The organism is Roseovarius salis (assembly GCF_044472985.1).
Lineage (GTDB): Bacteria > Pseudomonadota > Alphaproteobacteria > Rhodobacterales > Rhodobacteraceae > Roseovarius > Roseovarius salis.
Map to the genome: position 1 here is coordinate 1 of NZ_JBISDG010000008.1, position 106203 is coordinate 106203.

93 protein-coding genes, 2 tRNA genes and 2 pseudogenes are annotated in these 106203 nt (G+C 66.8%); 53 read left to right on the forward strand and 44 right to left on the reverse strand.

Features of this window, described 5'->3' with window-relative positions; genetic code table 11:
* The 9 genes and pseudogenes from ACH13J_RS04470 to ACH13J_RS04510 all read right to left on the reverse strand — a co-directional run.
* A pseudogene (locus tag ACH13J_RS04470) lies at window positions 1-215 on the reverse strand (DNA repair protein RadA); the annotation flags it as partial.
* A gap of 79 nt (window positions 216-294) precedes the next feature.
* Window positions 295-732, reverse strand: coding sequence for a paraquat-inducible protein A (locus ACH13J_RS04475; RefSeq protein WP_397542109.1), 438 nt, complete (start codon window positions 730-732; stop codon window positions 295-297).
* Window positions 733-850: 118 nt separating this feature from the next.
* On the reverse strand, window positions 851-1597 hold the full coding sequence (locus ACH13J_RS04480; RefSeq protein ID WP_397542110.1) for an ATP-binding cassette domain-containing protein: 747 nt from the start codon (window positions 1595-1597) through the stop codon (window positions 851-853).
* The gene (locus ACH13J_RS04485) at window positions 1594-2379 is read right to left on the reverse strand and encodes an ABC transporter permease (RefSeq protein ID WP_397542111.1); all 786 of its coding nucleotides are present in this window, start codon (window positions 2377-2379) and stop codon (window positions 1594-1596) included. The genes ACH13J_RS04480 and ACH13J_RS04485 overlap by 4 nt, the downstream gene beginning before the upstream one ends.
* Window positions 2376-3413: an alanine racemase gene (alr, locus tag ACH13J_RS04490; protein ID WP_397542112.1), complete on the reverse strand. Its 1038-nt coding sequence runs from the start codon at window positions 3411-3413 to the stop codon at window positions 2376-2378. Before alr ends, ACH13J_RS04485 begins: the two co-directional genes overlap by 4 nt.
* 222 nt (window positions 3414-3635) lie before the next feature.
* A complete protein-coding gene (locus ACH13J_RS04495) occupies window positions 3636-5129 on the reverse strand; it encodes a replicative DNA helicase (RefSeq protein WP_397542113.1) in 1494 nt (497 codons plus the stop codon).
* Between the two features lie 220 nt (window positions 5130-5349).
* On the reverse strand, window positions 5350-6024 hold the full coding sequence (locus ACH13J_RS04500; RefSeq protein ID WP_397542114.1) for an orotate phosphoribosyltransferase: 675 nt from the start codon (window positions 6022-6024) through the stop codon (window positions 5350-5352).
* A gap of 31 nt (window positions 6025-6055) precedes the next feature.
* Complete coding sequence (gene pyrC, locus ACH13J_RS04505; protein ID WP_397542115.1) at window positions 6056-7096, reverse strand: dihydroorotase; 1041 nt, start codon at window positions 7094-7096, stop codon at window positions 6056-6058.
* A 53-nt stretch (window positions 7097-7149) separates the two neighbouring features.
* Window positions 7150-8151 (reverse strand): phosphoadenosine phosphosulfate reductase, encoded by a 1002-nt coding sequence (locus tag ACH13J_RS04510; protein WP_397542116.1) that lies wholly within the window; start codon window positions 8149-8151, stop codon window positions 7150-7152.
* A gap of 214 nt (window positions 8152-8365) precedes the next feature.
* Between ACH13J_RS04510 and ACH13J_RS04515 the strand changes: the two genes are divergently transcribed.
* The 9 genes from ACH13J_RS04515 to ACH13J_RS04555 all read left to right on the forward strand — a co-directional run bounded on the left by ACH13J_RS04515 (window position 8366) and on the right by ACH13J_RS04555 (window position 19774).
* The gene (locus ACH13J_RS04515; RefSeq protein WP_397542117.1) at window positions 8366-9274 is read left to right on the forward strand and encodes an AAA family ATPase; all 909 of its coding nucleotides are present in this window, start codon (window positions 8366-8368) and stop codon (window positions 9272-9274) included.
* Between the two features lie 59 nt (window positions 9275-9333).
* Window positions 9334-10593, forward strand: coding sequence for a VWA domain-containing protein (locus ACH13J_RS04520; protein WP_397542118.1), 1260 nt, complete (start codon window positions 9334-9336; stop codon window positions 10591-10593).
* 103 nt (window positions 10594-10696) lie between these two features.
* Window positions 10697-12409, forward strand: coding sequence for an OmpA family protein (locus tag ACH13J_RS04525; protein WP_397542119.1), 1713 nt, complete (start codon window positions 10697-10699; stop codon window positions 12407-12409).
* Between the two features lie 160 nt (window positions 12410-12569).
* Window positions 12570-13892 (forward strand): nucleotide disphospho-sugar-binding domain-containing protein, encoded by a 1323-nt coding sequence (locus ACH13J_RS04530; protein WP_397542120.1) that lies wholly within the window; start codon window positions 12570-12572, stop codon window positions 13890-13892.
* A gap of 100 nt (window positions 13893-13992) precedes the next feature.
* Window positions 13993-14958, forward strand: coding sequence for an XdhC family protein (locus ACH13J_RS04535; protein ID WP_397542121.1), 966 nt, complete (start codon window positions 13993-13995; stop codon window positions 14956-14958).
* Window positions 14955-15950 carry a molybdopterin-binding protein gene (locus ACH13J_RS04540; RefSeq protein WP_397542122.1) on the forward strand — a complete coding sequence of 332 codons (996 nt, stop codon included), beginning with the start codon at window positions 14955-14957 and terminating at the stop codon, window positions 15948-15950. The genes ACH13J_RS04535 and ACH13J_RS04540 overlap by 4 nt, the downstream gene beginning before the upstream one ends.
* 82 nt (window positions 15951-16032) lie before the next feature.
* Window positions 16033-16518: a 2Fe-2S iron-sulfur cluster-binding protein gene (locus ACH13J_RS04545; RefSeq protein ID WP_397542123.1), complete on the forward strand. Its 486-nt coding sequence runs from the start codon at window positions 16033-16035 to the stop codon at window positions 16516-16518.
* Between the two features lie 94 nt (window positions 16519-16612).
* Window positions 16613-18976 carry a molybdopterin cofactor-binding domain-containing protein gene (locus ACH13J_RS04550; protein WP_397542124.1) on the forward strand — a complete coding sequence of 788 codons (2364 nt, stop codon included), beginning with the start codon at window positions 16613-16615 and terminating at the stop codon, window positions 18974-18976.
* Between the two features lie 12 nt (window positions 18977-18988).
* Entirely contained in the window at window positions 18989-19774 is a 786-nt protein-coding gene (locus ACH13J_RS04555; RefSeq protein WP_397542125.1) for an FAD binding domain-containing protein, read from the forward strand.
* Window positions 19775-19836: 62 nt separating this feature from the next.
* Here the strand turns inward: ACH13J_RS04555 and ACH13J_RS04560 are convergent, their stop codons facing one another.
* From ACH13J_RS04560 to ACH13J_RS04570, 3 genes are all read right to left on the reverse strand, one after another.
* Window positions 19837-20628, reverse strand: coding sequence for a hypothetical protein (locus ACH13J_RS04560; RefSeq protein WP_397542126.1), 792 nt, complete (start codon window positions 20626-20628; stop codon window positions 19837-19839).
* Between the two features lie 108 nt (window positions 20629-20736).
* Complete coding sequence (locus ACH13J_RS04565; protein WP_397542127.1) at window positions 20737-21180, reverse strand: VOC family protein; 444 nt, start codon at window positions 21178-21180, stop codon at window positions 20737-20739.
* 60 nt (window positions 21181-21240) lie between these two features.
* The gene (locus tag ACH13J_RS04570; protein ID WP_397542128.1) at window positions 21241-22068 is read right to left on the reverse strand and encodes a DUF1194 domain-containing protein; all 828 of its coding nucleotides are present in this window, start codon (window positions 22066-22068) and stop codon (window positions 21241-21243) included.
* 287 nt (window positions 22069-22355) lie between these two features.
* Here ACH13J_RS04570 and ACH13J_RS04575 point away from each other — a divergent pair, with 287 nt between their 5' ends.
* The 9 genes from ACH13J_RS04575 (at window position 22356) to ACH13J_RS04615 (ending at window position 31906) form a co-directional block, all read left to right on the forward strand.
* On the forward strand, window positions 22356-22940 hold the full coding sequence (locus tag ACH13J_RS04575) for an HNH endonuclease (RefSeq protein WP_397542129.1): 585 nt from the start codon (window positions 22356-22358) through the stop codon (window positions 22938-22940).
* 80 nt (window positions 22941-23020) lie between these two features.
* The gene (locus ACH13J_RS04580) at window positions 23021-23653 is read left to right on the forward strand and encodes a helix-turn-helix domain-containing protein (RefSeq protein ID WP_397542130.1); all 633 of its coding nucleotides are present in this window, start codon (window positions 23021-23023) and stop codon (window positions 23651-23653) included.
* Window positions 23654-23860: 207 nt separating this feature from the next.
* Entirely contained in the window at window positions 23861-24610 is a 750-nt protein-coding gene (locus ACH13J_RS04585) for a winged helix-turn-helix domain-containing protein (RefSeq protein ID WP_397542131.1), read from the forward strand.
* 78 nt (window positions 24611-24688) lie between these two features.
* A complete protein-coding gene (locus ACH13J_RS04590) occupies window positions 24689-25582 on the forward strand; it encodes a class II glutamine amidotransferase (RefSeq protein WP_397542132.1) in 894 nt (297 codons plus the stop codon).
* Between the two features lies 1 nt (window position 25583).
* Entirely contained in the window at window positions 25584-26261 is a 678-nt protein-coding gene (locus tag ACH13J_RS04595; protein ID WP_397542133.1) for a GltB/FmdC/FwdC-like GXGXG domain-containing protein, read from the forward strand.
* Between the two features lie 12 nt (window positions 26262-26273).
* Complete coding sequence (locus ACH13J_RS04600; protein ID WP_397542134.1) at window positions 26274-27614, forward strand: glutamate synthase-related protein; 1341 nt, start codon at window positions 26274-26276, stop codon at window positions 27612-27614.
* Window positions 27615-27736: 122 nt separating this feature from the next.
* Window positions 27737-29071 (forward strand): type III glutamate--ammonia ligase, encoded by a 1335-nt coding sequence (gene glnT, locus ACH13J_RS04605; protein WP_397542135.1) that lies wholly within the window; start codon window positions 27737-27739, stop codon window positions 29069-29071.
* A gap of 94 nt (window positions 29072-29165) precedes the next feature.
* The gene (locus ACH13J_RS04610) at window positions 29166-30116 is read left to right on the forward strand and encodes a TAXI family TRAP transporter solute-binding subunit (protein WP_397542136.1); all 951 of its coding nucleotides are present in this window, start codon (window positions 29166-29168) and stop codon (window positions 30114-30116) included.
* On the forward strand, window positions 30113-31906 hold the full coding sequence (locus ACH13J_RS04615) for a TRAP transporter fused permease subunit (RefSeq protein WP_397542137.1): 1794 nt from the start codon (window positions 30113-30115) through the stop codon (window positions 31904-31906). Before ACH13J_RS04610 ends, ACH13J_RS04615 begins: the two co-directional genes overlap by 4 nt.
* Before the next feature lie 69 nt (window positions 31907-31975).
* Here ACH13J_RS04615 and grxD read toward each other — a convergent pair whose 3' ends face one another.
* From grxD to purL, 4 genes are all read right to left on the reverse strand, one after another.
* A complete protein-coding gene (gene grxD, locus ACH13J_RS04620; protein WP_397542201.1) occupies window positions 31976-32338 on the reverse strand; it encodes a Grx4 family monothiol glutaredoxin in 363 nt (120 codons plus the stop codon).
* Window positions 32339-32658: 320 nt separating this feature from the next.
* Window positions 32659-32901, reverse strand: coding sequence for a BolA/IbaG family iron-sulfur metabolism protein (locus ACH13J_RS04625; protein WP_397542138.1), 243 nt, complete (start codon window positions 32899-32901; stop codon window positions 32659-32661).
* Between the two features lie 88 nt (window positions 32902-32989).
* A complete protein-coding gene (locus ACH13J_RS04630; RefSeq protein ID WP_397542139.1) occupies window positions 32990-33859 on the reverse strand; it encodes a hypothetical protein in 870 nt (289 codons plus the stop codon).
* 4 nt (window positions 33860-33863) lie between these two features.
* Entirely contained in the window at window positions 33864-36029 is a 2166-nt protein-coding gene (purL, locus tag ACH13J_RS04635; RefSeq protein ID WP_397542140.1) for a phosphoribosylformylglycinamidine synthase subunit PurL, read from the reverse strand.
* A gap of 124 nt (window positions 36030-36153) precedes the next feature.
* Here purL and ACH13J_RS04640 point away from each other — a divergent pair, with 124 nt between their 5' ends.
* The 6 genes from ACH13J_RS04640 (at window position 36154) to ACH13J_RS04665 (ending at window position 42645) form a co-directional block, all read left to right on the forward strand.
* The gene (locus tag ACH13J_RS04640; protein WP_397542141.1) at window positions 36154-37185 is read left to right on the forward strand and encodes a pyridoxal-phosphate dependent enzyme; all 1032 of its coding nucleotides are present in this window, start codon (window positions 36154-36156) and stop codon (window positions 37183-37185) included.
* Complete coding sequence (locus tag ACH13J_RS04645; RefSeq protein ID WP_397542142.1) at window positions 37182-38312, forward strand: M24 family metallopeptidase; 1131 nt, start codon at window positions 37182-37184, stop codon at window positions 38310-38312. The genes ACH13J_RS04640 and ACH13J_RS04645 overlap by 4 nt, the downstream gene beginning before the upstream one ends.
* 149 nt (window positions 38313-38461) lie before the next feature.
* Window positions 38462-39772: a sn-glycerol-3-phosphate ABC transporter substrate-binding protein UgpB gene (gene ugpB / locus ACH13J_RS04650; RefSeq protein WP_397542143.1), complete on the forward strand. Its 1311-nt coding sequence runs from the start codon at window positions 38462-38464 to the stop codon at window positions 39770-39772.
* Between the two features lie 80 nt (window positions 39773-39852).
* The gene (gene ugpA, locus ACH13J_RS04655) at window positions 39853-40737 is read left to right on the forward strand and encodes a sn-glycerol-3-phosphate ABC transporter permease UgpA (protein ID WP_397542144.1); all 885 of its coding nucleotides are present in this window, start codon (window positions 39853-39855) and stop codon (window positions 40735-40737) included.
* Window positions 40737-41582: a sn-glycerol-3-phosphate ABC transporter permease UgpE gene (gene ugpE / locus ACH13J_RS04660; RefSeq protein WP_397542145.1), complete on the forward strand. Its 846-nt coding sequence runs from the start codon at window positions 40737-40739 to the stop codon at window positions 41580-41582. Before ugpA ends, ugpE begins: the two co-directional genes overlap by 1 nt.
* A gap of 7 nt (window positions 41583-41589) precedes the next feature.
* Window positions 41590-42645: a sn-glycerol-3-phosphate import ATP-binding protein UgpC gene (locus ACH13J_RS04665; RefSeq protein WP_397542146.1), complete on the forward strand. Its 1056-nt coding sequence runs from the start codon at window positions 41590-41592 to the stop codon at window positions 42643-42645.
* Between the two features lie 6 nt (window positions 42646-42651).
* On the opposite strand, the gene modC is transcribed toward ACH13J_RS04665, so the two are convergent.
* The 5 genes from modC to ACH13J_RS04690 all read right to left on the reverse strand — a co-directional run bounded on the left by modC (window position 42652) and on the right by ACH13J_RS04690 (window position 47043).
* A complete protein-coding gene (gene modC, locus ACH13J_RS04670; RefSeq protein ID WP_397542147.1) occupies window positions 42652-43764 on the reverse strand; it encodes a molybdenum ABC transporter ATP-binding protein in 1113 nt (370 codons plus the stop codon).
* Window positions 43765-43767: 3 nt separating this feature from the next.
* On the reverse strand, window positions 43768-44445 hold the full coding sequence (gene modB, locus ACH13J_RS04675) for a molybdate ABC transporter permease subunit (protein WP_397542148.1): 678 nt from the start codon (window positions 44443-44445) through the stop codon (window positions 43768-43770).
* 4 nt (window positions 44446-44449) lie between these two features.
* Window positions 44450-45229, reverse strand: coding sequence for a molybdate ABC transporter substrate-binding protein (modA, locus tag ACH13J_RS04680; RefSeq protein ID WP_397542149.1), 780 nt, complete (start codon window positions 45227-45229; stop codon window positions 44450-44452).
* 64 nt (window positions 45230-45293) lie between these two features.
* Complete coding sequence (locus tag ACH13J_RS04685; RefSeq protein ID WP_397542150.1) at window positions 45294-45674, reverse strand: winged helix-turn-helix domain-containing protein; 381 nt, start codon at window positions 45672-45674, stop codon at window positions 45294-45296.
* 43 nt (window positions 45675-45717) lie between these two features.
* Window positions 45718-47043 carry an ATP-binding protein gene (locus ACH13J_RS04690; protein ID WP_397542151.1) on the reverse strand — a complete coding sequence of 442 codons (1326 nt, stop codon included), beginning with the start codon at window positions 47041-47043 and terminating at the stop codon, window positions 45718-45720.
* Between the two features lie 40 nt (window positions 47044-47083).
* On the opposite strand from ACH13J_RS04690, the gene ACH13J_RS04695 reads away from it, so the two are divergent.
* Together ACH13J_RS04695 and ACH13J_RS04700 are read left to right on the forward strand one after the other, a co-directional pair.
* Window positions 47084-47992, forward strand: coding sequence for an MBL fold metallo-hydrolase (locus tag ACH13J_RS04695; RefSeq protein WP_397542152.1), 909 nt, complete (start codon window positions 47084-47086; stop codon window positions 47990-47992).
* Window positions 47993-48073: 81 nt separating this feature from the next.
* A tRNA-Asn gene (locus tag ACH13J_RS04700) sits at window positions 48074-48148 on the forward strand.
* 407 nt (window positions 48149-48555) lie between these two features.
* On the opposite strand, the gene ACH13J_RS04705 is transcribed toward ACH13J_RS04700, so the two are convergent.
* Entirely contained in the window at window positions 48556-49461 is a 906-nt protein-coding gene (locus ACH13J_RS04705; protein WP_397542153.1) for a LysR substrate-binding domain-containing protein, read from the reverse strand.
* Window positions 49462-49630: 169 nt separating this feature from the next.
* Between ACH13J_RS04705 and ACH13J_RS04710 the strand changes: the two genes are divergently transcribed.
* From ACH13J_RS04710 to ACH13J_RS04755, 10 genes are all read left to right on the forward strand, one after another.
* Complete coding sequence (locus ACH13J_RS04710; RefSeq protein ID WP_397542154.1) at window positions 49631-53050, forward strand: indolepyruvate ferredoxin oxidoreductase family protein; 3420 nt, start codon at window positions 49631-49633, stop codon at window positions 53048-53050.
* Between the two features lie 84 nt (window positions 53051-53134).
* Window positions 53135-53998, forward strand: coding sequence for a 1-acyl-sn-glycerol-3-phosphate acyltransferase (locus ACH13J_RS04715; RefSeq protein WP_397542155.1), 864 nt, complete (start codon window positions 53135-53137; stop codon window positions 53996-53998).
* A 28-nt stretch (window positions 53999-54026) separates the two neighbouring features.
* Window positions 54027-54851 carry an aspartate/glutamate racemase family protein gene (locus tag ACH13J_RS04720; RefSeq protein ID WP_397542156.1) on the forward strand — a complete coding sequence of 275 codons (825 nt, stop codon included), beginning with the start codon at window positions 54027-54029 and terminating at the stop codon, window positions 54849-54851.
* 72 nt (window positions 54852-54923) lie between these two features.
* Window positions 54924-55952: an N-acetyl-gamma-glutamyl-phosphate reductase gene (gene argC / locus ACH13J_RS04725; protein WP_397542157.1), complete on the forward strand. Its 1029-nt coding sequence runs from the start codon at window positions 54924-54926 to the stop codon at window positions 55950-55952.
* An 18-nt stretch (window positions 55953-55970) separates the two neighbouring features.
* Window positions 55971-56417: a cytochrome c maturation protein CcmE gene (ccmE, locus tag ACH13J_RS04730; protein ID WP_397542158.1), complete on the forward strand. Its 447-nt coding sequence runs from the start codon at window positions 55971-55973 to the stop codon at window positions 56415-56417.
* A gap of 63 nt (window positions 56418-56480) precedes the next feature.
* Window positions 56481-57092: a holin-associated N-acetylmuramidase gene (locus ACH13J_RS04735; RefSeq protein WP_397542159.1), complete on the forward strand. Its 612-nt coding sequence runs from the start codon at window positions 56481-56483 to the stop codon at window positions 57090-57092.
* Complete coding sequence (locus ACH13J_RS04740; protein WP_397542160.1) at window positions 57083-57676, forward strand: holin family protein; 594 nt, start codon at window positions 57083-57085, stop codon at window positions 57674-57676. Before ACH13J_RS04735 ends, ACH13J_RS04740 begins: the two co-directional genes overlap by 10 nt.
* Before the next feature lie 58 nt (window positions 57677-57734).
* The gene (locus ACH13J_RS04745; RefSeq protein WP_397542161.1) at window positions 57735-59705 is read left to right on the forward strand and encodes a heme lyase CcmF/NrfE family subunit; all 1971 of its coding nucleotides are present in this window, start codon (window positions 57735-57737) and stop codon (window positions 59703-59705) included.
* A complete protein-coding gene (locus ACH13J_RS04750) occupies window positions 59702-60154 on the forward strand; it encodes a cytochrome c-type biogenesis protein CcmH (RefSeq protein WP_397542162.1) in 453 nt (150 codons plus the stop codon). Before ACH13J_RS04745 ends, ACH13J_RS04750 begins: the two co-directional genes overlap by 4 nt.
* 70 nt (window positions 60155-60224) lie before the next feature.
* The gene (locus ACH13J_RS04755) at window positions 60225-61004 is read left to right on the forward strand and encodes an enoyl-CoA hydratase-related protein (RefSeq protein ID WP_397542163.1); all 780 of its coding nucleotides are present in this window, start codon (window positions 60225-60227) and stop codon (window positions 61002-61004) included.
* A gap of 23 nt (window positions 61005-61027) precedes the next feature.
* Here ACH13J_RS04755 and gltA read toward each other — a convergent pair whose 3' ends face one another.
* Entirely contained in the window at window positions 61028-62323 is a 1296-nt protein-coding gene (gene gltA, locus ACH13J_RS04760; protein ID WP_397542164.1) for a citrate synthase, read from the reverse strand.
* Window positions 62324-62394: 71 nt separating this feature from the next.
* Window positions 62395-63804 (reverse strand): glutamate--tRNA ligase, encoded by a 1410-nt coding sequence (gene gltX, locus ACH13J_RS04765; protein WP_397542165.1) that lies wholly within the window; start codon window positions 63802-63804, stop codon window positions 62395-62397.
* A gap of 95 nt (window positions 63805-63899) precedes the next feature.
* On the opposite strand from gltX, the gene ACH13J_RS04770 reads away from it, so the two are divergent.
* Window positions 63900-65909: a ComEC/Rec2 family competence protein gene (locus ACH13J_RS04770; RefSeq protein ID WP_397542166.1), complete on the forward strand. Its 2010-nt coding sequence runs from the start codon at window positions 63900-63902 to the stop codon at window positions 65907-65909.
* Here ACH13J_RS04770 and lexA read toward each other — a convergent pair.
* The 6 genes from lexA to ACH13J_RS04800 all read right to left on the reverse strand — a co-directional run bounded on the left by lexA (window position 65903) and on the right by ACH13J_RS04800 (window position 70758).
* Complete coding sequence (gene lexA, locus ACH13J_RS04775; RefSeq protein WP_397542167.1) at window positions 65903-66607, reverse strand: transcriptional repressor LexA; 705 nt, start codon at window positions 66605-66607, stop codon at window positions 65903-65905. The two genes, ACH13J_RS04770 and lexA, sit on opposite strands and share 7 nt — an antisense overlap.
* Window positions 66608-66700: 93 nt before the next feature.
* Window positions 66701-67876: a molybdopterin molybdotransferase MoeA gene (locus ACH13J_RS04780; protein WP_397542168.1), complete on the reverse strand. Its 1176-nt coding sequence runs from the start codon at window positions 67874-67876 to the stop codon at window positions 66701-66703.
* On the reverse strand, window positions 67873-68349 hold the full coding sequence (moaC, locus tag ACH13J_RS04785) for a cyclic pyranopterin monophosphate synthase MoaC (protein WP_397542169.1): 477 nt from the start codon (window positions 68347-68349) through the stop codon (window positions 67873-67875). Before moaC ends, ACH13J_RS04780 begins: the two co-directional genes overlap by 4 nt.
* Complete coding sequence (gene trpC, locus ACH13J_RS04790) at window positions 68346-69164, reverse strand: indole-3-glycerol phosphate synthase TrpC (protein ID WP_397542170.1); 819 nt, start codon at window positions 69162-69164, stop codon at window positions 68346-68348. The genes moaC and trpC overlap by 4 nt, the downstream gene beginning before the upstream one ends.
* The gene (trpD, locus tag ACH13J_RS04795) at window positions 69161-70180 is read right to left on the reverse strand and encodes an anthranilate phosphoribosyltransferase (RefSeq protein WP_397542171.1); all 1020 of its coding nucleotides are present in this window, start codon (window positions 70178-70180) and stop codon (window positions 69161-69163) included. The genes trpC and trpD overlap by 4 nt, the downstream gene beginning before the upstream one ends.
* Window positions 70177-70758 (reverse strand): glutamine amidotransferase-related protein, encoded by a 582-nt coding sequence (locus ACH13J_RS04800; protein ID WP_397542172.1) that lies wholly within the window; start codon window positions 70756-70758, stop codon window positions 70177-70179. The genes trpD and ACH13J_RS04800 overlap by 4 nt, the downstream gene beginning before the upstream one ends.
* A 122-nt stretch (window positions 70759-70880) precedes the next feature.
* Between ACH13J_RS04800 and ACH13J_RS04805 the strand changes: the two genes are divergently transcribed.
* Window positions 70881-72359 (forward strand): divergent polysaccharide deacteylase family protein, encoded by a 1479-nt coding sequence (locus ACH13J_RS04805; protein WP_397542173.1) that lies wholly within the window; start codon window positions 70881-70883, stop codon window positions 72357-72359.
* 18 nt (window positions 72360-72377) lie between these two features.
* On the opposite strand, the gene ACH13J_RS04810 is transcribed toward ACH13J_RS04805, so the two are convergent.
* From ACH13J_RS04810 to fabI, 6 genes are all read right to left on the reverse strand, one after another.
* Window positions 72378-72923 carry a pseudouridine synthase gene (locus tag ACH13J_RS04810; protein ID WP_397542174.1) on the reverse strand — a complete coding sequence of 182 codons (546 nt, stop codon included), beginning with the start codon at window positions 72921-72923 and terminating at the stop codon, window positions 72378-72380.
* Between the two features lie 38 nt (window positions 72924-72961).
* Window positions 72962-73579, reverse strand: a complete 618-nt coding sequence (locus ACH13J_RS04815) for a rhodanese-like domain-containing protein (RefSeq protein ID WP_397542175.1) — start codon at window positions 73577-73579, stop codon at window positions 72962-72964.
* Between the two features lie 109 nt (window positions 73580-73688).
* On the reverse strand, window positions 73689-75200 hold the full coding sequence (gene trpE, locus ACH13J_RS04820; protein WP_397542176.1) for an anthranilate synthase component I: 1512 nt from the start codon (window positions 75198-75200) through the stop codon (window positions 73689-73691).
* An 11-nt stretch (window positions 75201-75211) separates the two neighbouring features.
* On the reverse strand, window positions 75212-77053 hold the full coding sequence (locus ACH13J_RS04825) for a peptidylprolyl isomerase (RefSeq protein WP_397542177.1): 1842 nt from the start codon (window positions 77051-77053) through the stop codon (window positions 75212-75214).
* A 91-nt stretch (window positions 77054-77144) separates the two neighbouring features.
* Window positions 77145-77645 carry a xanthine phosphoribosyltransferase gene (gpt, locus tag ACH13J_RS04830; RefSeq protein WP_397542178.1) on the reverse strand — a complete coding sequence of 167 codons (501 nt, stop codon included), beginning with the start codon at window positions 77643-77645 and terminating at the stop codon, window positions 77145-77147.
* Window positions 77646-77694: 49 nt separating this feature from the next.
* The gene (gene fabI / locus ACH13J_RS04835; RefSeq protein ID WP_397542179.1) at window positions 77695-78501 is read right to left on the reverse strand and encodes an enoyl-ACP reductase FabI; all 807 of its coding nucleotides are present in this window, start codon (window positions 78499-78501) and stop codon (window positions 77695-77697) included.
* A gap of 187 nt (window positions 78502-78688) precedes the next feature.
* On the opposite strand from fabI, the gene pdxH reads away from it, so the two are divergent.
* From pdxH to ACH13J_RS04860, 5 genes are all read left to right on the forward strand, one after another.
* Entirely contained in the window at window positions 78689-79291 is a 603-nt protein-coding gene (gene pdxH / locus ACH13J_RS04840) for a pyridoxamine 5'-phosphate oxidase (RefSeq protein WP_397542180.1), read from the forward strand.
* Window positions 79292-79401: 110 nt separating this feature from the next.
* Complete coding sequence (locus ACH13J_RS04845) at window positions 79402-79938, forward strand: cold shock domain-containing protein (RefSeq protein WP_397542181.1); 537 nt, start codon at window positions 79402-79404, stop codon at window positions 79936-79938.
* On the forward strand, window positions 79905-80393 hold the full coding sequence (locus ACH13J_RS04850) for a DUF192 domain-containing protein (protein WP_397542182.1): 489 nt from the start codon (window positions 79905-79907) through the stop codon (window positions 80391-80393). Before ACH13J_RS04845 ends, ACH13J_RS04850 begins: the two co-directional genes overlap by 34 nt.
* A 43-nt stretch (window positions 80394-80436) precedes the next feature.
* A tRNA-Pro gene (locus ACH13J_RS04855) sits at window positions 80437-80513 on the forward strand.
* 537 nt (window positions 80514-81050) lie between these two features.
* Window positions 81051-84731: a vitamin B12-dependent ribonucleotide reductase gene (locus ACH13J_RS04860; RefSeq protein WP_397542183.1), complete on the forward strand. Its 3681-nt coding sequence runs from the start codon at window positions 81051-81053 to the stop codon at window positions 84729-84731.
* Between the two features lie 289 nt (window positions 84732-85020).
* Here ACH13J_RS04860 and ggt read toward each other — a convergent pair whose 3' ends face one another.
* A complete protein-coding gene (gene ggt / locus ACH13J_RS04865; RefSeq protein ID WP_397542184.1) occupies window positions 85021-86637 on the reverse strand; it encodes a gamma-glutamyltransferase in 1617 nt (538 codons plus the stop codon).
* A gap of 19 nt (window positions 86638-86656) precedes the next feature.
* The gene (locus tag ACH13J_RS04870) at window positions 86657-87256 is read right to left on the reverse strand and encodes a helix-turn-helix domain-containing protein (RefSeq protein ID WP_397542185.1); all 600 of its coding nucleotides are present in this window, start codon (window positions 87254-87256) and stop codon (window positions 86657-86659) included.
* A gap of 132 nt (window positions 87257-87388) precedes the next feature.
* Between ACH13J_RS04870 and ACH13J_RS04875 the strand changes: the two genes are divergently transcribed.
* The 9 genes from ACH13J_RS04875 (at window position 87389) to ACH13J_RS04915 (ending at window position 100373) form a co-directional block, all read left to right on the forward strand.
* Window positions 87389-89407: a hydantoinase/oxoprolinase family protein gene (locus ACH13J_RS04875; RefSeq protein ID WP_397542186.1), complete on the forward strand. Its 2019-nt coding sequence runs from the start codon at window positions 87389-87391 to the stop codon at window positions 89405-89407.
* Complete coding sequence (locus ACH13J_RS04880; protein ID WP_397542187.1) at window positions 89404-91074, forward strand: hydantoinase B/oxoprolinase family protein; 1671 nt, start codon at window positions 89404-89406, stop codon at window positions 91072-91074. Before ACH13J_RS04875 ends, ACH13J_RS04880 begins: the two co-directional genes overlap by 4 nt.
* Window positions 91071-92357 carry an FAD-dependent oxidoreductase gene (locus ACH13J_RS04885; protein ID WP_397542188.1) on the forward strand — a complete coding sequence of 429 codons (1287 nt, stop codon included), beginning with the start codon at window positions 91071-91073 and terminating at the stop codon, window positions 92355-92357. The genes ACH13J_RS04880 and ACH13J_RS04885 overlap by 4 nt, the downstream gene beginning before the upstream one ends.
* Before the next feature lie 103 nt (window positions 92358-92460).
* Window positions 92461-93588, forward strand: a complete 1128-nt coding sequence (locus ACH13J_RS04890; protein ID WP_397542189.1) for a C4-dicarboxylate TRAP transporter substrate-binding protein — start codon at window positions 92461-92463, stop codon at window positions 93586-93588.
* A gap of 59 nt (window positions 93589-93647) precedes the next feature.
* A complete protein-coding gene (locus tag ACH13J_RS04895; protein ID WP_397542190.1) occupies window positions 93648-94187 on the forward strand; it encodes a TRAP transporter small permease subunit in 540 nt (179 codons plus the stop codon).
* A 57-nt stretch (window positions 94188-94244) separates the two neighbouring features.
* Window positions 94245-95552, forward strand: coding sequence for a TRAP transporter large permease subunit (locus ACH13J_RS04900; protein WP_397542191.1), 1308 nt, complete (start codon window positions 94245-94247; stop codon window positions 95550-95552).
* 38 nt (window positions 95553-95590) lie between these two features.
* Window positions 95591-96262, forward strand: a complete 672-nt coding sequence (locus ACH13J_RS04905; RefSeq protein WP_397542192.1) for an isochorismatase family protein — start codon at window positions 95591-95593, stop codon at window positions 96260-96262.
* An 80-nt stretch (window positions 96263-96342) separates the two neighbouring features.
* Complete coding sequence (locus ACH13J_RS04910; protein ID WP_397542193.1) at window positions 96343-97641, forward strand: MFS transporter; 1299 nt, start codon at window positions 96343-96345, stop codon at window positions 97639-97641.
* 302 nt (window positions 97642-97943) lie between these two features.
* On the forward strand, window positions 97944-100373 hold the full coding sequence (locus tag ACH13J_RS04915) for an FAD-dependent oxidoreductase (protein WP_397542194.1): 2430 nt from the start codon (window positions 97944-97946) through the stop codon (window positions 100371-100373).
* Window positions 100374-100405: 32 nt separating this feature from the next.
* Here the strand turns inward: ACH13J_RS04915 and ACH13J_RS04920 are convergent, their stop codons facing one another.
* Genes ACH13J_RS04920 through ACH13J_RS04930 form a run of 3 tightly spaced genes read right to left on the reverse strand, consistent with a single transcriptional unit; the run spans window position 100406 to window position 102428 of the window.
* Window positions 100406-101212 carry a metal ABC transporter permease gene (locus tag ACH13J_RS04920; protein WP_397542195.1) on the reverse strand — a complete coding sequence of 269 codons (807 nt, stop codon included), beginning with the start codon at window positions 101210-101212 and terminating at the stop codon, window positions 100406-100408.
* Window positions 101209-101961, reverse strand: a complete 753-nt coding sequence (locus ACH13J_RS04925; RefSeq protein ID WP_397542196.1) for an ATP-binding cassette domain-containing protein — start codon at window positions 101959-101961, stop codon at window positions 101209-101211. Before ACH13J_RS04925 ends, ACH13J_RS04920 begins: the two co-directional genes overlap by 4 nt.
* Complete coding sequence (locus ACH13J_RS04930; RefSeq protein WP_397542197.1) at window positions 101958-102428, reverse strand: transcriptional repressor; 471 nt, start codon at window positions 102426-102428, stop codon at window positions 101958-101960. Before ACH13J_RS04930 ends, ACH13J_RS04925 begins: the two co-directional genes overlap by 4 nt.
* Window positions 102429-102536: 108 nt before the next feature.
* On the opposite strand from ACH13J_RS04930, the gene ACH13J_RS04935 reads away from it, so the two are divergent.
* Window positions 102537-103526 carry a metal ABC transporter solute-binding protein, Zn/Mn family gene (locus ACH13J_RS04935; protein ID WP_397542198.1) on the forward strand — a complete coding sequence of 330 codons (990 nt, stop codon included), beginning with the start codon at window positions 102537-102539 and terminating at the stop codon, window positions 103524-103526.
* Between the two features lie 77 nt (window positions 103527-103603).
* Here the strand turns inward: ACH13J_RS04935 and ACH13J_RS04940 are convergent, their stop codons facing one another.
* The 3 genes and pseudogenes from ACH13J_RS04940 to ACH13J_RS04950 form a co-directional block, all read right to left on the reverse strand.
* The gene (locus tag ACH13J_RS04940; RefSeq protein ID WP_397542199.1) at window positions 103604-104911 is read right to left on the reverse strand and encodes a CNNM domain-containing protein; all 1308 of its coding nucleotides are present in this window, start codon (window positions 104909-104911) and stop codon (window positions 103604-103606) included.
* Window positions 104912-105033: 122 nt separating this feature from the next.
* Window positions 105034-105996, reverse strand: a complete 963-nt coding sequence (locus ACH13J_RS04945) for a tyrosine recombinase (RefSeq protein WP_397542200.1) — start codon at window positions 105994-105996, stop codon at window positions 105034-105036.
* A pseudogene (locus tag ACH13J_RS04950) lies at window positions 105993-106203 on the reverse strand (hypothetical protein); the annotation flags it as partial. The gene ACH13J_RS04945 and the pseudogene ACH13J_RS04950, both read right to left, overlap by 4 nt.

Sequence of the window (106203 nt, forward strand, 5' to 3'; positions counted from 1 at the left end):
GAGGCGGCCCGCGGCGGGGGCGGCTCCGACGCCGAGAGGCTGGACAAGGCGACGGGCGTGCCGCGCCGGCCGCCGAGCGTGGCTTTCGCGGGACCGGACGAGAGCGGGGCCTCCTGCACGATGGTGTTCCATTCCCCGCACGCATCGCAGCGGCCCGACCACTTGGAATGGACCGCGCCGCAGGAAGAGCAGGTGAAGGATGCCTGTTTCGCCATGCGACCTTAGTGCCGCTTGTGGGGGCTGCTGGCAAGACGCTCATCAGGCCCGGCCGGGCCTTCTTCGCGAGAAAGCCCGTCAGGGCTGCCGAGCGGCGCGCCCGGTGACGATCGAGATCGCCAGCGACGCAAGCACGCAGAAGGTGAACAGGTATAGCCCCCACGCGGTTTCCACCGTGGCCATGCCCACGCCCTTGACCACAACGATGTAGAGCGCGACGAGGAACACATCGGCCATCGCCAGCTTGCCCAGCAGGTAGAGCGCGGGCAGGGCGCGCGCCTCCAGCAGGCCGAAATGCGCCAGCGCCAGCCCGAGCGTCTTGGCGTAGGGGGCGAAGAGCGCAAAGAAGGTGACCAGAAGCGCAAGACCCGCATCCGTGCCCCAGAGCGCCTGCAGCCCCGATATGACCGAGATCTCGCTCAGCCCGAAGAGCGGCAGCATCCCGGCCCGCATCATCGGAGCGAACCAGGCGATCGGGAACAGGATCAGCAGGGCGAGGTTGGCGAGCTTGAGCATCGGAGTCCGCGGAAGTGGATGGCTGGCCGCACGATACTCGCACCCCGCAGGAGGGGTGCCAACCCGCCTTTTCCGCGGCACACGGCGCGCGAAACTAGCAGATTGCAGTCGCCGGGGGCTACCGCACCGCCTCGATCGGGCCTTCGGCGCTGCCGGTAATGAACTGTTCCAGATACGGGTCGCCGGAGTTGTCCATCTCGCCCACCGGCCCCGTCCACTGGATCACCCCGTCATGCAGCATCGCCACGTTGTCGGCGATGGCTCTTACGCTTGTCATGTCGTGGGTGATGGTCATGGCGGTCGCGCCCATCTCGGTCACGATCTCGCGGATCAGGTCGTTGATGACGCCGGACATGATCGGGTCGAGCCCGGTCGTCGGCTCGTCGAAAAAGATGATCTCGGGCTCGGCGGCGATGGCGCGCGCAAGGCCCACACGTTTCTGCATCCCGCCGGAGAGTTCGGCGGGGTAGAGCTCGGCATGCTCGCGCTTGAGTCCCACGCGGCGCATCTTCTCGACGGCGATCTCGCGCGCCTCCTCCTTCGGGCGCTTCAGCGAACCGCGCATCAGGCGGAAGGCCACGTTCTGCCAAACCGGCAGGCTGTCGAAGAGCGCGCCCCCCTGGAACAGCATGCCGAACCGGGCGAGGAAAGCATCGCGATCGCCCTTGGTGACATCCTTGCCGTCGAGCGTGATCAGCCCGCTGTCGGGGGTGACCAGCCCCAGGATGCACTTCAGCGCCACCGACTTGCCGGTGCCGGAGCCGCCGATGATGACCATCGACGTGCCGGACTCGATCCTCAGGTTCACCCCCCGAAGGACGCGGTTGGCGCCAAAGGCCTTGTGAACGTTGCAAAGCTCGATCATACCGAAAAGAACACGCTGGTGATCAGGAAGTTGGCCGCGAGGATCAGCACCGCCGCCGCCTCCACCGCCGATTTCGTGGCGCGGCCGACGCCCTGTGCGCCGCGCCCCGTGGTCATGCCGAAGTAGCAGCCGAGCAGCGTGGCGATGAAGCCGAAGGCGGCGCCCTTGACAAGGCTGGAGACCACGTCGAGCGTCTCGATGAAGTTGACGGTGTTCTGCAGGTAGGTGCCGGGGTTGAAGCCCAGGGTGCGCGTGCCGACGAGATAGCCGCCGAAGACGCCGATGACATCGCCGATGGCCACCAGCAGCGGCACCATCACCAGCCCGGCCAGCACGCGGGGCACGGTGAGGTATTTCATCGGGTGGGTGGACAGGGTCACCAGCGCGTCGATCTGCTCGGTCACGCGCATCGTGGCGATTTCGGCCGCGATGGATGAAGTGACGCGCGCGGCCACCATCAGCCCCACCATGACCGGTCCCAGTTCGCGCACCACGCCGATGGCGACGATCTGGGGCACCACGGCCTCGGCGTTGAAGCGGGCCCCGCCCGCGTAGATCTGCAGCGCCAGCGCCCCGCCGGTGAAAACCGCGGTGAGCCCGACGACCGGCAGGCTGAGATAGCCGACGTTGAACAGGCTCTGCCCCATTTCGCGCGCGTAAAATGGGGGGCGCGCGAAATGCGTCAGCGTCTGGACGGCGAAGATCGTGACCTGCCCGGCCAACCGCAGCGTGCCGAGCACCGCGCGGCCGATCGCCGCGAGAAAGGCGATGAGCCAGCTCATAGGCCCACGTAGCGGCGCGCGTAGCGCGGGCCGAGGGAGGTGAGGATCTCGTAACCGATCGTGCCCGCGTTCCCGGCGATGGTGTCGATCGACTGATGACGCCCCAGCAGTTCCAGCGAGTCGGGATCGCGGCCCAGCTCCGTGACGTCGACGCCGATGAGGTCCATCGATATGCGTCCCGCGACGGGACATTTCGCATCGCCTGCAAAGAGGTTGGTACACGGCCCCATGGCCCGGTGGATGCCGTCGCCGTACCCGGCCGATACGGTCGCGATCCGCGTATCGCGCTCGGCCAAGAAATCGTTGCCGTAGCCCACCGTCTCTCCCGCGGCGACGGTCCGGCACTGGATCACCGGCAACTCGAGCGCCGCCACCGGCCGCGCGTCCACGTAGGGGAGACCGCCATAGGTGCCGATACCCGGTCGCGTCATGTCGAAGTGGTACTCGGGCCCCATCAGCACCCCGCCGGTATTGGCCAGCGAACGCGGGATGCCCAGCCCGTCGGTCATCTCGCGGAAGGTTCGCAGCTGCCGCGCGTTCATCGGGTCATCGGGTGTGTCCGCGCAGGCGAGATGGCTCATCAGCAGGGTCGGCCCCTGCTCCAGCGCCACGTCCCGCACGGCGGCCCACTCGGCGGGTTCCATCCCAAGCCTGTTCATCCCCGAATCGAGCTGGACGCCGAAGGGATGGCCGGGCAGCGCCTCGACATGGCGGATCAGCTGGTCGATGGAGTTGATCATCGGGGTAAGCTCGGTGTCGCCGATCATCTCGGCATCGCCCGGCATGTGCCCGCCAAAGACGTTGATCGTGGGGCCGGGCCCGAGCGCCTGCCTCAGCGCCGCGCCCTCCTCGGCGATGGCCACGAAAAAGGTCCGCGCCCCTTCCTTGGCCAGTGCGCGCGCCACCTTGCCCACACCCAGCCCGTACGCATCGGACTTGACCACCGCGGCGGTCTCTGCCGCGGTCATGGAATCCAGCGCGCGCCAGTTTGCGCGCAGCTCTCCCAGGTCGATCGTCAGCGTCGCGTGTCCCATGGCCCGCGTTTTGACAGGATGGGCGAACGGGTCAAGCGGAAAGGCGCGCTCAGGGCGCGAGACGGGCGCGCAGGGCGCCCACGCAGACATCGCTGCTGTTCTCGGCGATCTTCTCGAATGTACTCAAGTTACCCGGCCCGGCAGGTCGTCCTCACAGACTGGCGCAGGACGGGCGGGCGATCAAGCCGGGGCGGGCGGATAGCGCAGGCGGGTGGTGCGGCCTCAGAACTCCGCGTCGCCGCCCTGCTGCCAGGGCTTCACGAGGTTGCCGAAGCGGGTGAACTTGCCCTCGAACGCCAGCTCGACCGTGCCGATGGGGCCGTGGCGCTGCTTGCCGATGATGACCTCGGCCTTGCCGTGCAGGCGTTCCATCCGTTCCTGCCAGGCGGCCATCTCTTCCAGCTTGTCCTCCGAGGGTTTTTCGCGCTCGACATAGTATTCCTCGCGGAAGACGAACATGACCACGTCCGCGTCCTGCTCGATCGAGCCGGATTCGCGCAGGTCCGACAGCTGCGGGCGCTTGTCGTCGCGCGCCTCGACCTGGCGCGAGAGCTGCGACAGCGCGATAACCGGAATGTCGAGCTCCTTGGCGATGGCCTTGAGCCCTTGCGTGATCTCCGACACCTCGTTCACCCTGCTTTCGCGGGACGAGCCGGGGCGCACCAGCTGGAGGTAGTCCACGATCAGCACGTCGAGCCCCTGTGACCGCTTGAGCCGGCGCGCCCGCGCGGCCAGCTGCGATATCGGCAGCGCTGGGGTGTCGTCGATGTAGAGCGGGCAGGATTCCAGCGTCTTGGCGGCGTCGACGAACTTGCGGAACTCCTGCTCAGTCATGTCGCCACGGCGGATGTTCTCCGACGGGATTTCCGAGGCTTCCGAGAGAACGCGCGCGGCGAGTTGCTCGGCGCTCATCTCGAGGCTGTAAAAGCCCACGACGCCGCCATCGACCGCGCCCTCGCTGCCGTCTGGCCGCGTGCCGCGTCGGTATGCCTTGGCGATGTTGAAGGCCATGTTCGTGGCCAGCGATGTCTTGCCCATCGAGGGGCGCCCCGCAAGGATCACGAGGTCGGACTTGTGCAGACCGCCCAGCTTGCGGTCCATGTCAACCAGCCCGGTGGATATGCCGGCCAGCCCGCCATCGCGCTGATAGGCGGCGTTGGCCACCTTTACCGCGTCGGTTACCGCGCTGAGAAAGCTCTGGAAGCCACGTTCGGCCTGTCCCTGGTCGGACAGGTTGTAAAGCTTCTGTTCGGCCTCGACGATCTGGTCGGACGGCTCGGTTTCGACATCGGCCTTCATTGCCTTGCCGGCGATCTCGTGGCCCAGCCCGATCAGTTCGCGACGGATGGCCATGTCGTGGATCATCTGCGCGTAATCACGGGCCGCGAACGCGCTGATCGCGGCGCCGGCCAGCCGCACGAGGTAGGCCGAGCCGCCGAGCGCCTGCAGCCCCTCGTCATCTTCGAGAAAGGCCTTGAGCGTGACGGGCGAGGCGAGGTTGCCCTTGGCGATGCGCGTCGCGGCGGTTTCGAAGATGCGGGCATGGACGGGGTCATAGAAATGCTGCGCCCCGATCAGGTTGGCCACCCGGTCATACACATCGTTGTTGGTCAGGATCGCACCCAGGAGCTGCTGCTCCGCCTCGATGGAATGCGGCATAGACTCCGATTCTGAAGCTTCAGCGCCCGAGGCGTTGAAGCTGGTCACCTTGTTCATAAAGTCCCCCGTTATGCCTGTGGGGTCTCGTCATACAGACGTCACGTCGTCACGCGCAACTTGTATGTTTCTGTGGAAAGGCTGTGGATCACCTATCCCGTCCAGATATTGGCGCATCAAGGGGCATTTCGTCAATATGTTGTGGCGGCGTTGCGTATCCACCGCCCCGGTGCATGGCAAATTGCCGTTGCTTCCCAATCCCTTGCGGGCGATACCGGGTCTATTTCCGGGCTGCCTGCCACCCGCGGGGGTCGTCGAGGAATCTCTGCACGCCGTCCAGCGTCGACTGGTCCAGCACGCCTTGGGCGCGCGCCTCGGCCAGCACGTCGTGCCACGTGCACAGGTGGTGCAGCGCAACGCCATGATCGCCCAGCGTTTTCTCCGTCTCCGGAAAGATCCCGTAGTAGAAGATCACCGCCGTGTGGGCGCAGGCCGCCCCGGTATCGCGGATGGCGTCGACGAAGGACAGCTTCGATCCGCCATCGGTGGTGAGGTCCTCGACCAGCAGGACACGCTGACCTTCCGCCATGACCCCCTCGATTCGCGCGTCCCGCCCATAGCCCTTGGGTTTTTTGCGCACGTAGGTCATGGGCAGGGCCATGCGCTCGGCCACCAACGCGGCAAAGGGAATGCCGGCCGTCTCGCCGCCCGCGACGCTGTCGAACGCCTCGAACCCCGCCTCGCGCATCACCGTGATGGTCAGAAAATCCATCAACGTGGCGCGGATGCGCGGGAACGAGATGAGCTTGCGGCAATCGATATAGGTGGGCGAGGGCAGGCCCGAGGCCAAGGTGAACGGCGCATCGGGGCGGAAATGCACGGCCTCGATTTCCAGCAGCATCCGGGCCGTCAGGCGGGCGATCTCGGTCTTGGGGGGGTAGGCGGAGGGAATCATCGTCGGCATCCTTGCGAACGGTGGCGCGGCGTCAGGTTACCCGCCAATGGAGCGGGAACCCGGGGTCGAACACGGTGACCGGCCCGTCATCCGTCCCGATCTTACCGGGGAGGGCCACCGGCGTGTCCGTCTTTTCCAGCGTGACGGTATCCCGGTTCACGGGCAGGCCGTAGAAAGCTGGGCCGTGGCGGGACGCGAAGCCTTCCAGCCGCTCCAGCGCGCCCTCTTCCTCGAAGACATGGGCAAGGATCGACAGCGTGTTGGTGGCAGTGAAGCAGCCGGCGCAGCCGCAGGCGGTTTCCTTGAGCGCGTCCACGTGGGGCGCGCTGTCGGTGCCGAGAAAGAAGCGCGCATCGCCAGAGGTGGCGGCGGCACGCAGGGCCAGGCGGTGCTCCTCGCGCTTGGCCACGGGCAGGCAGTAGTAGTGCGGCTTGATCCCGCCCACGAGGATATGGTTGCGGTTGATGACGAGGTGATGGGTGGTGATCGTCGCGCCGAGCCCCGCGTCATTGGCCAGCACGTAGTCGACGCCGTCTTTCGTGGTGATGTGTTCCATCACCACCCGCAGCCCCGGCGTGGCCCGGCGGACGGGGTCGAGGACGCGCTCGATGAACACCGCCTCGCGGTCGAAGATGTCCACCTCCGGGGCGGTCACCTCGCCATGCACGCAAAGGGGGATGCCGGCCTCGGCCATCGCCTCGAGCACGCCGCGTACCCGGTCGAAATCGCGCACGCCGGAGGCGGAGTTGGTGGTGGCGCCGGCGGGGTAGAGCTTGACCGCCGTCACGATGCCGTCGGCATGGGCCTGCACCACGTCGGCGGGGTCGGTGTCTTCGGTCAGGTAAAGCGTCATCAGCGGGGTGAAATCGCTGCCCTCGGGGCGGGCGGCGAGAATGCGGTCGCGGTAGGCGGCGGCCTCGGCGCCCGTCACGACGGGCGGCACGAGGTTGGGCATGATGATGGCGCGGCCGAAATGGCGCGCGCTTTCAGCGCATACCGCTTTCAGCACCGCGCCATCGCGCAGGTGCAGGTGCCAGTCATCGGGGCGGGTCAGCGTCAGGGTGCGGCTCATGCCGGCGCTTTACACAATCGTGCCGGCCGGGACCAGAGGGGACACGCGCCCTGTCAGCCCGGCGTCTCGCCGGGGGGCGCGTTCTGCCCCGCGTCACGCGCGGCCGCGGCGCCATCGCGGTGGGGCCGGGCGTTCAGGGCCGCCTCGGCCTCCCGCAGCGCCTTGCGGAACGGTCGGGCGTTTCGGCGTTCCAGAACGTTGCGGCACAACATCATGACAAGCCCGTGCCGGTCGCGCTGTTGCAGCTGCCGCAGCAGGTTGAACTGGTAGGCTGGGTTGGCGCGCCGCGTGCGCAGCAGGCGGGCACGGTTGCCGACGTTGAACTTGCCCGCGCTTATCTGCGCCAGCATCCGGTAGAGCACTTCCAGCTGCAGCAGCATCGTCTGCAGGTCCAGGCCAAAGAACCGCGCCCGGACCTTGGTGACGTTGGCACGCGTGAAAAGCGCGGCATGCATCGCGTCAAGCTCCTGCTCGGGGTCGTAGACGACATAGGCCTGCTCGGCCGCGTCCAGCATGTCGGGGGCATAGCCGAATCGGCTCGTGAAATCGGTGCGGCGCATGTGGCGGTAACGGTCGTCCCACTCGGCAACGCGGGGGTCGAGCGTCGCCTGCGGCTGAAGCGCGAGAACCCGCGCGCCGGGGCTTGCCACCGAAAACGCCGCGGCCGCGTACCCGCACGGGCCGGCGCCGTAGAACAGGACCTGGTCGAATTCCTCGAAGAAACCGTCGTCGATCAGCCGGTCGAAGAACCCGTACACGTGCCGGTCGCGGAACCATGTATCGCCCTGCGACACGAGGCAGAGATGCGACCAGCCAAGCGCATCGCGCATCTGCCATCCAAGCGGGTGCCCCGCCTCCGATCTTTCCTGGATCGAGCCGTAGCTCTCGAACGTGACCAGAAGGACCGGCTTGTGCTCGACGAACACGGCCGCGTGCCGGCTGCCGAGGGGCTCGGCGAACCCGTCCTCGCCGGCGACATCGTGCAGCCGTTCGCGCCAGTCATCCCATCCCAGACCGCCCAGATCCGCTTCCGTCACGTTCAGACTGTCCTGCATGCTGCCCGGCCTCGTGACCTGTCTCGCTCGAACCGCCCGGGGTTTCCCCGCGGCTTTCGGGCAGGACCTACGGGCGAAGTTGGGCGGAAATTTGGAAAATCCAAGGGCATTCGCGGCGATACGGCGGCGCCGTGATGCCATCCGCCCTTGCCCCGTCTCCCTTGACGGGCAGGGGGCCGCGGTGCAGGAAGGAACGATCAGGGGGGTAGGGGTGATGACGAGCCTTTCTTCGATCGACGACGTGCAAACCATGCTGGCCGCGCAGGATTACGTGTGCGGCCGCGCGCTCGGCACCGTTGTGTACCTTTCCCTGACACTGGGTCGTCCGCTTTTCCTGGAGGGCGAGGCAGGCACGGGCAAGACCGAGATCGCCAAGGCGCTGGCGGCGGGTCTGGGCCGCCGCCTGATCCGCCTGCAGTGCTACGAGGGGCTCGACGCCGCCTCGGCTGTATACGAGTGGAACTTCGCCGAGCAGATGATCGCGATCCGTGCGGCCGAGGCGGCCGGCGGGGTTGACCGCGAGCGGCTCACCCACGAGCTGTTCACCGAGGAGTTCCTGATCGCCCGCCCGCTGCTGGAGGCGATGCGCCCGCAGCAAGGCGGGCCGCCGGTGTTGCTCATCGACGAACTCGACCGCACCGACGAGCCGTTCGAGGCGTTTCTCCTCGAGGCGCTCAGCGACTTCCAGGTCACCATTCCCGAGCTGGGCACCATCCGCGCGCCCGAGCCGCCGATCGTCATCCTCACCTCCAACAGAACCCGCGAGGTGCATGACGCGCTCAAGCGCCGCTGCCTCTATCACTGGGTGGACTACCCCGGCTTCGAGCGCGAGATGGAAATCCTGAACGCCCGCGCCCCCGCGGCCGCAGAGGCGCTCAGCCGCGAGGTGGTCGCCTTCGTGCAGCGCCTGCGCACCGAGGACCTGTTCAAGAAGCCGGGCGTCGCCGAGACCATCGACTGGGCCAAGTGCCTGCTGGCGCTCGACGTTCTCGAACTTTCGCCCGAGGTCATCGCCGATACCCTTGGCGCGATCCTGAAATACCAGGACGATATCCAGAAGCTTCAAGGGTCGGAAGCCAAGCGCATCCTCGACGAGGCGCGCGCCTCGCTGGAGCCGGCCTGATGCTTCATCTTGCCGGAAATACTCTGGGGGTCTGGGGGTGAAACCCCCAGGCGCGAGACATGACCGAAGCCGCCCCGCTCGATCTGCCTGACAATCCGCGCCTTGCGCGCAACATCACCCATTTCGCCCGCGCCCTGCGCAAGGCCGGGTTGCCGGCCGGGCCGGGGCGGGTCGTTGACGCGATCCGGGCGGTGGAGGCGGCGGGCTTCACCTCGCGGAACGACTTCTTCTACACGCTGCGCGCCTGTTTCACCGCGCGGCCGGAACACCGCGCCGTCTTTGCCCAGCTGTTCCGCCTCTACTGGCGCGATCCCCGCTACGTGGAACACATGATGGCCATGATGCTGCCGGCCCTGCGCGGCGTCCAGCAGGAGCACGCGGCGCAGCCCGCGGAAAAACGCGCGGCCGAGGCCCTGCTCGACGGTGTGGAGCGCGAGGCGCCCGTGCCGGAGGCCGGGGAACACGACGAGGAGACGCAGATAGAGGTTGACGCCTCGCTCACCATGTCCGCCGAGGAGCGGCTCAGGACCCTCGATTTCGAACAGATGAGCACGGCCGAGATCGACAAGGCCAAGCGCATGCTGGCCCGCCTGACCCTGCCGGTCAAACCGCTGGCATCGCGCCGCGGACAGGCCAGCCATCTGGGGCCCCGGGTCGATGCGCGCCGGACCCTGCGCGCCGCGATGCGCCGCGGCGGCGAGATGCGCCGGATCCACATGGCACGCCCCCGCCCGCGCTGGCCCAACCTCGTCGTGCTGTGCGACATCTCGGGCTCGATGAGCCAATACAGCCGGATGGTGCTGCATTTCCTGCACGCGGTTGCCAATCACAAGGGCGCCGGCTGGGCGCGCGTGCATGCCTTCACCTTCGGCACGCAGCTGACCAACATCACGCGCCATCTGGCCACGCGGGACGTGGACGTGGCGCTGGCGGCGGCGGGACGCGAGGCGCAGGACTGGGAGGGCGGCACGCGGATCGGCACCTGCCTGCACGCCTTCAACCGGGACTGGTCGCGCCGGGTGACGGGGCAGGGCGCGGTGGTGCTGCTGATCACCGACGGTCTCGATCGCGACGATGCGGCCAGCCTTTCGCACGAGATGGAGCGGCTGCATCTTTCCGCCCGCCGGCTCATCTGGCTCAACCCGTTGCTCAGATGGGATGAATTCGCCCCGAAGGCGCAGGGTATCAAGGCCATGCTCCCGCATGTCGACAGTTTTCGTGCCGGCCATTCGATCGCCACGCTGGAAGAGCTGGCCGAGGCGATCTCGCGGCCGGACGACATGGGCGAAAAGGCCCGCCTCATGGCGGGAATCCGCTGACAGGACGTCTGCCGGTTCCTCGGCGGCGTGTGTCCTCCCCATATCGGCTGCAAGCGCGCCCACACCCAGGCGGCGTCGCGAACTGCAGATTGGAGGTCACCGGATGACACGCGGAAAGTTCAAGTCCACGACGGCGATATTGCTGGCGGCAAGCCTTGCCCTGCCGCAGCCGGCCCTTGCCCAGTCGGGCAACCTGTCCGCCGGCGACCGGCTTGCCCAGCAGGGCCAGGGCAACCAGAACCGGCAAGAAAAGAACGAGGACAAGCGGAACAACGGCCTGAGCGTCGAGGAGGTGCAGGAGCGGCTCGAGGAACAGGCCGGATCGGCGGCAGAGGCGCTCGGCCTCGGTAATGGAAAAGAGGGCGGTCAGTGGAGCGGCAACGGCCAGGGGCGGAACGAAAACCCGCAAAATGGGCGCGCCAACTTTGGCCGGCAGGGCGACGACACTGCCGAGCGCCGGCAAAAACAGGCCGGCGAGCGTCGTGAGACGCAAGGCAGAAACACCGAAGCGGGCCGTCAGAACCGGTCGTCGCAGGACAACCGCCAGCAGGCGACGGGAACGGACGACGACGGCGGCCTGCAGAGCGTGATCGAGGAACAGGCCAACGAGCTGCGCGACGCGCTCGGCGGCGACGGCAATGCCGGAAACGGACGTAGCGTCGGGGCCGACCAGAAACAGCAGGCCCGCCAGAAGGCGGAACGGGATGATCCCGGCCGCCTGAGCGCGCAGGAGCAGGCGCGGCGGGCCGCGCAGGCCGCCGCCGAAGCGCTGGGCGCGGCCGCGCTCACCGGGCAGGGCGAGGTGATCGACCGCTCACGCACTACAGTGTCGGACTCCGAGGCCCGCTCCTCGGCGGAGGCGTTCGGCACCGATGTGCGGGGGCGTCAGCGCCAGAACCGCGCCGCCGCGCAGGGTGACGATGATGACGGCCTTCTCAAGGCGCTTGGCGCGATCGCCGTGGCCGGGATCGGAACCTATGCCGTGGGGCAGATGCTCGATGGCGGGGGGCAGGTCGTTGCCAATACCGGCGACCGTGTCGTTGTCGAGAACGACGGCCATTACCGCGTGATCAAGGATGAAAGCGCGCTGCTGCGCCGCCCCGGCAACGAGGTCGCGCGGGAAACGTTCGCCGACGGCTCGGTGCGCACGATCGTCACCGCCCGGGACGGTTCGCAGACGATCACCGTGCGCGCACCGGACGGACGGGTTCTGCGGCGGGTCCTGCGCTACCCCGACGGCCGGCAGGTCGTGCTGATCGACGACACGCGGACCCCTGCCGAGGTCGACGTGTCGGCACTGTCGCGGTCCCGCGCGGGTTCTTACGACTACAACAATGCCGGTTCGGACGAGTTGCGCGCGGCGCTTCGGGCGGCCCAGACATCCGCGCCGAACCGGGCGTTCTCGCTCTACCAGATCCGGCAGATCGATGTCGTGCGCTACCAGGTGCCGGTGATCTCCCTCGACGCGATCAACTTCGAGACGGACTCGGCCGTGATCCAGCCCAGGGAGGCCGAGGAGTTGGCGGCGCTCGGCAACGCCATGCGGGATGCGATCGACCGCGACCCCCGGCAGGTTTTCCTGATCGAGGGGCACACCGATACCGTGGGTAGCGCGGCCTATAACCTGGCCTTGTCTGACCGCAGGGCCGAATCGGTGGCGCTGGCGCTGACCGAGTATTTCGATGTGCCCCCCGCCAACATGATCGTTCAGGGCTACGGCGAAACGGACCTCAAGGTGGAACGCTACGGCGATATCCGGGCGAACCGTCGCGCCGCGGTACGCAATATCACGCCGCTGCTGAACGGCGGCGGCTGACCCGGTCGGCGGCAAACGCGCGGTTTCGTTCGGGCCGCCCCCCTTGCAAAGGGGGGCGGCCTGTTGTCATCTGGGCGATGAGCGCGTCGCGTCTGCCGGGGTTGTGCGCCCTCCCGGTGCCGCGAAGGGCAGCCTGCGAAGAGCAAGACGCCGGAGCAGCATGGAAAAGGCCCGCATCCTCATCATGTGCTACGGCACGCGCGGCGACGTCGAGCCTTATGTCGCTCTCGCCCTTGGCCTCGGGGCGCGCGGGCACGAGGTCACGCTTGCGACGGCCCGGCAGTTCGGGGATTGGGTGGCCTCTTTCGGCGTGGCATTCGCGCCGCTCACGGATGACGCGATCGACCTGATACACAGCTCCGACGGCAAGGCGCTGGTCGAGGGGGCGGGCGGGCTGGTCCGTCGGGTGACGGCAGGGGGGCGCGTGGCGCGCGTCGCGCGCCGGGCGGGCGAGCAGCTGATCCGGGATGCGCTGGCGGTGGCCGAAACCGCCGACCCCGACCTGATCGTCTATCACCCCAAGGTGACGGCGGCGCCCCACATCGCGGAGGGCACAGGTCGCCCGGCCGTGATGGGGCTCTTGCAGCCGATCGTGCTGCCGACCGAGGCGTTTCCGCCTACCGGCCTGCCGCCGCTGTCGGTGCCCGGCTACAACCGGCTGGCCTACAGGCTGGTCTCGGCGTCCTACGCGCCGTTCCGAAAGGCCGTGAACCGTTTTCGCGACGAGGTTTACGGGCTGCCGCCCATATGCAGCGGGCACGAGGTCATCCTGCCCCCCGGCGCGGGGCTCATACCCATTCTGCATGCCGTCAGCCCGGCGGTCATACCGCGCCCGCCCGACTGGCCCGCGCATGCCTGCCTGACGGGCTATTGGCAACTGCCGCAGGATGATCGCTTCGAGCCACCCGCGGCGCTGAGCCGGTTTTTGTCCGAAGGGCCGGCGCCCGTTTACGTGGGGTTCGGCAGCATGGTGAGCGAGAACCCCGCGAAGCTGAGGCGCACCGTGACGGAGGCGCTGCGCCTTGCCGGGGTGCGCGGTGTGGTGGCCTCCGGCTGGGCGGGGTTCGAGGAAGGCGAGCGTGACGGCATGATCGTGATCCCTCCCGTGCCGCATGCATGGTTGTTTCCCCGGATGGCCGCGTTGGTTCACCATGGCGGCGCCGGAACCAGCGCCAGCGGGTTCGCCGCCGGAACGCCCTGCGTGATCTGCCCCTTCTTCGGGGATCAGCCCGGCTGGGCGCGGCGCAGCGTGGATCTCGGGGTGGGGGCCCGGCCGGTGCCGCGCAAGACGCTCGATCCCGAAAGCCTCGCGGCGTCGATCCGCGAGGCTGTGACCGACCCGCGGCTGAAGGCGAACGCGCGGGGGCTGGCGGACCGTCTGGCACGCGAGGATGGGGTCGCAACCGCCGCCGAGCTTATCGAGGCGCGTCTCGGCGGCGGACACGCGCCCGACACGCCGATCCCCGACAGGCCCCCGGCCTGAGGCGGGCGCGCCGCGCGCGATTTCGATTTGTGCACCCGCCGCCGCCGCACCATATTGTTGGCAGGTTCGCAGGCATTGCGGGCAAGGCCGGAGATAGCGCATGGACCGTTTCGACAACATTCCCGAAACCGCGCTGGCGTGGCACCGAGCGGGCAAGGGCGCGGCGCTGGCAACGGTGGTGGAGACATGGGGCAGCGCGCCGCGCCGGGTGGGCAGCCAGCTGGCGATATCGGGCGAGGCCGAGATCGCGGGCTCTGTCTCCGGCGGCTGCGTGGAGGGCGCGGTGGTGGCCGAGGCGCTCGACGCGATCGAGGAGGGCAGGCCGCTGATGCTTGAATACGGCGTCAGCGATGACGACGCGTTCGCCGTGGGGCTCGCCTGTGGCGGCACGATCCGCGTTCTGGTGGAACCCGTGGGGTCCGTCATGCCCGAGAAACTGCTCGAAGAGCTGGTCATCGCGCGTCAAGGGCGTGTGCCGGTCGCCTATGTCACCGGGCTGAACGTCGACCGGAAACTGCTGCGCGCGGGCCATGAACGAAGGTTCAGGATGGACCGTTCGGGATTCGAGGAGGACGGCGAGACGTTCATCGCCATCCACAACCCGCCCCTGAGGCTGATCATCGTCGGCGCCGTGCACATCGCGCAGGCGCTGGTGCCGATGGCCCGGATCGCGGGATACGACCCGGTACTGGTTGACCCGCGCGAAAGCTTTGCCAGCGAAGGCCGTTTTCCCGGCGAGACGGTCCTGCAGGACTGGCCGGACGAGGGCTTGCGCGCCATCGGGATGGATGGCCGCACGGCGCTGGTGCTGCTGACACACGACCCCAAGCTCGATGATCCCGCGCTTGTCGAGGCGGTCGGATCGGACGTGTTCTACATCGGCGCCCTCGGCTCCACGCGCACCCATGCCAAGCGCGTCGAACGCCTCCGCCAGCGCGGACTTGACGATGACCAGATCGCGCGCATCCACGCGCCGGTGGGCCTCGACATCGGGGCGGCGGGCCCTGCCGAGATCGCCGTCTCGATCCTGGCCGAGATGACGCAGGTTCTGAGGCGCGGCGCATGAAATTCGGCAACGTGCCCGTCGCACAGGCCGAGGGAACCCTGCTTGCCCATTCGCTCAGGCTGGCGGGGGGGAAACTGCGCAAGGGGCACCGGCTGGGCGCGGCCGATATCGCGGCGCTGTCGGATGCCGGTTACGAGGAGGTGACCGTGGCACGGCCCGGGCCGGGCGACCTTCTGGAAAACGACGCGGCCGAGACGCTGGCGCGGGCGATACACGACGGGGCCACGGGCCTGCGGCTGTCGCAATCCTTTACCGGCCGGGTCAACCTGCTGGCCGAGGGGCCGGGCGTGGTGCTGGTAGAGGCTGCGCGCATCACCGGCGCCAATTCCGTCGACCCGATGATCACCGTGGCCACGGTGCCCCCCTATCGCCAGATTCACGCCGACGGCATGGTGGCCACGATCAAGATCATATCCTACGCCGTGCCGCGCGACGCGGTGACAAGGGCGGCCGTCGCCGCGCGGGGGGCGATCCGGCTCGCTGCGCCGGTGCACCAGAGCGCAACGCTGATCGTCACCGACATCCCCGGCGGGCCCGGCCGCAAGGGCGTGGACGCGATCGCCACGCGGCTTGAGGGGCTTGGGATGACGCTGGCGGAGACGGTGACCGTTGCCCACCAAGAGGACGCGCTGGCGCGGACGGTGGCGGCTGCAGCCGGTGACATCGTGCTGATCCTGACCGGATCGGCCACCTCCGACCCGGCAGACACCGCCCCGGCGGCGCTGCGGCGTGCCGGGGGCAGGGTGGAACGTTTCGGCATGCCGGTGGACCCGGGGAACCTGCTGTTTCTGGGGGAAATCGGCCCCAAACCGGTCATCGGGCTGCCCAACAGCGCCCGCTCGCCCGTGTTGCACGGGGCGGACTGGGTGCTGTCGCGCGTTGCCTGTGGGCTGACGGTCACCAGCGCGGACATCGCGGCCATGGGGGTGGGCGGGCTGCTCAAGGAAATTCCGACCCGTCCGCAACCCCGGCAGGACCGCCGAAAGAGTTGAATGCGAAAAACATTCTTCTCAACTTGGCGGGGTCGTGTTTAACTCCGGAGGAGTGGACAAAAACCGATTTGGGAGGAGCCTCATGCCACAGGTCAGCATGACCGTGAACGGCAAGCCCGCGTCCGGCGAGATCGAAGGCCGCACGCTGCTTGTCGACTTTCTCAGGGAAACACTTGGGCTGACGGGCACGCATGTCGGATGCGACACCAGCCAGTGCGGCGCCTGCGTGGTTCATGTCGATGGCAAGGACGTGAAAGCATGCACCATGTTCGCCGCCGAGTGCGAGGGGTCGGAGGTGACCACGATCGAAGGCATGGCCCAGCCCGACGGTTCGCTCGGGACGGTTCAGCAGGCGTTCCAGGACCATCACGGCCTGCAATGCGGGTTCTGCACGCCGGGTATGGTGATGACGGCCGCCGCGCTTCTGGAGAAGAACCCCGACCCGACCGAGGCCGAGATCCGTGATTACCTCGAGGGCAATATCTGCCGCTGCACCGGCTATCACAACATCGTCAAGGCAGTCATGGCCGCGGCCGGCCAGGACGTCTCGAAGATCGCCGCGGAATGATCGCGTAACGCTCATCGAGCCCTCTTGCGGGCTCTCTTCGCGAAGAGGTCCGAAAGGACCGATGAGCGCACGGAGGAAACAGGGAGGACAGACCATGCCCAAGGACGGCAGGATAGGCGCCGGCACCAAGCGGCGCGAGGACGTGCGGTTTCTCAGCGGAACCGGGAACTACACCGACGACATCAACGTGCGCGGGCAGGCCTACGTGCATTTCCTGCGCTCGGATGTCGCCCATGGAAGGATCAACGGCATCGACACCTCCGAGGCGGAGGCGATGCCGGGGGTGATCCGTGTCTTTACCGGGGACGATTTTGCCGACGTGGGCGGCATCCCCTGCGGCTGGCAGGTCAGCGACAAGCACGGTCAGCCCATGCAGGAGCCCAAGCACCCGGTGCTGGCGCAGGGCAAGGTGCGCCACGTGGGGGACCCGATCGCCGCGGTCGTGGCCGAAACGCGCGAGCAGGCCCGCGACGCGGCCGAGGCCATCATGGCCGATATCGACGAGTTGCCTGCCGTGATGGACATGAAGGCCGCGCTGGCGGACGGCGCGCCGAAGGTGCATGACGATCTGACATCGAACCTGTGCTACGACTGGGGGTTCGTCGAGGAGAACAAGGCCGCCGTCGATGAGGCGATCGAGACCGCCGCGCACGTGACGACGCTGGAGCTGGTCAACCAGCGCCTTGTGGCCAACCCGATGGAGCCGCGCGTGGCCGTGGGCGATTATGCCCGCGCGGGTGACGAGAGCACGCTCTACACCACGTCGCAGAACCCGCACGTCATCCGGCTGCTGATGGGCGCGTTCGTGCTGGGGATTCCCGAGCACAAGCTCAAGGTCGTGGCGCCGGATGTGGGCGGCGGCTTCGGCTCCAAGATCTTCCACTATGCCGAGGAGGCCTTCTGCACCTTCGCGGCGAAGGCGCTCAACCGCCCGGTGAAATGGACCTGTACACGGTCCGAGGCGTTCATTTCGGATGCGCAGGGCCGCGACCACGTCACCCGGATCGAGCTGGCGCTGGACGCCGACAACAACTTCACCGCGATCCGCACCGAGACCCATGCCAACATGGGCGCCTACCTGTCGACATTCGCGCCGTCGGTGCCCACCTACCTGCACGGCACTTTGATGGCGGGCAACTACAAGACCCCCAATATCTACGTGAACGTCAAGGCGGTGTTCACCAATACCGTACCGGTCGATGCCTATCGCGGTGCCGGGCGGCCCGAGGCCACGTACCAGCTGGAACGCGTGATCGACAAGGCCGCGCGCGAGCTGGGCGTCGATCCGATCGCGCTGAGGCGCCAGAACTTCGTCACCGAGTTTCCCTATGCCACGCCGGTGGCCGTGGAATACGACACCGGCGACTACGTGGCGACAATGGACAAGCTGGAGGAAATCGCCGACATCAAGGGCTTCGCCGCGCGGCGCGCGGAAAGCGAGAAGAACGGCAAGCTGCGGGGGTTGGGCGTGAACTGCTATATCGAGGCCTGCGGCATCGCGCCGTCAAACCTCGTGGGGGCCCTCGGCGCGCGCGCGGGGCTTTATGATGCGGCCACCGTGCGGGTGAACGCCACCGGCTCGATCTCGGTCATGGTGGGGGCGCATTCCCACGGGCAGGGTCACGAAACCGCCTTTCCGCAGGTGGTGGCCGAGATGCTGGGGATCGACCCGTCCATGATCGACATCGTGCACGGGGACACCTCGAAGATCCCGTTCGGCATGGGCACCTATGGCTCGCGCAGCCTGTCGGTCTGCGGCTCGGCAATGGTGCGCGCGACCGAGAAGATCATCAACAAGGCCAAGAAGATCGCCGCGCACCTGCTGGAGGCCAGCGAGGCCGACATCGAGCTCAAGGACGGCCAGTTCACCGTCGCGGGCACCGACAAGTCGGTGGCCTGGGGTGACGTGACGCTGGCGGCCTACGTGCCGCACAACTACCCGCTGGACGAGATCGAGCCGGGGTTGGAGGAAACGGCCTTCTACGACCCGGCCAACTTCACCTACCCGGCGGGGGCCTATGCCTGCGAGGTTGAGGTCGACCCCGAGACCGGCAAGGTGACGGTGGAACGCTTTGCCGCGGCGGACGATTTCGGCAACATCATCAACCCCATGATCGTCGACGGGCAGGTGCATGGCGGCATCGGGCAGGGCATCGGGCAGGCGCTGCTGGAAAACTGTGTCTATGACGAGAACGGCCAGCTGCTGACCGGGTCCTACATGGATTACGCCATGCCGCGCGCCGACGATGTGCCGTTCTACGCCGTCGACCATTCCTGCCAGACGCCGTGCACGCATAACCCGCTCGGCGTGAAGGGCTGCGGCGAGGCCGGGGCCATCGGGTCGCCGCCCACGGTTGTCAACGCGGTGATCGACGCGCTGCAATCGGGCGGTCACAAGGTGGATCATATCGACATGCCGGTCTCGCCGTCGCGGGTCTGGGAAGCGATGCAAGGGTAAGGAGCAGGACCGATGTACGCATTCGATTTGGAACGCCCCGCGACCGTGGCTGACGTCGTCAAGGCGCTGGCCGAGGAGGACGCGCAGCCGCTTGGCGGCGGGCAGACGCTGATCCCGACGCTGAAACAGCGCCTTGCAATGCCGTCCAAGCTGGTCAGCCTCGGCGGCGTAGATGAAATCAAGGGGATATGTCTCGACGATGACGGCCGTGTCTGCATCGGGGCGGCCACCACCCATGCCGAGGTCGCCGCGCAGGAGCACTATCCCACGCTGGCGCATCTGGCTGGTAATATCGGCGACCCTGCCGTGCGCAACCGGGGGACCATCGGCGGCAGCCTGGCCAACAACGACCCTTCCGCCTGCTACCCGGCGGCGGCTCTGGCCTCGAACGCCACGATCGTCACCAACAGCCGGGAGATCGCGGCGGATGACTATTTCCAGGGCATGTTCGAGACCGCGCTGGAGGAAGGCGAGCTCATAACCGAGGTGAAGATACCGGTGCCGGAGGCGGCTGCTTACATGAAGTTCGAGCAGCCCGCCTCGCGCTTCGCGCTCGTGGGGGCCTTCGTGGCAAGGTTTTCCGACGGGGTGCGGGTGGCGATCACCGGCGCGTCGAACGACGGTGTTTTCCGCTGGTCAGAGGCCGAGGCGGCACTTGGCTCGGACTTCTCCTCCGGCGCTGTCGAAGGGCTCACGCTGGACGGCTCCGGCATGATCTCGGACGTGCATGGCTCAGGGGCCTACCGCGCCCATCTCGCCGGGGTGATGACGCGGCGGGCGGTCGCGGCCGCGGGCTGAAACCAGCTGGCAGCGGCCTCCCCGCCCCCGGTGACGGGGGGCGGGGAGGCGGGCCAGGGCCCCTAGCAGCCGAGGTGGCCATCCACCTCCAGCGGTTCGAGTATCAGGGTGCGCGCGCCGTCGTGGGCTTTCGGGCTCCATTCGCCCTTTGCGCCCTGTCCGGCCCACCCCCACTGGCCGCCGCGTACCGCGCCCGTTTTCGACAGCACATCGAAGTTGAACCAGCCGGTGCGCGATCCGTTGGTGAAATGACCGACGAACCCGTTGCCGTCCCACATGCCGGCGATCACGCCCTTGTCCGCGTATGCCCCCAGAAGGAACAGGTCGCGTGATGTCAGTTCGAGCATCCCGAAGCGGCTCTGGTAGAGGCCGTCGAGGATTGCCCGGTCTTGCGGCAACGTCCGGGTGAGCGCGCCGTTCCGGCTGAAATTGCTCAGCCGGTCGGGGGCGGGGCCGGTGCGGCGCCCGGTCCATTCGCCATCGGGCGGGCTGTCGTGCCACGCCCAAAGGCCGCCGAAGCGGTCGCGCCGGTTCCCCTTGAGCACGAACTGGAAGCTGCCGTTACGCTCCCCGTTGGTGAAGACACCCGCGGCGCATCGCCCGGCGTCGATGATACGGCCAACGAGGATGCCGCGATCGGCGTAATCCCCGATGATATAATCGAAACCGTTCTGCCGGATCTGGTGTATCCGCAATTCTCCGAAGCTGCTCTGCCATCGCCCCGAGAACGGCTCGACCGGAGCGGGCGGCGCGGCGTTCTGTACCTGCGAGGTCGCGTTGGCATCGCCAACGGCAAGCATGGCGAGCGCAAGGACCCCCGCGGTAAACAAGGCAGACATGGTTCGACGTGGCATCGGGACCTCCGTTTCACATGGGCAGGTGCGGTCTCACCCCCGCGTGACACGGCAGGCCGTCATCGTTCAATATCAGCCTGCGTTCGCGTGACGGATGTGCTCGTGCCGTCACGCCTCGTCGAACCAGAGGCGCGGCTCGGCGATCTCGACCGAGTTGCCCGCCGGGTCCCTGAAATAGATCGACCGTGCGCCGTTCGGCCAGTCGAAATCGGCCTCTACGGCGTGGCCTGCCGCCTCCAGCCGGGCACGCCAGAGCGTTATTTCCTCTCTCGAGGCGGCAAAGCACACATGGCCCGGCCCGTCAGCCCCGTGCGGCGGCACCGGCAGGCGCGGCGAAGGGGGGCCGAGCGCCGTGGCGCGCGGGTTGAAGACGAGCAACACGGCCCGGCCGACGCGATAAAAGACGTGCCGCCCCTCCACGCGCGTGATTTCCCGAAGCCCCATCAGCCCGCCATAGAACGCGTCCGCGGAGTCGAGATCCTCGGCATATATCGCGGCTTCCAGGATCGCGGACGGGGCGGGTGCGGGGGGCAATGGCGTCTCGGTCGTCATTGGCCAAGCGTACGCGCCTTGCCGTGCGTGCGCAAACGCCGCGACCGACCGTGTCTTGTTTCAGCGCCGCCGCGCGGGCGGTGGATGCAGTGCGGCGGTGGCGCGCGGCAGGCCTGCCGGCGGGCTGGCGGCCACGGCCGGTGCGAGTTCCCGCAGCAGCTTGCGGCGCATCGCCGCCTCGTAGGCGGCAAAGCCTTGTACACTCTCGACGAAGGCGCTTGGCCCCGCGATCACGTTATCGCGGAAGTATCGGCTCAGGCGGCGGATATCGACCTCGCCCGACCCCGGCGTCCCCGGTGCGCGGCCAATGACAAGTCCGTTCACCGTGATGCGCGCCGCCTCCATCGCGGCGCGTACGCTTGCGGGGTCCGGCCCGGTGTTGCTGAGGCCATCACCGGACATGTCGAGCGTTCTGCGCGTGCAGCCGGGCCGGCGGCGCAGCATGTCATGGCCAAAACGCATCGCCGCGCCAAGCGCCGTGCGCCCCAGCCGCCCCACGCGCGGGGTGTCCGTCAGAAGCCGCGCGATGCCGGCAAGCGCCTGTCGGCTCTCGACCGGCGTCCAGTCGACCACAAGCGCCTGTTCGTAGGCGCTGCTCCATTCGAAGACGGCCAGTTCCACGTGCGCCTGTGAATGGGTGAGCAGGGCATTCACCACCGCGTCATCCAGAAGCGCCCGCGCCAGCCCTTCGCGCTGAAGGCGGAACTCGGCGGGATCGACCGACAGCGACACGTCAAGGCCAAGCGCAAGCGCCTGCCGGCACTGCTGGGCCGCCGGCATCGTGGCGGCGCTGCAAAGCGCGGCGATCGCCAGTGCCAGCGCGGGCAGGGGCCGCAGCGCCGGCCGGTGGCGCCGTGTGATCGTTCCCGCTGCTGCCGATGATGCCATGCGCCCCATGCCGTCCCGTGACCCCCTGTCCACGATAGACCGCGATCCCCCGGACGCAAATCACGATCCGCGTGCGGGCCACCCCCCGGCGCGCGTGGCCGCCGGGGGCTGTGGATAACTGTCATATAACGGACACGGAATCGCTGTAGGCGATATCACAATATCTTCCTGCGCATGCAGGGCTTGTCAGGTTGAAAACGCGATATATAGTGAACTCAGACAAGGGGCGGGGCGTCCCGCGCCGGACCGGAACACACGAGGTACATCGGGCGGGGGCGAGCGAGCAGATGGACGGGGATTTCAGAACAGAGTTTGTCAGGGAACCTTCCGCGCTGAAACAACATCCGGCGCTCGTGCTCAACGCCGACTACAGGCCGCTGTCATACTATCCCCTTTCGCTATGGCCATGGCAGGATGCGGTCAAGGCGGTTTACCTTGATCGCGTGGACATCGTGGCCGAGTACGAGGATACGGTCCGAAGCCCGAGCACCGAGATACGCATACCGAGCGTCATTGTCCTGAAAGACTATGTCAAACCCCTGAAGCGCGTGGCATTCACGCGCTTCAATCTTTTTCTGAGGGACGAATTTTCCTGCCAGTACTGCGGGTCGAGGGGCGATCTGACATTCGATCATGTCGTGCCACGGGCGCGGGGCGGCACGACCAACTGGGAAAACGTTGTCGCGGCGTGCAGCAAGTGCAACCTGCAAAAGGGGGCGCGCAGCCTGCGGCAGAGCGGCATGACGCTGCGCAAGCCGCCACGCCGTCCCGGCGCGGAAGAGCTGCGGAACATGGGGCGCAAGTTCCCGCCCAACCATCTGCATGAAAGCTGGCTGGATTTCCTCTACTGGGACGCCGAGCTGGAGGCCTGACCGCCCGTCGCGCCAAGGCTTGCAATCGGGGGCCTCGTTGCGCATCCTTGCCGCCTGCCTGCACGCACACGGAGAGGGCGATGGCGGCCTCGAAACTTACCCAGGATCCTCACAAGGTCCGGGAAAACCGCGAAAAGAACCTGGAGACGGCAATCGGCCGCGAGGTGCGCGAATTCCGTCATGCCCGCGGCATGACGGTGGCCGACCTCGCCGAGGCGACGGGCCTTTCGGTCGGCATGCTGTCGAAGATCGAGAACGGTGTGACCTCGCCCTCGCTGACCACCCTGCAAGCCTTGTCTGCGGCCCTTGCCGCGCCCGTGACGGCGTTCTTCAGGCGCTTCGAGGAACGACGCGAGGCGGTGCACGTCAAGGCGGGCGAAGGGGTGGAGACGGAGCGCGCAGGCACGCGGGCGGGCCACCAGTACAACCTGCTCGGTCATCTTGGCGCCAACAACAGCGGGGTGGTGGTGGAGCCTTACCTGATCACGCTGAGCGAGGAATCCGATACCTTCGAGACGTTCCAACACGAGGGCGTCGAGCTGCTCTATATCCTCGAGGGCGAGGTGGGCTACCGCCACGGGGACCAGAGGTTTCACCTTCGCCCTGGTGACAGCCTTTTTTTCGACGCCGACGCACCGCATGGACCCGACAAGCTGATCCGCCTGCCGATCCGTTACCTTTCGGTTATCTCGTATCCAAGCGGCGGTGCGTAGGAACACGCCGGGTGGCGGCGCGCGCCGGTTGGGCTGACAGGGGTGCTCACCCGGTGTCATCTTCGTTTGACATGTGAAATTTTCTTCTTACGTCGTTGAACGGACGGGAACAATGGGCGCCGGCAGGGCAAGGGCCAACCTGTTTTCATTCGGCGCCCTCGACGACACATCGGCGGCCCGGGAACCCACAAGCGCGGGATCACACGAATGTACGCTGCCACCGTCGTCGTCATGCAGAGCGATCCCGACCTTCGCGCGGGCATGGAAAAATCGCTTGCAGCCGAGGATTGCAGGATCGTCCGCTGCGGCACCGTCGCGGAGCTTTCGACGAAACTTTCGCAGGTCGATGCCGACATCATCGTGGTGGATGCCCATCCCCCGGACGGCGACGGCTGGGAGCTGGTCAAGGATCTTCGGCGCGAACGTGATTGCGGGATCGTGATGGTGTCGCCCCGCGATGACGAAACCGATGTCATTCTCGGGCTGGAATTCGGGGCCGACGATTTCGTCGCCAAGCCCGACCGTTTTCGCGAGCTTCGTGCGCGCGTCAAGGCGGTGCATCGGCGGACCGCGGGCTTTTCCGCGTTTCGCGCGAACCTGCAAAGCGTCCCGGGTATGACCTATCATACAGCCGCCGGTCTGCGTATCCACGGCGGGGCGCGAACGGTGAAACGTCCCACCGGAGAGCCGGTGGATCTCACGACCCTGGAATTCGACGTGCTTGCCGCGTTGGCATCGCGGCCCAACCACGTGTTCACCCGCGCGGAGCTCAAGGACGTGGTGCGCGGGCCCGGCTGGTCGTCCGACGAGCGGATTATCGACGGGCTGGTCAGCCGGCTGCGCAGCAAGCTGTTCCCCGAAGGCGGCGGGCATCACATTATCAAGACGGTCCGCGGCAGGGGGTACGTGCTGGTGGACGAGGACGGGCATGCCGAGCCGGGTCGGGATATTTCCTAAGAAGAAAAATAAATTCTCTCTATTGAAACATCCCGGCGGGATCGCTAGCCTCCCGGTCATCGGATGACGGAGGGGCGTATGTGCGGAATCGTCGGACTTTTCCTAAAGGACAAGGCGCTGGCGCCGCAGCTCGGGGCGCTGCTGACGGACATGCTTGTCACCATGTCGGATCGCGGCCCCGACAGCGCGGGCATCGCCGTATACGGCGAGGGGCGCGCGGGCGAGGTCAAGGTGACGGTGCAATCGTCGGACAGCGGGGCGCTTGACGGGCTTGGCGCCGCGCTTGGCGAGGCCATCGGCGCCGATGTGGGCGCGCGTATCGTTGACACGCACTGCGTGCTGACCCTGCCAGCGGACAAGCTGGACGCGGCGCGAGACTGGCTGCGGGTGAACCGGCCGGACGTCAGGGTGATGAGCGCCGGCGAAACGGTCGAGATATTCAAGGAGGTCGGCCTGCCGGGCGACGTGGCGCGCCGGTTCGACCTGCCGCACATGTCGGGCACCCACGGCATCGGGCATACGCGGATGGCCACCGAGTCGGCCGTCACCACCATGGGGGCGCACCCGTTCTCGACCGGCGCCGACCAGTGCCTGGTGCATAATGGCTCGCTTTCCAACCACAACTCCCTGCGGCGCAGGCTGGCGGGGCAGGGCGTGCAGGTCGCCAGCGAGAACGACAGCGAGGTCGCGGCCGCCTACCTGACGTCGCGCATGCAGCAGGGGCGCAGCCTGGGCGAGGCGCTGGAGGACGGGCTGGATGATCTCGACGGGTTTTTCACCTTCGTGGTGGGCACGCGCGACGGTTTCGGCGTTCTGCGCGACCCGATCGCCTGCAAACCGGCGGTGATGGCCGAAACCGACCAGTACGTTGCCTTTGGCAGCGAATACCGCGCGCTGGTGGGTCTGCCCGGCATCGATGCGGCCCGGGTGTGGGAACCCGAACCGGCAACTGTCTATTTCTGGAAGCACTGACATGCAGACACTCGATCTTGGCAATGAGGGCTTGCGCGCCGTGAACGCCGCGCTGCAGTCGCAGAACCGCGAGACGAACCAGACCGCCTGGGAGATCACCAATCCCCGTGGCAGCCATGCCATTGCCGTGGGGCTGGATGCCCCGGTCGAGGTGCGGGTGCAGGGCTCCACCGGCTACTACTGCGCGGGGATGAACAAGCAGGCCACCGTGCAGGTGCAGGGCAATGTCGGCCCCGGCGTGGCCGAGAACATGATGAGCGGCACGGTGATCGTCGAGGGCGATGCCAGCCAGTATGCCGGGGCCACGGGCCATGGCGGGTTGCTGGTCGTGCGCGGCAACGCCGCCAGCCGCTGCGGCATCTCGATGAAGGGGATCGACATCGTGGTGCAGGGCAGCGTCGGGCACATGTCGGCCTTCATGGCGCAGGCGGGCAACCTCGTCGTCTGCGGCGACGCGGGCGATGCTCTGGGGGATTCCATATACGAGGCGCGACTTTTCGTGCGCGGCAGCGTCAAGAGCCTCGGTGCCGACTGCGTCGAGAAGGAGATGCGCCCCGAACACCACGAGATCCTGCGCGACCTGCTGGAGCGCGCCGGCGTGGACGCCCGGCCGGAGGAGTTCCGCCGCTACGGCTCGGCGCGCAAGCTCTACAATTTCGACATCGACAACGCCTACTGAGGAGGGCCGCCCATGGCCGAAGATGACACGCCCCCGCGCACCCTTCCCAAGCAATCCGCCACCTTCACCCCCGAGGTGAACGCCGAGATCCGCCGCGCGGCGGCGACCGGCATCTACGACATCCGCGGCGGCGGGGCCAAGCGGCGGGTGCCGCATTTCGACGACCTCGTATTCCTTGGCGCCTCGATGAGCCGCTATCCGCTGGAAGGTTACCGCGAGCGCTGCGACACGAATGTCACGCTCGGCACGCGGTATGCGAAGACGCCGATCGAACTCGACATTCCCGTCACCATTGCCGGTATGTCCTTCGGTGCGCTTTCGGCGCAGGCCAAGGAGGCGCTCGGGCGCGGGGCCAGTGCCGCGGGCACGTCCACCACCACTGGCGACGGCGGGATGACGGCCGAGGAACGTGGCGAGTCGAAAACGCTGGTCTACCAGTACCTGCCGTCACGCTACGGGATGAACCCCGATGACCTGCGCAAGGCCGACGCGATCGAGGTCGTGGTGGGGCAGGGGGCCAAGCCCGGCGGCGGGGGCATGCTGCTCGGCCAGAAGATTTCGGACCGCGTGGCCGAGATGCGCACGCTGCCCAAGGGAATCGACCAGCGCAGCGCCTGCCGTCATCCCGACTGGACCGGCCCCGACGATCTGGAGATCAAGATACTGGAGCTGCGCGAGATCACCGGCTGGGAAAAGCCGATCTATGTCAAGATCGGCGCGGCACGCCCCTATTTCGACACCACGCTGGCGGTCAAGGCCGGGGCCGACGTGGTGGTGCTTGACGGGATGCAGGGCGGCACCGCGGCCACGCAGGACGTTTTCATAGAGCATGTGGGCATTCCCACGCTGGCCTGCATCCGCGAGGCGGTGCAGGCGTTGCAGGATCTGCAGATGCACCGCGAGGTCCAGCTGATCGTGTCGGGCGGCGTGCGGTCGGGGGCCGACGTGGCCAAGGCATTGGCACTGGGGGCGGATGCCGTCAGCATCGGCACCGCGGCGATGATCGCGCTTGGCGACAACGACCCGAAGTGGGAAGAGGACTACCGCCGGATGGGCACCACTGCCGGCGCCTATGACGACTGGCACGAGGGGCGCGACCCGGCCGGGATCTCGACACAGGACCCCGAGCTGGCCGCCCGGCTGGACCCGGTGGAAGGCGGCCGTCGGCTGCGCAACTATCTCAAGGTGATGACGCTGGAATGCCAGACGCTCGCGCGGGCCTGCGGCAAGAACCACGTCAATCACCTGGAGCCGGAGGATCTCGCGGCGCTGACGCTGGAGGCGGCGGCGATGGCGCGGGTACCGCTGGCGGGCACGACATGGTATCCCGGCCAGCCCGGTGCCGCTTTCTGAGGCAATTGCGGCATGGGCGGGCGGACAGACCCGCCCTGCCGCTTTGACACCACCACCGGGTTCGGCAACGATCGGCCCGGACAAGGCATGAAAAATCAAAAGCGACAGGGAGCGATTTCAGCATGACAGTGGATCTGGCCGCCTACGCCGCGGATAACGGCGTCAAGTACTTCATGATCTCCTTCACCGATCTGTTCGGTGGGCAGCGGGCCAAGCTCGTGCCCGCACAGGCCATAGGCGAGATGCAGCACGAGGGGGCGGGCTTTGCCGGCTTTGCCACGTGGCTCGACATGACACCGGCGCATCCGGACATGCTGGCCGTGCCGGACCCGGATTCCGTCATCCAGCTGCCATGGAAGCCGGAAGTCGCATGGGTCGCCGCCAACCCGGTCATGGAGGACGTGGATGTCGCGCAGGCCCCCCGCAACGTGCTGCGGCGCTTGATACACCTGGCCGCGGGCGATGGCATGCATGTCAAGACGGGTATCGAGGCGGAGTATTTCCTGCTTACCCCGGACGGCAACCAGATCAGCGACCCGCTCGATACCGCCGAGAAGCCCTGCTATGACCAGCAGGCGGTGATGCGGCGCTACGACGTGGTGCGCGAGGTCTGCGACTACATGCTGGAACTGGGCTGGGGGCCGTACCAGAACGACCACGAGGACGCCAACGGCCAGTTCGAGATGAACTGGGAATTCGACGACGCGCTGCGTACGGCCGACAAGCACTCCTTCTTCAAGTTCATGGTCAAGTCGGTGGCCGAGAAGCACGGCTTCCGCGCGACCTTCATGCCCAAGCCGATCGAGGGGCTGACCGGCAATGGCTGCCACGTGCACGTCTCTGTCTGGGACGGGCCGGGCGATGCGGCGCGCACCAACGTCTTCGCCAGCGAGCCGGGCGGCGACAGCCCGACCGCAGAGCTTGGCCTGAGCGAACAGGGCGCGCATTTCCTCGGCGGCATCATGAAGCACGCCTCGGCGCTTGCCGCGATCACCAATCCCACGGTGAACAGCTACAAGCGCATCAATGCGCCCCGCACGCAATCCGGCGCGACATGGGCGCCCAACACGGTGACGTGGACGGGCAACAACCGCACGCACATGGTGCGCGTGCCCGGCCCCGGCCGGTTCGAGCTGCGCCTCGCCGACGGTGCCGCCAACCCTTATCTCCTTCAGGCCGCGGTCATCGCCGCAGGCCTCAGCGGCATCCACGGCAAGGCTGATCCCGGCAAGCGCCACGACATCGACATGTATGCCGAGGGCCACAAGGTGCGCGGGGCGCCCAAGCTGCCGCTGAACCTGCTCGATGCCCTGCGCACCTTCGACAAGGACAAGGAATTCAAGCGCATGATGGGAGAGGAGTTCGCGGCCGCCTTCCTCAAGATGAAGCACCAGGAATGGAATTCCTTCGTCTCGCATTTCTCGCGGTGGGAAAAGGAACACACGCTCGATATATGACCGGCCCGGCCGGTGGCACGCACGCCCCGCGAGACGCCGGTTGACACCGGCGGCGCGGGGCGTCTTATTGCCCGCGCAACAAGGGAGGACTCTCATGAAATTCCGTGCTTTGACAGCCGCGCTCCTGACGGCGGCGATGGCGATTCCCGCGGCGGCCGAAACCCGCGTGACCTACAAGTCGGCGAAATCCACCTCGTCCTACTACCAGATGGCGGTGCAGATCGCCGAGACGATGCAGCAGGCCTCGGACGGCGAGATCAGCGTCACCGTCGAGGAAAGCCAGGGGTCGGTCCAGAACGTCATGGAGGTCCGCGCCCGCGGGGGCGACTACGTCTTTACCACGCCGCCGGTGCTGGTGCGGCTGGCGCAGGGCGGCAAGGCGATGTTCGAGGGCAAGGGCGACCCGGCCTTCGGCGATATCCGCGCGCTCTTTCCCATCCCTTCGCTGACGATGCATTTCGTCATGAGCGCGGAGAGCGGCGCCGACAGCTTCGAGGACCTGCGCGGCAAGACCATCCTGCTGGGCAAGGGCAGCTTCGGCGCGCGCGAGGGCGAGAAATACCTCGGCATGTTCGGTGTCGAAGAGGATGTCGAGATCGCCGATGTCGAGCTGTCCAATGCCGTGCCGGCGCTGAAGAACGGCCAGATCGACGGCTTCGTGACTGCCGGTTCTTGGCCCGCACCCAACGTGGTCGAGGCCGCGGCCTCGACCGGCGTCACGGTCCTGTCGCTGACCGATGAGCAGATCGAGCAGACCGGGCGCACCCGGCTGGTGATCCCCGCGGGCACCTATGCCGGCCAGCAAGAGGATATCGTCACCACCTCGCTGCCCGTGGTCGCCTACACCACCACCAAGATGGACGACGCCACCGCCTACGCGCTGACCAGGACGTTCTGGGAAAGCAAGGACAGCATGGCCGAGGCGGCCAAGTGGTGGAACGGCGTCAACGAGGGCCTGATGGACAACATCACCGGCAAGATCCACCCCGGCGCCGTGCGTTATTACCAGGAGGCCGGGTTCGCGCTGACAGACGCGCAGAAGTGAGCCTCGCCGAGATCAACGCCCCCGCGCGGTCGGGCATCGCGCGGGTCTTCTGGGCCAGCTTCGCGCTGGCCTCTGTCGTTTTCCATCTCGGGCTGGTGTTTTCCGGCCTTGTGCCCAACCTCGTGAGCCGCCCGCTGCACCTTGTTTTCGTGCTGCCATGGGTGCTCGTCTGGGGGCGGCAGGGTGTGTCGTTGTGGACCGGCGTTGCCCTTGCCGTGCTTGGCATCGCCGGCGCGCTCTGGGTGGCCGTGATGCACGATGCGCTCGGCGACCAGTACGGCTTTCTCGAAGGCAATTTCCAGCTGGGCATCGCGGCCGCCCTTGTATTCGTCGTGCTCGAGGCGGCGCGCCGCGCGATCGGCTGGCCCCTTCCCGTGGTGGCCGCGCTCGCACTGCTCTACGGGCTGTTCGGCCAGTACATACCCGGTCGCTTCGGCCATTCCGGCACGCCGCTGGAAAGCTTCCTGGGCACGCTCACCATCTCGGAAGGGGCGCTTTGGGGCACGCTCACGGCCGTTTCCGTCAACGTGGTTGCGGTGTTCGTGATCTTCGGCGCGGTGCTGAACGCCGGCGAGGCAGGGCAGGGGTTCATGAACGTGGCCGCCGCCGCGGCTGGACGGCTCAGGGGCGGGGCCGCCAAGGTGTCGGTGCTGTCCTCGGCGCTCTTCGGCTCGATCTCCGGCTCCGCCTCGGCCAACGTCGCCTCCACCGGGGCGATCACCCTGCCGGCGATGGACCGTCTGGGCTATCCCCGGCGGATCGCCGGCGCGGTCGAGGCGGTCGCGTCCTCCGGGGGGCAGATCATGCCGCCACTGATGGGGGCCGGGGCCTTCGTGATGGTGGAGCTGACGGGCGTGCCTTATACCGGGATCATGGCCGCCGCCGCGCTGCCCGCGCTGTTGTATTTCTGGGCGGCATGGATCGGGATCGACGGGTACGCCCGGCGGTTCGACCTGCGCGGGCTGGCACCCGAGGACCGGCCCGCCGCCCGCGACGTCGCGGTAACCTCTGCCTTCTTCCTCGTGCCGTTCGGGGTGCTGCTCTGGGGCATGTTCGGCCTCGGCGTGACGCCCCAGTATGCCGCCTGCCTTGCCATCTTTGCGGGGGTGGCGCTCCTGCTGACGGGCAGCGACCTGCGGCTGGACCTGCGGCGCACCGCGCGGCGGGCCGAGACGGCGCTCCTGACGGCCGGGCGGCAGGTGGCGCTGATCGGGTCGATCATCTTCTGCGCCTCTCTCGTGATCGGCGTGCTCGGTGTCACGGGGCTGGGGGTCAAGCTGACTTCGCTCATCCTTTCGGCGTCGGGGGGGCTGCTCTGGCCGTCACTGCTGCTGACCGCGCTGGCGTGTCTGGTGCTGGGCATGGAGGTGCCCACCACCGCGGCCTACGTGATCTGCGTGTCCGTGGCCGGCCCCGCGCTCATCGAGCTCGGCATGGAACCGCTGCAGGCGCATCTCTTCGTGTTCTGGTACGCTCTGCTGTCCACGATCACACCGCCCGTCTGCGGGGCGGTGTTCATCGCCTCGGGCATGATCGGGGAAAACTGGCTCAAGGTGGCGCTGACGGCAATGACCCTCGGTGTGGGGCTCTACCTCGTGCCCCTGGGAATGGTGGCGAACCCGGGGCTCATCGATCTTGCGCAAACCCCGGGGGCTGCCGTTCTTGCCGCGCTCAAGATCGCGGCGGGACTGGCCGCCATCAGCTGGGCCCTCGTGCGCCGGACCATGCCTCCGGCCCTGCGGATGGTCGCGCTCGCCGCGGGCGCCGCGCTGGTGCTGTGGCCTGTCTGAGGTTTCTTCTTGGGAAAAATACCCCGGGGGTGCGGGGGCAGCGCCCCCGCTCCGATCGGGGCCGCCGGTTCAGGCGTTGGCCTCGCGGATCTTGTCGGCGGCGTCCTTGTCATAGGTCACGCCGCTCTTGTCGAGCAGCTGGTCCAGCTCGCCCGACAGGGTCATCTCGGTGATGATGTCGCATCCGCCGACGAATTCGCCCTTGACGTAGAGCTGCGGGATCGTCGGCCAGTCCGAGTAATCCTTGATGCCTTGCCGGATGGCGTCGTCCTCCAGCACGTTGATGTCGCGGAATTCCACGCCCATGTAGTTGAGCACCCCGGCCACCCGGCTGGAAAACCCGCATTGCGGCATGGTCTTGGTGCCTTTCATGTAAAGCACCACGTCGTTGGCCTTCACCGTTTCCTCGATCTCGGTCTTTGCGTCTGTCATGTGCGACTCCTGGTCTTTCTGGTTGCCGGTCGGGGGCGCCGCGGCGCTGTCCTCGTCCACCGGCGGTGGGTCATATCCTGGCGCGGTCTCGTCCATCTGGAACCTTGCGCGGTGGTTTCCGGCGGCACCGTAACGCCGCCATCGCCGGAATTCCAACACCGCCGCCCAGACGAACACGACCATGAAAGGCGTCAGCAGGGCAATCACGTATGGGTTCGCCTCGATCTCCGGCAATGGTCCCAAACGGGCGGCCCCTCCTCACGCGCATGGTTGGAAAATGGTCTTGGCGGCGGATCGTGCAAGGCCGGCCGCGCCGTGGCTCACTCCGGCGCCTTGGTGGTGAGCGCAAGGGCGTGCAGCTCGCCCGCGGGGCCGTCCATCTTGCCCTTGAGCGCGGCATAGACGGCCCGCTGCTGCTGAACCCGGTTCATGCCGGCGAAGGAGGCATCGACCACCTCTGCCGCGTAGTGGTTCCCGTCGCCGGCCAGATCGGTGATCGTGATCTGGGCATCGGGAAACGCGGCGCGGATCAGATCCTCGATTTCTTGGGCTTGCATGGCCATCCCGGGCCCTCCTTCAGATCTTTCGTGTCGGGAAAGTAAGGCGGAAACCCACGCCCTTCAAGCACTCTTGCCGCAAGCTCTGCCCGGGTCATGGCCACAGCAGGTCGAGTCCCGCCATGTCGCCGATCCGTGCGCAATCGCGGTCATAGGCGCGCGTCATCCGCTCATGGGCCTCGGGCGCCCATGGTGCGAATGCATCCCGCTCTGTCGTCTTGGGGAACCGCGCCCGTGCCGTTTTCAGCGCGTCCCTGTCCGGCGCGGGGTGGTCTTGCAGCCACGCCGCCGCCTTGTCCGAGAGGCCCGGCCGCAAACGCCTGTCCGCGTGCGAGACCAGCGCGGCCATGCGCTCTCCCAGCAGGTGGGCGTGCAGCGCGGGGCCGAGCGCCCGGTAATCCTCGAACCGCCACACGATGAAGCGCGCGCCCGGGGCCGCAGCGCGCAGCCGTTCGAGCAGGTCCGACCAGCGCAGACGCTCCGGCGCGATCCCGGCGACGTAGTCCGCGAAGGAGCGGAAGGGACGGTGATGCAGGCTCTCGCTCCAGCAGGAGGGCAGGAAGGTCGCCGGGTTGCGGATGGCCAGCCCGATTCGCACCTCGTGGCCGGGCAAGAGCGCCATCAGCCGGCCAAGGCGGCGGTGCGCCCATGGATAAAGCCGCGTCTTGCGCATCAGCATCTTGCGGTCGGTGCCGCCCAGGATGTTCTCGTCCATCAGCAACGCGTGCCGCGCGGACCCGGCATGAAGCTGCAGGAAGGCGCGCGCCGCGCCCTGTCCGACCTCGGTGGCCATCCCGTCCCGGACCATGTTCATCACCGGCAGGAGATCGGCGCGCATTGCCTTGGGACCGATCACCGCGGTGCCCTGCCGGGCGAGCTCGGATGCGGCCCCGGCCAGGCTGTGTTGCAGGTGGCTCGACGCGGTCTTGTGCGCACCGACGAGGAAGGTGAGCCGCCGGTGCACTGGCTCAGCCGAACAATGTGCCGAAACTCGACCGGAACACCTCGGACAGTTCCTGCAGCGGGGCCGTGGCGCCGCCGATCGTCACGGCATCCCCGCCGAAGCGCCCCACGGTCCGGATGGTGACGCCGGCCTGTGCGGCGGCGGCCATCAGGGCCTCGGCCGCGTCGAAGTTGCAGGCGACGAGGTAGCGCCCCTGGTCCTCGCCGAAGAGCTGCCCCATCTCGGCGTCATCCAGCGTGACACCCACGCCCGCCAACTCGGCCATCTCGAACGCGGCAAGGGCCAGCCCCCCGTCGGAAAGATCCGTGCACGCGCGGATCCACCGGGCGTTGGCGCGGATGAACTCGCCGTTGCGGATCTCGGCATCAAGGTCGACGGGGGGCGCGTCGCCCTCGGCGCGGTTGAACACCTCGGCCAGCAGCGCCGACTGGCCCAGATGTCCGCCGCCGTCGCCGACCATCAGCGCGACGTGGCCCTCGCGCGCCGTCCCCGTGATCGCCTGCGCCGCGTCGTGGATCAGGCCCACCGCGCCGATGGTGGGCGTGGGCAGGATCGCCGCGCCGTCGGTTTCGTTGTAAAGCGACACGTTTCCCGAGACGATGGGCATGTCCAGCACGCCGCAGGCCGCGCCGATGCCGCGGATCGCGCCCACCAATTGCCCCATGATCTCGGGCTTTTCGGGATTGCCGAAATTCAGGTTGTCGGTTGCGGCCAGCGGGAGCGCGCCGAGCGCCGTGAGGTTGCGGTAGGCCTCTGCCACGGCCTGCTTGCCGCCCTCGACGGGGTTGGCCTGCACGTAGCGGGGCGTCACGTCCGAGGTGAAGGCCAGCAGCTTGTCGGTGCCGTGTACGCGCACCAGCCCCGCGCCTTGGCCGGGGGTGCGGACGGTGTCGGCCATGACCATGGTATCATACTGCTCGTACACCCATTGGCGGGAGCAGTAGTTGGCCGACGATATCAGCGCCCGCAGCGCATCCACCGGGTCGACCGCCGGCACGGTGGCCGGGTCGAGCGATTCGGCGGCCGCGGGCTCTTCCCACGGCCGGTCGTATTCGGGGGCCGACCCCGACAGCGTGGCCAGCGGCAGGTCGGCCTTGACCGTGTTGCCCTGCATGACGAGAAAACGGTCCTCGGCGATGGTCTCGCCCACGATGGCGAAATCGAGGTCCCACTTGTCGAATACCGCGCGCGCCTCGGCCTCCTTTTCGGGGCGCAGCACCATCAGCATGCGCTCCTGGCTCTCCGAGAGCATCATCTCGTACGCGTTCATGGCCGCTTCGCGTTGCGGGACCGCGTCGAGGTTCAGCCGCACGCCAAGCCCGCCCTTGTCGCCCATCTCGACCGCCGAGCAGGTCAGGCCGGCGGCGCCCATGTCCTGGATCGAGATGACGGCGCCCGTTGCCATCAACTCCAGCGTGGCCTCCATCAGGCGCTTTTCCGTGAACGGGTCGCCAACCTGGACGGTTGGCCGTTTTTCTTCGATCGACTCGTCGAATTCCGCGCTGGCCATGGTGGCGCCGCCGACGCCGTCGCGGCCCGTCTTGGCGCCAAGATAGACCACCGGCATGCCCACGCCCGAGGCGGCGGAGTAGAAGATGCCATCTGCCTCTGCCAGACCGGCGGCAAAGGCGTTCACCAGGCAGTTACCGTTATAGGCCGGATCGAAGCGGATTTCGCCGCCCACCGTGGGCACGCCGAAACAGTTGCCGTATCCGCCGATCCCCTCGACCACGCCATGCACCAGTTGGCGGGTTTTCGGGTGCTCGGGGTCGCCGAAACTGAGCGAATTCATCGCCGCGATGGGGCGCGCGCCCATGGTAAAGACGTCACGCAAAATGCCGCCCACGCCCGTGGCCGCGCCCTGGTAGGGTTCGATGTAGGACGGGTGGTTGTGGGATTCCATCTTGAACACGACGGCCTGCCCGTCGCCGATATCGACCACCCCCGCGTTCTCGCCCGGCCCGCAGATGACCTGCGGCCCGTCGGTGGGCAGGGTGCGCAGCCATTTCTTGGATGACTTGTAGGAGCAGTGCTCGTTCCACATGGCCGAGAAGATCCCCAGCTCCGTGAATGTCGGTTCGCGGCCGATGATCTGCAGGATACGGTCGTATTCCTCGGGTTTGAGGCCGTGGGCCTCGATCAGCTCGGGCGTTATGTCCGGCTCTTTCATGTCGGTGGGATCCCCTTGCTCCGGTCAGCGCCTCTTTAGGCCATAGCGCGGGCCGGGAAAAGAGGGGAGCTTGACCATGCCAGGCGAATGGCGTTGGGTTGGCGTGGATCACGCGGAGGATTGGATGGAACGCGTCGAAAATCCCTGGCGGGGCACGGGCCTTTCGCCGGATACGCTGTCCGGTGCGCCGTGGCCCAGCACCGACGCGCAGGCGCCGGCCGCGCTGCTGTCGCGGTGTCCGCGGGCGCGCGAGACGCCGCTCGTCCCGGTGGACGGCTTCGGCGAAACCGTCTGGGCCAAGGACGAGCGTGCGCGCATGGGACTTGGCAGCTTCAAGGCGCTCGGCGCGGCCTACGTCATCGCGCACGAGGCCGCCGCGCAGGGGGCGGAGGTCTGTGCCACCGCTCTTGCCGGGCGGACCTATGTCACCGCGAGCGCGGGCAATCACGGATTGTCGGTTGCAGCCGGCGCCCGTGTTTTCGGCGCTGGCGCGGTCGTCTACCTCGCCGACACCGTGCCCGAGGGCTTTGCAGCGCGCCTGCGCGAAAAGGGCGCGCAGGTGATACGCGCGGGAGCCGATTATGCCGCCAGCATGGATGCGGCCGAACGGGCCGCCGCCGAGAATGGCTGGACCCTGCTGTCTGACAGTTCATGGCCGGGCTACTTCGACATCCCCCACCGTCTGATGGAGGGCTATCTCGCCATGGCGGAAGAGGCGGCGCGGCAATGCCCGTCGCCGCCCACGCACATATTCCTGCAGGCGGGTGTGGGCGGGCTGGCAGGCGCGTGCGCGGCATATTTCCGCAAGGTGTGGGGAGACAGCCCCGAGATCGTCGTGGTCGAACCCGTCGCCGCGCCGGCGTTGACCGAAAGCATACGGGCGGGGCGGCCCGTGGTGACCGAGGGACCCGCCTCGAACATGGGGCGACTGGACTGCAAGGCCCCCTCGCTGATCGCGCTGAAGGGGCTTGCTCGCGATGCCGACGCCTTCGTAACGGTCACCGACGAGGAGGCAAACGGCGTTTTGCCCGAACTCGAGGCGCAGGACATCGCCACGACCGAGTCCGGTGCGGCCGGGTTGGCCGCGCTCAAGGCAATGGCCCCCATGCCCGGCGCCCGGGTGCTCGTTATCATCTCGGAGGAGCGTGACGTGTGAGCGAAGGCTTTCCGCCGGCCGAGTACCGCGCCCGGGCCGAACGCGCCCGGGCCGCCATGGCCCGCGAAGGTCTGGGCGCGCTGCTGCTCACCACCGAGGCGGATGTGCGTTACTTCACCGGGTTCCTTACGCGGTTCTGGGAATCGCCAAGCCGTCCATGGTTTCTCGTGCTGCCGGTAGGGGCCGACCCGATAGCCGTGATTCCGTCGATCGGGGCGGCGCTGATGGCCCGCACGTGGATCACGGATATCCGCACATGGCCGGCGCCGCGCCCGGGCGATGACGGCGTCGGACTGCTTTGCGAGACGTTGCGCGAGGTCGGCGGGCCGGTTGGCGTGCCCTCGCATCACGAGACGCATCTGCGCATGCCGCTGTCCGATTTCGACCGTTTGAGGGGCGACAGCAATCTCGTCTTCACCGGTGACCGTGGCATCGTGGCCGGATTGCGTGCGGTCAAGTCAGAGGCCGAGGTCGCGCGCATCGCCGCGACGTGTGCCGTCGCCGGACGTGCCTTTGCCCGGGTGGGGGAGGTCGCCGGCGTTGGCGTGCCGCTCTCGGCCGTGTTCCGCGGTTTCCAGCGGCTTCTGCTGGAGGAAGGGGCGGACTGGGTGCCCTATCTCGCCGGCGGGGCCGGACCGAAGGGCTATGCCGACGTGATCTCCCCGGCCTCGGATACGCCGCTTGCAGCGGGCGATGTCTTGATGCTCGACACCGGCGCCGTGCGCGGGGGCTATTTCTGCGATTTCGACCGCAATTTCGCCGTGGGCCACGCCGATGGCCGGGCGCGCGCGGCGCATGCGCAGCTGATCGATGCCACGGCGGCCGGGCTGGAGGCGGCCCAACCCGGGGCGCGCGCCTGCGATGTTTGGCGGGCCATGGCCGGCATCACGGGGGATGGCGAGGGTGGCGGTCGGCTGGGGCATGGGCTCGGCATGCAACTGACCGAGGGGCTGTCGCTGACCGCCGCCGATGAAACCGTGCTGGTGCCCGGCATGGTGATCACGCTGGAACCGGCCGTCGAAACCGCGCCGGGCAGGATCATGGTTCACGAGGAAAACATCCTTGTCACCGACAGCGGCCCGTATGCGCTCAGCCCGCTGGCCGGCCCGGAGTTGCCCGTCGTTTGAGCACGACCCGCGGGCGGCGGGCGGTGTCAGAAAAGTTTCATTTGAGATACCCGGCGGTCGATGGCTTTTAGTGCCGGCGGCCAGCGCGGGCTACGGCAGCCACGAACACGCACGCCGCGATCAAGCGAATGCAGTTTCGGAGACATGCGATGACACGCAAAACCACCTTCACGGCAATGACGAGCGTGCTTGCCCTCGCGGGCACGGCCGCCGCGGCGCAGACGGAAATCCAGTTCTGGCACGCCATGGGCGGCGCGCTTGGCGAAAAGGTCGAGGAGATCGCGGCCGGCTTCAACGAGGGGCAGGACGACTACGTGGTCGTGCCGACCTACAAGGGCAACTATACCGAGAACATGACCGCAGCCATCGCGGCCTTCCGTGCGGGCGAACAGCCCCACATCGTGCAGGTGTTCGAGGTCGGCACGGCGACGATGATGGCCGCGGAGGGCGCTATCCGCCCCGTGCAGGAGATCATGGAGTCCGCCGACATCGAGTGGGACGCCGACGCCTACCTGCCGGCGGTGAAATCCTACTACACCACACCCACCGGCGACATGCTGTCGCTGCCCTTCAACTCCTCGACCCCGGTGCTGTGGTACAACCGCGACCTGCTGGACGAGGCCGGCATCGACGAGGTCCCCCGCACCTGGGACGCCATGTTCGCCGCGGCCGACAAGCTGCAGGACGCCGGGCACGACTGCGCCTTCTCTTTCGGCTGGCAGTCCTGGGTCATGCTCGAGAATTACCTCGCCTGGCATGACGAACCGATCGGCACGAAGCAGAACGGCTTTGCCGGGCTCGACACCGAGTTCGTCTTCGACGAGAGCGCGGAGTTGACCGAGCTGCTCCAGCGCATCGCCGACAGCCAGGAAGAGGGCACGTTCCAGTATGGCGGTCGCCGTGGCGACTCGCTTCCGCTGTTCACCTCGGGTGAATGCGCGATGTGGATGAACTCCTCGGCCTATTACGCCTCGATCAGCGACCAGGCGGAATTCGAGTTCGGCCAGGCCATGCTTCCGCTCAACACCGACTCTGCGGACGCGCCCCAGAATTCCATCATCGGCGGGGCCACGCTGTGGGTTCTCGAAGGTCACGAGGACGGTGATTACGAAGGCGTGGCGGAGTTCTTCAAATACATGAGCTCGCCCGCGGTGCAGGCCGACTGGCACCAGTCCTCGGGTTACGTGCCGATCACCACCGCCGCCTACGAGCTGAGCCAAGAGCAGGGCTTCTACGAGGCGAACCCCGGTACCGATACCGCGATCCAGCAGCTGTCGCTCAACGAGCCGACCGAGAACTCGCGCGGGCTGCGTTTCGGCAACTTCGTGCAGGTGCGCGACATCATCAACGAGGAGCTGGAGAACCTCTGGTCGGGCGACAAGGCCGCCGAGGAAGCGCTGGACGCCGCCGCCGAGCGGGGCAATGCCCTGCTGCGTGACTTCGAGGACGCCAACGGCTGAGCGCCTCCCGATCGTGACCGGCGGCGCGCGCCCCGCATGCGCCGCCGGCAGACAAGCACCTGAGAAGAGATCCTGAAAAAGTGCGCAGCAAGACCGTCACGTTCCGGCACCGCTGGCTTCCATACGCGCTGATCGCGCCACAGATCGTGATCACGGCGGTCTTCTTCCTCTGGCCTGCCAGCCAGGCGCTGTACCAATCCGTGCTGCGAGAGGATGCGTTCGGGCTGAAGACAGAGTTCGTCGGGCTGGCCAATTTCTCGAGGTTGTTCGCGGATCCGGCCTACCTGGACAGCTTCACCACCACGATTGTGTTCAGCGCGCTGGTGGCGGGGCTGTCGATGGGTGTGGCGCTGCTGTTGGCGGTGATCGCCGACCGGGTGATCCGCCGGGCGACGGTCTACCGGACGCTGCTGATCTGGCCCTACGCGGTCGCGCCGGCGGTGGCGGGGGTGCTGTGGTGGTTCCTGTTCAACCCCACCATAGGGATCGCCGCCTATGGCCTCGATATGCTGGGCTATGACTGGAACCACTACGTCAACGGCAACAACGCCATGGCACTGATCGTCATCGCCGCCGCGTGGCGTCAGGTTTCCTACAATTTCCTGTTCTTTCTTGCCGGGTTGCAGGCGATCCCCAAATCGCTGACGGAGGCGGCGGCGATCGACGGGGCCGGCCCGGTCAAGCGGTTCGTCACCATCCAGCTGCCGCTGCTGTCGCCGACGGTGTTCTTCCTGACCGTGGTCAACGTCGTATACGCCTTTTTCGAGACCTTCGGCGTGGTTCATGCCACCACCAGCGGCGGGCCGGGACAGGCCACGAACATCCTGGTCTACAAGGTCTGGCGCGACGCGTTCGAGGGGCTCAACCTCGGCTCTTCCGCGGCGCAATCCGTCATTCTGATGGCGATCGTCATCGCGCTGACGGCGATCCAGTTCCGCTACATCGAGCGCAAGGTGGAATACTGATGGTCGAACGCCGCCCGCTCCTGACCTTTGTCCAGCATGCCGTGCTGATCCTTGGCGCGGCCCTGTTCGTCTTTCCGATCTACCTGGCGTTCGTCGCCTCGACACACACGGCGCAAGAGGTGAATTCAGGCATCCCGCTGCTGCCGGGTGGCGAGATGGTGGGAAACTACGCGCAGGTTCTGGGGGAAGGGTTGTCGACCGTGGGTGCGCCGCCGCTTTGGCTGATGCTCATGAACTCCACGGTCATGGCGCTGTCCATCACCATCGGCAAGATCGCCATCTCGCTTTTGTCGGCCTTCGCCATCGTGTATTTCCGCTTTCCCTTCCGCGTGCTGGCCTTCTGGACGATCTTCATCACGTTGATGCTGCCGGTCGAGGTGCGCATCCTGCCCACCTTCGAGGTGGTCTCGAACCTCGGCATGCTCAACAGCTATGCCGGGCTGTCGATCCCGCTCATTGCCTCGGCGACGGCGACCTTCCTGTTCCGGCAGTTCTTCATGACCGTGCCGGACGAGTTGACCGAGGCCGCCCGGATCGACGGGGCGGGGCCGATGAAGTTCTTCCGCGACATCCTCGTGCCGCTCAGCCGCACGAACCTCGCGGCCCTGTTCGTGATCCTGTTCATCTACGGCTGGAACCAGTACCTGTGGCCGCTGCTCGTGACGACCGACGAGAGCTATTACACCATCGTCATGGGCATCCAGCGCATGGCCAACGCGGGCGAGGAGACGCCGCAATGGCACCTGATCATGGCCACGGCGATCCTCGCGCTGCTGCCGCCGGTGGTGGTGATCCTCGGGATGCAGCGCCTTTTCGTGCGCGGCCTCGTCGAAGTGGAGAAATAGAAAGACAATGGCAGATATCCGTATCGACAACGTGCGCAAGACCTATCCCGGCGGCGTGGACGCGATCCGGGGCGTTTCGCTCGGTATAGAAGACGGCGAATTCTGCGTTCTGGTCGGGCCGTCGGGCTGTGGCAAGTCGACACTGCTGCGTATGATCGCGGGGCTGGAGACCGTCACCGACGGGTCGGTCGATATCGGCGGGCGGCGGGTCAACGAACTGGAGCCGGCAGAGCGTGACATTGCCATGGTGTTCCAGAACTACGCGCTTTATCCACACATGTCGGTGTTCGACAACATGGCGTACGGGCTGCGCAACCGGGGCGTACCCCGGGCCGAAATCCGCCGGCTGGTGGACGAGGCGGCGCAGACGCTGGGGCTGTCGGACTACCTCGCGCGCAAGCCGCGGCAGCTCTCTGGCGGGCAGCGACAGCGTGTGGCAATGGGGCGGGCCATCGTACGCCAGCCGCAGGCCTTTCTGTTCGACGAACCGCTGTCCAACCTCGACGCCAAGCTGCGCATCAGGACGCGGGTCGAGATACGCGACCTGCAACAGCGCCTTGGCACCACGTCCATCTACGTCACCCATGACCAGATGGAGGCGATGACGCTGGCCGACAGGCTGGTGGTGCTCAACGACGGCGCGATAGAGCAGGTGGGCCGGCCCATCGACGTCTACGACCGGCCCGCGTCGGTTTTCGTGGCCGAGTTCATAGGTTCGCCGCCAATGAACATCCTGCCCGGGCGGTGTGGCCCGGACGGGGTGGTGACCCGTGCGGGCGTGTCGCTTGGCGCCGTGGATGTGCCGGACGGCGACGTGGTCATCGGCATCCGCCCCGAGCATCTGCGCCCCGACCCCGATGGGCCCCTGAAATTGCGGGTGCGGGTGGTCGAGCATCTGGGCGCGTCAGCCAACGTGCACGGCTTTCTGCCCGAAAACGAGGCCGAGGTTATCGCCAGCCTGCCAGGCCCCGCGCTGCCCGCACCCGGAGAGACGCTGCCGCTCGCGGTGGGGCCGGAGCACCTGCATATCTTCGATCCGGGCACGGGACGTCGGCTCCGATAGGGCAGGTCAACCCGCGTCGTTGTCCATCCGCCGGGGCAGGGCCTGACGGTCGAATGCCACCGACTTGACCAGCGCCACCACGTCGCGGTCCGCGCTCAGCCCCAGCTCCTGAACGGCGGCGCGCGTCACCCGCGCTCGCAGGTGCTGGCCGGCGACATCCATGAGCACCTCGGCGAATGCGGTGTCGGGTTCCGGCGCGACCGACAGGATGCGCGCATCGAGCATGTTGCGGATGCTCACGCCCCGAGGGCGACGCAGGGCCAGCGACACGTCGCGCGCACGCACGCGCAGCCGCAACGGCGCGCCCGCTGTCAGCACGACACCCGGCACCTCCAGCGTTGCCCCGCCCAGATCGACGCGGGTGAGATGCAGTTCAGGATCCTGCGATACCACGCGCCCGCGCAGCAGCACCCCGGCCTCGAACCGGCCCTGCAGGCCGGAGACATCCAGTCGCTCCAGCGTCTCCGCCACGTCGCCCGACGCCACGACGCGGCCCTGCGCGAGGGCCACGATCCGGTCGCAGAGCTGGGTCACCTCTTCCAGCGCGTGGGTGACATGGATCACCGGCACGCCGAATGCGTCGGGCAGGCGCGCGATGTAGGGCAGGATCTCGGCCTTGCGACGCGTGTCGAGCGCGGCGAGCGGTTCGTCCATCAGCAGAAGTCTCGGGCGCGCCAGCAGCGTGCGCCCGATCGCCACGCGCTGACGCTCGCCCCCCGACAACCCGCCCGGCCGCCGGCCGAGGAGCGCGCCGAGATCGAGCGCGTCCACCACGTCATCGAAGCTGTAGCGTGCCGGTGCAGGGGCGGCGCGCCGGTGGGCATAGGCAAGGTTGCCACGCACGGTCAGGTGAGGGAATAGCCGTGCATCCTGAAAGACGTAGCCGACCCCGCGCCGGTGCGGCGGCACGAACGTGCTGCCGTCCATCCAGACATCGCCGGCAAAGGCCACGCGGCCCCGGGCCTCTCTCTCGAACCCGGCGATGATTCGCAGCAGGGTCGTCTTGCCGCAGCCGGACGGGCCGAAAAGCGCGGTGATGCCTTCGCCGCCGAAGCTGTGCGTTACGTCCAGCGTGAATCCGGGGTATCGCAGGCGGGCCGCTATCGAGAGTTCCTGCATGGGCTATCCCAGGTGAACCGGAAAGCGGCGGTTGAAAGTGTAGACCGCGAGCAGGACGCCGAAGGAAAAGACCAGCAGGATCGCCGACAGGCCGTGCGCCGTGGCGTAGTCGATGGTCTCGACCTGCTCGTATATCTGGATCGAAACGACCTTGGTGCGGCCGGGAATGTTGCCGCCCACCATCAGCACGACACCGAATTCCCCGATGGTGTGCGCAAAGGTCAGCACGGTTGCCGTCAGGTAGCCCCGAAGCGCCATGGGCGAGGCCACGGTGAAGAAGCGGTCGAGCGGCCCGGCGCGCAGGCTGGCCGCGGCCTCGAGCGGGGCGCGGCCCACGGTCTCGAACGCGCCTTGCAAGGGCTGGACCATGAACGGCAGGGAATAGAGGCAGGACGCCACCACCAGCCCGGCGAAGGAGAAGGTCAGCGGTGCCCCCGTCACCGTCAGCCACGCCGCGCCGAGGGGGGCGGCAGGGCTGAGGAACACCAGCAGGTAGAATCCAAGCACCGTCGGAGGCAGCACGAGGGGCAGGGCGGTCACCGCCTCGACCGCCGCCTTGGCGCGTGCCCGCGTATGCGCCAGCCACCAGGCCAGCGGCGTGCCCGCGACCAGAAGAATCGCCGTGGTAACGGCGGCCAGCCGGATCGTTAGCCACAGGGGTCCGAGATCGGGCAGTTCCATGCCCTTACCCGTTGCCGTAGCCGTAGGCGCGGATCACCTTTGCCGCGCGGGGCGAGCGCAGGAACTCGAGGAACGCCCGCGCCGCCGGGTTGCCGGCACCCGCCCGCAGCAGCACCGCGTCCTGCCGTATGGGGCTGTAGAGGTCTTGCGGTACCAGCCAGACGCTGCCGGTTGCCGCGCCGTCCGGTCGGCGTACCGAGGACAGCGCCACCAAGCCCAGCTCCGCCGCGCCGGTGGCGACCATGGCATGGGTCTGGCCGATGTTCTGGCCCATGACGATCCGGTCCTGCAGGGTGTCCCACAGGCCCATGGAGATCAGCGCCTCGCGCCCGGCGGCGCCGTAGGGGGCGAGTTCGGGGTTGGCGATGGCCACGAAGCGCAGCCGCGGATCGGCAAGGGCCTCGCGCCCGTTCTTGCCGATGCGGTCCTCCTGCCGGCTCCAGAGGGCCAGCTGCCCCACGGCGTAGGTGAACGCGCTGCCCTGTACCGCCGCGCCCTCTGCCAGAAGCCGGGCGGGCGTGGCGGTGTCGGCCGACAGCATCGCGTCGAAGGGCGCGCCGTTGCGTATCTGGGCGTAGAGTTTGCCGGTGGATCCGGTTGTCACGGTGACATCATGACCGGTCGCCTCGCGAAAAAGTGGCACCAGCGCTTCGGCCGTATCTGTGAAATTCGCCGCGACGGCGACCAGCGCCTGCTCGCTGCGTGCCTGCAGCGGAGCGAACGCCGCCGTGGCGAGAACGAGAAGAACCGGCATAAGTGCCCTGCGCGTCAAGAGCGAAGCCATGGCCGCCTCCATGTTGATATTTTCGCAGGAACATATCGCAACGTGTCGATTTTCCGGTCAAGCGTTATTTTTCCCCGGGAATATCGACGAGGCGCGCCTGTAGCGCTTCGAGCCGCGGGCCGGTGGCCGCGGCCGCCTCCGACTCTACCGCGCGGTAGAGCCTGAGGACCTCGTGCCCGAGCTCGGTCAGCGCGGCGCCTCCGCCGCCGGGGCCGCCGCGCGTGCTATCGACCAGCGGCGTCTCGAACATGGCGTTGAGCGTGCCGATCAGCTCCCAGGCCCGCTTGTAGCTCATGCCCATCTCGCGCCCGGCCCCGGCGATGGAGCCGCAGCGCGCGACGCGTTCGAGCAGGTCGGCCTTGCCTGGGCCGATCATCCCGTCGTTGCCGAAAACGATGCGGATGCGAAGGCGGGGCATGCGGTGGCGGTGGGTGGGCGCGGTCATGACCGAATGATTGTGGAATGGGCGCGCTGTCCGCAAGTCCCGATCAATCCGCGACGGTGCCGCGGTCGGGGCCGATCACGATATCGGCGCAAAGGCCGCCAAGACGCTCGCTCTGACCGAGCCGGAGGGTTCCGCCATGGGCGCGCGCGATGTCGATGGCGATGGACAGCCCGAGACCGACGCCGCTGCCGCGGTTCTGGTTACGGGCCGTGTCCAGCTTGACGAAAGGCTTGGTGACATCCTCGCGGCTCTCCTCGGGAATGCCGGGGCCGTCATCCTCCACCCGGATCCTGAGCTCGGACTCGGTGAGGTGGACCGAAACCTCCGCACGCGTGCCGTAACGCACGGCGTTGTTGACGAGGTTTTCCACCGCGCGGCGGATCCCGGCCTCGCGCAGGGGAAACCGGCCCGTCCCCTCCATCTGGCCGAGTGCCACGGCGGTTCCGGTGCGCTGCGCGTCCTCCACCACGCGCCGCACCAGTGCCACGGGATCGACCGGCTCGGGCTCTCCCTCGCGCGCGCCGCGGACGAAGTCGAGGAAGGCATCGATCAGCCTCTCCATCTCGGCGATGTCCTCCTGCATCGGCTTGCGATCTTCCTCGTCGAGCATCGACAAGCTCAGCTTGAGGCGGGTCAGGGGCGTGCGCAGATCATGACTGACGCCGGACAGCATCAGCGTGCGTTGTTCGATCTGGCGCTCGATCCGCGCCCGCATGTCCAGAAAGGCCCGGCCGGCGGCGCGCACCTCGACCGCCCCGGCAGGGTGGTAGTCGATGTGCCGGCCCCGGCCGAACGCCTCTGCCGCGCGGGCCAGACGCGTGATGGGCTTGAGCTGGTTGCGCAGGTACAAGAACGCGATGACCGTCATGATCATCGCGTAACCGAGCATGTTGACCAGAAGCTGATGCGACCGCGAGGCCGATATGCGGTTGCGGTCGAAGGTCAGGCGCATCGGCCCGTGTTCGGTGTCAATGTAGAGATCGACGAACCCGTCTCGGACAAGGTCCACCGCCAGCGTGGCGGGCAGCGATTCCTTGAGCGCCCCCACGACCCACGCGGCTGTCACGTCGTGCCAGCGCCAGTCGCTTTGCGCCGGCACCGAGTCGCCCGTGACGTCCGTGACCGTGATCTCGAGCACCTTCGCCACGCGCGAGCGCGCCATTTCCTCGGCGGTGTCACCGCTTTCCAGCAGCAGGTTCACATCGCGGCTGACCGAAACGGCCATCTGCCGGGTCACGCCCTCGAAATGCCGCTGGATGAAGGCCACAGAGACGACGAGCATCACCGTGACAACCGGCAGCAGCAGGATCAGCACGGCCCGCCCGTAGAGCCCCGAGGGCATGTATCGTTTGAGCCACCGGAAAGACATGGGTAGACCCTAGCCGGGCGTCCAGTGGTAAGGAAGGGCCATGCAGCAGGACAGCTTCGATCCACCCATCGGAGTCGCCGAGACGCTCGGCGACGGGCTGCGGCGCATACTGGCGCCCAACCCGTCGGCGATGACGTTCCGGGGAACGAACACCTACCTGCTGGGCCGGCGCGACATCGCGGTGATCGATCCGGGGCCGGAGTCCCCGCGCCACATGGCGGCCATCCTCGGCGCACTCGCGCCGGGACAGCGGATCACGCATGTGATCGTCACGCACAGCCATGCCGACCATTCCCCGCTGGCCGCGCCCCTCGCGCGGGAAACCGGGGCGCGCGTGTGCGGTTTCGGCCCCTCGGGCACGGGACGCAGCCGGGTGATGCAGGACCTGTCCGGGCAGGGGCTGGCGCCCGCGGGCGAGGGCATCGACCCCGGTTTCGCCCCGGATGTCGTGCTCGGGGACGGGGCGGTCGTCGCCGGGCATGACTGGGAGCTTGTCGCGCTCTGGACGCCGGGGCACCTTGGCAATCACCTCTGCCTTGCCATGGGCGACACGGTGTTCACGGGCGATCATGTCATGGGCTGGGCAAGTTCGCTTGTGTCCCCGCCGGACGGCGACCTGACCGATTTCATGGCCTCCTGCCGCCGCTTGCGCGACAGGGGCGCCCGGGTCTTCCACGCCGGTCACGGTGCGCCCATCACCGACCCCTCGGGGCGGCTCGACTGGCTGATCGCCCACCGCGAGGGGCGCGAGGCCGCCATCCTTGATGCGCTGGCCGACGGCCCCGCGGACACGGGGATGCTCACCGACCGGATCTATGCCGATACGCCGTTGGACCTGCGCCCCGCGGCGGCCCGGAATGTTCTCGCACATCTCGTTGATCTTTATCAGAAAAACCGTGTCGTCCCTGAGGGCGGTTTCAGCCAGTCCGCCCGTTTCCGCCTTGCCTGACGGCGAGGCGGCGAAAAGCAAAAATTTTGTCAAAACCCCACTGGACGCCGCCCAGCCCTGTTGCTATATCGCGCTGCGTGTTCCGGCGTAGCTCAGCGGTAGAGCAGTTGACTGTTAATCAATTGGTCGCAGGTTCGATCCCTGCCGCCGGAGCCAAATCTCCTCGGTAAACCTGGATCATCGGCGCATGGTGGTGCCGCGCTGACGGATGCGTGTCGGGAAATGCGCGTATCATCGGCCGCACCTGCCTGCCGCGGCCTGCTCTTGAGGGCCGCTTGGCCGAGGGCGCGGGACCCGTTGCCCGAGGCCGTCTTTCACCTGTCATTCGACACTGCCGTCGTGCCGGTCGATCTGCATGTTAAACGTGCAAATCAAAAAAAAGGCCGAGCACTAAGCCCGGCCAGTTTCCAACAGGGAGGTATGATGATGACGCAAACGATGCTGTCATCGTCATGCCGGGGAGGTAGAAGGTGTGCCGCGCGCGATCAAGTAAAAAGATGCTGCAAATGCAGCATGGCCGGTATGTGTTGCATGCATAACGCAGGCAGGAGATGCCTAATTGTTCATCCAGACGCCTGTTTTTGAACATGTTTGCGGTAAATCACGATTTCTTCCTGAACGAAGTCGCGGAAGGCGGAAATGCGCTTTGAGTGGCGCAACTCGGACGGATAGGCGAGGAAAACCGGCACCTCCACCGAGCGCACCTCGGGCAGGACACGCACGAGTTGTGGGAAATCCCGGCTCAGGTAATCGGGCAGGACCCCTATGCCGAGGTTCTGCAAGACGCTCTGCAGCACCCCGTAATAGTTGTTCACCGTCAGGCGGGACGGGATGTCATACGTCATCAGCTCCTGCACGAGCGTCGCGCCCGCGCCGACCTGCGCGGACTGAGGGTTTTGGCAGATCAGCCTGTGGCGGGACAGGTCCGAGGTTTTTTCCGGCGTGCCCGTCTTGTCGAGGTAGTCGCGCGATGCGAACAGGCACATGTGAACGCTCATGAGCCGCTTGCGGATCAGGTCGGCCTGGCTGGGCTCCTTCATGCGGATGGCGACGTCGGCCTCGCGCATCGGCAGGTCGAGCACGGTTTCCTCCAGCATCAGGTCGATATTGAGCTCTGGGTACTTCTCGAACAGCTTGGGCAGACGCGGGGCCAGCCAGAGCGTGCCGAAGCCGATGGTGGTGGTCACGCGCAGCTCTCCGAAAACCTCTTCCTCGCTGTCACGAATGCGCGCGGTGGCGGTTTCGAGCCTGCGCAGCATCGCCCGGGTGGCATCGAACAGCAACTCGCCCTGTTCGGTAAGGATCAACCCCCGCGCATGGCGATGGAACAGCGTGGCATTCAGCGATTCCTCCAGCGCCCGAATCTGGCGGGAGATGGCCGATTGCGACAGGTGAAGCTGGTCGCCGGCGTGCGTCAGACTCCCGGCGTCGGCGACCGCGTGAAATATTCTGAGCTTGTCCCAGTCCATGACAACAACTTCCGGTTCGTGAACGGCGCGCTGCCGCAATAGCAGGAGTCGGACCGGGATATATAGTCATGATCATGGAAGTCACCGAATATTTGCTTTATAGGTCATAAATAATGACCTATATTTGCCCTATATTTGACCGTGGGACAATTCCGGAGGGAGGCCGGCGATGAGCAAGCAGCAGATCAGCCTGAGCGACCGTTTCGATCTGGAGAAATCGCCCGTCCTGCTGAACGGCACGCAGGCTCTCGTGCGCCTGATGCTGATGCAGGCCGCCCGCGACAGGGCGGCGGGGCTGAACACCGCCGGGTATGTCACGGGGTATCGCGGATCCCCCCTTGGAGCGGTCGACATGCAGATGGCGCGGGCCGAGAAGATCCTCGCGGACGCCAACGTCGTGTTCCAGCCGGGCCTGAACGAGGACCTGGCCGCAACCGCGCTATGGGGCACCCAGCAGGCCGAGCTGCGCGGCGAAGGCAAGTATGACGGTGTATTCGGCCTTTGGTACGGCAAGGGGCCGGGCGTGGACCGCTCGGGCGACGTGATGCGGCATGCCAACATGGCCGGCACGTCGAAACACGGCGGCGTGCTCATGGCCATGGGCGACGATCACACCGGCGAAAGCTCGACGACCTGCCACCAGTCCGACTGGGCGATGGTGGATGCCTACATCCCGGTGCTCAGCCCGGCGGGCGTTCAGGAGATCCTCGATTTCGGGCTGTACGGCTATGCCATGTCGCGCTTTGCCGGCGTCTGGTGCGGCCTCAAGACGATGAAGGACACCGTCGAGGTGACCTCGGTCGTCGATGGCCGCCCGGACCGGATGCAGTTCGTCACGCCGGAGTTCGACATGCCCGGCGACGGCCTCAACATTCGCCTCGGCGATCATTGGGTGCCACAGGAGGCGCGCATGATCGATTACAAGAGGTATGCCGCCGAAGCCTTTGCCCACGCGAATAAAATCGACCGCCGCGTCTGGGGCAGACCGGGGGCGAAGGTGGGGTTCGTGGCCGCCGGCAAGAACTGGCTCGATCTCGAACACGCCTTCGACCTGCTGGGCGTCGACGCGGCCGAGGCCGAACGGCTGGGCCTGACGACCTACAAGGTCGGCCAGACCTTCCCGATGGACATGAAGGGTTTTCACGACTGGGCCGAGGGGCTGGACCTGATCGTTGTCGTGGAGGAAAAACGCAAGCTGATCGAGATCCAGATCAAGGAGGCGATCTTTGACGATCGGCGCGGTCGGCGGGTCTATGGCTGGTACAAGGGAGGGGCCGGCAGCCTGCACAGTGAGGAGCTTTTCCCGACGCGGATGGCACTCGACCCGGTGATGATTGCCGAGAAGATAGGGCAGATCCTGATCGAGGAAGGGCGCGGCACCGACCGCGTGAAGGCCGGGCTGGCGGAAATCGCGGAGGCAAACAGGGCCGACAACGCCGAGGAAATCGCGACGCGGCTGCCCTATTTCTGCGCGGGGTGTCCGCACAATACCTCGACCAACCTGCCGGAAGGCAGTCGCGCCTATGCCGGGATCGGCTGCCATATCATGGCCATGTGGATGGACCGCGAGACGAGCGGTTACACGCACATGGGCGCCGAGGGCGCCAACTGGATCGGGGAGGCGCCGTTTTCCAACACCGCTCACGTCTTTCAAAACATCGGCGATGGCACCTACAATCACTCTGGCATCCTCGCAATACGCGCGGCGATCGCGGCGGGCACCAACATCACCTACAAGATCCTCTACAATGACGCGGTGGCGATGACCGGTGGCCAGCAGAACGAGGGCGGGCTCGGGCCGGACCGGATCGCCCGCGAACTGCTGGCGATGGGGGTGAAACACCTCGCGGTCGTCTATGACGAAAAGGAACAGCCAGACCGCGCGGCCTTTCCACCCGGAATCGAGTGGCACGCGCGCGCCGAGTTGCCTCAAGTTCAGGAAAAATATAAAGAAATAAAAGGTGTATCGGCCATTATTTATGTCCAGACCTGTGCCGCCGAGAAGCGCCGCCGCCGCAAGCGCGGAACCTTCCCGGACCCCGACAGGCGCGTGTTCATCAATGAAGAGATTTGCGAGGGCTGCGGCGATTGCGGGGTGCAGTCGAACTGCGTGGCGATCGTGCCCAAAGATACCGAGCTGGGGCGCAAGCGGGCCATCGACCAATCCGCCTGCAACAAGGATTTCAGCTGCCTCAAGGGGTTCTGCCCGTCCTTCGTCACGCTGGAAGGCGCGCAACTGCGCAAGGAAGCCGCGACAGAGCTGACGCTGCCCGACCTGCCCGAGCCGGAATTGCCGGTCATCGAGGGCACGCACAACGTGGTCATCACGGGGGTGGGAGGCACCGGCGTTGTGACGATCGGGGCGGTGCTGGCGCAGGCCGCGCAGCTGGATGGCAAGGGCGCGGGCATGATGGAAATGGCCGGGCTGGCGCAGAAGGGCGGGGCGGTGCATATCCATTGCCGTCTTGCCGAGCGGCCGGAGGACATCAGCGCCATCCGCGTCGCCACGGGCGAGGCCGACGCGCTCATCGGTGGCGATCTCGTGGTGTCGGCCGGGGCCAAGACGCTTGGCCTGACCCGCACGGGGCGGACGGGTGCGGTGGTCAACAGCCACGAGATCATCACCGGCGAGTTCACCCGCAACACCGAGTTCCAGATCCCCGGCGACCGCCTGGAGATGTCGCTGCGGACCCGGCTCGGGGACGATCTTCAGCTTTTCGACGCCACGGAACTGGCGCGCGTCACGATGGGCGATTCAATCTATTCCAACATGATGGTGTTCGGCGCGGCATGGCAGAAGGGGCTGATCCCCGTCGGCAAAGAGGCCATCGACGAGGCGCTGCGCCTCAACGGCGCGGCGGTGGAGCGCAACCTGCGCGCCTTTGCCATCGGCCGATGGGCCGCGGCCTTCCCCGGCGACGCGGGTCGGATGCTCGCGCCAAACGTCACGCAGATGCCCGCATCGCTGGAGGAACGGATCGCCTATCGCGCCGATCACCTGATCGCGTACCAGGGCGCGCGGCTTGCTCGGCGGTATCGCGCGATGGTGGACGGGATCGAGGACACCCGCGTGAAGGAGGCCGTCGCCAAGGGGTATCACAAGCTTCTGTCCTACAAGGACGAGTACGAGGTCGCGCGCCTTCTGCTGAAAAGCCGCGACAAGGCGCGCGAGGAATTCGACGGCGATTTTCGCATGACCTTTCACCTTGCGCCGCCGATCCTTGGCGGCAAGGGGGCGGACGGGCGGCCGAGGAAGCGGGAATTCGGCCCGTGGCTGGAGCGGCCACTGCGCCTTTTGGCACGGCTTCGGGGGCTGCGCGGCACCCCGCTCGACATCTTCGGCTATTCGGCCGAACGCCGGATGGAGCGCGCGCTCATAAAGCAGTACGAGCGCGACATGGCCGAGGTGCTGCCCCGTCTCGACGAGCGCACGCGTGACGCGATCGTGGCGCTGGCAGAGTTGCCTCTCGACATCCGCGGGTACGGCCACGTCAAGGCCGCGAACAAGCACAAAGCGGACAAACGGCGCGCAGAACTCCTTGCCACGATCCGCGCCGGCGGCGAGGACATGCGCCAGGCCGCGCAATAGCCGGATGTCATAAAAGATTAACAAGGACTGGTCAGAAGCGTCGCGCGGTCTTTACACAAAGGCGAATCGCACGGGATGCCGACCATGCGTCAGGAGCGTCACGTCGCCCGTGACATCAGCTACTCTTACTCTGCCCAGACGCGGGGCGGCCGCGCCATGATACGCACGATGGAGACTCTGACCGGCCGGACGCGCCTGATCAAGCGCGCCCGCGGCTACGAGAAGGAAGTCGCCGCTGGGCGTGATTTCTGGCAGGTCATGGTGGAACGCTACGGCCTGACGCTCGACGTGATCGGCGGTAGCCTCGACAACATCCCGCGGACCGGGCCGCTGGTGCTGATCGCCAACCATCCCTACGGCATCCTCGACGGGCTCATGATGGGCCATATCCTCAGCCGGACGCGCGGCGATTTCCGCATCCTCGCACATCAGGTCTTTCGCAAGGCCGAGGATCTGGATCGCGTCATCCTGCCGGTCAGCTTCGACGACACGAAGGCGGCGCTGGCGCTCAACCTGCAAACGCGCAGGACCGCGCTTGACTATCTGGGGGATGGCGGCGCGATCGGCATCTTTCCCGGCGGGGCCGTCAGCACCGCGGCCAAACCGTTTGCGCAGCCGCTCGATCCGGGTTGGCGCAGCTTTACCGCGCGCATGGTCGCCAAGAGCGAGGCGACGGTCGTGCCGGTGTTTTTCGAGGGCCATACGTCGCGACTTTTCCAGATCGCGAGTCACCTCCACTACACGCTGCGCATGGGGCTTCTGATCAAGGAGTTCGGCAAGCGGGTCGATACCTCCGTCCGGGTCGTGGTGGGTGAGCCCCTCGGCCACGATGCGCTGGAGGCCCGCGCGCGTGACAGCAAATCCCTCATGGCGTTCCTGCGTCACAAGACGTATGAGCTGAGCCCGAGGCCGATAAATCCTTCGGATACCGGCTTCGAGTTCGAATGAGGGACGCCCCGGCGGGGCGAGGAGCGTGATGGCTGTAGGCATATTCGACAGCGGGCTGGGTGGCCTGACCGTGCTCGACGCCGTGCAGAAGAGGCTGCCGGACGTGGATTTCATCTATCTCGGCGACAACGCGCATGCCCCCTACGGCGTGCGCAATGCGGAGGACATCTACCGGCTGACACGCGGGCACGTGCAGACCCTTTGGGATATGGGCTGCGACCTTGTCATCCTGGCGTGCAACACGGCCTCGGCCGCCGCGTTGCGCCGCATGCAGGAGGCAGGCGTTCCGCCGGGCAAGCGGGTGCTGGGGGTTTTCGTGCCCCTGATAGAGGCCCTGACCGAGCGCGAATGGGGCGACAACTCACCGCCGCGGGAGGTGGCGGTGAAGAACGTGGCGCTTTTCGCCACGCCTGCCACGGTGTCCAGCCGCGCCTTCCAGCGCGAGCTCGCGTTCCGCGCGGTTGGCGTGGACGTCGAGGCACAGGCCTGCGGCGGGGTGGTGGACGCCATCGAGGACGGCGACATGATACTTGCCGAGGCGCTGGTGCGCAGTCATGTCGAGGCGCTCAAGCGCAAGATGCCGCATCCGCAGGCGGCGGTTCTGGGCTGCACCCATTACCCGCTGCTGGAATCGGTTTTCCAGGATGCTCTCGGCCCGGAGGTCAAGGTGTTCTCGCAGCCCGCTCTCGTGGCCGAAAGCCTTGCCGATTATCTCGACAGGCATCCGGGCATGCTCGGGGCTGACGTGCCGGGGCGTTTTCTTACAACGGGCGATGCCAAGCGCGTGTCCGACCGCGCCACGCAGTTCCTGCGCCGGCGGATCACCTTCGAACCCGTCACGGAACAGACCTGAGCCGCGGGGTCGCATTGCGCACTGGCCTGTTTTTGCCTACATCCAAGGGGCTGGTCACAAAGAGGCCCCCACATGACCCAGAAAATCGCCATCCTTGGCGCATCCGGCTACACCGGGGCGGAGCTGGTCCGCCTGATCGCCACCCATCCGGGGATGGAGATCGCCGCGCTGGCGGCCAATTCCAAGGCGGGGCAGGGCATGGCACGCGTCTTTCCGCATCTGCGCCACCTCGACCTGCCGCAGCTCGTGACCGTTGACGAGATCGATTTCGCGGGCATCGACCTGTGCTTTTGCGCGCTGCCCCACGCCACCAGTCAGGCGGTGATCCGGGAATTGCCCAAGCAGCTGAAGATCGTCGATCTCAGCGCCGATTTCCGGCTGGAGGATCCCGGCGAATACGCCCGCTGGTACGGGGGGGCGCACCAGGCGCCCGAATGCCAGAAGGAGGCGGTCTATGGCCTGACGGAGTTCTACCGCGGGCAGATCCGGGGGGCGCGGCTGGTCGCCGGCACCGGCTGCAATGCCGCGACGGGGCAGTACGCGCTGCGCCCGCTGATCGCCGACGGGGTCGTCGACCTCGACGACATCATCATCGACCTCAAGACCGGGGTCAGCGGCGCGGGGCGCAGCCTCAAGGAGAATCTGCTCCATGCCGAGCTGTCCGAGGGCGCGCACGCCTACGCGGCCGGGGGTGCTCACCGTCACCTGGCCGAGTTCGACCAGGAATTCTCGGCCATTGCCGGACGGCCGGTGCGGGTGCAGTTCACGCCCCACCTGCTGCCGGCCAACCGCGGGATCCTCGCCACGGTCTACGTCAAGGGCGAGGCGGAGGCGATACATGGCGCGCTTGCCGCCGCCTATGCGCACGAGACGTTCATCGAGGTTCTCCCACTGGGCGAGCATCCGAGTACACGGCATGTGCGCGGCTCGAATTTCTGCCATGTGGGCGTGGTTCCCGACCGGCTGTCGGGGCGGGCCATCGTTATCGCCGCGCTGGACAACCTGACCAAGGGATCGAGCGGGCAGGCGATCCAGAACGCCAATCTCATGCTGGGCCTTGACGAGGCCGAGGGGCTGATGATGGCCCCCGTATTTCCCTGAGAAAAGGGTGATAAGAAAATGAAATCGCTCAAGAAAAAAAGAAGAATCCAGATCATTGCCATCGCGGCGCTGGCGCTGGTCGTCTCGACCGCCCTCATCGGCTATGCGCTGCGCGACGGGATCAATTTCTTCCGCTCGCCCAGCCAGGTCGTGGCCGAGCCGCCCCCGCCATCCGAGGTTTTCCGAATCGGCGGGCTGGTGGAGGAAGGCAGCCTGAAACGCGGCGAGGGCGAGGAAATCCGCTTCAGCGTCACGGACGGGGGCGCGGTGGTGCCGGTCACCTATACCGGGGTCTTGCCGGACCTTTTCGAGGAAAACCAGGGCATGGTGGGCACCGGCAGTTATCGCGATGGCGTTTTCGTCGCCACCGAGATTCTGGCAAAGCACGACGAGGATTACATGCCCAAGGAGGTGGTCGACAGCCTCAAGGAGCAGGGCATCTACAAGGAGCCGGGCGGTAGCTAGATGCCCCGTTAACTCCTCCGGCGCCAGCTTTCCGCGCGACATGACGGCGGAAAGGGGCTCGGGATGCCAAGTGTTTCGGACATTGCCAAAGAGATCATCGCCCGCGAGGGCGGTTTCGTGAACGACCCCGACGACCCGGGTGGCGCAACCAGGCACGGGGTGACGATCCATACGCTGCGGCGGTTGGGGCTGGATCTCGACCGTGACGGCGACATCGACGTGGCGGACGTGCGCGCGCTCACTCCTGCGCAGGCCGAGGCGATCTTCGTCGAGCACTATTTCCGTCGGCCCGATATCGGCGACCTGCCGGACTCGATACAGGGCAGCGTGTTCGACATGTATGTGAACGCGGGAGCCAGCGCTGTCAAGATTCTGCAAAGATTGTTGCGCCAGATGGGGCATGACGTGGCCGTCGACGGTGTCGTGGGGCCGCAGACCGCCGCGGCGGCGCGCGCGGCCGACGCCGCCGCGCCGGACCATCTGGCGGATGCCTACGGGATCGCGCGGCGCAACTACTACTTCCGGCTGGCCGATGCACGTCCGGCGATGCGCAAGTATGCCCGCACGCGCGCCGGCGGCAAGGGCGGCTGGATACGCCGGGCCGAGGCGTTCATCTCGCCACGCTACCACATGACGCAGGCGGAATTCGATGACCGGGTGAGCGCATGGGACTGATCGAGCGACTGCTTGCGCTGATCTTCGGCGACGGGCGCAACGCCATTGCCGAAACCGCGGGGATTTTCCGGGTGAACGCGGACGACGCGGACCGACGCGCGGCCGCGATCCAGCACGCGGCGCTGGCACAGCTCGCAGAAGAGTTCGACCGACCCCGCCGGGGGATTTTCGACCGCGTGATCGACGGCCTGAACCGGATACCGCGGCCGGCCATGGCTTTCGGGACGGTGGCACTGTTCGTGACCGCGATGGTCAACCCGGTGTGGTTTTCCGAGCGGATGCAGGGCATTCAACTGGTGCCGGAACCGCTCTGGTGGCTTCTCGGGGCGGTGGTCAGCTTCTATTTCGGCGCGCGCCATCAGGCGAAAGGCCATGAATTCCAGCGGTCGCTGGCTGCGACCATGGCCCGTACCCCGCAGGTGGTGGAAAACATCGCCGCGTTGCGCCGAATGGCACCCGATGCGCCGCGCGCCGCGGAAACCGGGGGCGACGCGGCGCTGGAGCTCTCGGCGACGGCGCCGGATGAAAACCCGGCGCTGAATGACTGGCGCACCGCGCGCAAAGGCGGGGGCGCGAAAATGTGATCCCGCCCGCGCGCGGTTTGGGATTGGCCCGCGCCGCGCGGCATTCTATAGTCGGTTCATGATCACGGAACTCGGCCATTTCACCCTCGTTCTCGCTTTCATGGTTGCCTGCGTGCAGGCGCTTGTGCCCCTTGTCGGCGCGCATCAGAGATGGCCCGGCTGGATGTCGCTTGCCGAACCCGCCGCCGCGCTGCAGTTCTTGCTGCTGGCGGTGTCGTTCGGCGCGCTGACATGGGCGTTCGTGACCTCGGATTTTTCCCTGCAACTCGTGGTGACGAACAGCCATTCGGACAAGCCGCTGCTGTACAAGATCACGGGCGTGTGGGGGAACCACGAGGGCTCGATGCTGCTGTGGGTTCTGATCGTGTCGCTGTTCGGCGCCATGGCCGCGGTGTTCGGTGACAACCTGCCCCCAACGCTGAAGGCGCGCATCCTGTCGGTGCAGGCCATGATCGGGGCGGCATTCCTCGCCTTCATCCTGTTTACCTCGAACCCGTTCCTGCGCATGGCGGTGCCGCCTTTCGACGGGCAGGATCTGAACCCGCTGCTGCAGGATCCCGGTCTCGCCTTCCACCCGCCCTTTCTCTACCTGGGTTATGTGGGGCTTTCGATGACGTTCTCCTTCGCGATCGCCGCGCTGATCGAGGGGCGCGTGGATGCCGCATGGGGCCGTTGGGTGCGGCCCTACACGCTCGCGGCGTGGGTGTTCCTGACGATCGGCATCGGCCTTGGCAGCTGGTGGGCCTATTACGAACTCGGCTGGGGCGGGTTCTGGTTCTGGGACCCGGTGGAGAACGCGAGCTTCATGCCGTGGCTCTTCGCGGCCGCCCTGCTGCATTCGGCCATCGTGGTGGAAAAGCGGGAAAGCCTGAAAAGCTGGACGATCCTGCTGGCGATCCTCGCCTTCGGGTTCTCGATGATCGGCGCGTTCATAACGCGCTCCGGCGTTTTGACCTCGGTGCATGCCTTTGCCAATGATCCCGAGCGGGGCGTGTTCCTGCTGCTCATTCTCGCCGCCTTCATGATGCTTGGCCTCACCCTGTTCGCCGCGCGGGCCAACGTGATGAAATCGAAGGGCGTCTTCGGTCTTGTCAGCCGGGAATCGGCGCTTGTGGTCAACAACATCCTGCTTGCCGTTTCGGCCTTCGTCATTTTCGTCGGCACGATCTGGCCGCTGGTGGCCGAGATGTTCTTCGACCGCAAGCTCAGCGTCGGCCCGCCGTTCTTCAACATGGCGTTCACACCGTTCATGATCGCGCTCGGGCTGATCCTGCCGGTGGGCGCCATGCTGCCATGGAAGCGCGCGCGTGTCGGCCGGATATTCCGGCGGCTGGTGCCCGTTCTCGTGCTGGCCCTTGCGGTCGGGGCGCTGGCATGGGCCATGCAGACCGGGCGCAGCGCGGTGGGGCCGGTCGGTCTTTTCCTTGCCGCATGGCTGGTGGGCGGGGCGCTCACGGATATCTGGACGCGCGCCGGCGGCACGTTTGCCCGTCTGCGGCGCCTGCCGCGCGCCGACTGGGGCAAGACGGTGGCGCATTCCGGTCTTGGCGTGACCATCGCCGGCGTGGCCGCCATGACAGCATGGGAGGCCGAGGATATCCGCGTTGTCCAACTCGGAGAGACCTTCGAGGTGGCTGGCTTTACCCTGACGCTGGATGACGTGAGGCAGGTCGAAGGCCCCAACTATGTCTCGACCATGGGCGAGCTGACGCTGGCCCGGGACGGAACGGAAATCGGCACGATGACCCCGGAAAAGCGCATCTACCCGGTCGCGCAGATGCCCACGACCGAGGCAGCACTCGACAACGGCTTCCTGCGGGACGTCTACGTCGTGATCGGCGACGCGCAGGCGCAGGGCGGCTGGACCATCCGTACCTATTACAAACCGCTGGCCAACTGGATCTGGGGCGGGTCGATCCTCATGGCGATTGGCGGGCTGCTCTCTCTCAGCGACCGGCGTTACCGTGTGGCCGCGGGTGCCCGGCGCAAGGGCCGTGGGCAACGGGTGGAAGGGGTCCCGGCCGAATGAAACGCCTTGCGTTGGTCCTGTGCCTGCTGACCGCCCCCGCATGGGCCGTGCAGCCCGACGAGATGCTTGACGACCCCGAGCTCGAAGCGCGGGCGCGCGAGATTTCCGAAGGGCTCAGATGCCTTGTGTGCCGCAACGAGAGCATCGACGAATCCAACGCGGACCTTGCCAGCGACATGCGGATTCTGGTGCGCGAACGGTTGTTGGAAGGCGACAGTAACGAGGAAGTCGTCGATTACATCGTCGATCGTTACGGCGAATACGTGCTGCTCAAGCCGCAGACCGGCGGGGCGAACCTGATCCTGTGGCTCGCGGGGCCGGCGATGCTGATCCTTGCCGGGGGGATCGGCTGGGTTTTCGTGCGCCGGCGGGCCAAGGCAGAGGCACAGACCGAAAGCAACCTGACAGAGGATGAGCAGGCCCGGCTGCGGGAAATCCTCGGGGAGTGACGCGGCGTGGCCATTGGCGGGCCGGCGCGCGTCCGCTAAGGCGGGGCCGGCTGTCAGAAAAGGGGGCCCCGTGAAAGATTACCAGACCATAACGCTCGACATCGACAACGATATCGCGGTTCTTCGGCTCAACCGGCCGGACCGGATGAACGCGCTGAGCACGCGCATGCGGGCCGAGATAACCGACGCGGTGCGCGATGCGCCGCGGCATGCCCGGGTGCTTGTCGTCACGGGTAACGGCAAGGCGTTCTGCTCGGGGCAGGATCTTAGCGACAGCGGCAATGCCGCCGCGCTGGACCTCGAGCGTGTCCTGCGGGAGGAATACGTGCCGATGCTGCAGGCCATCGGGGAATGCCCGGTGCCCACCATCAGCGCGGTCAACGGCCCGGCAGCCGGGGCAGGGGCCAACCTGGCGCTGGCCGCGGACGTGGTGATCGCGGCCGAGAGCGCGTATTTCCTTCAGGCATTCACGCGGATCGGGCTGATGCCCGATGCCGGCGGAACCTACTGGCTGCCGAAACAGATGGGGCAGGCCAAGGCCATGGGCGCCGCGCTCTTCGCCGAACCGGTCAGCGCGCGGCAGGCGGACCAATGGGGCATGATATGGGAGGCGGTGGCCGATGACGGGTTCGAGGCCCGCTGGACCGGCCGGGCCGAACACCTCGCCAAGGGGCCGACGACCGCCTATCGGAACCTGAAGCGCGCCATTCGCGCGGGCTGGGAGCAGGGGCTGGACGCGCAGCTCGACCTCGAAGCCAAGCTCCAGGGCGAATGCGGCACGTCACGGGACTTCAAGGAAGGCGTCGTCGCGTTCCACGAAAAGCGCAAGGCGGATTTCGAGGGGCGCTGACGCCCCCCGGGGGTCGCGCGGCGTCAGCGGTTCTCGATGTCAACGTAGTCGCGCAGCGTCTCACCCTTGTAGAGCTGCCGCGGACGCCCGATCTTGAGCTGGGGATCGGCGATCATTTCCTTCCACTGCGAGATCCAGCCCACCGTGCGGCTGACGGCGAAAATCGGCGTGAACATCGAAGTGGGGAATCCCATCGCCTCCAGAATGATGCCGGAGTAGAAATCCACGTTCGGGAAGAGCTTCTTCTCGGTGAAATACTCGTCCTCCAGCGCGGCCTTCTCCAGTTCCTTTGCCACCTGCAGGGTCGGGTTGTTCTCCACGCCCAGCAGGTCGAGCACCTCGTCGGCGGACTGCTTCATCACCTTGGCGCGCGGGTCGAAGTTCTTGTAGACCCGGTGCCCGAAGCCCATCAGGCGGAACGGGTCGTCCTTGTCCTTTGCCCGGGCGATGTATTCGGGAATCCTGTTCGGGGTACCGATTTCCTTGAGCATCTCAAGGCAGGCCTGGTTGGCGCCGCCATGCGCCGGACCCCACAGGCAGGCGATACCGGCCGCGATGCAAGCGAACGGGTTCGCGCCCGAGCTCGATGCGAGCCGCACGGTCGAGGTCGAGGCGTTCTGTTCGTGGTCCGCGTGCAGGGTAAAGATCCGGTCCATGGCGCGGCTGAGGATCGGGTTGACCTGATAGTCCTCTGCCGGGACGGCAAAGCACATGCGCAGGAAATTCGACGCGTAGTCGAGATCGTTGCGCGGGTAGACGAAAGGCTGGCCGATCGAGTACTTGTAGGCCATCGCCGCGATGGTCGGCATCTTGGCGATCATGCGGATCGAGGCGACCTCGCGCTGCCAGGGATCGTTGATGTCGGTGGAGTCGTGGTAGAACGCGGAAAGCGCGCCGACCACGCCCACCATTATCGCCATCGGGTGCGCGTCACGCCGGTAGCCACGGAACAGGAAATGCATCTGTTCGTGGATCATGGTGTGATTGGTCACACGGGTCTCGAAATCCTCGAGTTGCGCCGCCGACGGTAGTTCGCCGTAAAGCAGCAGGTAGCAAACCTCGAGGAAATGGGACTTCTCGGCAAGCTGCCCGATAGGGTAGCCCCGGTGCAGCAGATGCCCCTTGTCGCCATCGATGAAGGTGATCGTGCTGTCACAGCTCGCCGTCGAGGTAAAGCCCGGGTCATAGGTAAAGACGCCCGCCTGCGAATACAGCTTGCGGATGTCGATCACGTCGGGCCCCGCCGTGGGCGTGAACATCGGCAGCTCGTACTCCGCTCCGTCGATCTGCAGCTTGGCGGATTTGTTGCTGTCAGCCATCGGGATCCTCCCTCGTTGCGCCCGCACCGCAGTGCCCGGGCAGCTGGTTCCTGTGCAGCCTTGGGAGAAGGTCAATGCCTCTCGCGGACCGCATCGTCAAGTCGGGCGAGGCTTTCTTCCCGCCCGAGCACGAGCATCATGTCGAACACGCTCGGTGTCGCTGCGCGGCCCGCCAACGCGGCCCGCATCGGGCCGGCCAGCTTGCCGAATTTTGTGTCGATGGACGCGGCGAACTGCGTGGCTGCAGCCTCCAGATCCTCGCGCGCCCACGTAGCATTTTGCAGGTGCGGCGTCAAATCTTTCAGTATACCGCGGGATACTGCATCGAGGTGCCTTGCTGCCTTCTCATCGGGCCGTATAGGTCGGTCGGAAAGAATAAAATGTGCCTTGTCAAGCAGTTCCGGGAACGTCTTGGCACGCTCCTTGAGGCAGTACATGCCCTTTTCCAGCAAGCTCATTTTTTCGTCCGGCACCGGCGGCCGCCCTGTCGCGTCAAGGAAATCGGTCAATTCATGCAGCAGTGCAGCATCGTCCATCGCGGCGATGTGCTGGCCCGACAGGTTCTCGAGTTTCTTGAAATCGAACCGGGCGGGCGATTTCCCTATACCGGACAGGTCGAACCATTCCCGCGCCTGCGCGTCCGTGAAGAACTCGGCATCGCCGTGGCTCCAGCCGAGGCGCGCAAGGTAGTTTCGCATGCCCGCCGCCGGGTAGCCCATGGCGCGGTATTCCCTGACCGCCAGCGCCCCGTGCCGCTTGGACAGCTTCTTTCCATCGGGACCGTGAATGAGCGGGATATGCGCATAGACCGGAACCTGCCATCCCATGGCCCTGTAGATCAGCATCTGCCGCGCCGCGTTGTTGAGGTGATCGTCCCCCCGGATCACGTGGGTTACGCCCATGTCGTGATCGTCAACCGCGACGGCCAGCATGTAGACGGGCGTGCCATCGCCCCGCAGAAGCACCATGTCATCCAGCTGGTCGTTGCGCACTTTCACCTGTCCCTGCACCTCGTCGGGGATGACCGTGCTGCCTTCGCGCGGGGCCTTGATGCGGATGACATAGGGGCCGTCGGGGTGGGTGGACGGATCGGCGTCCCGCCACGGGCTGCGAAAGAGGGTCGAGCGGCCTTCCTCGAGGGCCTTTTCGCGGAAGGCCTGAATTTCTTCCTGTGTCGAGAAGCACTTGTACGCCTGGCCGGAGACCAGCAATGCGCGCGCGACCTCGGCGTGACGCTCGGCGCGTGCCGCCTGGCTGACGACGTCGCCATCGTGGTCGAGTCCGAGCCATGCCAACCCGTCCAGAATGGCCTGCGTCGCCTCCGGCGTGGAACGGGCGCGGTCCGTGTCCTCGATCCGCAACAGAAAGCGCCCGCCGCGGCCCCGGGCGTATAGCCAGTTGAACAGCGCGGTCCGCGCCCCTCCGATATGCAGGAAACCGGTGGGCGAGGGTGCGAAGCGGGTGACGACGGTCTCGGACATATGTCTGGTTAACCTTTCGGTAACGGATTTCACGGATAGCGGAGGGGGCGGGTCACGGACGGGTAAATATCGGCCCACCCGAGGGGAGACAAGTCTTGCGGCGAGGTGACGGCGCGCGAACCGTGTGGCTGGCGCAGCGGGGACACCTGTTTCCGTGGGCGCCCGTGGCGCTCGGGGCGGGCATCGGCCTGTATTTCGGTCTGCCGTCCGAACCGGCGTCCTGGGGGTATGCCATGGCAGCGGGCGCCGCGGTTGGCTGCGCGCTGGCGGCATGGCGGGCCGGCGCGGTTCTCTCCCCGCTGATGTGGCTCGTCGCCCTGACGGCGGGCGGGATGTGTCTTGGTGGCGTGCGCGCGCACATGGTCGCCGAACCGGTGCTCGGCTTCCGCTATTACGGCCCGGTCGAGGGGCGGGTGATCGACATGGACCGCTCCGCCTCCGACGCGGTGCGGCTCACGCTTGACCGGGTGGTGCTATCCAATGTGCCACCCGGCGAGACGCCGGCCCGGGTGCGCGTGTCCCTGCACGGACAGCAGGGCTTCGTCACGCCCGAGCCGGGGCTGGTGGTTGCGCTGACGGGGCACCTGACGCCCCCCGGCGGCCCCGTGGAGCCCGGTGGCTTCGACTTTCAGCGCCACGCCTGGTTCGAGCGGCTTGGCGCTGTGGGATACACACGCACGCCGGTGCTTGCGCTGGAACCGCCGGGCGGCGGGCTGTGGCTGTTCAAGGCGCGGATGTGGCTCTCCGAGCGGGTTCGCGCCTCGCTCCCCGGTGAAACGGGGGCTTTCGCCGCCGCGATCATGGCTGGCGACCGCTCGGCCATCCCGCGGGACACGATGGACGCGCTGCGCATCTCGAACCTGGCTCACCTGCTGGCCATCTCCGGTCTCCACATGGGCCTGTTGGCCGGCGTGGTCTTTGCCGCCGGGCGGCTTGTGTTCGCGGCGATCCCGCGTATCGGCCTGCGCCTGCCGGCCAAGAAAATCGCCGCCGGCGTCGCGCTTGTCGCGGCGGCTGCGTATCTGGGGCTGTCGGGGGGAAACATCGCCACCGAGCGCGCCTTTGTCATGGTGGCGGTCGTGCTTGGCGCGGTGATGGCCGACCGCCGGGCCTTGACGTTGCGCGCCGTGGCCGTGGCCGCGTTGATCGTGTTGTGCCTGAGGCCCGAGGCGCTGCTCGGTCCGGGGTTCCAGATGTCATTTGCCGCGACCACGGCGCTCGTCGCCGTTTTCGGCGCCCTGCGCGACCACGAGGTGCCGTTGGGTCCGCGATGGCTGCGGCCGGCCGTGTCGGTTGTGATCTCCTCGCTGGTTGCCGGTCTCGCCACCGCGCCGGTCGCGGCGGCGCATTTCAACCAGTTTGCGCAGTACGGCCTGCTGGCGAACCTTCTCAGCGTGCCGTTGATGGGCGCGCTGGTGATGCCCGCGGCGGTTCTGGCTGCCTGTCTCATGCCCCTTGGGCTCGACGGGCTGGCGCTGCGGGTCATGGGGGCAGGGCTGGACTGGATCCTTGGTGTGGCGCATTGGGTGGCCGCGCTTGACGGTGCGCGGGGTCTGGTTGTCAGTCCCGGCGCGCACGTGCTCCCCACGATCGCGCTCGGGGCGCTCTGGGTGATCCTGTGGCAGGGCCGGCTGCGGTGGGTCGGGCTGGTTCCGGTTTGCGCCGGCTTCGTTTCATGGGCGCAGACGGACCGCCCCGGCGTCTTGATTTCCGAAACGGGGCGGCTGGTGGGCGTGATGACCGAAACGGGCCGCGCGCTCAACCGCGCCAAGGGCGCGGGTTTCGTCGCCCGCAACTGGCTGGAAAACGATGGCGACATCGTCGAACAGGTGACGGCCCATGCACGGTGGCCCGAGGTCGCGGCCACGGGCTGGCCCGTCCGGGCCCTGCGCGGCAAACGGGCAGCGGCCGCGTTGACCGGCTGCGCGCCCGGGGAATGGATCGTGCTGACGGCCGAGCCGCAAGACGGTCTGCCGTGCAACCTGCTGACCCCTCGGACGCTGCGCGAGACGGGGGCGGTGGCGCTATACCGGGAGGATGGTCAAATCCGGGTGGTCAACGCCCGCGACCTGACGGGCGCACGGCTCTGGACAGGGGGTCAGTAGGTGCGGATCAGCCCGACCAGCCGGCCCTGGACGCGAACCTTGTCCTCGGGCAGGACCCGCGTCTCGTAGGCGGGATTGGCGGCCTCGAGCGCCACCGCCGTGCCGTTGCGGTAGTATTTCTTGAGCGTCGCCTCGTGATCCTCGACCAGTGCCACGACGATGTCGCCGTTGTCGGCGACATTGGTTTCCCGGATCACGACCACGTCCCCGTCATTGATGCCGACACCTGTCATCGAGTCGCCCTTGACCTCCAGCGCGTAGTGGTTGCCGGACCCGCCCACCATGTCGCCAGGGACAGAAACATTGTGGCTGGCATGGGCGATCGCCTCGATCGGAACGCCCGCGGCGATGCGCCCCATCAATGGAAGCTCCATCGCCGGGGAGGTGTCCACCGGCCTGGCATTTGCGGGCACGGTGGCCGCGCCCGGCCTGTCCCCGTCGATCACGCGGGGCGTGAAGCCGTCCGTCTCTGTTCCGCCCAGGCTCTCGGGCAGTCTCACGATCTCCAGCGCGCGCGCCCGGTGGGCCAGCCGGCGGACGAAGCCGCGCTCTTCCAGCGCGGTGATCAGCCGGTGGATGCCTGACTTGGAGCGCAGGTCGAGCGCCTCCTTCATCTCGTCGAAGCTGGGTGACACCCCGTCACGCTGTACCCGCTTGTGGATGAATTCCAGCAGGTCGAGCTGTTTCCGTGTCAGCATGATGCACTTCCTCCGGTTCATGCGGTCGGTTTTGTTCTACGCATGTTCCCGTTTTGTGTCAACTCCGGCACGGCGCATGGCACCTCGGCTGGGCTACAGCGCGATATAGTCCACGCACTCTCCGGCGTGGCGCGGGGGGTCCTGCGGGGGCCGGACGAGCAGGGCGTCCGAGGCGGCCAGCACGGACAGCAGCGCGCTGTCCTGCCGGGCGTTTGCAGAAATCGTGCCATCGCCGCGGAGGCGGGCGCGCATGTAATGTTCGCGCGGGCCGTTCGGGCCGAGATCCTCGGCCAGAACGGCCGTGCGGCGCGGCGCGGGCGCCTGGCCGAGCCCCAGCATCGCCCCGATCATCGGCAGCAGGAACACGTGCCCGCACACCATGGCCGAGACCGGGTTGCCCGGCAGGCCCACCATGGCCGCGTCGCCCATGCGGCCGGCCATCAGCGGCTTGCCGGGTCGCATCCTCACCTTGTAGAAAGCCCGCTCCATCCCCATCGATGCGGCCACGTCACCGACGAGATCGTGATCGCCCACCGAGGCGCCGCCGATGGTCACCACCAGGTCCGCGCCGCGGGCGAGGTCAAAGGCCGTTTCGAGCGAGGCGGTGGTGTCCCGCGCAATTGGCAGGATGCGCGCGCGGGCGCCAGCTGCCTCCAGCATCGCCTTCAGGCCGAACGTGTTGGAGGCGACGATCTGGTCGGGGCCGGGGTCCTCTCCGGGCATGACCAGTTCGTCCCCGGTCGAGATCAGTGCCACGTCCGGTTTGCGCACGACGGTCACCGCCGGCACGTTCATCGCCGCGAGGAGCGCGACATCCGCCGCTGACAGCCGGCGCGGCGGATCCACCGCGTCGCCGTCGGCGAAATCGGCGCCCCGCAGCCGTATGTGGGGCCCGCCGTCCAGCGTATCCCGCAGCGTGATGCTGTCACCGTCGCGGGTGACGTCCTCTTGTATCACCACGCGGTCCACACCCTCCGGTACCGGCGCCCCGGTGAAAATGCGTACCGCCTGTCCGGGTCCCACCGCCCCGGCGAAGCCATGGCCCGCCGCGGCCTCGCCCACCACCGAGAGCGTTGCGCCCGGCCGGGCGTCCCTGTTCGCGATGGCGTAGCCGTCCATCGCAGAGGCGGAAAAAGGCGGCTGGTCGCGGCGGGCGCGGGCACGGTCCGCCAGAACCCGCCCGGCAGCGTCCTGCAGCTGCACGGTTTCCGGGCCAAGCGGCCCGACCAGCGCGAAAAGCTGCGACAATGCTTCGTCGACCGATATCATTTCGCCTCGTAACGGCCTGACTTTCCACCGTCTTTCAGGATCACGCGAAGCCCGCCGATCTCCATGCCGCGATCGACCGCTTTCACCATGTCGTAGACGGTCAGCGCGGCGGTCGAGGCCGCGGTCAGCGCCTCCATCTCCACGCCGGTCTGTCCCGTGGTCTTGACCGTGGCCTCGATCACCACGCCGGGCAGCGCAGGATCAAGCGTGAGCTCGACCGTCACCTTGCTGACGGGCAGCGGATGGCAGAGCGGGATGAGCTCGGGCGTTTTCTTGGCGCCCATGATGCCGGCCAGCCGCGCCACGGACAGCACATCACCTTTCTTGGCGCGACCTTCGGACACGATTTCAAACGTTTCCGGGGCCATCTTCACCCATGCCGCGGCGGTGGCAACGCGCGCCGTCACGGCCTTGTCAGAGACATCGACCATGTGGGCATGCCCTTGGCTGTCGAAGTGGCTGAGCCCGCTCACAGCATTCCCCCGGGCGCGACACGGGCCGACAGGATCGCCCGCGTCGCCGCGGCCACGTCGTCCTGGCGCATCAGCGCCTCCCCGATGAGGAAGGCCCGCGCGCCGAAGCGGGCCATGTCGGCAAGGTCGGCGGCCTCGTTCAGGCCGCTTTCGCAGACGATCATCCGGTCCGGCGGCACCAGCCGGGCGAGATGGCGGGACGTGTCGAGCGAGGTCTCGAAGGTGTTGAGATCGCGGTTGTTGATGCCGATCATGTGGCTGGTCAGCCGCGCGGCCCGGTCGAGTTCTTCCTCGTTGTGCACTTCGAGCAGGGCGTCCATTCCCCATTCAGCCGCCGCCGTCTCCAGCTCCGCCGCCTGACCGTCGGACACGGAGGCCATGATGATCAGGATGCAGTCGGCCCCCCAGGCCCGCGCCTCGGCGACCTGATAGGGGTCGTACATGAAATCCTTTCGCAGAACCGGCAGGTTGCACGCCGCTCTTGCAGCGATGAGGTGCTCGGGATCTCCCTGGAAGCTGGGGCCGTCCGTCAGCACCGACAGGCAGGTGGCCCCGCCCGCCTCGTAGGCCTCGGCCAGGGCGGGCGGGTCGAAATCCTCGCGGATCACCCCCTTGGACGGACTCGCCTTCTTGATCTCGGCAATCAGGCCAAAGCCCTGCTTGCTGGCTTGCAGCAAGGCGTCGGCAAAGGGGCGGACCGGAGGGGCCGAGGCGGCCCGGGCCTCGATCTCGGACTGGCTCACCGCCTCCTTGGCGGCGGCGATTTCCTCCAGCTTGTAGCTCTTGATCTTCTCCAGGATGGTCGGCGTGGTCATGCAGCCTCCGATGTCACTTTCGCAAGGGTCTCGACCTTGGCCTTCGCCGCCCCGCTGTCGAGGCTCTCGCGTGCCAGTTCCACCCCTTCCTTGAGGTCGCCGGCCTTGCCGGCGACGACGAGCGCGGCGGCGGCGTTCAACAGGACGGCGTCGCGATACGCTCCTGTCGCCCCGTCGAGAAGATCGCGGAACGCACGCGCGTTCTGATCGGGGGAGCCGCCGAGTATCTCCTCGAAGGGGTGCACCGGCAGGCCGGCCTCCTCGGGGTGTATCTCGGTGTCCTGTATTTCGCCGCTCTCCTCCAGGGCGGCAACCCAGCTCGCCCCGGTGATCGTCAATTCGTCCGTCCCGTCGCTGCCATGCACCAGCCAGGCGCGTTCGGCTCCCAGTTGCGCAAGCGTTTCCGCCATGGGGCGGATCAGCTCGCGGGCGAACGCGCCGGTGAGCTGTCGCTTGACGCCGGCCGGGTTGGTCAGGGGGCCCAGTATGTTGAAAATGGTCCGCGTGCCCAGCTCGGCGCGCACGGGGCCCACATGAGCCATCGCCGGATGGTGCATGGGCGCCATCATGAAGGCGATGCCCGCCGCTTTCAAAGCCTTCTCGACGATCTCCGGCCCGACCATCACGTTGATGCCCATCTGCGTCAGCGCGTCGGCCGCGCCGGACTTGGAGCTGAGGTTCCTGTTGCCGTGCTTGGCCACCGGGACGCCCGCGCCGGCCACCACGAAGGCGGCGGCGGTCGAGATGTTGAGCGTGCCCTTGCCGTCACCACCCGTTCCGACGATATCAATTGCGCCCGGCAGGCCTTTGACCTTGTTGCATTTTGCCCTCATCACCGCGGCGGCGGCGGCATATTCGTCCACCGTTTCACCACGTGTGCGCAAGGCCATCAGGAAGCCGCCGGTCTGTGCCGGTGTCGCCTCGCCCTCGAACAGGCAGGCGAAGGCAGCCTCGGCCTCGTCGCGGCTGAGCGGGCGGTCGGCGGCGATACCGATCAGGGGCTTGATGTCACTCATGCGGGTACCGCCATCATGTCGAGGAAGTTTCTGAGCAGGGCATGCCCGTGCTCGGATGCGATCGACTCGGGGTGGAACTGAACGCCGTGCATCGGCAGATCGCGGTGCTGCAGCCCCATGATGGTGCCGTCCTCGAGTTCGGCGGTGATTTCAAGCACATCGGGGCAAGAGGCACGCTCAACCACGAGCGAGTGATAGCGCGTCGCGTCGAACGGCGAGGGCAGGCCGGCGAACACGCCGCGGCCGGAATGCGCGATGCGGCCCATCTTGCCGTGCACGATCTCGGAATGCCGCACGACGCGACCGCCGAAGGCCTGTCCGAGCGTCTGGTGGCCAAGGCATACCCCCAGAAGCGGCGTGCGCGTTTCCGCTGCCGCCCGCGTCAGCGCGAGGCATATCCCGGCGCGGTCGGGGTCGCATGGCCCGGGCGAGAGCAGGATGCCCGCCGGCCGCATCGCCATGGCCTGCTGGACGTCGATCGCGTCGTTTCGGCGCACGACGACGTCGGCACCCAGCTCGCCCACGTAGTGCACGAGGTTGTAGGTGAAGCTGTCGTAGTTGTCGATAAGAAGCAGCATGGCGCGTCCCGGGAGAATGCGGGCCGTGGCCCGCGGTGTCGATCGCGGTATACTTGTTCAGGGTTGCAAGCCACCGTCAAGGGGCGCAAGAGTGGGACAACGGCGATAGAAGGGCAAATTCCGTGCTAAGAGGCGTTACGGGTGGTTTTCTGGCGGGTGCAATCCTTTCGGCGATCGTGCTCGGGACAGCGTCCGTCCTGACGGACATTCCGGGGCAGCCGCCGCCCGAGGCCGCCGGCGTGGATGTCCCCGCCGGCTCGGAGTTCAACCAGTCCCGCGAGGACCGCGAGGCCGACATGCCCCGCGGCGACGATGCGCCGGAAGCCCGCGACGCGCCGCAGGTGCCCCCGCCCGAACCCGACGACCTTGGATCACTGGACCGGGCCGATACCGGCCCGGCGGCACAACCCGAGACAGGCGAGGCAGAATCGACGCTGAACGCGCCGCAGGAGCAGGCCGACAGTGCGGGCGTGAACGTCGAGAGCGACGAGCCGGTTCTGCCCAGTCCTCAATCCCTCGCCCCCGAGGCACCGGAGGGCGACACCGGCGTGTCCATCTCGACCGAACCGGCGCAGCCGATGCAGCCGGACGTCGAGGAAGACAGCGGCATGTTCCGGTCCGGTGCGCCGGCCGCGGAGGAAGAGCCGCCAGCCGCGGAAACGACCGCTCCCGCGGCGCCGGGCACCTCGACGGACCAGCCGGAACCGGCCCGGGAAGGCGATCCGGCCGCGGCCGGGACGGAGGAGGCTGCACCGGACCGGCAGGACGATCCGGACGGAGCAGAGGCGGACCCACCGCAAAACGCCGCCCCGGCGGCGGAGCAAGAGCGGCCGTCCGGCACCATAGGCGACATGGCCGACGCCGTGACGACCGGCCGCCTGCCGACCGTGGCTGACGCGGATGGCGCGGACGAGGCCGATGTGCCGCCGCTCGAAAGGTTCGCGGCCCCGTTCCGGAACCCGGAGGACAAGCCGCTCATGTCGATCGTGCTGATCGACAACGGGTCCAGCCCGATCAGCCTCGAGGCGCTGGCCGACTTTCCCTATCCGATCAGCTATGCCATCGACGCAGGCTGGTCCGGCGCTGCCGGAGCGGCACGGGAATACCGCGCGGCGGGGTTGGAGGTGCTGGCGATGGCTGACCTGCCAGCGGGGGCCAGCGCCGCGGATGCCGAGGTGGCCATGCAGGGCTATCTCGACGCGGTGCCGGAAGCCGTGGCGGTGATGGAAGGTACCGATACCGGGCTTCAGGACAGCCGGCAGGCCACAGAACAACTCATCCCGATCCTCAAGGAAAGCGGCCATGGACTCGTGCTGTTTTCGGACGGCCTCGATACCGCGCAGAAGCTGATCTCGCGGCAGGGCGTGCCGACGGTCACCGTGTTCCGCGACTTCGATGCCGACGGGCAGGACGCGACCGTGATCCGCCGGTTTCTCGACCAGGCGGCGTTCAAGGCCCGGCAAGAGGAACCGGGCGTCGTGATGGTGGGCCGCCTGCGGGCGGAAACGGTGAGCGCGCTGCTTTTGTGGGGGTTGCAGGACCGGGCGAGCAGCGTCGCGCTGGCGCCTGTCTCGGCCGTCCTGCGGGCCTCGCAGGACTAGGGCGCCCGGGCCGTTGGCTCAGGCGTCGCGCCACTGGCCGGGGGCCAGCCCGTCGAGACACCAGTCGCCCACGCGCCACCGCACCAGTCTCAGCGTGGGATGGCCCACATGCGCCGTCATCCGCCGCACCTGCCGGTTGCGGCCCTCCGTGATGATGATTTCCAGCCAGCAATCGGCCACCGACTTGCGATAGCGCACCGGGGGGTCGCGCGGCCAGAGATCGGGCGGCGCGATCGGTCGCACGCGGGCGGGCCGCGTCGTGCCGTCCCTGAGCGGCACACCCCGGCGCAGGGCGTCGAGCGCCGCGTCATCCGGCACGCGTTCTACCTGAACGAAATAGGTTTTTTCCGTCCTGTTGCGGGGGGATGCGATGCGGGCCTGCAGCTTGCCGTTGTCGGTCAGCAGCAACAACCCCTCGCTGTCGCGGTCCAGCCGCCCGGCCGGGTATACGCCGGGCACGCCGACGTGGTCTGACAGCGTTGCGCGCGGGCCGTCAGCATTGCCGCCATCGGTGAATTGCGACAGAACGCCATAGGGCTTGTTGAACAGGATGAGCCTTGCCATGGCCCCCTGATGCGACAGGGGGCCATGGCAAGCAAGGGTTACTTCGACGCGCCGGGCCAGAAGCCTTCGCGCACCTTGTACGTCCACGCGCCGCCGGCATTCTTCCAGCCGTTGACACTGCGCTTGCCATCGGCGCTCATGTCGCCCTCGAAGCCGTCAACGACCGTGTAGGCCGGCGTTTCGATACCGGCGTCGGCCAGCGCGTCCACCGCCCGCGCGCTGCGGCCGCCGGAACGGCAGATGATCAGCACCGCGGACGGATTGCTTTCGGCGATGAACGCCTTCATTCCATTCAGGAAATCGGGATTGTCCATCATCATGTACCGGCCCTTCCGGGCGTTGAAGGGATACTCCGGGTCGATCATCTTGAAGGGAATGTTGACGTCGGCCGCGGTGGGATAGCCCACCAGCATCGTTTCGGCCGGGCTGCGCACGTCCACGAGCGCCACGTCCTCGCGCTCGGCCAGCAGGGCGATCGACTCCTCGGCGGTGATGTAGCGACCGGGCTCGTTGATCTTCTTCTTGGCAAGATCCGACTCGACGACGGAGGTTTCGATTTTCATGCCATGGCTGTCGGCATGGCCCGTGGCTGGCAGGGCAAGGGCCAGCCCGAGGGCCAGCGCAGAGGCTGTGAAAAGACGGTTCGGGCGCGTCATGGTGAGGCTCCTTTCAGGATAACATTCACGAAACAGAATATATCCGTGCATAAACACGAATCCTGCGCCCATCTTTGACCAGGATCAAACGGGTCGGCCGCGGCCCAATCTAGCCGTTGCCGTCATCCGAGAAACGCGCCGCGTCCGCGGCCGCCCGGCGGATGGCGTTGGATTTGTGCACCGTTTCCATGTACTCGGCCTCGGGGTCGCTGTCATGCACGACACCGCCGCCCGCCTGGATGTAGAGTTTGTCGTCCTTCACCAGCGCGGTGCGCAGGGCGATGCAGATATCCATGTCGCCACCCGCGCTGAAATATCCCACGCCCCCGCCATAGACGCCCCGCTTTTCGGGTTCCAGCTCGTCGATGATCTCCATGGCGCGCACCTTGGGGGCGCCGCTCACCGTGCCGGCGGGCAGCCCGGCCAGCAACGCCGACAGCGCATCCTCGCCCTCGGCCAGTTCGCCCACAACGTTGGACACGATGTGCATGACGTGGCTGTAGCGTTCGATCACGAATTCCTCGGTGGGGCGCACCGTGCCGACGCGTGACACCCGCCCGGCGTCGTTGCGGCCAAGATCCAGCAGCATGAGATGCTCGGCCCGTTCCTTGGCGTCGGCCAGCAGCTCGGACTCGTTGGCGCGGTCCTGCTCGGGCGTGTTGCCACGCGGCCGGGTGCCCGCGATCGGGCGGATGGTGACCTCTCCGTCCATCACCCGCACGAGTATCTCCGGGCTGGCACCGATCACCTGGAAGCTGCCGAAATTGAAATAGAACATGAAGGGCGAGGGGTTCGTGCGCCGCAGCGAGCGGTAGAGCGCGAAAGGCGGCTGGAGGAAGGGCTGGGTCCATCGCTGGCTTGGCACCACTTGGAAAATGTCCCCGGCGCGGATGTATTCCTTGGCCCGTTCGACAGCGGCCTTGTAACCGTCGCGGGAAAAATTGGACACCGGCGGCGCGTCCTCGTGCGCCTCGCCGAGGTTTCGGCTGGTGCGGGGCAGGGCGCGGTCGAGGTCGCGGACCGCGTCCATCACCCGTTCCGCGGCTTGCGCGTACGCCGCCCGTGCCGACAGGCCCGCACCGGCCCAGGCCGGGGCGACCACTATCACGTCGCCCTTCACGCCATCGAGCACCGCAACCACCGAGGGGCGCAGCAGAAGCGCATCCGGCACGCCGAGCGGATCCGGGTTGACGTCCGGCAAATGCTCCACCAGCCGGATCATGTCGTAGCCGAGATACCCAAAAAGCCCTGCGCTCGCCGCCGGCAGGTCGGGCGGCAGGTCCGTCCGGCACTCGGCAATCAACGCGCGCAGATTCGCCAGCGGGTTGCCGGGCTGTTCCTCGAAGGCGGTTTCGTCAAAGCGCGCGTGACGGTTGATGCGGCTGGTCTGTCCGTCGCATCGCCAGATCAGGTCCGGCTTCATCCCGATGATGGAGTATCTGCCGCGCACCTCTCCGCCGGTCACCGATTCCAGCATGAAGGCGTCGCGCGCGCCGCCTGTCAGCTTCAGCATGAGCGAGACTGGCGTGTCCAGATCGGCCGCCAGCCTCGTATAGACCAGCTGGTTGCGCCCCGCCTCGAAGCCGGCGGCGAAATCCTCGTAAGAGGGGGTCAGCTCCAACGTGCGCCCCCTTACTGGAAATTGGAATGCACGGCGTTTATCGCCGACTGATCAAGGTCGAGCCCGGCGCGCGCGCGAATGTCGTTGGCCAGAAGCTGGAAGAAGTCCTGTGCCACCCCCGAGGCCGCGCGGTCCTTCAGCGCCTGGCGCAGTTGCGCCAGTTCCTCGTCCTCCGGGTCGGGCGGAAGAACGGCGTCGAGCTTGACGACGAAAATCCGGCCCTCGCCCTCGATCGCCGTGGCGCTCCCCTCGTCCAGACTGAAAACCGTTTCCATGAAGGCGGGCGGCACATCCGCGCGGAACCCCCGCCGGGTGAGGGTTTGCCGGCCATCGACGGCCAGCCCGGCCTCGTTCAGCGAGGCGCCGCTTTCCAGCTCGGACAGGGCCGGCTGCACTTGCCGGGTCAGCTGGTCGACCACCGTGTCGGCCATCCATGCCGCTTCTACCCGGCCGCGCACCTCCTCGAGCGGCTGGACCTGCGGGGGGATCACCTCGTCGAGCCGCAGGGCGAAGATGCCGCCATCTTCCAGCTCGCGCAGTTCCGGGTAGTCGTCTCGGGCCACGTCCGCGGCGGCGTCGCGGAACGCCGCGTAGGCGGCGATGCCCTCGCTCATGCCCTCGTGCCAGTCTATCTGCCCCTGCTCCATCTCTGTCTCGCTCGCGAGATCCTCCAGCGTTGCCCCGCCCGCCAGCAGGTCCTGGACGCGCTCGATGCGGGCCTCGACGGCGCGCCGTGCCCGGTCGCGCGCCAGTGACACCCGCAGTTCCGGCCGGGCTTGCTCGAACGTCGTGACCTGTGCGGACAGCACGGCATTGACGCGGAACAGCGCGGGGCCCACGGGGCTGGGCAGGGGGCCGGTCACCTCGCCGGCCTCCGCGGCGAACACGTCCGCGGCCGCGTCTCCGAGCTCCGAGCGCGTCACGTCGCCGAGATCGATGTCGGCCAGTTCCAGCCCCCGCTCGGCGACAATGTCCTCGAAGCCGGCATCGCCGCCCCGGATCCGTTCCAGCGCCGCGCGCGCCGCCGCCTCGTCGGAAAACGCCAGCCGTTCAACCAATCGCCGCTCGGGCTTGTTGAACTCGTCTTCGCGGGCTTCGTAGGCGTCGCGCAGCGCCTGCTGTTCGACCTCCACATTGTCGAGCAGCATGTCGGGCGTCAGCCACGCATAGGTGATCCGCTTGCGCTCGGGCAGGGTGAAGCGCTCCTCGTTCTCGGCGTGGTAGGATTGGAGATCCGACTCGTCGGGCACCGGCAGTCCCGTGGCAAGATCACCACGGTCCAGCATCGCCCAGGCGACGTCGCGCCGCTCGCCCAGATAGTCAATCAGTGTTCTGGTGTAGCCCTCGGGCATCGTGACCCCCGACATTACCGCCGCCTGCAGGAAGCTGCGGGCGGTCTCGTCGCGGACATCCTCTTCGAATTCCGACTCCGACAGCCCGGCCTGTTCGAGGGCAAAGCGATAGGCCTCGCGGTCAAAACTGCCGTCAACGCCCTGGAACTGCTGCATGGCAAGGATCTCTTCGCGCAGGTTGGCATCCCCGATCGACAATCCTGTGCGGCTGGTTTCGTGGTCGAGCGCCGCCGCCGCGATCAGGCGTGCCAGAACGGCATCGGTGACCCCCATTTCGCGCGCGCGGGCAAAGCTGACGGCCTCGCCGCGCTCGGCCTCGATCGCGCGGATCTCGTTCTGCAGGGCGCGGGCATATTCGTTCACGTCAATCTGCGCGTCGCCCACCGAGCCGATCGTGCGGACGGTTCCCGACAGGTTGGTGACGCCGAAACCGCCGAGCCCGATGATGAGCAGGCCCATCAGGATCCAGACCAGCGGTTTGGTAATGCTCTTTGCTGCCATGAAAGCCCCTGTCAGACGCGCGTTTGCCCTGCCGGGTGTCTACGCGCTGTCCGCAGCGGGGGCAAGAGGCTGCCGCGCGGGCCGCAGCCGGTCACGCGCCGCGGTAGGGCTCGACATATTGCAGGGCCAGATCCCACGGAAAGAAGATCCACGTATCCTGGCTCACCTCGGTGATGTAGGTGTCGACCATGCCGCGTCCTTTGGGCTTGGCGTAAATGGTGGCCACGCGCGCCCGGGGCATCTGCGCGCGCACCACCTCGAGCGTTTTGCCGGTATCCACCAGGTCATCAACGATCAGAACGCCCGCGCCATCGCCGATCAGCTCGAGGTCGGGGGACTTGATGACGACCGGCTCGCTCTGGGTCTGGTGATCGTAGGATTTCACGCTGATCGTGTCGACGGTGCGGATATCCAGTTCGCGCGCAACGATCATCGCCGGGGCCATGCCGCCACGGGTGATGGCAACGACCGCGCGCCACCCGGTTTCGGGTGTTTCCGCCTGCAGCCGCCACGCCAGCGCGCGCGCGTCGCGGTGCAGCTGATCCCAGCTGACATGGAATCCCTTTTCGTGGGGCAGTCGCTCGGGGGTCATCCTCGTCCTTCCTGGCGGGTGGGGCGGGCCGGCCACGGACCCGCGCGGTTCAGCTCTTGTCGATGTCGGGGGCGTCCACCGCCTTCATCCCGACGACGTGGTATCCCGCGTCCACGTGCAGCACCTCGCCTGTCGTGCCGCTGCCGAGATCGCTGAGCAGATACAGCGCGGATTTGCCCACGTCGTCGATGGTCACGTTCCGGCGCAGGGGGGAGTTGAGCTCGTTCCATTTCAGGATGTAACGGAAATCGCCGATGCCCGACGCCGCCAAGGTCTTGATCGGCCCTGCCGACACCGCGTTGACCCGGATGCCGTCGCGGCCCAGATCCTCGGCCAGATACATCACGCTGGCCTCCAGCGCGGCCTTGGCCACGCCCATCACGTTGTAATGCGGCATGACCTGTTCGGCGCCGTAGTAGGTCAGGGTGAGCATCGAGCCGCCCGCGTTCATCATCTTCTCGGCCCGCTGCGCCACGGCAGTGAAAGAGTACACCGAGACGTCCATCGTGTTGAGGAAATTCTGCCGGCTGGTATCCACGTAACGGCCGCGCAGTTCGGACTTTTCGGAATAGCCGATGGCGTGCACCAGGAAATCGATGCCGCCCCATGCCTCCTCCAGCCCCTCGAAGGTCGCGTCGATCGAGTCGGGGTCGCTCACGTCGCAATTGAACAGGTGGTGCGCACCCAGCTGGCCGGCCAAAGGCTCCACCCGCTTGCGGAAGGCGTCGCCCATGTAGGTAAAGGCCAGCTCGGCGCCGGCGTCTGCGCAGGCCTTGGCGATGCCCCAGGCAATGGATTTCTCGTTGGCAAGGCCCATAATCAGCCCGCGCTTGCCCGCCATCAACGTGTTTGACATTTCTCGCCCTCGGCCCACCTGTCTACCGCCATCCGTTTAGGCGATCCCCACATGTTCATCAAGGGCAAGCGGGCAGGGGAGATGACGCCGCCGCCGGGTGCGCGGGGTTCCGGCTTGTCATGGGCGGACGGGGGGGCTAGCACCGTGCCCGGCGGCCGCGAGGCACACAGCGACGGGAGACGGCTCGATGGAACGTGACGGAATATTCGCCGGCGACGACCCCTTTGCAATCGCGCGGCGGTGGCTTGCCGAGGCGGAGCAGACCGAGGTCAACGACCCCAACGCCACGGCGCTGGCCACCGTCGACGAGACCGGGCTGCCCAACGTGCGCATGGTGCTTCTCAAGGAGATCACCGACGCGGGCTTCTGGTTCTATACCAATTATGAAAGCGCCAAGGGGCAGGAAATTGCCGCCTCGGGCAAGGCCGCGATGGTATTGCACTGGAAATCCCTGCGCCGGCAATTGCGCCTGCGGGGCCATACCGTCAAGGAGGACGGCCCGGAGGCCGACGCCTATTTCGCCTCCCGATCGCGCAAGAGCCGGCTGGGTGCGTGGGCGTCGCGGCAGTCGCAACCGCTGCAGTCGCGGGGCGCGCTGATGGCCGAAGTGGCCCGCGTGACCGCGCGCAAGGGGCCGAACCCGCCGCGCCCGCCCTTCTGGGGCGGCTTCCGGATCGTCCCGGTCGAGATTGAGTTCTGGGCGGACGGCGATTTTCGCCTTCATGACCGCTTCGTCTGGCGCCGCGACGGCGAGGATGCCGAGTGGACGGTGCAGCGGCTCAATCCGTGACATTTTGCCGAGCACGGTATGCCGCGGGCATTTCGCCTTGCCGTGGGCTGGCAATGCGGGTCTAATACTCTTAGCTCCGGTGACAGGAGGCGTTCTGGAGTACGTCGGACGTGACGAAGGACACCGATCAGACACGCCATGTGCGTGGCCACGTCAAATGGTTCGATCCGGTCAAGGGATACGGCTTTGTCGTCGCCGACGAAGGCGGTCCCGACATATTGCTGCATGCCAATGTGCTGCGCAATTTCGGGCAGAGTTCCGTGGCCGACCGCGCCGGGATCGTCCTGGACGTCCAGACCACCGACCGCGGTGTGCAGGCCGTCGAGGTGCATCGCATCGACCCGCCCGACCACGAAAAGCTGGCAGGGCTGGCCGACCTCGCCGATGTCGACCCCGAGGTCATCCGGGCCGCCCCGCTGGAGCCCGCGCGGGTGAAGTGGTTCGACAAGGCCAAGGGGTTCGGCTTTGCCAACACCTTCGGCAGCGACAAGGACGTATTCGTTCATATCGAGGTTCTGCGCCGGTCGGGCATGGCTGATCTGCAACCGGGCGAGGCGCTGGCGATCCGGGTGATCGACGGCCGCCGGGGGCGCATGGCAACGGAGGTGTGCGGATGGGAAACCGCGATAAAGCAATCCGGCGACTGACGGCGGCGTGTGTCCTGTCGGTGTTGCCGTCCTTGGCAGCGGCCGAGGCGGCGTGCCGGGCGGATACCGTGCATCTGCGCGGCGCGTGGGGCGAGGCGCGGTTCACGGTGGAGGTGGCCGACGAACCCGCCGAGCGTGCGCAGGGTCTCATGCATGTGCAGTCCATGCCCAGAAGCGCGGGCATGCTGTTCGTCTACGACGCGCCGCGCACCGCGCGTTTCTGGATGAAGGACACCCTGATTCCGCTAGATATCCTGTTCGCGGACGCCACCGGCACCGTGCGGCGGATCAAGCACATGGCCGAGCCGCTCAGCGAACGGCTGATTCCGGGTGGGGACGGGATACAGTACGTGCTGGAGATCAACGGCGGGATGGCGCGGGCCCTCGGCATCGCGGCCGGGGCCGAACTGCGTCATCCCGCGATAGACGCCGAGCGCGCGGCATGGGGCTGTTAGCTCTTTTCAATGCCGTTCATCGCGGCTAGACACGACACAGGTCCGGGGCGTAGCGCAGTCTGGTAGCGCACCTGTTTTGGGTACAGGGGGTCGTGAGTTCGAATCTCGCCGCCCCGACCATCTTCTTGGCGCCTGCGTTGCGCCAAGGACACGCCGGCGGCGCGCGGCCTCCCCCTACATGTAGCGATCCGGGTACTGCCATGTCGTTGTCTGCCGTCTCGGCCGCGCCTGTTCACGGCACCGCCCACCGTGGCCGGCCGAACGGGCTAAGGCATCTTGATAGAACAACTTTCAGGCGACAGGCGCGGGACCTGGCACAAGATGTGGCGCGTGGATGAATCACGGCGCCGAAATGCGGAACGCGAAGCCTTTGTCCGGTCAACGCCTTTTTGAGGAAAATCCGCAAAAAAAGGCGTTGACGCTCTATGGCAAGATACGCCAGTTTGTGTGAGCGGGCTGCAAAGCCACAAGATATAGTGGCGGCAGGCTGAGGTAGGAACAGAGACCTTCACGCTGAACGGGGTTGGCCCGGATGGTCATTCCGTGCCGGGTATGTGGGCCCGGAGACGCTCCTTTTACCTCTGTCGATCCGCCCGCAGCCGGGCCGCACGGTAGGCGCGGCTGATGAATTCGAAATGCTGAAGTATGGGGCAGCAAATGAAAATCGAACGCAGATTCACGAAGGCAGGGCAGGACGCCTACGCGGATATCGACTTCGTCACCACCAGCTCGGAGATCCGCAATCCCGATGGCACCACCGTGTTCAAGCTGGACGAGGTCGAGGTGCCCGCCAGCTGGAGCCAGGTGGCCAGCGACGTGATCGCGCAGAAGTATTTCCGCAAGGCCGGCGTACCGGCAAAGCTCAGGAAAGTGCGCGAAAAGGGCGTGCCCGAGTTCCTGTGGCGTTCGGTGCCGGCGTCCAAGGATACCGCGCGGGGCGGCGAGACCTCCGCCAAGCAGGTCTTCGACCGGCTGGCAGGCGCGTGGGCCTATTGGGGCTGGAAAGGCGGCTATTTCTCCACCGAGGAGGATGCGCGCGCATATTTCGACGAAATGCGCTACATGTTGGCCCGGCAGATGGCGGCGCCCAATTCGCCCCAGTGGTTCAATACCGGCCTTCACTGGGCCTATGGCATCGACGGCCCCAGCCAAGGCCACTACTACGTGGATTTCCAGACGGGCGAACTGACCAAGTCGGCCAGCGCCTATGAACATCCCCAGCCCCATGCGTGCTTCATCCAGTCGGTCGATGACGACCTGGTGGGTGACGGCGGCATCATGGACCTGTGGGTGCGCGAGGCGCGCCTTTTCAAGTATGGCTCCGGCACGGGCACGAACTTCTCGTCCCTGCGGGCCGAGGGAGAGGCGCTGTCCGGCGGGGGCAAGTCGTCGGGGCTCATGGGATTCCTCAAGATCGGCGACCGGGCCGCGGGCGCGATCAAGTCGGGCGGCACCACGCGCCGGGCCGCCAAGATGGTGATCTGCGACGCGGACCATCCCGACATCGAGGAATTCGTCAACTGGAAGGTGCGCGAGGAGCAGAAGGTCGCCTCGATCGTCGCGGGCTCCAAGATGCACGAGGCGCGTCTCAACGACATCTTCTCGGCCATCCGCGAATGGGATGGCAGCGACGAGGATGCGGTCGACCCCAGGAAGAACGCAACACTCAAGGCTGCCATCCGCGGCGCAAAGCAGGCCAAGATCCCCGAAACCTACGTCAAGCGGGTGCTGGACTATGCGCGGCAGGGCTATGACAGCATCGAGTTTCCCACCTACGACACCGACTGGGATTCCGAAGCCTATGCCAGCGTTTCGGGGCAGAACTCCAACAACTCCATCCGCGTGACGGACGCCTTCCTCGAGGCGGTGCGCAACGACGACGACTGGGCGCTCATCAACCGCGTGGACGGCTCGGTGGCCAAGACGGTCAAGGCGCGCGACCTGTGGGAGGACGTGGGCCATGCCGCATGGGCCTGCGCCGATCCGGGCATCCAGTTCCACGACACGATCAACGCGTGGCACACCTGCCCGGAGGATGGCGAGATCCGCGGCTCGAACCCGTGTTCGGAATACATGTTCCTCGACGACACGGCCTGCAACCTTGCATCGATGAACCTGCTGGCCTTTCATCGCGACGGGGAATTCGACGCCGATGCCTACGTGCACGCCACGCGGCTGTGGACCGTGACGCTGGAGATTTCGGTGCTGATGGCGCAGTTCCCGTCGAAGGAGATCGCGCGGAATTCGTTCGACACGCGCACGCTCGGGCTGGGCTATGCCAATATCGGCGGTCTGCTGATGAACATGGGGCTGGGCTATGACAGCGCCGAGGGGCGGGCCATGTGCGGCGCGCTCACGGCGGTGATGACCGGCGTGGCCTACGCCACCTCCGCCGAGATGGCCGGAGAGCTGGGCGCCTTCCCGCATTACGAGCGTAACCGCGAGCACATGCTGCGCGTGATCCGCAACCATCGGCGCGCCGCGCATGGTGCCGCCTCCGGCTACGAGGGGCTGGCCACGCCGCCAGTGCCGCTGGATCACGCGAATTGTCCCGATGCGCGTCTGGTCGATCTCGCGCGCGCCAGCTGGGACGAGGCGCTGAATCTCGGCGAGGCGCATGGTTACCGCAACGCGCAGGCGACCGTGATCGCGCCCACGGGGACCATCGGGCTGGTGATGGATTGCGACACCACCGGCATCGAACCGGACTTCGCACTGGTGAAGTTCAAGAAGCTCGCCGGCGGGGGCTATTTCAAGATCATCAACAAGTCGGTGCCGGCGGCGCTGGAAAAGCTGGGCTACGGACCGGCCGAGATCGAGGAGATCGTGGCCTATGCCGTGGGCCACGGGACCATCGGCAACGCGCCGGGCGTGAACCACACCTCGCTGGCCGGTCATGGCTTCGGGCCGGAGGAGCTGGCCAAGGTCGACGCGGCGGTGGGCTCGGCGTTCGACATCCGGTTCGTGTTCAACCAGTGGACACTGGGCGAATCCTTCTGCCGCGAGGTGCTGGGAATTCCGGCGGACCGGCTCAACGACCCGACCTTCGACATGCTCGCGCATCTGGGCTATTCCAAGGCCGATATCGAGGCCGCCAACGACCATGTCTGCGGAACGATGACGCTCGAAGGGGCGCCGCACCTCGATCCAGCGCACTACCACGTCTTCGACTGTGCCAACCCGTGCGGCAAGAAGGGCACGCGCTTCCTGTCGGTCAACAGCCATATCGACATGATGGCGGCGGCGCAGAGCTTCATCTCGGGCGCGATCTCCAAGACCATCAACATGCCCAACGACGCCACAATCGAGGACTGCCAGGCGGCGTATGAGCGCAGCTGGCGCATGGGCGTCAAGGCCAACGCGCTCTACCGGGACGGCTCCAAGCTCAGCCAGCCGCTCGCGGCGGCGCTGGTCGAGGATGACGAGGACGCCCAGGAGGTGCTGGAGACGGGCAGCACGCAGGAAAAGGCGCAGGTGCTGGCCGAGAAGATCGTCGAGAAGGTCGTCGTCAAGGAGGTGGTCAAGAGCCACCGCGAGAAGATGCCCGAGCGGCGCAAGGGCTACACGCAAAAGGCCATCGTCGGCGGCCACAAGGTGTATCTGCGCACCGGCGAATACGCCGATGGCTCGCTCGGCGAGATCTTCATCGACATGCACAAGGAGGGCGCGGGCTTTCGCGCGATGATGAACAACTTCGCCATCGCCGTCTCCGTGGGCCTGCAATACGGCGTGCCGCTGGAGGAGTTCGTCGATGCCTTCACCTTCACCAAGTTCGAACCGGCGGGCATGGTGCAGGGCAATGATAGCATCAAGAACGCCACCTCGATCCTCGATTACATCTTTCGGGAACTGGCGGTCAGCTACCTCGACCGAACCGACCTTGCACATGTCAAGCCCGAGGGTGCCAGCTTCGACGACCTCGGCCGCGGCGAGGAGGAAGGCGTGAGCAACATCACCGAGATGTCCGAGGCCGGGGCGAACCGGTCGCTGGAAGTGCTCAAGCAGATCAGCTCCTCGGGCTACCTGCGCAAGCGCCTGCCGCAGGAACTCGTGGTGTTCCAGGGCGGCCAGGAGGGTGGCGCTGTGCACATGGAGGCGCGCGGCGCCACCTCCACCAGCCACGCCGAGGCGGTGATGCGCGATGGCTCAGGCGGCACGGTCACGGCCGAGCGCACCACCAGCACCACGCAGTCCAGCATGACGGTGGATGCCTCGACCCGCGCGCGGATGCAGGGCTTCGAGGGCGAGGCCTGCGGCGATTGCGGCAACTACACGCTGGTGCGCAACGGCACCTGCATGAAATGCAACACCTGCGGATCGACGAGCGGGTGTAGCTGACAGGACACGGGGCGGGTGCGCTCGCCCCTGACGGCGCTCAGGCCGCAGGCAGAAACCGGGCGGTACATCAACCGAGCCTGAGCGGCGAAACTCGAACCGGGGGGCTACGGCCCCCCGTTTTTCTTGGATGGCATCGCGCGTTCAATTGCTCGCCGGGCCGGTGCGGGCGCGCATGATACGGCGAAACCGCCTGCGCGCCGGCCGCCTGACCGAAACGGACCGGCCCGGGAAAGGCCGGTCTCATGCCCGGCCACCCGGCGGCCGTTTCCAGCCCGCCGCGTCTTGCCCGTCAGGGCATGGCCATGCCGTCGGTCGCCGGGTCGGCGCCCCCGTCGAGGCCGTTTTCGGTGATACCGATACCGTGGACCCACGCGATGCCATAGCTGCGCGGATCGCGGATGACTTCGTACCCCTCTTTCTCGAGCGTGTCTGTGACCGATCTGGGAATCCGGTTGACCACATCGATGGCATTGCTGGTCGCCGAGAACCGGGGGCGGGCGACGGCCTCGGACATGGAAAGGCCGAAGTCCAGCACGTTCAGCGTGGCCTGCAGAACACCCATTGCGATCTGCGTGGCCCCCGGGGCCCCGATCACGAGGCGCGGCGTGCCATCGCGGAACACGATCGACGGACAGACCGAGCTGAACCGCGCCTTTCCGGGCGCGATAGACCCCGGCAGGCCGGGGCGCGGGTCGAAAACTCCCATGCAACCATTGTACATGAACCCCAGTTCCTCGGTCACGACGCCCGACGGCATGCCGAGCGAGTGCGTCATCGACACGCACATGCCGTTGCCGTCGACGATGGATATCTGGGTGGTGTCGCGGCACTGGCCGGCCGGGTCGAACCGTGGCACGTCGGCCTTGTCGCCGTTCCTGATCCGGGCGGCCAGTTCGGCGGCGTAATCCTCCGACAGGATCCGCCCTGCCGGCACGTCGACGAAATCGGGATCGCCGATGAAACGGTCCTTGTCGATGGTGGCGTATTTCATTGCCTCGGCGACGGTCCGCACGTACTCGGCGCTGTTGTGGCCCATGGATTTTAGATCGAAATGGGCAAGGATGTTCAGCATTTGCGCCAGCATGAGCCCGCCGCCCGGCGGCTGGTTGCTGGTCACCGTGAAGTCGCGGTAGCGTGAGACAACCGGCTGATTGATTTTCGCCTCGTAGCCCGCCAGGTCGTCCGCCGACACCAGCCCGCCATGCGCGGCCATGTCCTCGACGATGCGGTCCGCGATCTCGCCGGTGTAGAACACATCCGCCCCCTGCGCCGCGATGAGGCTCAGGGTCGCGGCCAGATCGGGGTTGATGACCGTGTCGCCGACCTGCTTGGGGCTGCCGTCCTCGCGGCAATAGAGGGCGCGGCTGGCAGGGGTGTGGGCGATACGCTCGTGATTGGCCACGCGCCCCATCTTGGATGGTTCCGACCAGAACTGGTGCACGTGGGGGCGCACCGACCAGCCGTTGCGCGCCCAGCCGATCGCATGTTGCATCAGGTCGGCCCATGGCATCGAGCCGTGACGCTCATGCGCGCAGGCATAGGCGCGCAGCGAAGCGGGCACGCAGATCGACTGGTAGCCGATGTCGTTCACACGCCCCTTGAGCGTGAAGCCATAGCCGTCTCGCGCCTCGCCCTCGATCAGGTCGGCCCACATGTCGCCGGTTGCGGCGCCGGGGGCCGGTGCGTGGAAGTCGATATACTCGTGAACGTCCGACTCCGGGTCGTAGACGGCCATGCTGCCGAAACCGGCGATGCCGCACATCAGCGGGTCGACGACGCCCTGGACAAAGGCGGTCGCTATGGCCGCGTCGACCGCGTTGCCCCCGGCGCGGAGAATCTCGTGACCGGCCTCGGTTGCTTCCGGCTGGGGGGTGACGATCATGGATCGGGATGGCGTGCCCGTCATGTCTGCTCCTGCTTCTGGGTCATTGGGTATTGATGTAGACGACGATGCATTCGCTCTTGCCGCGGTTCTCGAACCGGTGTGGCCTGCGGCTGTCGAAACAGAAGCTGTCACCGGGGCCGAGAACGTAGAAACGGTCCTCGACCTCGAGATTGAGCGTTCCCGAAATGACAAACCCCAGGTCGAGACCCGAATGCTCGTAATTCCTGCGGCCCGACATCGCGCCGGGCTTGAGGTGCACAAGCATGAACTGCAGGCCTTCCAGGTCCTGCGGCGAAAGCATCCAGGCGGTCATGTCGGTCCCGTTGAACGTCATGACCGGCCGGCTTCCTTCGCGAATCACGATGCCATCCTCGGCCTCGGCAGACCCTGATCCCGCGTCGAAGAAATAGGCGGTCGGTAAACCGAATGCGTTGGCGAGCTTTCTCACGGTGCGCAGCGACGGCTGGGACAAGCCGCGCTCCACCTGGCTTATGGTGCCAACCGACAGATCGGCGCGATCGGCAAGCTGCTGCAGTGAAAGCCCGTGCTGGCGGCGCAATTCCCGCAAGCGGCGTGCCAGAACTTGGCCGTCATTCTCGGCTGCCTCGGGCGGGCGTGCGATTTTTTTCGAGACGGACACGGTTCGTTTCCTTCAAATTTTGAGCCAGTTTAAGGCAAAAATGAAAATTTGTCGCTCATGCTTTCATTTTTTCTTGCCTGATCCTCGCAAAAATGAAAGATTTTGCAAAATGTTTTTAATCTGGAGTGATGCATGCGCGTTGGAATCGAGGTTGGAGGAACCTTTACCGACATGGTCGCCGTCGAGGATGACCGGATCGAGCTGCGCAAGGTTCCGTCAACACCCGCGGCACCCGACCGAGGCGTTCTGAATGCGATCGAGGAATCGGGCGTCGATTGCGGGCAGATCAGCGACATGGTGCATGGTTCGACCGTGGCGACCAACGCACTGCTTGAGCGCAAGGGCGCGAACGTGGCGTTCGTCACCACAGCAGGGTTTCGCGATATCCTTTTCCTTCAGCGCCACGACCGCCGCAATATCTACGATCTGCGCTATCAGCGGCCGGTTCCGGTGGTGGAGCGCGTGGACTGTTTCGAGGTGGCCGAACGCGTCGATGCGCAGGGCGAGGTCCTCGCGCCGCTCGACATCGAGGCGGTAAAACGCGATGTTCTGCCCGACCTCAAGAAAGGCGGTTACGACGCCGTCGCGATCTGCCTGCTGTCGTCCTATGCGAACCCCGCGCACGAGGAGGCGCTGCTGGATCTTCTGACGGCGGAGATGCCGGAGGCGGTGATATCCGTCTCGTCCCAGGTGACGCGGGAATTCCGCGAGTACGAACGTGCCTCGACGGTGACGCTTGCAGGATACGTGCAGCCGGTGATCGACCGCTACATCGAGAGGCTCGAGGATTCCCTGCAGGGCCTGGGCGTCAAGGCGCGGCTGTCGATCATGCAGTCCAACGGCGGCCGGGTGCCGGCCTCGGCGATGCGGCGCAACGCGATCGCCGCGTTGTTCAGCGGCCCGGCGGCGGGGGTCGTGGGGGCGATCCGTCAGGTTGGCCGCAGCGGCAACGGCAACCTCATCACCTTTGACATGGGCGGCACCTCGGCCGATGTGTGCCTCGTGACCGGGGGGCGCCCCGGGATATCTCCGGATACCGAGATCGACGGGCTGCCGGTGCGCACCCCCGTTATCGACATCTCGACCGTGGGCGCGGGGGGCGGTTCGATCGTCTGGATCGATGATGGCGGCATGCTGCGCGTCGGGCCAACCAGCGCGGGGGCGGAGCCGGGCCCGGCCTGCTATGGCAAGGGCGGCACGCAGCCCACGCTGACGGATGCGCACGTGATCCGCGGCAGCCTGCGGCCCGAGGCGTTCCTTGGCGGGGCGATGAAGATCGACCGCGCGCTGGCCGTCGCGGCGTTTCGCCCGCTGGCCGAACAACTGGGGCTTTCGGTGCCCGAAGCCGCCGGGGCGGCGCTGCGCCTTGGCGCGGCAAACATCGTGCGCGCCATCCAGCATATCTCGACCGAGCAGGGCAAGGACCCGCGCGATTACGCGCTGGTGCCCTATGGCGGGGCCGGCCCGCTGCTGGCCGCCGAGATCGCCGAGGAGCTGGGCGTGCAGCGCGTGATCGTTCCGCCCAATCCCGGGGTTCTGTCGGCCTATGGGCTGATCGCGTCGGATTTCTCGCGTATCTACGCGGCGACACACCGGTTCGTTGTCGATGAGGCCGCGGCGGACAAGGTGCGCGCCATCAAGGCCGAAATGGAAGCCGAGGCACGGGCCGATTTCGAGACCTTTGCCCTGGGTGGCGAGCTGGAGATCGGTTTCGTCGCGGACATGCGCTTTGTCGGGCAGGCCTTCGAGGTGCCCGTCGAACTGGACGAGGAAACTCTCGAAAAGCTGGACGCCGCGATGCTGGAGGACCTCTTTCAGCAGGCGCACCACCGTATTTTCCTGCACGGCGGCACCGAGGGCCAGAAAATCGAGATGGTCAGTTTCAGGGTGACGGCCACGCGCGCCATCGGCAGCTTGCCCGCTTTCCGTGAAAAACCCAGCAATGTCGAGCGGCCCGCACACACCAGCTTCGAGACCGGGCAGGGGGTGCGGCACGCCGCGCTCCATTCCAGCTCGGAGCTGCCGGTGGGACAGCCCGTGAAGGGGCTGGCGTTGATCGAGGGGTATTCCTCGACGGTGTACCTGCCCGACGGATGGACCGTGACCCGCGATGCCGATGACAACCTGACCATGGAAAGGAGCCGGGCATGACCCTCAGCGCGATAGATTACGCCGTCATCAGCCAGGCGGTTCTGGCCGGCGCCCGCGAAATGGGGGCCAAGCTCATCCGTTCCGCCTATTCGACGATCCTGCGCGAGGCGCGGGACGGGTCTGCCGCCATCCTTGACCGCGACGGGTATACCGTGGCCCAGGCGGAGCTGATCCCGATGCAGCTGGGGTCGATCGGGGCGATCTTCCAGTCCTGTGCGCGGCTCTACGATCTCGACGAGGTGACCCCCGACGATTTCTTCGTCGTCAATGACAGCCACTCCGGCGGGCAGCACCTGCAGGATGTGTTCTTCTTCCATCCGATCTTCGTCGGAGAGCGCCGTGTGGGGTTTGCCGCCTCCGTGGCGCATCATCTCGATATCGGCGGCGGTAGCCCCGGCCTTTCGCCCCACGCCCGCGACATCCATTCCGAAGGCCTTATCATCCCGCCGACGAAATTCTCGATGACGCGCGACTGGAACGGCGGCCCTCTCGAACGCATGCTTCGAGCGAATGTGCGTGCGCCGCTGCAGACGATGGGCGATTTCAACGCGCAGATCGCGGCCAACAGGATCGGGCAGAAGCGGATCGCGGAGTTGTGCGAACGCTACGGCGTGCAAAAGGTGGAAGAGGTCATGGCGGCATTCCAGGCTTATACGGAACGCCGCGTGCGCGCCGGTATCTCGAAAGCGCCTGACGGGGTCTATTACGGAGAATCCGCGATCGACGATGACGGGGTCAACGATACGCCGGTTCGCGTGCGTTCCAAGGTCACAATAGAGGGCGACCGGATAACGGTCGATTACAGCGGCACCGACGACCAGGTGATGACGAATGTCAACGCGCCGCTCGCCTCGACGATCTCGGCCACCATGTCCTGCGTCAAGAGCGTGATCAGCACGCCCGACATTCCCTTCAATGACGGGCTGTGCCGCTCGGTGGACGTGGTCGTGCCGGAGGGCTGCGTCCTCAACCCGCGCTACCCCGCGCCCGTTCGCGCGCGGATGAACGTCTGCTACCGCGCCTTCAACGCGACGATGAAGGCACTGGCGCAGGCCGTTCCGGAGCAGGTTATCGCGGGGGGCTACGATTCCACCTCCGTGGGCTGCCTGTCGTGGCTTAACGACGGCAAGTACTCCGTTTACCTTGAGGTGTTCGGTGGGGGATATGGCGCGTCCAGCAGCCAGAACGGATGTGACGCCATCGACAGCCCGCTGGCCAACTGCGCCAATACCCCCGTCGAAGCCATCGACCAGGATTACGAGTTCTTCCGGGTCGAGGAGTATCGCCTCAGGCCGGACAGTTTCGGCCATGGCCGGTACCGCGGCGGCGCGGGGTTCGAACGGGCCTTCCGCATCCTCAAGGATGGCGCGACCGTCGCGCTTTATGCCGACCGTTTCAAGTTGCCGGCAAGCGGCCTGTTCGGTGGAACCGACGGGACGACCGGGGCCTGCGAAATTCACCGCGGAGACGATGTGATCTCGCTCAAGTCGAAGGACATGCACGACTTGAAGAAAGGCGACCTGGTGGTGTTCCGCTTCGGTGGCGGCGCCGGCTACGGCCCTCCGCAAGAGCGATCGCACGCGGCCATCGATGAAGACGTGCGGCAGGGCATTCTGAGCGCCGAGGCCGCCCAAGGGGCCTATCCGGGGTGGGCCGCCAGCCGATGACAAAAAGTGCCGCCACCTTCTTCCGCAGTCTGTGGTTCGCGGATTGTCCCGAACCGGCGCCGGAGGCCGACAGCGCCGGCGATGCGGATCTGGCGATCGTGGGGGGCGGCATTACAGGGTTGTCGGCGGCGCTGCATTTCGCGCAGGCCGGCCACAGCGTGACGGTCTTCGAGGCCGACGAGTTGGGTTTCGGAGCCTCGGGACGCAATGGCGGCCAGGTCATACCGGGCTTCAAGCACGACCCCGACGCCGTGATCGCCCGGCACGGTGCGCAGCGGGGCGAGGCATTGATCCGGCTTGGTTCGGACGCTCCCGACCTCGTGTTCGACCTGATCGAACGGCATGGCATCGCCTGTCATCCGCGGCGCAACGGCTGGATTCAGGCATCGCATTCCAAGACCGCGCTCGGCACGGTTCGACAGCGTGTCCACCAGTGGCAGGCCCGGGGCGTTTCGGCCCGTATGCTGGACCGCGACGAGATCGTGGCCATGGTCGGGTCGTCGGGATATGCCGGCGGCTGGCTGGACCCGCGTGCCGGACAGGTTCAACCGCTGGCCTATGTGCGGGGGCTGGCCCGCGCCGCGCGGGAGGCCGGCGCCCGGATCGTTCCGCAAAGCCCGGTGCGCGGGCTGGCGGCGGAAAACAACGGGTGGCGCCTGATCACCGATCGCGGCGAGGCGCGGGCAGGGCGCGTCCTGCTGGCCACGGGTGCCTATAGCGACGGGCATCTTCTGCCCGGTCTGAACCGCGGCATTCTCGCGGCCCAAAGCAACATCGTGGTCACGGCGCCCTTGCCCGAAGAGACGCGCCGGACGGTGTTGCCGTTCGGCGGCTGCCTGTCGGAAATTCGCAAGCTGGCCTTCTACGTGCGGCTGTCCCATGACGGCCGGCTGATGCTTGGCGGCCGCGGTGCGATCGGCGAGACGCACGGCATGGGTTTGCAAAAGCGGCTCGAGCAGGCACTGCGCCGTATGTTCCCGCAGGCGGCCGCGCTGCCGATAGAGTATGGATGGTCAGGGCAGGTGGGGCTGACGATGGACGGCTGGCCGCATCTGCACCAGCCCAAGCCGGGGCTGTACGCCTTGCTGGGGTATAATGGCCGCGGCGTGGCGCTGGCGACGGCCATGGGCGCAATGATCGCGCGGCACCTGGCGGATGACGGGCCGCTTGCCCTTCAACAGACAAGGCTGCGCCCCATCGGCTGGCACGCCGTCAGGACGCCGGTCATGCGGATGGGCATCAGTTATTACTGGATCAAGGATAGACTGGGTTTGGCAAGCTGAAGGAGGTGCGATGACACGAACCGGTTGGGTTTCGACACCCAGATGACACCCCCGGCAGCGGGGACAGGCTGCATTCCGATACAAAACAGGGAGAAAGACAGTAATGAGACAGAAACTAGCAAGCGCCATCGTCGGCACGGCCCTGCTGGCCGGGGCGACGTCGGCTTCGGCAGAGACCATTACCGCCAGCGTGTGGTTCCCAGAAACCCACCCCTTGACGGGCGCCGGTTACCTCGAACTGGCCAAGACGATCGAGGACGTCTCCGGCGGTGATCTGACGTTGCAGGTGTTCACCGGCACATCCCTGCTGCCGCCCGCCGCGCACCTGTCCGGGCTGCAGGACGCGGTCGTCGACATGACCTATCACGCGGGCACCTACACGCCCTCGGACTTGCCCGAGGACAACGTTCTGGCATCGCTCGGCATCGGGCTCAACGAAAGCATGGTCGGCATGATGGCCGTGGCCGATTTCTACATGAACGATCCTGGCATGCAGGACATGTTCGACCGGCTCGGGATCGTCTTTCTTGGCTCCTACGCGACGCCGCAATACGTGATGATCTGCAATACACCGGTGACGAACCTCGAAGAGATCGAGGGCAAGAAGATACGCACGCCTTCGCCCGTGCACGCGGCCTGGGTCGAAAGCGTCAAGGCGACCCCGGTCAGCGTTCCCTCCTCGGAGATGTTCAACGGGCTTGAAAAGGGACAGTTCGATTGCGTGTTCAACGCCGCAAACGATCTGAAATCGAGATCGCTGTGGGACGTGGCCAAACACACCACGCTGCTCGAGGTCGGCTCGTATTTCGCCGGGTGGGAATACGCCATGCGGGACGGCCGCTGGGAGGAACTGAGCGAAGGAAACCGGCGCCTGCTGCTCGACACCATGCCGGACAACCTGGTCAATATCGCGCAGCAGTATCAGGCGGCGTCTGACGAGGCGCTCGCCGAGGCCGAAGACCGCGGCGTGACGGTCTATCAGCCCTCAGAAGGTTTGCAGCAGAACCTTGACGCCTTTGTCGCGAACGAGGTGGAGCCCATGGCGCTGGAGACCGCCGAGAACCTTGGCGCCCCGGATGCCACCGGGCTGATCTCCCGTTTCAAGGAAACCTATGACAAGTGGGGCGAGCTGCTCGACGGCGTGTCGCGTGACGATGCCGATGCGCTCAGCGACATCCTGGCCGAGAACCTCTATGACACCATAGATGCGTCGAGCTATGGCCTGAACTGAGCACTTTCTGCCCGGCACGGGCACGTGAAAGCCCGTGCCGGGTCACGGGGGGACGTCCAATGACCCGAAATACCGCAATGGTGGACACCTTGCTCCGGTGGCTGTCGAATTTCCTCGCCGTCATCGGCGGGATCGCGTTGGTTCTAATGATGGTGCAAACCGTCGCGGACGTGATCGCGGACCAGTTCTTTTCCCGGCCGATACCGGGAAACCTCGAAGTGATTTCCGTTCATCACATGGTGCTCGTGGTGTTCCTGCCCCTGGCGTTCGTCGAGCGCCGGCACGAGCACATACAGGTCGATCTCCTCTATCAGTTGATGCCAAGGCTGTTGCAAAGGATCACGTTGGTCGCGGGATACCTGGTCAGCGCGGGGTTCTTCGCGATCCTCACCTGGCGCACCTGGGGCGACGCGATACGCTCGCTGGCCAAGAACGAGATGATGATGGGCAATGTCTATGTCATCATCTGGCCCGCCAAGTTCGTGCTGCCGGTCGGCTTCGCGGCCATCGGTCTGGTCGTGCTCCTGCATGCCTGGCGCGCGGCCACCGATCCGGCGTTTTCCCCGACTCCACCGGCCCCTGAAGAAGGTCACATCTGACCCCCGCGCCGCCAAGCGCGGCAGCCGGGAAATCCAATCCAGCGAAGGGCTCCTTACATGAGCAGTGTCGACATCGGTTTCATCGGTCTGGGCGCCAGCGTGGTGCTGTTGCTGTTGCGTGTGCAGATCGGGGTCGCTTTGGGCCTCGTTTCCTTCGTGGGTATCGCCGTCCTGCTCAATCTTCGTGCGGCTTGGGGCATCATTACCGCGATACCGTTCAATTTCGTCGGCGACTGGAACCTGACGGCGATCCCCATGTTCCTGCTGATGGGATTCGTCGCCTCGGAGGCCGGATTGTCGTCGGGGTTGTTCCGGACCATGCGCATGTTGCTGTCATGGCTGCCCGGCGGCCTGGCGGTGGCCAGCGTCGGGGCCAGCGCCACGCTCGCGGCGGCGTCGGGATCGTCCGTGGCCACCTCGTCGGCCTTCGCGCGGATCGCCACGCCGGAGATGCTGCGCTACCGTTACGATCCCGCGCTCGCCACCGGCGTGATAGCCGCGGCCGGCACGCTGGGGTCACTCATACCGCCCAGTATCCTGATGATCATCTACGGCTATATCGCCGAGGTTTCGGTGGCCAAGCTCTTTGCCGCGGGGGTGGTGCCCGGCATTCTGACCGGGCTGGCCTTTTCGTCGATGATCGTGCTGCGCTGTATCCTCAAGCCGTCGCTTGCGCCACCGGTTCACGAGACGTTCACGCGCGCCGAGATGCGCGAGGCGATCGCCGAAACCTGGGCCCTGCCGGTGATCATCGTGGGCGTCTTGATGGGCATATTCCTCGGGTTCTTCACGCCCACGGCAGCGGGGGCGGTCGGTGCCGCGCTGGCCGTGCTGGTGGCGCTTGCGCGCCGTTGCCTCACGCTTGCCGTGATGGCGCGGGCGATCGAGCAGACGCTTATCGGGACGGCCAGTATCTTCATGGTGGTGATCGGCACGGCCCTTCTTGGCAAGTTCATGGCGCTGTCGGGCGTGCCGACCTTCGTGGCCGAAAGCTTCGTCAGTTTCGGAACCTCCGAGCTTCTCGTGCTTGTCGCCGTCGCGCTGCTCTACATCTTCCTGGGCTGCTTTCTGGATTCCATCGGCATTCTGCTCCTGACGATGCCGATCATCCTGCCGATGGCACAGGCGAGCGGGCTCGACCTGATCTTCCTGGGTATCATTCTGGTCAAGCTGCTGGAGATCGGTCTTCTGACGCCGCCGGTGGGGCTGAACGTCTACGTCATCAAGGGGGCGCTCGGGGATCGCGTGGCGTTGACCACGATTTTCCGCGGCGTGGGATGGTTCATCGCCGTCGATCTGGTCGTGCTTGTGCTGCTCATCTCGTTTCCCGCCCTGTCGCTGTGGCTGCCCGGGATGATGCAGTAGACGGGTGCGCACGGTGCCAACAAGAACGGAGAAAGTTCATGATCGAAGACTTTGAACGCCTGACGGCCCACAAGGGAGCCGCGCCCTTTCAGCCCATCCGCTTCGAACTCGTGCCGCGCCGGACAGCCGTGGTGCACATCGACGCGCAGAACGACTTTCTTCACGACGATGGCGCCTACGCCAGACAGCAGATCAATATTGGCCACATGCAGCGCGTGATCGCGCCGACCAGACGTCTGGTCGAAGTTGCGCGCGCTCACGGTGTTCCGCAGATATGGACACGTCACGGAACGCGCAGTTCGGTGGATGCCGGCCCGTTCCACAAGCTGCGCCCACAACTTGGTGAAAGCGGTCTGCGGCAGAACACGTGGGGCTACGAGCTTTACGGCGATATCGGCGCGGCGGAGGAGGACTGGTTCGTCGAGAAGACACGCCTGAGCGCGTTCTTTCAAACCAATCTCGAGGTGATCCTGCGTGGCCTCGGGGCCGAAACCGTGATCTTCACGGGCGTTCTGACGAACCAGTGCGTCGCCGCGAGCAGCAAGGACGCCATGTTCCGCGATTTTCAGCCCATCGTCATCGAGGAGTGCACGGGTACGACGCTGCCCAACCTTCACGAACCCGCCCTTGCGATGATGAAAGTCGGCTGGGCGGAGGTCACGTCGCTCGACGATATACTGGGCCGGATCAGTGACCTGCCCGCGGCGTGAGAAAGCCGCCCGTGCCCCGCTGAACGCATTGCGTGGCCGTGCCGGTCCGCCTTTCCCGGAAAGCTGAAACCGGACTGCGCATGCCTGAGACTGGTCGCAACTCCGACAGATCGAACGATCAGCGCGCGCGCCCGGAGGCAGGCGGTGACAGCCCGCAACAGCCCATCCGGCAAACCGGGTTGCACGGCATGCACCTGGGGCTGGTGATCGCGCTGTTCGCACTGGCCTATTTCTTCTCGCTCTTTTTCCGGACGGTCAACGCGGTTCTGTCGCCAAGGCTGGAATCGGAGCTTGGCCTCGGGCCTGGCAATCTGGGCTTGTTGACGGCCGCCTATTTCCTGGGCACCGCTGCGTCGCAGATCCCAATCGGGATATGTCTGGACCGGTACGGGCCGCGGCGCGTTCAAACGGTGCTTTTGTGCGTCGCCGCCGCGGGGATCGCGACCTTCGGTCTCGCCGAGGCCGTGCCTTTGCTGGTCTTTGCACGCTTCGTGATCGGGATCGGCGTGGCCGGTTGCCTGGTAGCCTGTTACCAAGCTGCGAGCCTTTGGCTGCGCCCCCGGAATCTGCCGCTGGCGAGCGGTCTTTTCCTGGCCGTGGGAGGGATCGGCGCCCTGGCGGCAACGCAGCCCGTGAGCGTGATAATCCGTCTGACGGACTGGCGCACGATGTTCCTTGCGCTCGCCGCCATCGTGTTGCTGAACGCGCTGGCGATCTGGCGGGCGGCCCCGGAGCCGCGCGCGCGGCCGAGCATCTCGTGGCAGTCTTGGCGCAGCGGCTTCCATACCGTCTTGCGCAATGATCGCCTGCGGAGATACCTGCCCATTGCCGCCGTCTGCTTCGGCACCGGCACGTCGATGCAGGGGCTGTGGGCCGCGCCGTGGATGCGGGACATCGCCGGTCTGCAGGCCAGTGCCGTAACCTGGTCGCTGACGGCAATGGCCGTCGCGCTGACGGTCGGCTCGGCCGCCGGCGGCATCGTCGGTTCTGCCCTTGGCCGGTTCGGCATAACGTTTCCCCAGCTGATCCTTGGCAGCGCGTGCTTGTTCATCTGCGCCGAGCTGGGCCTTGTCCTCTTTCCCGGGCATTTCGACCTGATCAGCTGGCTGTTGATCGCGCTGACCTACAATCCGGTGACGCTTGCCTATGCCTATGTCGCATTGTCGCAGGACAGGGCCTTTATCGGGCTTTCCAACGCGCTGATGAATACCGGCGTGATCCTTGCGACCTTCTTGATACAGTATGTCCTGGGGGCGATTTTCTCCGTGACGAACGCGGGCGTGACCCAGTGGCCGTACCTGCTTTCCATGGCAGGCCTGATCGTGCTTCAGGTTGCCGCGCTGGCTTGGTGCCTTGGCGCGCCCAACCGTGAAGAATAACCGAACGGGATGGTATCGAACCGCCGGTTGGGAAATTGTCGCATGGCGGCGGTGCGGGTGCAGCCGCGTCCCTGGTTCTCAAACGGACGGACGCGCGCGGGCAGCGGTATGCGTGCGCCCGCGATGGCCAGTTCCTTTTTGATATCAGCGTCACCCCGCGGCTGCGTTGAGACCCGACATGCCGGCCCGGCGGCCGCCGGAGTGGCGGGTTGTATCACCGCGACGGATGATGTCGGGAACTGGCATTTGGCGGGCGGTTCACCCTGTCAGGTTGACACCGCAACACACGCAAGGGACGACCCATGAAAACCCACGCACGGGCTGTCGTGATCGGCGGCGGCGTTATCGGATGCTCCATCCTCTATCACCTGACCAAGCTGGGCTGGAGGGACGTGGTTCTGCTGGAGCGCGACGAGCTGACCAGCGGCAGCACATGGCACGCGGCGGCAAATATCCACGGGCTGCATGACAGCGCCAACATCTCGCGGCTGCAGCACTATACCATGACGCTCTACAAGGAGCTGGAACAGGAAACAGGGCAGAGCTGCGGCGTGTTCCAGCCCGGCAGCCTTTACCTTGCGCAGACGGAGAACCGGGAGCATCAGCTGAAGCTGCAGGCGGCGAAGGCCAAGCTTTACGGGATGAAGTTCCACGAGATCAGCCGCGAGGAGGCCGAGGAGAAGCATCCGCTGGTCAATTACGACGGCATCCGCTGCATCATGTGGGAGCCGGAGGGGGGCAACGTGGACCCCTCGGGCGTGACCAATGCCTATGCGGTCGGCGCGCGGCAGAAGGGGGCGGAGATCTATCGCTTCACGCCGGTCACCGCCACCCGTCCGAGGCCCGACGGCACATGGGTGGTCGAGACGCCGAAGGGCAATATCGAGACCGAGTGGGTGATCAATGCCGCGGGCCTGTGGGGCCGGGAGGTGGCGAAACTGGCGGGCATCGAGGTGCCGCTTCAGCCCACCGAGCACCAGTATTTCGTGACCGAAGCCATGGCGGAGATCGAGAGCGCGGGCCGGCGGCTGCCCTCGGTCGCGGACCGGGATGGCGAATATTACCTGCGGCAAGAGGGCAAGGGCCTGTTGATCGGCGCCTACGAGCGCAAAGTGAAGTTCTGGGCCGAGGACGGCACGCCGCTGGATTTCGCGCACGACCTCTTCCCCGACGACTTGGAGCGCATCGAGGAGAACATGATGCGCGCGATCGAGCGCGTGCCGGCCGTGGGCGAGGCGGGGATCAAGCGGGTGATCAACGGGCCGATGATCTGGTCGCCCGATTCCAACGTGATCCTTGGGCCGGTGCCGGAACTGAGAAACTACTTCATGTGCGGGGGCATCATCCCGGGCTTCAGCCAGTCGGCGGGCATGGGGCTGATGGTGGCCCAGTGGATCGTCGAGGGGGAAATGCAGTATGATATGTTCCCGTGGGACATCGCGCGGTTCGGCCAGTGGGCGAATGACCCGCGCTTCGTGATGGCCAAGGTGCAGGACCAGTACGCCCACCGCTTTGCCATCCACTACCCCAACGAGGAACGCGCGGCGGGCCGGCCGCACCGCACGCGGCCCGTCTACGAGATGCAAAAGGAGATGGGCGCGGTGTTCGGCCTCAACTACTGCTGGGAGCACCCGCAGTGGTTCGCCGACACGCCGGGCACGCAGGACACCAACGGGTTCACCCGCCAGAACTGGTGGGGGCCTGTCGGGGACGAGTGCCGGATGCTGCGCGAACGGGCGGGCATCATCGATATTTCCAACTTCGCCAAGTACAAGGTGAAGGGGCCGGGCGCCGAGGACTGGCTGAACGCGGTGTTCGCCAACAACATGCCCACGTCGGTCGGCCGGTCCTGCCTGACGCCGCTGATTTCCGTGCGCGGCGGGATTGCCGGGGATGCCACGGTGACGCGGGTCGATGCGGATGAATTCTGGATCGTTTCGTCGGGGATGGCCGAGCGCTATCAGAAACGGTTCTACGACATGGTGCCGCTGCCCGAGGGCACGACCTTCGAGAGCCATACCGAGCAGATGTGCGGCTTCAACGTGGCCGGGCCGAAATCGCGCGAGTTGTTGCAGCGGATGACGAACACCTCGTTGGCGACCGGGGATTTCCCCTTCATGCGGTCGAAGATGATCGACATTGCCGGCGTGCGCTGCCTTGCGCTGAGGGTCAGTTTTACCGGCGATCTGGGCTGGGAGCTGCATTGCCGGACCGAGGATCAGGAGGCGCTTTACCGCGCGCTTGTGGAGGCGGGCAAGGAGTTCGGCGCGGGGCCCGTGGGCGCGCGGGCGCTGATGTCGATGCGGATCGAGAAGGGCTATGGCTCGTGGAGTCGCGAATACAGCCCCGAATACTACCCCCACGAGGTCGGTCTTGCGGGGCTTTGCAAGATGGGCAAGGATTTCCTGAACAAGCAGGCGGCGCAACGCGCGATGGAGGGGGCGCCCCGCGAGGACCTTGTGCTGATCCATGTCGACGAGGCGGCGGTCACCGCCTCGAACGCTGACGCCACCGGCGGAGAGCCGATCCTGCGCGATGGCGCGCCCGTGGGCCGGGTGACGTCGGGCACCTACGGTTACACCGTGGGCATGTCGCTGGCACTGGGCTATGTCCGGCACGGGACAGCGGGGCCGGGCGACACGGTTGAGGTGATGATCCTTGGCCGACCGCACCGGGGCCGCATCCTGCAAGCGCCCCCCTTTGACCCCGAGGGCCGGCGCTTGCGGGCCTGACCGACCCGCCGGGATGGTGGCCCTTGCAAGGGTCAGCGCACCGCGCGCGCCCAAAGGCCGCCGAAAACCGTCGAGACGCCGAACAAGAGCGCCGCGGCACAGACGATGGTGGGGCCGGCCGGCGTATCGGCGACAAAGGCCATCCTCAACCCGCCGAGCGCCGACAGCGCCCCGATCGCCATGGCCACGGTGGCCATGCGCTCGGGCGTCACGGCAAAGGGGCGGGCGGCGGCCGCAGGGATGATGAGCATCGCCGTTATGAGCAGCGCGCCGACGACCTTGATCGCCACCGCCACGACCACCGCCAGCGCCACCGTCAGGATAAGCTGCTCGCGCCGCGGGTCGATGCCTGCCGCATGGGCGAGATCCGCGCCGAGAGTCGCGGTCAGCAGGCGGTTCCATCGCCATGCCAGAAGCCCCAGCACGGCCGCCGCGCCGCCCCAGATCACCGACAGGTCGGTGCGTCCGACCGCGAGGATGTCGCCAAAAAGGTAGGCCGAAAGGTCCACCCGCACGCCCTGAACGAACGATACCGCCACCAGCCCGAAGGCAAGCGCGGAATGCGCCATGACGCCAAGCAGCGTGTCGAGCCCGACGCCACGCCCCGACAGGGACGAGACCGCCAGCGCCATCACGAGCGCCACCGCGAGCACCCCCGAGAAAACCGGCAGCGAGAACGCCAGCGACAGCGCCACGCCAAGGATCGCCGCATGTGCCGTGGCGTCCCCGAAATAGACCATGCGCCGCCAGACCACGAAACACCCGAGCGGCGCGGCGGCCAGCGCCACGCCCAGGCCGGCCAGCGCCGCCCGCACCATGAAATCGTCCAGCAGTGTCATTCCGCGGCCTCGTGATCGTGATCGCATCCGTCATGGTCGTGGTCGTGGTCGTGCCGGTAGAGCGCCAGCGCCCCGCCGGTGCCCGTGCCGAAAAGCGCGCGGTATTCCGGGGCCGACGCCACGTGCTCCGGCGCTCCTTCGCAGCAGATATGCCCGTTTAGGCAGATCACCCTGTCCGATGCCGCCATCACGACGTGCAATTCGTGGCTGACCATCAGCACGGCGCAGCCGAGATCCTGCCGGACCTGCTCGATCCGCCGGTAGAAGGCGGCGGCGCCCGGCTGGTCAAGGCCTTGTGTCGCCTCGTCCAGGATCAGCAGCTCGGGGTCGTTGAGCAGCGCGCGCGCCAGCAGGACGCGCTGGAACTGCCCCCCCGACAGCGCCGCCATCTGCCTGTCCGCCAGCCCGCCGGCGCCCGCGGCATCGAGCGCGGCATCGACGCGCGCGCCCGTCACGCGGACCGGCAGGCCGAGGAAGCGGCGCACGGTCAGCGGCAGGGTAGGGTCGATATGCAGCCGCTGTGGCACGTAACCCAGCCTGAGGCCGCGCCTGCGGTGGACACGCCCCGCCTGCGGGCTGAGCGCGCCGATGATCGCGCGCAGCAGCGTGGACTTGCCGGAGCCGTTCGGCCCCACGATGGTAACGATCTCTCCCGGCGCGATGGACATCGTGATGTCGCGCAGAACCGTCTGTGCCCCGAGCGTGATGCGCAGGCCGGCAATGTCCACCAGGGGGGGTATGTCCGTCATGCCGCCTCCGCGCAGCGGGGGCAGATGCCGACCGCCTCGATCACCATGCGCTCGATCTCGAACCCCGCCCCCCGCGCTGCCCGCGCCAGCGCGCCTCGGTCCGGTGCGGCCTCTGCCTCGGCGACGCTGTCGCAGAGCCGGCAGATGAGGAAGGCCGGTGCGTGATCCTCGCCGGCATGGGTGCAGGCCACGAAGGCGTTGAGCCGCTCGATCTTGTGCGCGAAGCCGTGCGTCACGAGAAAGTCCAGGGCGCGGTAGGCCACGGGTGGCTGCGAGCCGAGCCCCTCCTCGCGCAGGTGGTCGAGGATATCGTAGGCGCCGAGCGCGCGGTGCCGGTCGAGCAGGATTTCAAGCACGCGGCGGCGCACGGGGGTCAGCTTGAGCCCCGCGGCCCGGCAATGGGCGTCGGCGGCCGCGAGCGCCGCCGTCTTGCAGGCGTGGTGGTCGTGGGCTTCGAATCCGATCATGGCGGTCCTTGCGGGATTTCCGGTTCGTGTCGTGTATCAGGGGCTTGATATGTTATACTATAACATTTAACAATCCTCCCGTCTTTCACTGTCCGAAAAGGTGCCCTGATGATGTTTCGTTCCGCCTGCGTTGTCCTTGCCCTGCTGTCCGCCCCCGCGCGGGCCGACGTCCCGGTGGTGGCCACCGATATCGCCGCCGTGCATTCGCTGGCTGCTCAGGTCATGGAGGGGGTTGGCACCCCCGAGATGGTCGTGCAGCCGGGCGTGTCGCCGCACGGCCATGCGCTGCGCCCGACGGAGGCGGCGGCGCTGGAGGCCGCTGACCTCGTGTTCCAAGTTGGCGGCGGCCTGACGCCGTGGCTGGACGGTGCTCTGGAAACGCTGTCGGCCGACGCCAGCGTGCTGACGCTGATCGAGGTGCCGGGAACACTGAGACACGCGATGCGCGATAACGTCATCTTCAAGGTGGACGCGCATGATGCGGGCCACGACCACGGTCATGACGGGGCGCACGAGGACGAAGAGGCGGCGCATGACGCAGGTCAAGACCACGGCCATGCCGGCGGGGATCACGGCCACGCGCATGACGGGATCGACCCGCATGCGTGGCTGGACCCTGAGAACGGCAAGCTGTGGCTCGACGCCATGGCGGACGCGCTGGCCGTGGCGGACCCCGGGAACGCCGCGCTCTACCGCGCCAACGCGGCCGAGGGCAAGAACAGGATCGAGGCGGCGACGACCCGGATCGAGACGATGCTGGCACCGGTTCGCGACGCGCGGTTCGTCGTCTTCCACGACGCCTACCAGTATTTCGAGCGCCGTTTCGGGCTGTCGGTGGTGGGGGCGATCGCGGTCTCCGACGCGCGGACGCCGGGGCCGGCGCGGCTGGCGCGCCTGCGTAACGGGCTGGCCGAGCGGAACGTCGTCTGCATCTTCGCGGAGCCCCAGTTCGACCCCGGTATCGTGGAGGTCGTGCTGGAGGGCAGCACCGCCCGCGCCGCCGTTCTGGACCCGATGGGCGCCGACATTCCGCCGGGGCCGGCATTCTATACCCGGCTGCTGACGGGGCTTGCCAGGGCCATCGTGGACTGTGCCTGATCGCGCGGGCCGGAAAATTCGAATTTTCCGGCCCGGAATTTTTTGGAAAATTCCGGGCCCGGCGCATCGCCCGGGCCTCAGAGCTTCCTTATCTTGAGCTTGGTGATCCGGTTGCCGTCCTTCGCCATCACCTCGAAGCGGAAGCCGTGCAGGTTGAATACCTGGTTCACCTCGGGGATGATCTGGGCCTCGTGGATGACGAGCCCGGCCACGGTGTTGGCCTCGTCGTCCGGCAGTGTCCAGTCGGTCGCGCGGTTGAGGTCCCGTATCGTCATGGCGCCATCGACAAGGAACTGGTTGTCCTCGCTGCGGCGGATCGGGTGGTCGGCGTCGGGGTCGAATTCGTCGGCAATCTCGCCCACGATCTCCTCGAGGATATCCTCGAGCGTGATCAACCCCTGCAGAACGCCGTACTCGTCCACGACCAGCGCGAAATGGGTGCGCAGGCGCAGGAACTGGCGCATCTGGTCGTCGAGCGTGGTGGTCTCGGGCACGAAGTAGGGCTTCATCGCCACGTCGCATATGTCGAAATTCGAAAGCGTTTCCGGTGACACGCCCTCGTTGGTGACGAGGCTGTACATGGCGCGCAACAGGTCCTTGGCGTGGACCACGCCGATGATGTTGTCGGGATCGTCGCGGAAAACGGGCAGGCGGGTGTGACGGCTCTGCAGGATCTGGTCGAGGATCGCCTGCGGCTCGCTGCCCGCGTCGATCATCTCGATCCCCGACCGGTGCAGCATGATTTCCTCCACGGCGCGCTCGCCAAGGTCGAGCGCGCCGAGGATGCGGTCGCGGTCCTCTTTCTCCACGATCCCCTCGGAATGGCCGAGATACAGCGCGCCGGCGATTTCCTCGCGCACGGCGAGGATATGGCTGTCGGGGTCGGTCTTGACCCCGAAGAGGCTCAGCACCGCGCGCACGAGCACGCGAACCGCGTAGACCACCGGCGAGAAGATGTTGATGACCGGCGTGATGATGGGCGCGGTGCGCGAGGCGGCGGCCTCGGAATTGGTGATGGCGTAGGTCTTGGGCAGCACCTCGGCGAAGATGAGCACCAGCAGCGTCATGACCAGCGTCGCCAGCGCGACGCCGCTTTCCCCGAACAGGCGCGTGAACAGCGCCGTGGCCAGCGACGCGGCAAGTATGTTCACGAGGTTGTTGCCCAGCAGGACAGAGCCGATCAGGCGCTCGTTGTCCTCGGTGATGATCAGTGCCCTCTCGGCGCCCTTGTCCCCCTTGTCGGCCCGCGCCCGCAGCTTGCCGCGCGACGCGGCGGTCAGGGCCGTTTCGCTGCCGGAGAAATAGGCCGAGAGCACGAGCAGCGCCAGGATTGCGCTGGCGGTAAACCAGAAAGTGGCGTCGAGCAGGGGAGGTGAGGGGTCCATCGGGTCGCTTTCCTTTCAACCCTATGCGTTATGGGGCGCGCGCGCGCCGCGTTCAAGGGAATGCCGGCGGTGAAACCGAACAACAAGCGGGGCGGGCGCCGCGGTGTTCCGAACGCGGGCGCTCATTCTTCGTCGGATGGTGTGTGCGCGCCGGAATGCCGACGGGCCAGCGGGTGGTGATCCTCGACCAGGCTTTTCAGGCGCTCGTCAAGGACATGGGTGTAGATCTCGGTCGTGGCCACGTCGGCATGCCCGAGAAGCGTCTGGATCGCGCGGAGATCGGCGCCGTTGGCCAGCAGATGCGTCGCGAAGGCATGGCGCAGCGTGTGCGGCGTGACGTCGCCGGGCGAAATGCCGGCTTCGACCGCGAGCTCCTTGACCAGCAGATAGAACCTGTGCCGCGTCAGGTGGCCCGTCCTGCCCCGCGACGGAAACAGGAAGGGCGAGGCGGGCCTGCCCGCGGCGCGGCCCCTCTCCTCGGCCCTGTCCCGTACCGTCAGCCATGCTGACAGTGCCCCCTGCGCGGTGGCCGAGAGCGGCACCATCCGCTCCTTGCCGCCCTTGCCGGTGACCAGCAGCAACTCCGGTCGGCCGCGGGCCGCCGCGACCGGCAGCGAGATCAGTTCGCTCACCCGCATGCCAGTGGCATAAAGAAGCTCCATCAGGCAGGTGTTGCGCACCCGGTCCGCCTCGTCGCGTCCAAGCCGCCGGGCGGCATCCAGCAGGCGGTCGACATCCTGCTCCGACAGCGTCTTCGGCAGCTTGCGCTCGGGGGTCGGCCCGCTGACCTGCAGGGCGGGGTTGTCGCCGCGCAACCCCTCCTCGAAGGCGAAGGCGTAGAACTGGCGGATCGCCGAGAGCCGACGCGCCCGTGTCGAGCGGGCCAGCCCCTGCGCATCGCAATGGACGAGATAGGCCTCGATATCGGCCTGCCCGGCCGTCTCCGCGTCCTTTCCGCGGGCATTGAGCCAGTCGGCGAAATCCCCAAGGTCGCGGGCATAGGCGGACAGCGTGTTTCGCGACGCGCCTAGCTCGGCCGCGCGGGCCTCGAGAAAGGGCTGAATCCACCCTGCGCCACCCGTCATCGCGGCCCCGGCAGCAGCAGGATCTGCAGGGCGGCGCGGCGCGCTACGTCCTCCAGCCCGACGAGGCGCAGGGTGGCCAGCGCGGCCACGGTATCGCCGGTGCGGCCCGCGCCCGGTGCGCCGACCGTTCCGGCGGCGGTCAGGATCGCCTCGCCCAGCTGTCCGCGCGAGAGCATGCCGGCGAAGTCCTCGGGCGGCTCCGCGGCC

Coding starts and splice junctions, on each gene's coding strand:
- ACH13J_RS04475 (WP_397542109.1), bottom strand. CDS start 732: ATGCTCAAGCTCGCCAACCTCGCCCTGCTGATCCTGTTCCCGATCGCC.
- ACH13J_RS04480 (WP_397542110.1), bottom strand. CDS start 1,597: ATGATCGAGCTTTGCAACGTTCACAAGGCCTTTGGCGCCAACCGCGTC.
- ACH13J_RS04485 (WP_397542111.1), bottom strand. CDS start 2,379: ATGAGCTGGCTCATCGCCTTTCTCGCGGCGATCGGCCGCGCGGTGCTC.
- alr (WP_397542112.1), bottom strand. CDS start 3,413: ATGGGACACGCGACGCTGACGATCGACCTGGGAGAGCTGCGCGCAAAC.
- ACH13J_RS04495 (WP_397542113.1), bottom strand. CDS start 5,129: ATGAACAAGGTGACCAGCTTCAACGCCTCGGGCGCTGAAGCTTCAGAA.
- ACH13J_RS04500 (WP_397542114.1), bottom strand. CDS start 6,024: ATGATTCCCTCCGCCTACCCCCCCAAGACCGAGATCGCCCGCCTGACG.
- pyrC (WP_397542115.1), bottom strand. CDS start 7,096: ATGAGCCGCACCCTGACGCTGACCCGCCCCGATGACTGGCACCTGCAC.
- ACH13J_RS04510 (WP_397542116.1), bottom strand. CDS start 8,151: ATGCAGGACAGTCTGAACGTGACGGAAGCGGATCTGGGCGGTCTGGGA.
- ACH13J_RS04515 (WP_397542117.1), top strand. CDS start 8,366: ATGACGAGCCTTTCTTCGATCGACGACGTGCAAACCATGCTGGCCGCG.
- ACH13J_RS04520 (WP_397542118.1), top strand. CDS start 9,334: ATGACCGAAGCCGCCCCGCTCGATCTGCCTGACAATCCGCGCCTTGCG.
- ACH13J_RS04525 (WP_397542119.1), top strand. CDS start 10,697: ATGACACGCGGAAAGTTCAAGTCCACGACGGCGATATTGCTGGCGGCA.
- ACH13J_RS04530 (WP_397542120.1), top strand. CDS start 12,570: ATGGAAAAGGCCCGCATCCTCATCATGTGCTACGGCACGCGCGGCGAC.
- ACH13J_RS04535 (WP_397542121.1), top strand. CDS start 13,993: ATGGACCGTTTCGACAACATTCCCGAAACCGCGCTGGCGTGGCACCGA.
- ACH13J_RS04540 (WP_397542122.1), top strand. CDS start 14,955: ATGAAATTCGGCAACGTGCCCGTCGCACAGGCCGAGGGAACCCTGCTT.
- ACH13J_RS04545 (WP_397542123.1), top strand. CDS start 16,033: ATGCCACAGGTCAGCATGACCGTGAACGGCAAGCCCGCGTCCGGCGAG.
- ACH13J_RS04550 (WP_397542124.1), top strand. CDS start 16,613: ATGCCCAAGGACGGCAGGATAGGCGCCGGCACCAAGCGGCGCGAGGAC.
- ACH13J_RS04555 (WP_397542125.1), top strand. CDS start 18,989: ATGTACGCATTCGATTTGGAACGCCCCGCGACCGTGGCTGACGTCGTC.
- ACH13J_RS04560 (WP_397542126.1), bottom strand. CDS start 20,628: ATGCCACGTCGAACCATGTCTGCCTTGTTTACCGCGGGGGTCCTTGCG.
- ACH13J_RS04565 (WP_397542127.1), bottom strand. CDS start 21,180: ATGACGACCGAGACGCCATTGCCCCCCGCACCCGCCCCGTCCGCGATC.
- ACH13J_RS04570 (WP_397542128.1), bottom strand. CDS start 22,068: ATGGCATCATCGGCAGCAGCGGGAACGATCACACGGCGCCACCGGCCG.
- ACH13J_RS04575 (WP_397542129.1), top strand. CDS start 22,356: ATGGACGGGGATTTCAGAACAGAGTTTGTCAGGGAACCTTCCGCGCTG.
- ACH13J_RS04580 (WP_397542130.1), top strand. CDS start 23,021: ATGGCGGCCTCGAAACTTACCCAGGATCCTCACAAGGTCCGGGAAAAC.
- ACH13J_RS04585 (WP_397542131.1), top strand. CDS start 23,861: ATGTACGCTGCCACCGTCGTCGTCATGCAGAGCGATCCCGACCTTCGC.
- ACH13J_RS04590 (WP_397542132.1), top strand. CDS start 24,689: ATGTGCGGAATCGTCGGACTTTTCCTAAAGGACAAGGCGCTGGCGCCG.
- ACH13J_RS04595 (WP_397542133.1), top strand. CDS start 25,584: ATGCAGACACTCGATCTTGGCAATGAGGGCTTGCGCGCCGTGAACGCC.
- ACH13J_RS04600 (WP_397542134.1), top strand. CDS start 26,274: ATGGCCGAAGATGACACGCCCCCGCGCACCCTTCCCAAGCAATCCGCC.
- glnT (WP_397542135.1), top strand. CDS start 27,737: ATGACAGTGGATCTGGCCGCCTACGCCGCGGATAACGGCGTCAAGTAC.
- ACH13J_RS04610 (WP_397542136.1), top strand. CDS start 29,166: ATGAAATTCCGTGCTTTGACAGCCGCGCTCCTGACGGCGGCGATGGCG.
- grxD (WP_397542201.1), bottom strand. CDS start 32,338: ATGACAGACGCAAAGACCGAGATCGAGGAAACGGTGAAGGCCAACGAC.
- ACH13J_RS04625 (WP_397542138.1), bottom strand. CDS start 32,901: ATGGCCATGCAAGCCCAAGAAATCGAGGATCTGATCCGCGCCGCGTTT.
- purL (WP_397542140.1), bottom strand. CDS start 36,029: ATGAAAGAGCCGGACATAACGCCCGAGCTGATCGAGGCCCACGGCCTC.
- ACH13J_RS04640 (WP_397542141.1), top strand. CDS start 36,154: ATGGAACGCGTCGAAAATCCCTGGCGGGGCACGGGCCTTTCGCCGGAT.
- ugpB (WP_397542143.1), top strand. CDS start 38,462: ATGACACGCAAAACCACCTTCACGGCAATGACGAGCGTGCTTGCCCTC.
- ugpE (WP_397542145.1), top strand. CDS start 40,737: ATGGTCGAACGCCGCCCGCTCCTGACCTTTGTCCAGCATGCCGTGCTG.
- ACH13J_RS04665 (WP_397542146.1), top strand. CDS start 41,590: ATGGCAGATATCCGTATCGACAACGTGCGCAAGACCTATCCCGGCGGC.
- modC (WP_397542147.1), bottom strand. CDS start 43,764: ATGCAGGAACTCTCGATAGCGGCCCGCCTGCGATACCCCGGATTCACG.
- modB (WP_397542148.1), bottom strand. CDS start 44,445: ATGGAACTGCCCGATCTCGGACCCCTGTGGCTAACGATCCGGCTGGCC.
- modA (WP_397542149.1), bottom strand. CDS start 45,229: ATGGCTTCGCTCTTGACGCGCAGGGCACTTATGCCGGTTCTTCTCGTT.
- ACH13J_RS04685 (WP_397542150.1), bottom strand. CDS start 45,674: ATGACCGCGCCCACCCACCGCCACCGCATGCCCCGCCTTCGCATCCGC.
- ACH13J_RS04690 (WP_397542151.1), bottom strand. CDS start 47,043: ATGTCTTTCCGGTGGCTCAAACGATACATGCCCTCGGGGCTCTACGGG.
- ACH13J_RS04695 (WP_397542152.1), top strand. CDS start 47,084: ATGCAGCAGGACAGCTTCGATCCACCCATCGGAGTCGCCGAGACGCTC.
- ACH13J_RS04705 (WP_397542153.1), bottom strand. CDS start 49,461: ATGGACTGGGACAAGCTCAGAATATTTCACGCGGTCGCCGACGCCGGG.
- ACH13J_RS04710 (WP_397542154.1), top strand. CDS start 49,631: ATGAGCAAGCAGCAGATCAGCCTGAGCGACCGTTTCGATCTGGAGAAA.
- ACH13J_RS04715 (WP_397542155.1), top strand. CDS start 53,135: ATGCGTCAGGAGCGTCACGTCGCCCGTGACATCAGCTACTCTTACTCT.
- ACH13J_RS04720 (WP_397542156.1), top strand. CDS start 54,027: ATGGCTGTAGGCATATTCGACAGCGGGCTGGGTGGCCTGACCGTGCTC.
- argC (WP_397542157.1), top strand. CDS start 54,924: ATGACCCAGAAAATCGCCATCCTTGGCGCATCCGGCTACACCGGGGCG.
- ccmE (WP_397542158.1), top strand. CDS start 55,971: ATGAAATCGCTCAAGAAAAAAAGAAGAATCCAGATCATTGCCATCGCG.
- ACH13J_RS04735 (WP_397542159.1), top strand. CDS start 56,481: ATGCCAAGTGTTTCGGACATTGCCAAAGAGATCATCGCCCGCGAGGGC.
- ACH13J_RS04740 (WP_397542160.1), top strand. CDS start 57,083: ATGGGACTGATCGAGCGACTGCTTGCGCTGATCTTCGGCGACGGGCGC.
- ACH13J_RS04745 (WP_397542161.1), top strand. CDS start 57,735: ATGATCACGGAACTCGGCCATTTCACCCTCGTTCTCGCTTTCATGGTT.
- ACH13J_RS04750 (WP_397542162.1), top strand. CDS start 59,702: ATGAAACGCCTTGCGTTGGTCCTGTGCCTGCTGACCGCCCCCGCATGG.
- gltA (WP_397542164.1), bottom strand. CDS start 62,323: ATGGCTGACAGCAACAAATCCGCCAAGCTGCAGATCGACGGAGCGGAG.
- gltX (WP_397542165.1), bottom strand. CDS start 63,804: ATGTCCGAGACCGTCGTCACCCGCTTCGCACCCTCGCCCACCGGTTTC.
- lexA (WP_397542167.1), bottom strand. CDS start 66,607: ATGCTGACACGGAAACAGCTCGACCTGCTGGAATTCATCCACAAGCGG.
- ACH13J_RS04780 (WP_397542168.1), bottom strand. CDS start 67,876: ATGATATCGGTCGACGAAGCATTGTCGCAGCTTTTCGCGCTGGTCGGG.
- trpC (WP_397542170.1), bottom strand. CDS start 69,164: ATGACCACGCCGACCATCCTGGAGAAGATCAAGAGCTACAAGCTGGAG.
- trpD (WP_397542171.1), bottom strand. CDS start 70,180: ATGAGTGACATCAAGCCCCTGATCGGTATCGCCGCCGACCGCCCGCTC.
- ACH13J_RS04800 (WP_397542172.1), bottom strand. CDS start 70,758: ATGCTGCTTCTTATCGACAACTACGACAGCTTCACCTACAACCTCGTG.
- ACH13J_RS04810 (WP_397542174.1), bottom strand. CDS start 72,923: ATGGCAAGGCTCATCCTGTTCAACAAGCCCTATGGCGTTCTGTCGCAA.
- ACH13J_RS04815 (WP_397542175.1), bottom strand. CDS start 73,579: ATGACGCGCCCGAACCGTCTTTTCACAGCCTCTGCGCTGGCCCTCGGG.
- ACH13J_RS04825 (WP_397542177.1), bottom strand. CDS start 77,053: ATGGCAGCAAAGAGCATTACCAAACCGCTGGTCTGGATCCTGATGGGC.
- gpt (WP_397542178.1), bottom strand. CDS start 77,645: ATGACCCCCGAGCGACTGCCCCACGAAAAGGGATTCCATGTCAGCTGG.
- fabI (WP_397542179.1), bottom strand. CDS start 78,501: ATGTCAAACACGTTGATGGCGGGCAAGCGCGGGCTGATTATGGGCCTT.
- pdxH (WP_397542180.1), top strand. CDS start 78,689: ATGGAACGTGACGGAATATTCGCCGGCGACGACCCCTTTGCAATCGCG.
- ACH13J_RS04850 (WP_397542182.1), top strand. CDS start 79,905: ATGGGAAACCGCGATAAAGCAATCCGGCGACTGACGGCGGCGTGTGTC.
- ACH13J_RS04860 (WP_397542183.1), top strand. CDS start 81,051: ATGAAAATCGAACGCAGATTCACGAAGGCAGGGCAGGACGCCTACGCG.
- ggt (WP_397542184.1), bottom strand. CDS start 86,637: ATGACGGGCACGCCATCCCGATCCATGATCGTCACCCCCCAGCCGGAA.
- ACH13J_RS04875 (WP_397542186.1), top strand. CDS start 87,389: ATGCGCGTTGGAATCGAGGTTGGAGGAACCTTTACCGACATGGTCGCC.
- ACH13J_RS04880 (WP_397542187.1), top strand. CDS start 89,404: ATGACCCTCAGCGCGATAGATTACGCCGTCATCAGCCAGGCGGTTCTG.
- ACH13J_RS04885 (WP_397542188.1), top strand. CDS start 91,071: ATGACAAAAAGTGCCGCCACCTTCTTCCGCAGTCTGTGGTTCGCGGAT.
- ACH13J_RS04890 (WP_397542189.1), top strand. CDS start 92,461: ATGAGACAGAAACTAGCAAGCGCCATCGTCGGCACGGCCCTGCTGGCC.
- ACH13J_RS04895 (WP_397542190.1), top strand. CDS start 93,648: ATGACCCGAAATACCGCAATGGTGGACACCTTGCTCCGGTGGCTGTCG.
- ACH13J_RS04900 (WP_397542191.1), top strand. CDS start 94,245: ATGAGCAGTGTCGACATCGGTTTCATCGGTCTGGGCGCCAGCGTGGTG.
- ACH13J_RS04905 (WP_397542192.1), top strand. CDS start 95,591: ATGATCGAAGACTTTGAACGCCTGACGGCCCACAAGGGAGCCGCGCCC.
- ACH13J_RS04910 (WP_397542193.1), top strand. CDS start 96,343: ATGCCTGAGACTGGTCGCAACTCCGACAGATCGAACGATCAGCGCGCG.
- ACH13J_RS04915 (WP_397542194.1), top strand. CDS start 97,944: ATGAAAACCCACGCACGGGCTGTCGTGATCGGCGGCGGCGTTATCGGA.
- ACH13J_RS04920 (WP_397542195.1), bottom strand. CDS start 101,212: ATGACACTGCTGGACGATTTCATGGTGCGGGCGGCGCTGGCCGGCCTG.
- ACH13J_RS04925 (WP_397542196.1), bottom strand. CDS start 101,961: ATGACGGACATACCCCCCCTGGTGGACATTGCCGGCCTGCGCATCACG.
- ACH13J_RS04930 (WP_397542197.1), bottom strand. CDS start 102,428: ATGATCGGATTCGAAGCCCACGACCACCACGCCTGCAAGACGGCGGCG.
- ACH13J_RS04935 (WP_397542198.1), top strand. CDS start 102,537: ATGATGTTTCGTTCCGCCTGCGTTGTCCTTGCCCTGCTGTCCGCCCCC.
- ACH13J_RS04940 (WP_397542199.1), bottom strand. CDS start 104,911: ATGGACCCCTCACCTCCCCTGCTCGACGCCACTTTCTGGTTTACCGCC.
- ACH13J_RS04945 (WP_397542200.1), bottom strand. CDS start 105,996: ATGACGGGTGGCGCAGGGTGGATTCAGCCCTTTCTCGAGGCCCGCGCG.